Origin of the sequence: Mordavella massiliensis, from assembly GCF_016901695.1 — a bacterium.
GTDB lineage: Bacteria > Bacillota > Clostridia > Lachnospirales > Lachnospiraceae > Claveliimonas > Claveliimonas massiliensis_A.
The window spans coordinates 1-115,343 of record NZ_JACJKS010000003.1; the positions used below are offsets into that span (position 1 = coordinate 1).

Here is a 115,343-nt window from a genome sequence, read left to right on the forward strand (position 1 = left end):
CTAAAAATCAGGAGAATGTCCACAAACAAAAGGATTTTCTCCTGATTTTTCCATAAACGGAGCGAGGGCGCCGCTCAATCATCTAACTTGATGATTTTGCGACACCCTCCTTTTCCTGTGTGATCATCGGCCAACAAGGACAATGACAGACCGCGCTCCGATGAGCAAACTGTCCTCTGCCAGCATGGGGAGGGGAGCCTCAAAGAGGATATGCTCCTCGTCTCCGGTGTTGACCGCGATGTGCCAGTGGAGGCCGCCGGGGAGGTGGGGCAGGGTCAGGCTGTGGGCCTCCCAGTGTACGTTGATGCCCAGGTAGATGATATCGTCCCGGGCCTGTACTGCATCGTAACCGGCGAAGAGGATGCCTGCCACACCCTCCCCATCGTCCCGCGGCGCCTGCCAGGGCTCGCCGGAGTGAAAGCTGATGTCCGGAAGCGAGTACCGGCAGCTCTGGGAAGAGCCCCGCAGGACAGGGTGTTCCCTGCGGAAGTGGATCATGTACTGGAAGAACCGGAAGATGTCCTGATGCTCTTCCAGAAGGGTCCAGTCCAGCCAGGAGATCTCGTTGTCCTGGCAGTAGGGGTTGTTGTTCCCGAACTGGGTGTTGCAGAACTCGTCTCCTGCAAAGAACATGGGAGTACCCCGGCTGCACAGGAGGACGGCGCAGGCGTTGCGTATCATCCTCATGCGAAGGGAGAGGACATCCGGGTCATCGGTCTCGCCCTCCACACCGCAGTTCCAGCTGCGGTTGTCACATGCCCCGTCTGTATTTTCCCAGCCGTTGGCCTCGTTGTGCTTCTCGTTGTAGGAGTACAGGTCATAGAGGGTGAAGCCGTCATGACAGGTGAGGAAATTGACGGAGGCGTGGGTGCCCCGGATCTTCGGGTCGTAGATGTCCGGTGAGCCGCTGATCCGCTGCAGGGCGGCGCTGGTGTGGGAGATGCCGCCCTTCAGGAAATCCCGCATGTCGTCCCGGTAACGCCCGTTCCACTCGCTCCAGCGGCTGAAGGACGGAAAGTTTCCCACCTGGTAGAGTCCTCCGGCGTCCCAGGCCTCAGCGATCAGCTTTGTGTTCCCGAGGAGGGGATCGAATGCCAGGCTTTTGAGCAGGGGCGGATGCTCCATGGGGGAGCCGTCCTCGTTGCGCCCCAGGATGGAGGCCAGGTCGAAGCGGAAGCCATCGATGCGGTAGGAGGTCACCCAGTAGCGCAGACAGGTGAGTATCATCTGCTGTACAACCGGGTGGTTGCAGTTCATCGTATTGCCGCAGCCGCTGAAGTTGTAGTAGCAGCCTTCCGGAGTGAGCAGATAGTACACATTGTTGTCAAAGCCCTTGAATGAGAAAATGGGTCCGTTTTCGTTGCCCTCCGCCGTATGGTTGAAGACCACGTCCAGGATGATCTCAATGCCGTTGTCGTGGAGCTCCTTTACCAGCTCTTTCAGCTCCAGCCCCTCCCGGTTGTACTCCACGTCAGCGGCGTAGCTGGTGTTGGGGGCAAAAAAGCTGACCGTACTGTAGCCCCAGTAGTTGAGGAGCTCCCTCCCGTTGTGAGTGCGCTTGTCCATGAGCTCGTCGAACTCAAAGACAGGCATCAGCTCCACCGCATTGACGCCCAGGGCCTTCAGATAGGGGATCTTTTCTTTTAGGCCCAGGAAGGTGCCGGGGGCGGACACATCCTTTGCCATCTTGGTGAAGCCTCTGACATGGAGCTCATAGATGACCAGGTCCTCGATGGGAGTACAGAGCTGGGGAGCCACGCCCCAGTAGAAATTATTTTTGACGACCCTTGCGCGGTACCCCTTTTCCAGGACCTTTTTGCCCCAGGTGCTCTGCCCGGTGATGGCTTTGGCGTAAGGATCAATGAGAATGTTCTTTTTGCTGAAGAGAAGGCCTTTCTCCGGGTCCCAGGGGCCGTCCAGGCGGAAAGCGTACTCGAATTCTTCCACATCCAGGCCAAACACGATCATAGAGAAAACGTTTCCTATCTTATAGCTGTCGGGAATGGGGAGGACCGCATAGGGCTCCTCCGACTCCCGGTGATAGAGAAGGATCTCACAGGACGTGGCATTCTGGGAATGGACAGTAAAGCTGACTCCTCCTGGGATGGCCCAGGCGCCAAAATACTCGTAAAGGCCGGGACGGACGGGAAAGCCGTTGATAGTGGCAAGAGGTTTCATGTGAGATGGCAATGTTTCTTGGATCATAGCTGCCTCCTTTGTCTGATGGGGAGAATAGACGGGTTACTGCAGATGCTGGTAAAAAAAGACGGCCAGCTGCGTTCGGTCTCTGAGAGAGAGCTTTTCCAGCAGAACACTCAGGTAATTGCGCACGGTCCCCTCCCCCAGGAACATGCGGGAGGCAATCTCACGGTTGCTGAGCCCTTCCGCCACCAGACTGATGAGCTGATACTCCCTGTCTGTGAGACCGTACTCCTCACGCGGAAAAGCTTTCTCTTTCTGGAGAAGCCCCGGGATGCGGGACATGATCTCCGTGCCGAACACGGTCTGGCCTGTCTGCACGGCCCGCAGGGCGGGCAGGATACTGCTGTAGTCGGCTTTCAGGAGATATCCTTTGACCCCGCAGCGGAGGGCCTGGATGATGTACTCGTCGTCTGAAAATGTGGTGAGAAGGAGGATGCGGGCTCCCGGATCCTCCGCGAGGACAGCCTTTGAGGCCTCCAGGCCGCTCATTCCCTCCATTCGGATATCCATGAGGAGCACGTCCGGCCGCAGGGACCTGTAGAGGGGAAGGGCCTCCCGGCCGTCGCTCCCTGTCCCTGTGACCGTGACATGCGGGTCTGCCTCCAGTATGGTCTTCAGCGCTGTTGTCACGAGCGCATCGTCGTCGATGATCACTATATTCATATAGATTTCCTTTCTGTTATGTCTTTTGCCGTTGCCTTTGGGACAGAGGCGTGGATGGAAAATCCCTGCTCTGTGTTAAACTGGATGACGCCGCCCAGGCAGCGGATCCGCTCCTTCATATTTGAGAGCCCCATGCCGTCCGTGAGAGACAGAGGGGCGGAGGTGCCGTTGTCCTGGATGCACAGTCGGTAGAAGCCGGGGTGCTCCCGGAAGGAGACGGTGACCCTGGAGGCGTCGCTGTGACGTATCACATTGCTCAGGGCCTCCTTGCAGATCATGATCACGCTGTACTTCACCTCCCTCGGGATGGGCAGCCCTGCCTCGTAGGAGAGGGAGGCGCTGCAGAACTGAAAATCCCGGATCAGGTCCTCCATCGCCTCCTTCAGGCTGACAGAGTCATCCCGCAGGTCGTGGACGCTGCGCCGGATGCTTGTCATGGCGGTGTGGAGGGTGTCCTCCAGCTCCTCCAGCGGTCTGTCCAGAGCCCTGTCCTGGCTTACCGTGCGGATAGCCCCTGTCATGAGGATGGAGCGGGAGAGCATATGTCCCACATTGTCGTGGATTTCCCTGGAGATCCGGTTCCGCTCTTTCAGTGTCGCGGTGAACATCTGGTAGTCCTGGTTTTCCAACAGGGCTCTGTTTTTTTCTTCCAGGAGAAGATTTCTCTCCATGCCTGTGTCTCTGGCCGCATGGACCTCTTTTTCCAGGCGCAGCCCCTCCTGCGTCCGCCTGGCAAGGAGCAGGGCGGCCAGGCAGAAGCACAAAAGAAAAGCGGCGGGCCTGGGGCTGGCAGCGGGGACGTGGAAGGCTGCGGGCAGGAGGCACAGGGCAAAGAGAAGGGGGCTTTTGCAGGTGCAGACGGTGTACAGCACAGGGGGCAGGAAGATAAGCTGCCAGGGCGTAAGGAGAGCGGAAATAGTCCAGCAGAGAAAGGCGGGGATATATACGGATTTCCGCGGAAAGAGGAGGACGGCGGAAAGGCAGATCAGGGTTACCAGGAAGCCGGTGACGGCCTGGGGCAGGTCCTGACAGAAGAGGGTCAGGGACAGGGAACAGACAAACAGGAGAAGGCAGTCGCTCAGTCGTTTCATCAGAGGCCTCCTTTCTTTTTGATGGATAAAAAATGACAATTGTCATTCGGTCTGCTGACAGGTGACACTATCATTATAGGACGGAAACTTTTATACTACAAGTGAAATCAAAAATGAGAGAGGGAGGTCAGTATGGAGGAGAAAACCATTGTCAGTATACACAATCTGGTGAAGAGATACGGGGATGTGCTGGCTCTTGACCATCTGGATCTGGAAATAAAGAGAGGGGAGATATACGGCCTTTTGGGGCCAAACGGGTCGGGGAAGACCACGGCCATCAACTGCCTGCTGGCTCTCCTTGGATATGACAAGGGGAGCATCCGGGTCTTCGGAGAAAAGATGGAGCCGGACAGCTATGAGAGCAAGAGGAGGATCGGCGTGGTCATGCAGAATGTGGCCGTCTTCGAGGAGCTGACCGTGCGGGAGAACATCGACTATTTCTGCAGCCTGTATGTGAAGGACAAAAAGCGGCGCAGGCAGCTTGTGGAGGAGGCGGTCCGCTTTACCGGGCTGGAGGACCATCTGAAAAAATATCCCAAAAAGCTCTCCGGGGGACTTCTGCGCAGGCTGAACATCGCCTGCGGCATCGCGCACCGGCCGGAGCTGATCCTCATGGATGAGCCCACGGTGGCGGTAGACCCCCAGAGCCGCAATCACATCCTGGAGGGGATAAGAAAGCTCAATGAGCAGGGCTCCACCATCATCTACACCTCCCATTACATGGAGGAGGTGGAGAAGATCTGCACCAGGATATCCATCATGGACCGGGGCCGCATTCTGGCCACAGGCACAAAGGAGGAGCTGAAGGCCATGATCGGCACCGGGGAGACCATCACGGTGGAGACAGGCGGAATGACAGGGGAGCAGGTGGAGGAGGTCAGGCTGCTCCCGGGCGTGGTGTCGGCAGACTGCCAGGAGGGAGTCCTGCGGGTGCAGTGCACCCAGGGGGCGGGCAACCTGACAGGGCTTCTGCACAGGCTGGAGGAGGCGGACATTCCCTTCGGAAGGGTCTGGTCCCAGCCACCCACGCTGAACGATGTGTTCCTGGAGATCACGGGAAAGAGGCTCAGGGACAGAAAGGAAGAGGAGGAGGGATAAAATGGGAACCTATCTGAAATACAGATTTCTCACCCTTGTGCGGGAGAAGTCCTTTATGTTCTGGGCCCTTGCCTTTCCGCTGATCCTGGCAGTCCTCTTCTACGTGTCCTTCGGCAACCCGGCAGGGGATGGCATGGGAGAGAAGATGCAGTCCGTGCCGGCCGGCGTGGTGGTCACGGAGGAAAACCCTCCTTTCTCTGCCTTCCTTGAAGCCCTGGACGGGGACGTGATAGAAATAAAAGAGTATGAAGACAGCCAGGAGGCTTTCGCTGCGCTGCGGGAAGGAGATGTGACAGGCGTCTTCACCGTAAAGGAAGAGCCGGAGCTGACAGTGGACGGCTCCGGGCTTGCACAGAGCATCCTTGGGGAACTCATGGAGGGGTACGAGCAGCAGGCGTATCTCCTTGCCCGGGCAGCCAAAGACCACCCGGAGGGAGTGGAACGAGCCGCTGCGGCCGCACTGGAAGCGTCCGAGGAGAGCGGGGTGCGGGAGGTGAGCCTTGGAGGAAGGACCACCAATACAGGGGTGCAGTATTTCTTTGCCCTCATCGCCTTCTCCTGCCTGTCCGGCGCCTATCTTGGCATCAAGACGTGCTGCGACGGGCAGGCCAACCTGTCTGCCCTGGGAGCCCGCCGGAGCGTCTCTCCCATGCACAAGCTGAAGGGGATCCTGGCGGATTTTGCCGTGCTGATCCTTCTCCACTATGCAAATGTGCTGGTGCTGACCGGATTTATATGGCTTGTGCTGGGAGTGGACCTTGGCAGCAGCCCGGGATGGGTCCTTCTTGTGGACCTTGCGGGGACCCTGATCGGGGTGGGCATTGGCATCCTGACAGGGAGCATCAGCCGTTTTTCCTTCTCCATCAAGATGGGGCTTTGTGTCTGTGCGACCCTGTTTCCCTCCTTCCTGGCAGGGCTTATGTTCGGGAACATGAAATATGTCATAGAGACCCGCTGCCCGGTCCTTGACCGGATCAACCCTGCGGCAGTGCTGAGCGACGCCTTCTACTGCCTGGCGGTGTACGAGGACTATGACAGACTGCTGGAGGATATGGCGATCCTGGGAGGCATGAGCATCCTCTGCATCCTCCTGGCCTTCGCCGCAGTGAGGAGGGAACAGTATGACAGTATTTAGAGGATTTATCAAGCTGGCGCTCCGTCAGCTCCACATGCTGCTCCTGTATGTGGCTGTCTTTGTGACTATAGCTGTTATTGTCCAGCTCTCCCTGAGAGAGGAGGGAACGGATACCTTTGAGATGACCTCTCTGCCTGTGGCCGTGGAGGACCGGGACGGGGGAGCGGCGGCAGAGGGGCTGAAGGAATACCTGGGACAGATCCACCGTGTGACGGAGTGGGAGGGGGACCTGACGGGTCTGCAGGAAAAAATGTTTTACAGGGACATCTACTATTTGGTGAGGATACCGGAGAACTTTGAGGCTGCCTGCCTTGCGGGGCAGGAGAAGCTGGAGGTGACCAAAATCCCGGGGACGACCAGCGCTTACTATGTGGACAGCCAGATCAGCGCCTGGCTTCGGGAGATGAAGGCCATGCTGGCAGCGGGATACGGGACCCAGGAGGCCTGCGCCCTTGTGCTGCAGGCCCAGAGCGGGGCCGGCTCTGTCCGGATGCTGGACGAGAGCGGGTACGGGGGAGAGCCGGCGCCCCACGCCTTTCTCTTTCAGTATCTGCCCTACATGGTCCTCTCTATCCTGTGCTACGGGGCGGCCTTTATCATGATCGCCTTCAGGAAGGAGGAGGTGAGGCGAAGGCTCCTTGTATCCCCTGTGCCCAGGCTGCGTCAGAACCTGGGGCTGATGGCCGGATATCTGGTCCTGGGGGAGGCTGTGTGGGTGATCTCCCTGATCCTGCCGGTCACCCTCTACAGAGGTGACTTCCTGTCAGACGGAAATCTTCCCTATTATATGGCAAATGTGACCGCCCTGGTCCTGGTCAGCCTCTCCATCGCCTATGTGATCGGCATGCTGGTGAAAAACGCGGACATAGTGAACGGTGTGGTCAATGTGGTGACCCTGGGCATGTGCTTCCTCTGCGGTGTCTTCGTGTCTATGGATGTCCTGGCCGAGGGGGTGAGGCGGGCGGCAGCGTTCCTGCCTGTGTACTGGTACGAGACTGTGAACGGGATCCTGTCGGACCACGCCTCCCTCACGGCCGGCCAGAGGGCGGAGGTGCTGCAGGGACTGGGGCTCCAGCTTCTCTTTGCGGCGGCCATCTTCGGCGTGGGGATGGCAGTGAGCAGATACCGGGAGACCGATTGAATTTGAGACCTCCTTATGTTACAATCTTTAGAGTACGATTGCAGCGTAAGGAGGTCTTTTTTATGAAAAATTTTGTGCAGTACGCACCCACGGAGATCGTATTTGGAAAGGATGCGGAGAAGGAAGCCGGGCGGCTTGCCAGGAAGTGGGGCGGGGATAAGGTCCTCATCGTCTACGGCGGCGGAAGCGTGGTAAGGAGCGGCCTTCTGGACAAGGTGAAGGAGGAGCTGACAGCCGAGGGCGTGGCCTATGAGGAGCTGGGCGGCGTCAGGCCCAATCCCCGCCTCGGTCTGGTGAGAGAGGGCGTGAAGAAGGCGGCGGACTTTGGCGCGGACCTGATCCTGGCTCTGGGAGGCGGAAGCGTCATCGACACAGCCAAGGCTGTGGCCATCGGTGCCGCGGATCCTTCTGTGGACGTGTGGAGTTACTGGGCTGGGGAGAGACAGGTGCAGGCGGCCCTGCCGGTGGGAGCAGTCCTCACCATCTCGGCGGCAGGCAGCGAGACAAGTGACTCCGCTGTCATCACCAACGAGGAGACCGGCAAGAAGGCGGGAGTCAACACGGATTTTAACAGACCGAAGTTTGCCATCATGAACCCGGAGCTTACATACACCCTGCCGAAATACCAGCTCACCTGCGGTATCGTGGATATCATGATGCACACGCTGGAGCGGTATTTCACGCCTGTGAACGGCAATATGCTCACCGATGAGATCGCAGAGGGACTCTTAAGGACCATGATCACCTGTGGGAAAAAGGCATATGAAGACCAGACAGACTACGATGCCATGAGCGAGATCATGTGGTGCGGCAGCATTTCCCACAACAATCTGACCGGACTTGGGCGTCCCAAGGATTTCCTCTGCCACAAGCTGGGACATGAGATAGGGGGCATGTTCGATGTGGCTCACGGGGCTACCCTGTCCGCTATCTGGGGAAGCTGGGCCAGGTATGTGTACAGGATCGATCCGGCCAGATTTGCCCGGTATGGAGAGAAAGTATGGGGCATTGTTGAGGATGATGAGGAGAAGGCGGCCCTGGCGGCTATTGAGGCGACAGAAGATTTCTTTCGGTCTCTCCATATGCCCGTCTGCATCGGGGAGCTGGAGATAGGCGTGCAGTCGGACGAGGTGCTGCGGAAGCTGGCGGACAGCGCCACAAATGGGGATACCATCCTGCTGGGCTCATTCAAGAAGATAAATGCGGAGGACGCCTACCAGATTTACAGGGCGGCAAACCATGACTGAGAAAGATACGAGAGGTGAAACGGTATGATTTTTTTAGGAAAAGAAGAAGTTGAGAAGCTGGTGGACCCAAATGAGATCATGGACCAGATTGAGGAGGCTTACCGGATCTTCGGGGCGGATGCCTACTATATGCCGCCCCGCCCGGTGATCGAGCACGAGAACAAGACGCTCATCTACATGCCATGCTTCACGGAAGACATCATCGGCACCAAGATGCTGACCATCTTCCCGGAGAACGCAAAGCTGGGGCTTCCCTCCCTGGACGGGCTTGTGATCCTGAACGACAGGACAACAGGCGCGCCGTTGGCCATCATGGATGGCCAGGCTGTGACGGCATGGAGGACAGGGGCTGTAGGCGGCGTGGGGATCCGCCATCTGTCCAGAAAGGATGCCCGCACAGTAGGTATTGTAGGCGCTGGAGCACAGGGCTTCCACCAGGCTGTGTACGCCTGCGCGGCCAGGAACATTGAGACCGTCTACATCTGGAACCACAGCAACCGTGATCTGACGGATTTCATGGCAAGACTGAAGAAGACTATTGCGGATCCGGCGGTGGAAGTAGTACAATGTAAGACAGTGGAAGAACTGGTGAAGGCCAGCGATATCATCTGCACCGCCACCCCGTCGGAGGAGCCGGTACTTCCCAATGACAGGGAGCTGCTGGAAGGAAAATGCATCATCGCCATTGGGTCCTATACTCCGCAGATGCGGGAGATACCGGATGTGATCTGGGATCTGGTGGACAACGTGTACATCGAGCTTCCCTATGCCTGTGAGGAGAGCGGCGATCTGAGCCAGCCGCTTGCCGAGGGAAGACTCACCATGGACAGAGTGGTTCTTATGGATAAGTTCCTGGCATCCGGGGCTGACGAAGATGAGATCGCAAAGAAAACCACATATTTTAAATCTGTGGGCATGGGTCTTTTTGACGTGTGTGTGGCACAGAAATTACTGGAGAAAGCAAAGGAGAGATAAGAAATGAAATTAGTAGCGACAGAGAAAGCACCAAAAGCACTTGGACCGTATTCACAGGGATACATTTACAACGGCGTGTTCTACGCGGCAGGACAGATCGCCATCAACCCGGAAACAGACGCAGTTGAGGCAGATACCATCGAGGGACAGACAGAGCAGGTGTGCAAGAACATCGGCGAGCTCCTGGCGGCAGCAGGCACAACCTACGACAAAGTCATCAAGACAACCTGCTTCCTGGCAGACATGGGAGACTTTGGTGCGTTTAACGAGGTGTATGCAAAATATTTCACATCCAAACCAGCCAGAAGCTGTGTGGCTGTAAAGACACTTCCAAAGAATGTGCTGTGTGAGATCGAAGTCATCGCGGCAGTGGAAGAGTAAGAACAAAAGCCCTGGAAGGCAGAAGAGTAAGAAAAGAGGTAGAGTGAAAAATGGCAGAGCAGCAAAACGGGTGCTCCCCCTCCGACTGTGCGGGGTGCGCCCATGCAGACTCCTGCGGCAGCAAGCCCCAGGATATGAGGGAACCGGCGAACCCGTTTTCTCATGTGAATAAAGTGATCGCCGTGGTCAGCGGAAAAGGCGGCGTGGGCAAGTCCATGGTGACGGCCTCCCTGGCAAGGATCATGCGGGAGCAGGGATTTTCTGTGGGGATCCTGGATGCGGATATTACAGGGCCGTCCATCCCGAAGATGTATGGTATACACGAGACGGCAAAGGGGAGCGACGAGGGAATCTTCCCCAGCGTGGCAAAGGACGGCACGAAGGTCATGTCCGTCAACCTGCTCCTGGAGCATGAGTCTGACCCGGTGATCTGGAGAGGTCCCATCATCGCGGGAGTGGTGAAGCAGTTCTGGACCGATGTTATGTGGGGGGAGCTGGATTACCTTTTCGTGGACATGCCCCCCGGAACCGGGGACGTGCCTCTCACGGTGTTCCAGTCCCTGCCGGTGGACGGTATCGTCATTGTCACATCTCCCCAGGATCTGGTACAGATGATCGTGGACAAGGCCTGCAACATGGCCAGGCAGATGAACATCCCGGTGCTGGGCATTGTGGAAAATTACAGTTATCTCGTATGCCCGGACTGCGGGAAGAAGATCTCCGTGTTCGGCGAGAGCCACATCGAGGAGACAGCCCGGGAGCTGGGCGTGCCGGTCCTCGGGAAAATGCCTATTGATCCGAAGCTGGCGGAGTCCGTGGAAGAAGAACGGTTCTACGAGGCGGACAACCAGTACCTGGCGGACGTGGTGAATAAGTTATAGCATAAATGTGTAAATGGGGACGTAACCCTTTTTAAAAGGGTTACGTCCCCATTTACGTTTGTTGGTGTGTAATTTTGTATCATCCCCTGCGGAAAAATGAACAAACTGGTGTGAAATTGTGTATCACATAAAATAAATAATGGCAGTAAGAGAGGACCGAAAGAAAAGGACAGTCATATTTATCGCCTCTTGACATATAGAACATATGTTTGTATACTGAAATAAGAACATATGTTCTACGTTATTAAGAGGAGATGTATGATCATGGAACTCCAGCAGTCTATGTCCATAGCTGATAAACTGAAAATACTGACTGACGCGGCCAAATATGACGTGGCCTGCACGTCCAGCGGGACCCAGCGCACCAATGACGGCACTGGCATAGGGAGCTGCGCCCAGGCGGGGATATGCCACAGCTTCTCCGCGGACGGGAGATGTATCTCCCTGCTGAAGATCCTGTTTACAAATGAGTGCATCTATGACTGCAAATACTGCATTAACCGAAGGAGCAACGATGTGCCCAGGGCCTCCTTTACCCCGGATGAGATCTGTACGCTGACGATGGAGTTTTACCGGCGCAATTACATAGAAGGCCTGTTTCTGAGCTCTGGTGTGCTGAAAAGTCCGGATCATACAATGGAGCTTATCTACGCGGCACTCTATAAGCTGCGGACAACGTACCGCTTTCAGGGCTACATCCATGTGAAGGCTATTCCCGGCACCAGTCAGGAGCTGCTGGAGAGGCTGGGATTTCTGGCGGACAGGATGAGCGTCAATCTGGAACTGCCTACAGCAGAGGGACTGCGTCTCCTTGCGCCCCACAAGACAAGAGAGAGGATCCTTGCGCCCATGCGGCTTGTGCAGAACAGAATGGAGGAAAACAGGCAGGAGATCCAGCTGTACCGGAATGCCCAGAGATTTGTGCCCGCCGGGCAGAGCACCCAGATGATCATAGGCGCCACGCCGGAGACGGATTTTCAGATCATCCATGTGGCAGAGGCTCTCTATAAGAAGTTCGGGTTAAAGCGGGTGTTCTATTCTGCTTTTGTACCCGTAAATGAGGACACCTCCCTGCCGGCCAGAACAGGGGAGGGGCCGCCCCTCCTTCGGGAACACCGGCTGTACCAGGCGGATTTCCTGCTCCGGTACTACCAGTTTCAGGCTGGGGAGCTCCTGACGGAGAAAGACCCCAATTTTAGTGTGTTCCTGGACCCGAAATGTAACTGGGCCCTGCGTCATCTGGAGGTTTTTCCAGTGGAGGTAAACACTGCGGGATATGAGCTCCTTCTCCGGGTGCCGGGCATCGGATACAGGTCGGCTGCCAGGATCGTGAAGGCCAGGCGTTACGGGAAGCTGGACTTTGGGGACCTGAAGAAAATGGGTGTGGTCCTCAAGCGGGCGCTGTACTTCCTGACCTGCGGCGGGAAGATGATGTATCCGGTAAAGCTCGAGGAGGATTATATTGCGCGCAACCTTCTGAACGTAAAGGAGAGACTGCCCGAGGGGGCGGATGGCATGACCTACAGACAACTCTCTCTTTTTGACGATGCGAGATTTGGCAGCATGTCGGAAAAAGGAGGCACCATATGAAAACCATTTACATCTGTACAGACAGCGTCACAGGGATTTTTTCTGCCGTGTACGAGGCGTGGAAGGAGCGCCGCCGGGAGGGTGCCAGTGGGATCGCCATCCGGGGCAGTGTGGAGCCGCAGCTGTTCTGTGAGTACAGGGAGATACCGGAAAATGAGAGCAGGGCGGAGGCAGTGGTGAGGATGATCCTCACCAACCTGGGGAGGGACGTCTACCATCATATTTACTATGCGGCCCTCTCCCGGGATGATGAAAAAGGGGAGGCAATCCTTGGGACACTGCTGGCGGCCCGCAAGCTTGGGCAGCCCCGGAATATTATGGAGCATCTGGGGAACCCTGCCGTGGAAAAGGTGTTTGAGCTGAGCCGCAGCGTGGGAAATGAGGCCCATCTTCTGACAGGCTTTGTGCGCTTCCGGGAGCTGGAGAATGGGATACTCTTTGCGGACATCACACCGAAAAACCAGGTGCTTCCCTGTCTGGGGGCTCATTTTCAGGAGCGTTTTCCTCTGGAGAACTGGATGATCCGGGACAAAAACCGCAGTATGTTTGTGGTCCATGAGGCAGGAAAACGGTGGGTCCTTGTACAGGAGGAGGACCCGGAGGGGAGGATGGACGAGCAGCTGCTGCATCTCTCCGGCCAGGAGGAGAAAATGCAGGCGCTGTGGAGGGAGTTCTGTGACACTATTGCCATCAAGGAGAGGTTAAATCCCAAGTGCCAGAGGACTCACCTTCCGCTCCGTTACCGGCCTGATATGACAGAATTTGCAGGATAGTGTGAGGCAGACAATTTTGCAAAATAGTCAGATAATATTTCCGCGCCATACACAATACCCCGCCAGTTGGTTTTATTTCGGACGTAACATTATTGAAAAGTATTACGTCCCCACTTATAATAGACCTATGGAAAAGCAACTGATCAAAATTTCGGTCCGGGCCCTGGTGGAGTTCATCCTCCAGAGCGGGGATCTTGACAATCGAACTGCCTCGGCGGACAAGGAGGCCATGCAGATGGGGGCCCGGCTCCACCGGAAGATCCAGCGGCAGATGGGGAGCATGTACACGCCGGAGGTGTCCATGAAATGCCAGGTGCCCTACGAGAAGTTCATCCTCCAGGTGGAGGGGCGGGCGGACGGCGTCATGGACACGGAGGAGGGGCTGGTCATCGACGAGATCAAGGGGATATTCCGGGATGTGAACGCCTTGGAGGAGCCTGTGCCGGTGCACCTGGCCCAGGCCAAATGCTACGCCTTTATCTACGGGGACCAGCATGAGCAGGAGAAGATGGGCGTGCAGATGACCTACTGTCATCTGGAGACAGAGGAGATACGCCGGTTCCGGCAGGAGTACACCACAGAGGAGCTGAGAGAGTGGTTTTACGGCATCACGGACGCCTACGAAAAGTGGGCTCTCTTCCAGGTGGAGTGGAAGGAGAAGCGGAACGCTTCCATAAAAAAGGTGGAGTTTCCCTACCAGTACCGGGACGGGCAGAAGAAGCTGGCGGCCGCTGTCTACAGGACCATTGAGAGACAGAAAAAGCTGTTCATCCAGGCTCCCACAGGGGTGGGAAAAACTATGGCCACTGTCTTTCCGGCTGTGAAGGCAGTGGGGGAGGGACTGGTGGACAAGCTCTTCTACCTGACCGCCAAGACCATCACCAGGACTGTGGCCCAGCAGGCCTTTGACATACTGAAGCAGCCCGGCCCGGATGGGCCCGCCGCAGTGGGGCCCGCTGCAGTGGAGGAGGGGGATACGGCTCTCCAGTACAAGGTCATCACCCTGACGGCAAAGGAGAAGATATGCTTCTGCGAGAAGCCGGAGTGCAATCCGGACTACTGTCCTTACGCCAAGGGACATTTTGACCGTATCAACGATGCGGTCTATGACATGATCACCACCTCTGACGACATGAGCCGTCAGGCGGTGGAGGAGCAGGCGAAGAAATGGCAGGTGTGCCCCTTCGAGCTGGGTCTGGACCTGTCCCTGTGGGCGGACGCAGTCATCTGCGACTACAACTATGTCTTTGACCCCAACGCGAAGCTGAAGCGGTTTTTCGGCGAGGGGGTGAAGGGGGACTACATCTTCCTCATTGACGAGGCCCACAACCTGGTGGAGCGGGGGCGGGAGATGTTCAGCGCCAGACTCTGCAAGGAGGACGTGATGAAGGTCCGCCGCCTTGTGAAGACGAGGGACGTCCGGCTTGCCCGGCAGCTGGAGGAGTGCAACCGCCAGATGCTGGCCCTGAAGCGGGAGTGCGACGGCTGCCAGGTGCTGGAGAGCGCCGGGGGCATCTACCTGAAGCTTCTGTCTGTCATGGCTGAGATGGAGCGGTATCTGGAGGAGTGCAAGGAGGAGGACGTCCGGGAGGAGGTGTTGAGCCTCTACTTTGAAGTGCGGATGTTTGAGACCATCTATGAAAAGCTGGACGAGAACTACATGATCTATTCCGAAATTGACGGGGAGGGAAAATTCTTTGTCCGCCTGTTCTGTGTCAACCCGGCGGTCAATCTGAACGAAGCTCTGGAAAAAGGGGTGAGCACCATCTTTTTCTCCGCCACCCTCCTTCCCATCCGCTATTACAGACAGCTCCTCAGCACAAAGACGGACGACTACGCGGTCTACGCCCAGTCCACCTTTGCCAGGGAGAACCGGCTCCTTCTCCTTGGAAATGACGTGAGCACCCGGTACACCGCGAGAGGGGAGGCCACCTACCGGAAATACGCCTCCTATCTGCTGGAGATGGTGCAGGGGAAAAAAGGAAACTACATGGCCTTTTTTCCCTCCTACAAGTTCATGGAGGAGGTCTACGACCAGTTCCTCCTCCTGGCCGAAAAGGAGGGGAGCAGCGCCCGGTGCGTGATCCAGGCCCCCTACATGTCGGAGGAGGCAAGAGAGATCTTTCTGGAGGAATTCGAGGAGGAGAGGGAGGAGAGCCTCCTTGGCTTCTGCGTCATGGGGGGCATCTTCTCCGAGGGCATCGACCTGTCCAGAGACCGTCTCATCGGCGCCGCCGTGGTGGGCACCGGCCTGCCCCAGGTGTGCCGGGAGAGAGAGCTCCTTAGGGAGTACTTTGACAAAAAGGGACTCCGGGGCTTTGACTACGCCTACGTCTACCCGGGCATGAACAAGGTCCTCCAGTCCGCGGGCCGGGTCATCCGCACGGAGGAGGACAGAGGCGTGATCCTCCTTCTGGACGACCGCTTCCGGGAGGGCAGATACAAAGAGACCTTCCCGCGGGAGTGGGAAGGTCTGGAAATCTGCAATGTGAAAAACGCCGGCGAAAAGATGCGGGCTTTCTGGGATCAGACCTCCTCGAAGTAGTCGAGGAAGGCGGCCGCAGCCCTGGAGAGGGGGATGCGGGTGCTCCGGACAGCCAGCAGCTCCCTCGGAGGCAGCTCTTCCTCTGTCTGTACGATGAAGAGATTGTCGTCCTCCCGGGGAATGCAGTAGTCCGGAAGAAAGGCGATGCCAAGGCCGATCCTGGCCAGGTCGATGAGCAGGTCGTTGCTGCTAAGCTCCACCTCCGGCACCAGGTCCAGGTGGTGCTGCTGGAACTGGCTGTGGAGAAACTCGCTTGTGGTGCTCTTCTTGTCCAGCATCAGGATGGGGTACTCCAAAAGCTCCGCAAAGGAGAGCCGGCGCCCCTTCAGGTCAGCGAAATCCCGGTTGGCCAGAAAGACGTCCTGGAACAGCTTGATCCGCTTTACAGTGGCGGCGCTCCCCAGGTAGGCGTTGGGGGAGTTGACCACGATAAAGTCCACCTGCCCTGATTTCAGGAGCTCCACGCTCTGGATGGAGGTGGCGTTGGTCACCTTGATGTGGGCCCCGGGAAATGCCTCGTGGAACCGCTTGATGTAGGGCACGAGAAAATACCGGCAGATGGTGTCGCTGGCGCCGATGCGTATCTGTCCCCCGGTGGAGGCGGACTCCATGAGCTGGGCCTCCCCCCGCTGTATCAGGTTCATGGCCGGCTCCACGTGGCGCAGCAGGATCTCTCCCTCCGGCGTCAGCTGGACCCTCTTTGTGCTCCGGATGAAGAGAACCTGGTCCAGCTTTCTCTCCAGCGTCTTGATGGACTGGCTCACCGCTGACTGGGAGATGAAGAGCTGCTTGGAGGCCTCGGAAAAGCTCAGGGTCGAGGCCACATAGTAAAACACCTTATATAATTCATAGTTAATATCCATGATAAGTCCTCCTAATAAAAATCATTTGTATTATAAGGGAAGATCAGGGAAATTACAATCACAAAAATGAGACAACAGAAAGAAGGATTGCTTTATGAAAAAACTGCATCATGTACTGGCCGTGGCAGCTATGCTCCTGCTTGTCCTGGCTCTTCTGCTCACCAGCTTCCAGCTGGCCATATACGGTGACCCGGACTACAGGTTTTACGAGAGGGAATATGCGAAGTACAATGTCACGGAAAGTCTCGATATGGAGATGGAGGACGTCATGGATGTGACGGAGAAAATGATGGATTACCTCATCGGGAGGAGGCCGGAGCTCTCTGTCATCACGGATGTGGACGGACAGACCCAGGATTTCTTTAACGAGCAGGACCGCCTCCACATGGCGGACGTAAAGAACCTGTTCCTGGGCGGGCTGACTCTGCGCTGGGTACTCCTTGCCGCCGCGGCTGTGCTCATCGCCCTGCTCGTACTCCTGAAGGGGGACTGGAGGCGCATCATCCCCAGGGCCTACTTTATCGCCCTTGGCATCTTCCTGGCGGTGACGGTCCTGCTTGGAGCTCTCTTTGCCTCGGATTTTACAAAATATTTTACCATCTTTCACGAAATCTTTTTCACCAACGACCTGTGGCTCTTTGACCCGGCTACAGACTATATGATCCGGATGCTGCCGGAGGGATTTTTCTACGACATGGTGATGCGCATCGGAGGATGTTTCCTCGGCTCCCTTGCGGTCCTTCTGGTCATCTTCTTTGTGTGGCGCCATTTTCTCGGCAAAGGACGCAGGCAGACAAAAAATGAAAAATACAAATAAGAAATACTTATAAAAATATTTAATTTTATTAACTTTACTAATAAGAAACCCCATGTTATGATAAAACCAGCGTATCATAAAATCACATATAAAATGGAGGAAATTTTATGGGCAATGTAAAACGAGTGTATGTGGAGAAAAAACCGGAGTATGCGGTCCAGGCAAAGGACCTCTTCCACGAGATCAGGAGCTATCTGGGCATAAGCGCCCTCACCGGTGTGCGGGTGCTCATCCGCTACGACGTGGAGAACATCTCGGAGGAGACCTTTGAGAAGGCCTGCAGGGGCGTCTTCGCGGAGCCTCCGGTTGATGTTTTGTATAAAGAGGCATTTCCGGCGGCGGAGGGGGCCAGGGTCTTCTCCGTGGAGTTCCTTCCCGGTCAGTTTGACCAGAGGGCGGACTCTGCCGTGCAGTGCGTGCAGTTTATAAAGGAGGACGAGAAGCCGGTCATCCGCACCGCCACCACCTATGTGATAGAGGGAGAGCTGACGGACGAGCAGTTTGAGGCTGTGAAGCACCACTGCATCAACCCTGTGGACTCAAGGGAGACAGGCATGGAGAAGCCGGAGACGCTGGTGACAAAGTTTGACGAGCCGGCCAACATCGTCATCTTCGACGGCTTTAAGGACCTGGAGGAGGAGAAGCTGCGGGAGCTCTACGACTCTCTCGGGCTTGCCATGACCTTCAAGGATTTCCAGCATATCCAGAACTATTTCAGGGGAGAGGAGGACAGGGACCCGTCCATGACGGAGATCCGGGTGCTGGACACCTACTGGTCCGACCACTGCCGCCACACCACCTTCTCCACAGAGCTGAAAGACATTACCTTTGGAGAGGGAGATTACAGAAAGCCCATCGAGGACACCTACTGCCAGTATGCGGCGGACCACAGGGAGATATTCAAGGGCAGGGACGACAAGTTCATCTGTCTGATGGACCTGGCTCTCATGGCCATGCGCAAGCTGAAGAAGGAAGGGAAGCTTGCGGACCAGGAGGAGTCCGACGAGATCAACGCCTGCAGCATCGTCGTGCCGGTGACCGTGGATGGCGTGGAGGAGGAGTGGCTCGTGAACTTCAAGAATGAGACTCACAACCACCCTACAGAGATCGAGCCCTTCGGAGGAGCTGCCACCTGTCTTGGCGGCGCTATCAGAGATCCCCTCTCAGGCCGTACCTACGTGTACCAGGCTATGCGCGTCACGGGAGCGGCGGACCCCACTGTCTCCGTGAAGGACACCATGAAAGGAAAGCTTCCCCAGAAGAAGCTTGTCCGTGAGGCGGCCCACGGCTACAGCTCCTACGGCAACCAGATCGGCCTTGCCACCGGTGCGGTAAAGGAAATCTACCACCCCGGCTACGTGGCCAAGCGAATGGAGATCGGGGCTGTCATGGGAGCGGCTCCCAGACGTGCGGTGATCCGTGAGACCTCCGACCCGGGAGACATCATCATCCTCCTTGGCGGGCGCACCGGCCGTGACGGCTGCGGCGGCGCCACAGGCTCCTCCAAGGTGCACACAGAGGAGTCCATCGAGACCTGCGGCGCGGAGGTGCAGAAGGGAAATCCCCCCACAGAGAGGAAGATCCAGCGCCTCTTCCGCAGGGAGGAGGTGAGCCGTCTCATCAAGAAGTGCAACGACTTTGGCGCAGGCGGCGTGTCCGTGGCCATCGGAGAGCTGGCAGACGGACTCAGGGTGGACCTTGACAAGGTGCCCAAGAAATACGCGGGACTGGACGGGACAGAGATCGCCATCTCCGAGTCCCAGGAGCGCATGGCTGTGGTCCTTGACCCGGCCGATGTGGAGACCTTTATGGGCTACGCCAAAGAGGAGAACCTGGAGGCCGTGCAGGTGGCTGTGGTGACAGAGGAGCCGAGGCTTGTCCTTGTGTGGAGAGGTAAGGAGATCGTGAACATCTCCAGAGCCTTCCTTGACACAAACGGCGCCCACCAGGAGACAAGCGTGGCCGTGGACATCCCGGACCGCGCAGGCAAGGTGCTGACGGATAAAGTGGAAGTGACGGATGTGAAAGCAAAATGGCTGGAGACGCTGGCGGACCTCAATGTCTGCTCCCAGAAGGGCCTGGTGGAGATGTTCGACGGGTCCATCGGTGCCGGCTCCGTGTTCATGCCCCACGGCGGCAAATACCAGATGACAGAGACCCAGGCCATGGTAGCCAAGCTGCCTGTCCTCACAGGGGACTGCGACACCGTGACCATGATGAGCTACGGGTTTGATCCCTATCTGTCAAGCTGGAGCCCCTACCACGGCGCGGTCTACGCTGTGACAGAGTCCGTCGCCAAGATCGTGGCTGCGGGCGGCGACTACCGGAAGATCCGCTTCACCTTCCAGGAGTACTTCCGCCGCATGACGGAGGATCCGCACCGCTGGAGCCAGCCCTTCGCGGCGCTTCTGGGCGCCTACGCGGCCCAGCTCGGCTTCGGCCTTCCCTCCATCGGCGGAAAGGACAGCATGTCCGGCACCTTTGAGGACATCGACGTGCCGCCCACCCTCGTCTCCTTCGCGGTGGACGTGGCAAAGGAGAAGGACATCATCACGCCGGAGCTGAAAAAGGCGGGCAGCAGGCTTGTATGGCTGCGCATCCCGAAAGATGCCTACGATCTGCCGGTCTATGAAAAAGTGATGGAGCAGTACGGAAAATTTGCGGAGGACATCAAAGCCGGCCGGATCCTCTCCGCCTATGTGCCGGACCGCCACGGCGTCATCGCCGCGGTCAGCAGGATGGCATTCGGAAACGGCATGGGCGTGAAGATCGAGCACAGCATGGATCCGCGGGAGCTCTTTGCCCCCGCCTTCGGCGACCTCGTGGCGGAAGTGCCGGACGGCAAAGTGGGCGAGCTGCAGATCAGCTACACGGTGATCGGCGAAGTGACGGATGACCACGCCTTCTCCTACGGCGATACCCGGATCGGCCTTGACGAGGCTGCAAAGGCGTGGACGGGCACGCTGGAGAAAGTGTTCGCCACCCGCTCCGGCGCCCAGGACGGCCCTGCAAGCTGGTTCATCCGGCCTGAGAAGAAAGAGGGCGGAGAGCTTAAGGAAGACGGCTGCTTCCACGCATCCGGCGTGCACATCTGCAGCCATAAGATCGCCCAGCCCACCGTGTTCATCCCGGTCTTCCCCGGCACCAACTGCGAGTACGACAGCGCGAAAGCCTTTGAGAGAGCCGGCGCGAAGGTGATCACCAAGGTGTTCCGGAATCTGGACGCAGCGGATATCGTTGACTCGGTGGACGCCTTTGAGAAGGCCATCAGCCAGGCTCAGATCATCATGTTCCCGGGCGGATTCAGCGCGGGCGACGAGCCGGACGGCTCCGCCAAGTTCTTTGCCACGGCCTTCCAGAACGCCAAGCTGAAAGAGGCGGTGGAGAAGCTTTTGCAGGAGCGGGACGGCCTGGCCCTGGGCATCTGCAACGGCTTCCAGGCCCTCATCAAGCTGGGGCTTGTGCCAAGCGGCAGGATCACGGGACAGACGGAGGATTCGCCGACGCTGACATACAACACCATCGGCCGGCATATTTCCAAGATGGTCTACACAAAGGTTGTGACTGACAAGTCGCCCTGGCTTGCCAAGGCGCAGCTTGGCGGCGTGTATGTGACGCCCGCCTCCCACGGCGAGGGACGGTTCGTCGCTCCCGCGGAGACGATCGCGCAGCTTTTTGCCAACGGGCAGGTGGCCACGAGATACTGCGATCCGGAAGGAAACATCACGAATGACGAGGAGTGGAATGTGAACGGTTCCTACTTTGCCGTCGAGGGCATCACAAGCCCGGACGGCAGGGTGCTCGGAAAGATGGCTCACGTGGAGCGCCGCGGCCGCAGCGTGGCAGTCAACATCTACGGGGAGCAGGATCTGAAGATCTTCGAGTCCGGCGTGGCGTACTTTAGGTAGGCCGGACGTCGTGAAAATGCATTCCTGCCGGACAGATGTTGCAGACTGTATGTAAAAAACTACTAAAAACTGTATAAAATGCAGGAATGAAAGTGTAAAGTTGCAAAAAAATGCAAAAATACAAAAAAAATACTTGTGTTTTGCCCCGGGATATTTTATTCTGTTAAAGAGGCAAAGCGGTCAGAGGGACAGGTGTTTTGCCTGCCCCTCTTCTTGTTACGCATCCGCCGGACTCAGACAGAACGAAGCAAGGAGGAAGAAAAGGATGTCATATGTTGATGAAGTGATTGAAAAAGTTGTTGCGAAGAACCCGGCCGAGCCGGAGTTTCACCAGGCTGTGAAGGAAGTGCTCGAGTCCCTCCGCCCCGTGATCGAGGCAAATGAGGAGAAGTACAGAAAAGAAGCGCTTCTCGAGAGACTTGTAGAGCCTGAGAGACAGTTCAAGTTCCGTGTTCCGTGGGTGGACGACAAGGGACAGGTACAGGTCAACACAGGATACCGCGTGCAGTTCAACAGCGCGATCGGACCCTACAAGGGCGGACTTCGTCTTCATCCGTCTGTAAACCTTGGTATCATCAAATTCCTCGGATTTGAGCAGATCTTCAAGAACTCCCTGACAGGCCTGCCGATCGGCGGCGGCAAGGGCGGTTCTGATTTTGATCCCAAGGGCAAGTCAGACAGGGAAGTGATGGCATTCTGCCAGAGCTTCATGACAGAGCTTTGCAAATATATCGGCGCCGACACAGACGTTCCGGCCGGCGACATCGGAACAGGCGCAAGAGAGATCGGCTACATGTTCGGCCAGTACAAGAGGATCCGCGGCCTGTACGAGGGCGTCCTCACAGGAAAGGGACTCTCCTACGGCGGATCTCTTGCCAGGACAGAGGCGACAGGATACGGCCTTCTGTACCTGACAGAGGAGATGCTGAAGATGAACGGCAAGGATATCGAGGGCAAGACGATCGCTGTATCCGGCTCCGGCAATGTGGCCATCTACGCGACCCAGAAGGCGCAGCAGATGGGCGCGAAGGTCGTGACCATGAGCGACTCCACAGGCTGGGTATACGATGCGGAGGGCATTGACCTGGCGGCTGTAAAAGAGATCAAGGAAGTCAACAGGGGAAGACTCTCCGAGTATAAGAAGTACCGCCCGAACGCCGAGTACCATGAGGGCAGAGGCGTGTGGAGCGTGAAGGTGGATATCGCCCTTCCCTGCGCGACACAGAACGAGCTGCATCTGGAGGATGCGAAGGCGCTCGTGGCAAACGGATGCTTCGCAGTAGCAGAGGGAGCTAACATGCCCACAACACTGGAGGCGACAGAGTACCTGCAGGAGAACGGCGTCCTCTTCGCACCCGGCAAGGCGGCCAACGCAGGCGGCGTAGCCACATCCGCCCTTGAGATGTCCCAGAACAGCGAGCGCCTGAGCTGGACGTTCGAGGAAGTGGACAGCAAGCTGAAGGGCATCATGGTCAACATCTGCCACAACATGGCTGACGCGGCAAAGAGATACGGACACGAGGGCAACTACGTGATCGGAGCCAACATCGCAGGCTTTGAGAAGGTTGTGAACGCCATGGAGGCGCAGGGCATCGTCTAGGAAGATGCGAGATAGAAACAGTAAAAAACGGCGCGGCTGCGCCGTTTTTCTGTTATAATGGAAGCGGCACGAGGGCGGGACCGCAGGAGCAGCCCGGAGCTTCTCTGAAAAAAGGCTCTGAAAAAAATGTAAAAAAAGTGTTGACATTTGTTCTCCCACAATTGTATAATAGCAAAGCGGGTTGCAAAAAAGCAGCCTGCAACACACAAGATATGGGGTCTTAGCTCAGCTGGGAGAGCATCTGCCTTACAAGCAGAGGGTCATAGGTTCGAGCCCTATAGGCCCCATACAAAATAACCATATGGCGGGATAGCTCAGTTGGCTAGAGCATACGGTTCATACCCGTAGTGTCGCTGGTTCGAATCCAGTTCCCGCTACTTGAAAGCACACGGCATCGGATTTTCCGGTGCCGCTTTTCATTCCGTTGACAACAGACGGGCGGAAATTATATACTGGTACATAGATTTTACATATGGAAAGACGGAGGAGATACGATATGAACGGAAAGACAAGAGACGGGCTCTGGATCGTTGTGGGCGCATACCTGGCTTACACGGGGGGACAGCTCATCATGGACGTCCTGAGAGAGAAGCCGGAGGGCTATATCGGATTTGTCGTGGCAGGCGTTCTCTTTGTGGCCTTTGGCATCGGCCTTGTCATCTATGCCATCCGGGACCTGACAAAGCCGGTGGAAGAGACGGAGGCAGATCAGGAGGAAGATGAGGAGGAAGCTGACGCAGAGGAAGGGGCGAAGGAGCAGGACAGCCCTGCTGCGGAAGACAGAGAAGGCCAGGAGGAGAAAGGAGAAGGCGATGCGGATCGGGACAGGGTATGACGTACACAGACTGACAGAGGGGAGGAAGCTGATACTGGGCGGCGTGGAGATCCCCTATGAGAAGGGGCTCCTTGGCCATTCGGACGCGGACGTGCTGCTCCACGCCATCATGGACGCCCTTCTGGGAGCCGCGGCCCTGGGGGACATCGGCCGGCATTTTCCGGATACGGACGAGGCGTACCGGGGCGCGTCCAGCTTAAAGCTCCTTGAGAAGGTCGGGGAGCTGATCGAGAAGGAACTGTATGTGATCAGCAACATCGACGCCACCATCATCGCCCAGCGCCCGAAGCTGGCGCCCTACATCGACGCCATGCGGGACCATGTGGCGGACACCCTCCATCTTGAGAGGAACCAGGTCAACATCAAGGCGACTACGGAGGAGGGGCTTGGCTTCACCGGAAGCGGCGAGGGCATTGCAGCCCAGGCGGCCGCCTGCCTGGAGACCATCGCCAACGTAAGCTACGACCCGATGGCAGGGGGCGGCTGCGGCGGATGCGCCGGCTGCGGCGGAGACAGATAAGGGCGCGGGAAGAAGGAGAGCTATGCAGATCAGGAAACTGGAAGACGGGGAAAAGAAGGAGACAAGGCAGCTGTACGAGGAGGTCTTCCCGGAGGACAGCGCCTCTTTCGTGGACTACTACTATACAGAGAAGACAAAGGACAACACCATCTATGCGGCAGAGGAGGACGGCGCCATCCAGGCCATGCTCCACCTCAATCCCTACACGCTGCTTGTGAACGGGAAGGAGGAGCCGGCCCACTACATCGTGGCCGTGGCCACCCGGGAGGCGTACCGGAAGCGGGGGTATATGGCCGCGCTTCTTAAGCGGGCTCTCGCGGATATGCACCGGGCAGGTGAGCCCTTCACTTTCCTGATGCCGGCTGCAGAGGCCATTTACCTGCCCCACGGTTTCGCCACGGTGTACGAGCAGGAGCAGCGGTTTTACGACGGAGCAGCCCTCCCGGAAGGGTGGAGCGCGCGCAGGGCTTTGCCGGAGGATGCGGCGGCCATTGCCGGCGCCGCGCAGGAGGCGCTCAGGGCGCGGTTCTGCGTGTTTGCCAGGCGGGATCAGGCCTACTATGAGCGCCTGATAAAGGAGTATGAAAGCGACGGGGGCTGCCTCATGGTCTGCCGGGACGGCGGACGGATCGCGGACTGCCTGCCTGCCGTGGACGAGATCCCGAAGGAGAGACCGAAGATCATGGTCCGCCCGGTGGATGTAAAACACCTCCTTTTGCTCCTGAAGCTCAGTTATCTCACGGCGGTCTGCTTCCGGGTGACAGACCCCCTGATCCCGGAGAACAACCAGGTGTTCCTGCTGACAGGGACCGAGTACTCCGGCGTCATGCTCATGGAGGGGCGCCCGGAGAACAGCGAGGGCACGCTGACCGTGCAGGCTCTTGCAAGGCTTGTGTTCGGTGCGGCATCCCCGGAGGAGATCGCCGGCGAGGAGGGCGTCTCCATGACGGAGAGGATGATGGGGGAGCTGAAGAAGATCGTGCCCCTGTCGCCCGTCTGTCTCAATGAGATCGTGTAAATGAAGGTTGACAAATCTTTCTTTTTCACATAGTATATAGTCTATAGTCAAAGACAGTGAACGGAGAGAGTAACACAGGAAGGAGCCACCAGAGAGGGACCGTCACCGGCTGCAAGCGGTCCCGGGCGAAACCCGTGCGAAGTGCATCCGGGAGTTGATCCGGCGAAAGGAGGGCGGCGCGTCTTCCCAGGTAGCCGGGTACGCGGATCGGCAGGCGTTATATGCCGGAAAGCGGGAAGCTGCCGCGCGTTTTTTGGACGCCGCGGGCGGTTTTCAACAGGAGTGGAACCACGGATCAGATTCGTCTCTTACAGAAGTAAGGGGCGTTTTTTATTGTAAGGAAAGGAAAGACAGGTATGGGAATCGTCAGCTATATCCGCGAGGAGATCCAGGTGATCCGGGAGCGTGACCCGGCCATCAAATCCAATCTGGAGGTGTTCCTCTACCCGAGCTTCCGGGTGATCTTAAGCTACCGGGTGGCCCACAGGCTGTACCGGAAGAAGCACTACTTCCTGGCCAGGTGGGTGTCCCAGCGGGCCGCCAGGAAGACCGGCATAGAGATCCATCCCGGCGCCCGGATCGGCAGGGGGCTTTTCATCGATCACGGAACCGGGGTCATCATCGGCGAGACGACCGTGATCGGCAACAACGTGACCCTCTACCAGGGCGTGACGCTGGGAGGAACGGGCAAGGAAAAAGGAAAGCGGCACCCCACGCTGAAAGATAATGTCATGGTGAGCGCAGGAGCCAAGATCCTCGGCTCCTTTACCATCGGGGAGAACGCCAAGATCGGGGCCGGCGCCGTCGTGCTCAGGCCCGTGCCGCCCAACTGTACCGTGGTGGGCGTGCCGGGGCGCATCGTGAAGATGGGCGACCAGCGGATCCCGAGGGAGGAGCTGGACCAGGTGCACCTGCCGGATCCGGTGAGCAACGACATCCGTCAGCTGCAAAACGACAATCTCCGTCTCCGCCGGGAGATCAAAGAGCTGGAGAGGCACATGAAGTGCATGGAGAAGGAAGATACGATAGAGATCGAAGAGAATAAGGAGGAGCAACATGAAACTGTTTAACACAATGTCAAAGAGAAAAGAAGAATTCGTACCCCTGGAGCCTGGCAAGGTAAAGATGTATGTCTGCGGCCCCACGGTCTACAACCTGATCCACATCGGCAACGCGAGGCCCATGATCGTGTTCGACACGGTGCGCAGATATTTTGAGTACAAAGGCTACGATGTGAACTATGTGTCCAACTTCACGGACGTGGACGACAAGATCATCCGCAAGGCCATCGAGGAGGGCGTCTCCGCCGACGAGATCTCCAGGCGCTACATCGCCGAGTGCAAGAAGGATATGGAGGGCATGAATGTAAAGCCGGCCACAAAGCACCCGCTCGCCACGGAGGAGATCTGCGGCATGGTGGAGATGATCCAGACGCTCATCGACAAGGGCTATGCCTATGAGAAGAACGGCACTGTCTACTTCCGCACAAGACAGTTTAAGGACTACGGCAAACTGTCCCACAAAAATCTGGACGACCTGCGCTCCGGCAACCGGGCGCTCCTTGTAAGCGGCGAGGACGAGAAGGAGGATCCGCTGGATTTCGTGCTCTGGAAGCCCAGGAAAGAAGGGGAGCCCTCCTGGAAATCACCCTGGAGCGACGGCCGGCCGGGCTGGCACATCGAGTGCTCCGTCATGTCCAGGAAGTACCTGGGCGAGCAGATCGACATCCACGCCGGCGGCGAGGACCTTGTGTTCCCCCACCACGAGAATGAGATCGCCCAGAGCGAGGCGGCCAACGGCAAAGAGTTTGCAAAGTACTGGATGCACAATGCATTCCTTAACATTGACAACCACAAGATGAGCAAATCCCTCGGGAACTTCCGCACCGTGCGGGAGATCAGCGAGCAGTACGACCTGCAGGTGCTGCGCTTCTTCATGCTCAGCGCCCACTACAGAAGCCCGCTGAACTTCAGCGCAGACCTGATGGAGGCTTCCAGGAACGGGCTGGAGCGGATCGTAAACGCGGCCCAGAACCTGAAATTCCTGCAGGAAAATGCAAAGACAGAAGAGATGTCCGCGCAGGAGACGGAGGATCTGGCTAAAACGGAGGAGTATGTGAAAGCCTTCGAGGCGGCCATGGACGACGACTTCAACACAGCGGACGCCATCGCGGCAGTCTTTGAGCTTGTGAAATACTGCAACACCACCGCCGGAGCAAAGAGCTCCGCCCGGTATGCGGGCGGCCTTCTGGCAGTGCTCGAGAAGCTCTGCGACGTGCTTGGGCTTATCGTTGTGAAGGAAGAGGAGATGCTGGATGCGGATATCGAGGCCCTGATCGAAGAGCGGCAGGCAGCCAGAAAGGCGAAGAATTTTGCCCGCGCGGACGAGATCCGGGACGAACTCGCAGCCAGGGGCATCATCCTTGAGGATACAAGGGAAGGAGTAAAATGGAAAAGAGCATAGAGGAAAAAGACTCCGGGGCCCGGTTTGAGGAGTGCATGGAGCGCGTGCTCGGGCTGCGGCAGGCGGATGCGAGGGAGTATTCCCCCCTCACGCTCGCCTATATCGGAGACAGTATCTATGACCTGGTCATCAAGACGCTGGTCATCAATCAGGGGAACCGTCCGGTGAACGCGCTGCACCGGATGACCAGCTCCCTCGTGCAGGCATCCGCCCAGTCCCGGATGATGCGCACGCTGCAGGAGATGCTGACCGAGGAGGAACACGCGGTCTACAAAAGGGGCAGAAATGCCAAGAGCGTGTCGCCGGCCAGGAACCAGTCCGTGACAGACTACCGCCGGGCCACCGGATTCGAGGCCCTGATGGGGTATCTCTACCTGGAGAGACAGTGGGAGCGGATGCTGTTCCTTATAAAGACGGGGCTTGCCAGCCTGGAAGAAGGCGCCCCGGAGAAGGAAGAGGAAGAAGAATGAGTGCAGATATAGAAAGAAACGAGACAGTGATCGAGGGCCGGAACGCAGTGCTGGAGGCCCTGCGCGCCGGGCGCCCGGTGGACAGGCTCTATGTGCAGGACGGCTGCAAGGACGGACCGGTGCAGACCATCATAAGGGAGGCCGGGAAGCATGACACGCTCATCCAGTTCGTTGCCAGGGAGCGCCTGAACCAGATGAGCCAGACAGGCCATCACCAGGGCGTCATCGCGCAGGCGGCGGCCTGGGAGTACGCCCAGGTGGAGGATATGCTGGAGCTGGCCAGGCAGAAGGGGGAGGACCCGTTCCTGCTCCTTTTGGACAATGTGGAGGATCCCCACAACCTGGGGGCCATCATCCGCACAGCCAACCTGGCGGGCGCGCACGGCGTCATCATCCCCAAGCGGCGGGCGGTGGGGCTGACAGCCACCGTGGCCCGCACCTCGGCGGGCGCCCTCAGCTACACGCCGGTAGCCCGGGTGACGAACCTGGTGAAGACCATGCAGGACCTGAAAGAAAAGGGACTCTGGTTCGTGTGCGCGGACATGGGCGGGAAAGTGATGTATGACCTGAACCTGACAGGCCCCATCGGGCTTGTGATCGGAAACGAGGGAGAGGGCGTGGGAAGGCTTGTGAAGGAGAACTGCGACTTTACGGCATCCATCCCCATGCGCGGGGATATCGACTCCCTGAACGCCTCTGTGGCGGCCGGCGTCCTCTCTTACGAGATCGTGCGCCAGAGGCTGGGGAAACAGAAGTAGGAACCGGAGCGGGAGGAGAAGGATTGTGGCAGACTATGCGCAGATGACAGATGAACAACTGATCCGCCAGCTCCGCGCGGGCGAGGAGGATATCACGGACTACCTGATGGAGAAGTACAAGGGGATGGTCCGGAAGGAAGCCAAAGCCATGTACCTTCTCGGCGGGGAGAACGACGACCTGATCCAGGAGGGGATGATCGGCCTCTTTAAGGCGGTCCGGGACTACGATGCCGCCCAGGAGGCTTCCTTCGGCACGTTTGCCAGGCTCTGCGTCACAAGGCAGCTCTACAGCGCCATTGAGGCGTCCCGGAGGAAAAAGCACAGCCCCTTAAACTCCTATGTCTCCTTTTATGAGAAGGAGGACCGGGAGGGGGGAGGCAGCCTGCTGGATACGATGGAAGCGGGGTGCGAGAGCGACCCGGAGCAGGCATTCCTCAGCAAGGACAATGCAAGGCGGATGGAGGAAGAGCTGGAGGAGAGCCTGAGCAGCCTGGAGAAGCGGGTGCTCTACCTTCACCTGAGGGGGACGGACTACCGGACGATCGCCAGCCTCCTTGACCGGAGCCCGAAGACGGTGGACAACGCCATCCAGAGGATCCGGGCCAAGGCGGAGAAGATCCTGCAGGATGAGAACAACAGAGATTGACAGATCATCGAAAGTGTGATATTTTATTTAGCAATCAGTTGTCTTTAAGGAACATAACTGAGGCAGTTAAAAGAGAAAGGTGTGATCATATACATGGACGATGACAGTGACACTGAAACCTGTACATACGACAGGATATCCGTATGTGCGGCAGAGGGTGCACAGCTTGAAGTGACTCCATGTAATATCATGAATAGATAAGGGTATAGGCTGCGGGCGTGCGCGTAGAAGCGCATGGCCTGCGGTCTATACCCTTTTGTCGATATTACGGAATAAGAATTAGCAGGAGGATAAAACAGAAATGGTAGGACCATTGATCTTACAGGTAGTACTGATCTTTTTGAACGCAGTATTTGCAAGCGCGGAGATCGCCGTGATCTCCATGAACGAGACGAAACTCAGGAAAATGGCGGAGGACGGGGACCGGAGGGCCCGCCACCTCTATACGCTGACAGAGCAGCCGGCGAAATTTCTCTCCACCATCCAGGTGGCCATCACCCTGGCCGGGCAGTTGGGGAGCGCCTTTGCGGCGGACAGCTTTTCCGGCCCGCTGGCCGGCTGGATCGTCAGCATGGGCGTGCCTGTGCCGGAGCGGGTTGTCAAGACCGCAGCCCTTGTGCTCATCACGATGATCCTGGCGTACTTCAGCCTGGTGTTCGGCGAGCTCGTTCCGAAGCGGATCGCCATGAAGAAGTCGGAGGAACTCTCCCTGCTTCTGTCAGGCCTTCTGTACGGCGTATCCAAGGTGTTTGCGCCTCTCGTGTTCCTGCTCACCAAGTCCACCAACGGGGTGCTGCGCCTCATGGGCATCAACCCGGAGGAAGAGGACGAGCAGGTGACGGAGGAGGAGATCCGCATGCTCCTCATGGAGGGGAATGCCCAGGGCAACATCGATGCGGAGGAGAGCGAGATGATCCGCAACGTCTTTGAGTTCGACGACATCTCGGTAGAGCAGATCTGCACCCACAGGGTGGATATGGACTGCCTGTACCTGGAAGACGGTATGAAGGACTGGGAGGAGACGATCCACAAGACAAGGCACACCCACTACCCGATCTGCAATGAGAACCAGGAGGACATTGTGGGGATCCTGGACACGAAGGACTACTTCCGCCTGGAGGACAGAAGCCGGGACAACATCCTGGCACACGCCGTGGAGAAGGCATACTTTGTGCCTGAGAGCATGAAGGCGAACACCCTGTTCCAGAGCATGAAGGAGAAGAGGATCTACTTCGCGGTGCTCGTGGACGAGTACGGCGGCGTCAGCGGCCTGATCACTCTTCACGACCTGATCGAGTCGCTGGTGGGCGATCTCTACGACGCGGACGAAGAGGAGGAGCCGGAGGACATCGTGCGTCTGGAAGACGGACAGTGGCTGATCCAGGGAGGCGCGGGCGTGGAGGACGTGGCCGAGGAACTGAAAGTGGAACTCCCGGCGCAGGACTACGATACGTTTGGCGGTTATATCTGCAGTGTGATCGACCGCATCCCGGAGGATGGCGAGAGCTTCATCTGCGACACGGAAGATCTGGAGATCCGCGTGACAGGCGTGGAGAACCACAGGATCCTGGAGGCTTTTGTCCGGAAGAAGGAGACGCCGGAGGAAGAGAAGGAATAACAACAGAACAGTTACAGAATGTAAGCCGCCCTATCTGCCAGGATGCAGGGCGGCTTACTTATCGTCTTTTCTTAAATGTAGAATTGCTACGATTAAATTGGTCAAAAAAATGGAGCATACGGGACTTGAACCCGTGACCTCCACACTGCCAGTGTGGCGCGCTCCCAACTGCGCTAATGCCCCATGAAAAAGCTGCCTAGCGGACTTGAACCGCCGACCTCCGCCTTACCAAGGCGACGCTCTACCGACTGAGCCAAGGCAGCATATGAAAAATGTGCTTTTTGTATGCAACGTGATTAATATACAATATAATGATGTGTTTGTCAATGTTTTTTTCGGAAAAAGGCAGATGCCCGGAATACGAAAAAGTATGTTAAGAATTTGTTTATAATTCTTAAGAGTCTTTTACACTCCTTGTCTCCACTGTCGAAATAGGGTATACTTTGTCGGAAGAGAAAAGCAAGGGGAGAAAGACCATGAAACGGGGAGAAAAAGCGCACAGGAGACGGGGGAGAAAGAAGAGCGGAAAAAGAAGGGCCGGGCTGTGGATCGGCCTTGCGTTTGCCGTGCTGGCGGTCTGCGCCGGGGCGGCGGCATCCTTCCTCTATCTGACCGGCTTCGGGCAGAAGGCGAGGATCGAGATCGCCACGGGAAACCACGAGATCTACGAGGGAGATGCGCTCCCGCCGCTTCTTGTGGATGTCAGTTCCGGGACGGAGGACCGCAACGGGAGGATCCGGCTGGATGGCGGGGATAAGACGACGGCTGCGGATCTGGTGCGGCGCCTGCGAAGCGGGGAGGGGATCACCCTGCACTGCGAGGCGGACAGCCGCATGGAGGGCACATACCCTGTCGAGATCCGGCTTACCGGGGAGCTGGCGGACAAGCTGCAGGGGAAATGGGCCGGGAAGGTGGATCTTGTGATCCGGGACGGCCAGGTCACAGTGAAGAACCGCACGGGAGACTGGGACGGGGACCGGTTCCGCAGATACGACGGAAGCTATGTGACGGATGACTTTGTCACATACAGGCAGAAAAAGTACTATTTTGACGCGGAGGGGAACAAGGCCGTGGGCTGGCGCGACCTGGCGGACGGGAAGTACTGCTTTGACGAGAGCGGGGCCATGGAGACCGGCCTGTGGAAGGACGGGACCGACGGCCGCTATTACCTTGGCGCAGACGGACGCGCGGTCACAGGCTGGCAGGATATGGACGGGAACAGGTACTACTTTGACGGGAGCGGGCGTATGGCCACCGGGGATGTGTACATGGGCCTTTCCCTGTACTCCTTTGACGGGGAGGGACGGCTTGTGTCCGTGAAGGAGAGCCAGGTAGATCCGTCCCGTCCCATGGTGGCCCTCACCTTTGACGACGGGCCCGGAAGCCGGACAGGGGAGCTTCTGGACCAGCTGGAGAAGCATCAGGCCCACGCCACCTTTTTCATGCTGGGGCAGAAGGTGCCCTCCTATCCGGACACGGTGCGCCGGATGAAGGAGATCGGCTGTGAGCTGGGGAACCACTCCTTCGATCACCCGGAGCTGACCCGGCTGGACGGGGCCGGCATCTCCTCCCAGATCCAGAAGACCAACGACGCCATCCGGGCGGCGGCGGGGAACGGCGCCACGGTCATGCGGCCGCCCTACGGCGCCATCAACAGCGCCGTGTCGGAAAACGTCGGCCTGCCCATGATCCTGTGGAATATCGACACGCTGGACTGGAAGACGAGGAACGCCCAGAAGACCATCGACACGGTCATGAATTCCGTGAGCGACGGAGATATCATCCTCATGCACGACATACATACGGAGTCCGTGGACGCGGCGATTGCCCTCATCCCGAAACTGCAGGAGGCAGGGTATCAGCTTGTGACTGTGTCGGAGCTGGCGGCGGCGAAGAATGTGACCCTGGCGAACGGGAAGAGCTACACGGATTTCTGATTGCCGGCCGCCGGGAAGTGTGGTAAGATATTTTTTATGACCAGAGAATATCAGGAGGTTGTTATGGGAGAAGAGACGGTTTCTAAAAATTTTATCGAACAGGAGATAGATAAGGACCTGCGCGAGGGCGTGTACGACCGGGTGTGCACCCGGTTCCCGCCGGAGCCGAACGGCTATCTGCACATCGGCCACGCCAAGTCCATCCTTTTAAATTACGGGCTTGCACAGAAGTACGGCGGCACCTTCCACCTGCGTTTTGACGATACGAACCCCACCAAGGAGGACACGGAGTTCGTGGAGTCCATCAAGGCGGATGTGGAGTGGCTTGGCGCAGAGTACGGCGAGCATCTCTACTTTGCGTCCGATTATTTTGACATCATGTACGAGTGCGCCCTGAAGCTCATCCGCAAGGGCAAGGCCTACGTCTGCGACTTAAGCCCGGACCAGATCCGGGAGTACCGGGGCACCCTTACGGAGCCGGGCAGGAACAGCCCTTACAGGGACCGGTCCGTGGAGGAGAACCTGGCGCTCTTTGAGGGCATGAAGAACGGGCTGTACAAGGACGGGGAGAAGGTCCTGCGCGCCAGGATCGACATGGCGTCCCCCAACATCAACATGCGGGATCCCATCCTCTACCGGGTGGCCCACATGACCCATCACAATACAGGCGACAAATGGTGCATCTACCCGATGTACGATTTTGCCCATCCCATCGAAGATGCGGTGGAGAAGATCACCCACTCCATCTGCACGCTGGAATTTGAGGATCACAGACCCCTCTACGACTGGGTTGTGCGGGAGTGTGAATTTGACCCCGCGCCCCGGCAGATCGAGTTTGCCAAACTGTACCTGACCAACGTGGTGACAGGGAAGCGCTACATCAAGAAGCTTGTCCAGGAGGGGATCGTGGACGGGTGGGACGACCCCCGTCTTGTGTCCATCGCAGCCTTAAGAAGGAGAGGGTTTACGCCGGAATCCATCAAGATGTTCGTTGACATGTGCGGCGTGTCCAAGAGCCAGAGCTCTGTGGACTACGCCATGCTGGAGTACTGCATCCGGGAGGATCTGAAGATGAAGCGGCCCCGCATGATGGCGGTCCTGGATCCCATCAAGCTGGTGATCGACAACTACCCGGAGGGGGAGAGCGAGGAGCTTGACGTGGCCAACAACCTGGAGAACGAGGAGCTTGGCAGCAGGACGCTTCCCTTTGAGCGGGAGCTGTACATCGAGAGAGACGACTTCATGATCGAGCCGCCGAAGAAATACTTCCGCCTCTTCCCGGGCAATGAGGTGCGCCTGATGCATGCGTACTTTGTCAAGTGCACAGGGTATGAGACCGACGGGGACGGCAGGGTGACGGTGGTGCACTGCACGTACGATCCGGAGACAAAAGCGGGGTCCGGCTTCACCGGCAGAAAGGTGAAGGGGACGATCCACTGGGTGCCCGCCTCCTGCGCGCAGAAAGCGGAGGTCCGCCTCTATGAGAACCTGATCGATGAGGAGAAGGGCGTATATAATAAGGAGGACGGTTCCCTGAACCTGAACCCGAACTCCCTTGAGATCCGCACAGACTGCTATGTGGAGCCGGGCTTCCGGGACGCGAAGCCGTACGACAGCTTCCAGTTCGTGCGGAACGGGTACTTCTGCATTGACGCGAAGGATTCCAGCCCGGAGGCGCTTGTGTTCAACCGGATCGTCTCCCTGAAGAGTTCTTTTAAGCTTCCAAAGTAGAGGATGACAGGCGATGCATGAACTGACGATCCATCTGAAGACGCACAGCGGGACGCCGCTGTACGAGCAGATCTACAGTTACATCAAAGAGAATATACGGGAAGGAAAGATCGTGTGCGGGGAAAAGCTTCCCTCCACACGGTCTCTTTGCAGTTACCTGGAAGTGAGCAGAAGCACGGTGGAGCTGGCCTACGGGCAGCTCCTGTCCGAGGGATACATCGAGTCGGTGCCGTGCCGGGGGTTTTTTGTGGCGCAGGTGGACGACCTTCTGCATCTGGAGGCGGCTCCCGCCAGGAGCAAAGAGAGAAAAGAGGAGAAGAAAGGGAAGCCGGCCTTCCGGTACGACTTCTCGCCAAGCGGCGTGGATCTGCGCAGCTTCCCCTACAACGCGTGGCGCAGGCTCTCCCGGGAGGTGCTATCGGACGACAGGACGGAGCTCTTCCGGCTGGGGGATCCGAAGGGGGAGTACGCGTTCCGCAGCGCCATCTGCCGCTACCTCTACCAGGCCAGAGGCGTAAACTGCAGCCCGGACCAGGTGGTCGTGGGGGCAGGGAGCGATTACCTTCTGATGCTTCTGTGCTCGCTTCTGGGGCGGGGGCGGGTGATCGCGGTGGAAGACCCCACCTACAAGCAGGCGTACCGCCTGTTCCGCAGCCAGTCCTGCGACGTGCGCCCCATCGCCATGGACGGGAAGGGCATGGCGGTGGAACTCCTGCGCGCATCCGGGGCCGATACCGCCTATGTGACCCCGTCCCACCAGTATCCAACCGGCATCGTCATGCCGATCCGCAGGCGGATGGAGCTGCTTGGCTGGGCGCAGGAGAGGGAGGACCGGTACATCGTGGAGGACGACTATGACAGCGAGTTCCGCTACAGGGGGAAACCCATCCCGGCCCTGCAGGGATATGACGCGAAGGGGAAGGTCATCTACCTCGGCACCTTTTCCAAGTCCATCGCGCCGGCTATCCGCCTGAGCTACATGGTCCTGCCGGAACCGCTGTGCGAGGCCTTCGACAGGAAGCTGGGCTTCATCAGTTCCACCGTGTCCAAGGTGGACCAGCTCATCATGTGCCGCTTCATCGAGGAGGGGTACTACGAGCGCCACCTCAACAAGACACGCGCCCTCTACCGGGGCAGGCACGACCAGCTCATCGCGGGACTGAAGGGGCTGGCGGGGGAGTGCCGCATCTCCGGGGAGAATGCGGGCGTGCACCTCCTTCTGCATTTCGCCGACGGCAGGACGGAGCAGGAGCTGATCGGGACAGCAGCCGCCCACGGCATACGTGTGTACGGCCTGTCCGACTATGTTGTGGGGGAGAGGCAGAAGGAGGCGGTCATCCTGCTGGGATACGCCAACATGCCGGAGGAGAAGATCCGGGAGGCATGCGCCATCCTGGAGAAGATATGGAAAAAGAGCTGAGAAGAGAGAGGCTCATGCGGCGTTCTCTCTTCCCGGCTCTTTTTTTATTTTTCCGGAAGATATACATGTACTTTTTCGATGCGGTTCTTTTCCAGCGCATCCACCACGAGGCGGATGCCGTCTTCCGTGACGACCTCGTCGCCGGCCTCGGGCAGGCGGTCCAGCCGCCCGATGATAAACCCGCCCAGGGAATCGTAGTCCTCGGAGGCAAGATCCGTGCCAAGCCGCTCGTTGACGTCGTCCAGGTTCATGGATCCCTCGATGACGTACTCCCGGTCGGAGATGCAAAGCAGCGGCTCGTCCTCCGCCTCGTCGTACTCGTCGTGGATCTCGCCCACGATCTCCTCCAGAATGTCCTCCAGCGTGATGATGCCGGCCAGCTCGCCGTACTCATCCAGCACGATGGCGATGTTGAAGGTGGACTCGCGCATCTCCACAAGCAGCTCCGAGATGCTCTTGTACTCGTATGTAAAGTGCGGGGTGCGCATGATGTCGCGGACGTTGAAGGATGCATCCCGGTCGTAGAGGAGCAGGTCTTTCATGTTCAGGATGCCGACGATGTTGTCCTGGGAGTCCTCATAGACGGGCAGGCGCGTGAACTTGTCTTCCCGGAAAATGCGGATCAGCTCCTCGTAGGAACTGTCCACGGAGGCAAAGGTCACGTGGACCCGGGGCACCATGATATCCTTCGCGTTGGCGTCCCCGAGATCGAACACATTGTTGATCATCTCTTTTTCCCCGGATTCGATGACGCCGCTCTCGTGGCTCACATCCACGATGGTGCGCAGCTCCTCCTCCGTCATCCCCTTGCGGGCGGCGTCCGGATCGACGCGCAGCAGCCGCATGATCCCGCGGGAGAAGAGATTGATGATGAAGATCACGGGCGTCATGATGGTCATGAAGAACCGGATGACGCCGATGTACCGAAGGGAGATCTTCTCCGCGTTGATGGTGGCGTAATTCTTCGGCGTGATCTCCCCGAAGACGAGGATCGCAACAGTGAGGATCGCGGTGGCGATGCTGACCATGTATCCGCCGAAGGCGTAGGCGAGGGTGGCTGACAGGGAGGAAGCGGAGATGTTGACGATGTTGTTCCCGATCAGGATCGCGCTCAGCATCTTGGAAGTGTGGTTCTCTGTCACATCCAGCACCATGGCGGCCCGCTTGTTCCCGTCGTCGGCGAGGGCGCGCAGCCGGATCTTGTTGGCTGTCGTCAGAGCTGTCTCGTTCGATGAAAAGAAGGCTGAGAGCATGAGAAGAACGAGCAGTATGGCGAATTGAAATAGATTGGCAAAGTCCAAAGTAATGGTTCACTCCTTTCCGAAAGAAGGCACCGGAAAGGCTGAAAGGCCATTCCGGCGCCCTGTTCGTGTCTGTTTTGTGCGGCTTTCTAGTCCTGCGCGTCTGCCTCTTCGGCAGCGGGATCCTGCGCGTCTGCCTCCCCGGCAGCGGGATCCTGCGCGTTTGCCTCCTCTTCGGCGGCAGCCTCCTGGGGCGCTTCCTCTGCGGCAGAGTCAGCTAAGTCAGCTTCTTCTTCGTCCTTTGCAGGGGTGTTGAGGGGGACATACTCCCGGTCGCCTACAGGTTTTAAATCGTTGTCGAGGTCGAAATCCTCATCCTCGAATGCATCCATATCGTCATCCACATCATCTGAAGAGGATTTTTTCAGATAATAGAAAAGTCCGGCGGCGGCGCTTCCGACAGCGGCCAGGCCGAGCACACGTTTGATCCATTTTGCCATAACTATGACTCCTTTCTGCGGACTGCATATATGATAAATTATATTGTAATACTTTTTCACAAAAAAGGGAAGAGGGGATATGCAAATACTGACGAAATTCCGCATGCAGGTCCGGTTGTGGCTGCCGGGAAAGTGTGGTACACTGTATACTGTGCCAGACAAGATAAGGAGGACTATATGAAGATAAACAAACCGGGAAAAGCGAAATCAGGACTGTTCAGGATCGTATTCAGCCGTACAGGCTTTATTCTTCTTCTGATCCTGCTGCAGCTTGGACTCTTCGTTGTGACGACGAACATCCTGCAGGGATATGCGTTCTTTATACATGGCGGCCTCACCGTGCTCGGCGTGGTCGTGCTCATCTACATCATCAACTCGGAGGACAACCCTGCCTTCAAGATGACCTGGATGCTCTGCGTCATGGCCTTCCCGGCCGTGGCCACGATGTTCTACATCTATGTGAAGACGCAGGCCGGCACCCGCTGGATGGGCAAGCGTCTCGCCACCCTGCGGATCGAGACGGACCCCTACATGATCCAGGATATCGACGTGCTGGACGCCCTGCGGGCCAGCAGGCCGTCCTACGGGAACCTGGCCAGCTACATGTCCCACCACGTGGGCTTCCCGGTGTACCGGAACACGGAGGTGAAGTACTTCCCCCTGGGGGAGGACAAGTTTGAGGCCATGGTCACAGAGCTTGAGAAAGCGCGCAAATACATTTTTATGGAGTACTTCATCGTGGAGCGCGGATACATGTGGGACACCATCCTGAAGATCCTCATAAAGAAAGTGCGGGAGGGCGTGGAAGTCCGGTTCCTGTATGACGGCACCTGCGCCATCTCCCTGCTCCCCTACGACTACCCGCAGATGCTGGAGCGGAAGGGGATCCGGTGCAAGATGTCCAACCCCATCAAGCCGTTCCTCTCCACGGTGCAGAACAACCGGGATCACCGGAAGATCTGCGTCATCGACGGGAAAGTGGGCTTCACAGGCGGCGTCAACCTGGCGGATGAGTACATCAACCGCAAGGAGCGGTTCGGGCACTGGAAGGATACGGCCGTGATGCTGCGGGGCGACGCGGTGCAGAGCCTGACCATGCTGTTCCTGCAGATGTGGAACGTGGACGAGCAGGAGAGCGAGGACTACCGGCGCTACCTCACGCCCAGGCGCAGGGAGCTTCGGCGGGAGCTGGGGTACGTGCTCCCCTACGGGGACAGCCCCTTTGACAACGAGAACGTGGGCGAGGAGGTGTACTTCCACATCCTGAACCACGCCAAGAAGTACGTCCACATCATGACACCGTACCTCATCCTGGACAATGAGATGATCACCACCCTCACCCGGGCGGCGAAGAGCGATGTGGAGGTCATCATCATCATGCCCCACATCCCGGACAAGTGGTACGCTTTTGCCGTGGCCAAGACGTACTACGGCGAACTCATCCGGGCGGGCGTGCAGATCTACGAGTACACGCCGGGCTTCGTCCACGCCAAGGTGTTCGTGTCCGACGACGACACGGCTACCGTGGGCAGCATCAACCTGGACTACCGGAGCCTCTACCTGCACTTTGAGAACGGCGTGTTCATCTACAACAACTCCGTGGTGGATAGGATCGAGCGGGATTTCCAGCAGACGCTGGCGAAATGCCACAAGGTGACCCTCCTGGAGGTGCGGAGCCAGAGCCTGTTCACCAAGATCTCCGGCCAGGTGCTGCGCCTGGTGGCGCCGCTGATGTAGGCCGGCCCGGGGACGGGAAAAAATCTATTGTACAAAAACTGTGAAATATAGTATAATGCTTATGGCTGTTTTTCAGCCGTCTAATGTATGCAAATGATATGCAGGAGGAATGGAAATGGTAAAAGCAGTAGTGGGCGCCAACTGGGGCGATGAAGGCAAAGGTAAGATTACCGATATGCTGGGAGAGAACGCGGACATCATCGTCCGGTTCCAGGGCGGCGCCAACGCAGGTCACACGATCATCAATGATTACGGGAAGTTCGCACTTCACACCCTGCCGTCCGGCGTGTTCTACAGCCACACGACGAGCATCATCGGGAACGGCGTGGCGCTGGATATCCCCCGCCTCTTCGGCGAGATCCAGTCGATCGTGGAGAAGGGCGTTCCGATGCCGAAGATCCTCGTGTCGGACAGGGCCCAGATCGTTATGTCCTACCACAAGAATTTTGACGCGTACGAGGAGGAGAGACTGGGAGGCAGGTCCTTCGGATCCACCAAGTCCGGGATCGCGCCGTTCTACTCAGACAAGTACGCCAAGATCGGCTTCCAGGTGAGCGAGCTCTTCGACGACGAGCTGCTCAGGGAGAAGACCGTGCGGGTGGCAGAGCAGAAGAACGTGCTGCTGGAGCACCTGTACCACAAACCATTGATCGACCCTGCTGACTTATATAGAGAATTAAAAGAGTACAAAGAGATGATCGAGCCCTATGTGTGCAATGTATCTCTCTTCCTTTACAATGCCCTGAAGGAGGGCAAGGAGATCCTTCTGGAGGGACAGCTCGGCTCCCTGAAGGATCCGGACCACGGGATCTACCCCATGGTCACCTCCTCCTCCACGCTGGCCGGATACGGCGCCATCGGGGCCGGCATCCCGCCCTATGAGATCCGGCAGATCATCACGGTCTGCAAGGCCTACTCCAGCGCGGTGGGCGCGGGCGCCTTTGTGAGCGAGATCTTCGGCGACGAGGCGGACGAGCTCCGCAGACGCGGCGGGGACGGCGGCGAGTTCGGCGCGACGACGGGCCGGCCGAGGCGCATGGGCTGGTTTGACTGCGTGGCCTCCAAGTACGGATGCCGCCTGCAGGGTACCACAGACGTGGCCTTCACGGTGCTGGACGTCCTGGGCTACCTGGACGAGATCCCGGTCTGCGTGGGATACGAGATCGACGGGGAAGTGACGACAGAGTTCCCCACCACGCACCTGCTTGAGAAGGCAAAGCCGGTCCTTAAAAAGCTGCCGGGCTGGAAGTGCGATATCCGCGGCATCCGGAAGTATGAGGACCTGCCGGAGAACTGCCGGAATTACATCGAGTTCATCGAGAGGGAGATCGGCTACCCGATCACCATGATCTCCAACGGACCGGGCAGAAAGGACATCATCTACAGAACGAAATAAGCGGTCACAACGCCATGGGGCAGAGTCTTTGCACTCTGCCTCATTTTTTTGTTGACAGGACATCCCTGCCTGTGGTATCCTTGCAGGGAAATAATTTAATGCTTTAAAGTGTTGCGGTTTAAAGCGTCAGAGAAAAAAGGAGGAAATAGAAATGGTAAGCAAGCTTGTGATCCTGCTGTTATTCTTTATCGTGATGGTGGCAGTGGGGATCTATGCGAGGAGACATGCAAACAGTGTAGACGGATTTGTGCTGGGCGGCCGGTCGGTGGGACCGTGGCTGACAGCCTTCGCCTACGGAACCTCCTATTTCTCTGCGGTCGTGTTTGTCGGGTACGCGGGGCAGTTCGGCTGGAAGTACGGCCTTTCATCCACCTGGATCGGCATCGGGAACGCGGTCATCGGAAGCCTGCTCGCCTGGGTTGTCTTAGGAAGGCGCACGCGGGTCATGAGCCAGCACCTGGGGTCCCGCACCATGCCGGATTTCTTCGGGGAGAGGTACGAAAGCCGGGGGCTGAAGATCGCCGCCTCGGCCATCGTGTTCATCTTCCTTGTGCCCTACACGGCATCCATCTACAACGGCCTGTCCAGGCTGTTCGGGATGGCCTTTCACATCCCCTACGCCTGGTGCGTCATCCTCATGGCAGTCATCACGGCGGTGTACGTCATCCTGGGCGGCTACATGGCCACGGCCATCAATGACTTTATCCAGGGCATCATCATGCTGGCCGGGATCGTGGCGGTCATCGCGGCGGTGCTCTCCGGGCAGGGCGGTTTCATGGAGGCGGTGGGGAAGATGGCGCAGATCCCAAGCGACGTGGATGTGACCCTCGGCCAGCCGGGAGCCTTCACCTCCTTCTTCGGGCCGGATCCTCTCAACCTGCTCGGCGTGGTGATCCTCACGTCCCTGGGCACCTGGGGCCTGCCGCAGATGATCCACAAGTTCTACACCATCCGGGATGAGAAATCCATCCATACGGGAACGGTCATCTCCACGGTGTTCGCCATCGTGGTGTCAGGCGGGTGCTACTTCCTGGGCGGCTTCGGACGGCTCTTTGACGCGCCGGATATCTACGGCGCGGACGGCTCCGTGGTATACGACAGCATCATCCCCTTCATGCTGTCCGGCCTGCCGGACATCCTGGTGGGCATTGTGGTGATCCTCGTGCTGTCGGCGTCCATGTCCACCCTGTCCTCCCTGGTCCTCACGTCCAGCTCCACCCTGACGCTGGATTTCCTGAAGGACACAGTGATGAAGAAGATGAGCGAGCGCAGGCAGATCATCGTGATGCAGCTTCTGATCGTGTTCTTCATCGCCCTCTCCGTGGTGCTGGCGCTGGATCCCCCGGCTTTCATCGCCCAGCTCATGGGCATCTCCTGGGGCGCGCTGGCCGGCGCGTTCCTGGCGCCCTTCCTGTACGGCCTGTACTGGAAGCGGACGACGAAGGCCGCCGTGTGGGCCAGCTTTGCCACAGGCGTGGGCATGACCGTGTCCAACATGTTCCTCGGCTTCTTTGAGTCCTCCATCAACGCGGGAGCCGCCGCCATGGTGGCGGGCATGGTGGTGGTGCCGGTGGTGAGCCTTCTCACGCCGGCGCCCCCGGCCGGGCAGACAGACCGGATCTTCGCCTGCTACGAGGAGACGGTGGTGATCAGCAAGAAGCATTCGCTGGAGGAAAAATAAAGAAAGATTTAAGAAAACCCTTACTTTTATTTTAGCTTCTCTCCATCAGCCGTACACATTTACCGTGTATCCTGTATGGTGTACAGAGAAAACATGTCATAAAAGGAAGCCGCCGGCCATATAATGATAGAGCCGGGAAAACGGACCTGAGGAGTATAAATAGAAGTGGAGGTATGCGGCATGAGACACGGCTTGAGAGAAGAGAGGACCCCGGAATCCATCTCCATGGAGGAGTACCTGACCAGGCGTCAGAAGATGAAGGAGGGCCAGAGGAAGAGGAGCAGCCGGAATAAAGAAAAGAGCCCGGCCTGGATGTGGGCCGGACTCTACGTCTGAGTGTTCCCCGGATCTTCTGTCCCGCCTTCTTCCTCCTCCCGGGGTCTGCCATTCTGCAGGTTCCTGTACACGAGGGTGTAGGCATACAGAAGGACAGGGATGACGACGGTGCACACGAGGGAGGCCTTGAGAAGCCCCGCCGTCTGCGAGTGGTCTGTGAGCGCGAAAAACAAAGTGCTGCCGTACATGGCGAGGAGCAGGAGGGCTCCGCAGGCAGCCAGGATCCGCCGGATCTTTTTCATGAGATCATCCCCTTTCAGGGAAATTATAAACGGCGGACGGGAAAAAATCAAATCCATCCTCTTTGAAAATGGAGGAAAATAGTATATAATAGGGCTTGCACAGAAAAAACACCCGCGGATGCGGGGGACACAAAGGAGTATAGAATATGAGTACATTACTGGAACAGTGGCGCGCCACCGCTTACAATGAGAAGGCAGACAGGGGACAGCTGCAGAAATTCTGGAGTTCCTACTTCCAGATCGAGAAGGAGATCTACGAGCAGCTTCTGTCCAACCCGGACGAGGGAGTGCGCGGGACTGTGAAAGAGCTGGCAGACAGATTCGGCCACAGCGTGATGACCATGGTGGGCTTCCTGGACGGCATCGACGAGAGCCTGAAGGTTGCCAATCCCCTGGAGACGATGGACGAGGACACGCAGGTGAACCTGGTCTATGACAAGGCCCTCCTGTACAAGAACATGGTCGCTGCAAAGGCGGACTGGCTCTACAACCTTCCCCAGTGGGACAGCATCTTTACGGAGGAGGAGCGCAAGGCCCTCTACAAGGAGCAGAAGGAGTCCGGCACGATCCGCAAGCCGAAGAAGATCGGGCGCAACGATCCCTGCCCCTGCGGAAGCGGAAAGAAATACAAGCACTGCTGCGGCAGGTAGGACGGGGATGGTCATGCTGGCAGCGGCGGCGCTTTGCCTGCTCTACTACCTGCTCATCTCTGCGGCGATGAGAAAGTGGAATTCCACCTTTGCCGGGTTCTGGCCCGGGGCCGGGGCTGTGTGCCTTGCGGGGCACATGGCCGTCACATGGGGGCCCCGCCGGCTGGCCCTGACGGTGTGGTGCCTCTTTCTCATTGCCCTTTTTGTATTTGCGGCCGTGGAGCTTCTGATCCTCACCGGCATGCGGGAGGAGGGCGGGGACGACTGCCCGGTCATCCTCGTGCTGGGCGCCCAGATCCGGGGGCGCGCTGTGACAGTGTCCCTGCGGCGCAGGCTGGACCGGGCGGCAGCGTGGCTTGAGCGACATCCCGGCGGCCGGGTGATCGTCTCCGGCGGCCGGGGAAAAGGGGAGGAGATCACGGAAGCAGCCGCCATGGCGGCCTATCTGGAGGAGCGCGGGATCGACCGGGAGAGGATCCTTCTGGAGGACGCATCCACCACCACGTGGGAGAATCTCCTGTTTTCAAAAAGATATATCGAAGACGCGGACGGGCCGGTGGGCATCGTGACAAACAACTTTCACATGTACCGGGCGAAGGCGTACGCAAGGAGAGCCGGGTACCGGGATCCGCGGGGCCTTCCCGCGCCCTGCGGCAGGGTGCTCTTTTTGAACTACATGACAAGAGAGTTCTTCGCGGTGTGGAAAATGTGGATCGCAAGGAAACAAGTCTCCGGCAGATGAGGCCGGAAGAAACGGGGAACAGGAAGGATGAGAGAAATACAGGAATACAGACACAAGGTACAGTACTATGAGACGGACCAGATGGGGATCGTGCATCACTCCAACTATATCCGCTGGTTCGAGGAGGCGCGGACGGACCTGATGGAGCAGCTTGGCATGGGCTACGACCGGATGGAGGCGCTGGGGATCGGAAGTCCGGTCCTGGCCGTGGAGGCGGACTACCTGCGCATGGTCCACTTCGGGGATACGGTGTCCATCCGCACAAAGATGGAGGAGTACAACGGCATCAAGCTGACCCTGAAGTATGAAGTCACAGATGAAAAGACCGGCATGGTGCACTGCCGGGGGCTGACGAAGCACTGCTTCCTCGGCACCAGGGGAAGGCCGGTGTCCCTCAAGAGGGACTTCCCGGATATCCACGCCATGTTTCTTGAGGCGGCCGGGCAGCCTGCAAAAAAACAGACAGATGCATAATTTTTAAGAAAACGGCAGATACTGCTCCTGATGAACAGGAAAAGGAGGTAGTATCTATGCCGGAATTAAAATGCACGGTGCAGACCTGTAAGCACAACCAGAACTACTACTGCACACTGGACAAGATCCAGGTGGGCGGCAATGCGGCCAAGAAGCCGGAGGAGACATGCTGCGACAGTTTTGCGGAGCGGGGAGGCGCGGGCGGCGCGTCCTACAGCAACGCGGCATACGGCGCCTACACGGACAGCGCGGGCAGCGCGTCCGCCTGCAGCTGCGTGGACTGCCAGGCCGTGGAGTGCAGGTACAACGACAACTGCCACTGCCATGCGGGCAAGATCAGCGTGGAGGGCGGCAATGCCTGCCAGAGCAGCGAGACAGAGTGCGCCACATTTACCTGCTGAGACTGAGCGGGACGGGAAGGGGGATGCCCCTTCCTTTTTATTTGCTTTTTCGGGCGGAGATTGCTATAATTTTCATTGAAAATGCAGATAAAAGAGGAGAACAGCTATGCCAATTCGAGTACAGAATGACCTGCCGGCCAAGGAGATCCTGGAGCAGGAAAATATATTTGTGATGGACGAGCACAGGGCCACCCATCAGGACATCCGGCCCATCCGTATCGGGCTTCTGAACCTGATGCCCTTAAAGGAGGACACGGAGCTGCAGATCCTGCGGTCCATGTCCAACACACCGCTGCAGATCGACGTGGTGTTCATCAATGTGTCAAGCCATGTGTCCAAGAACACGTCCACAAGCCATCTCAACAAATTCTATCTCCCCTTCCGGGATGTCCGGGACCAGAAGTTTGACGGCTTCATCATCACCGGCGCGCCGGTGGAGCAGATGCCCTTCGAGGAGGTGGACTACTGGGAGGAGCTCACGGAGATCATGGAGTGGACGAAGACCCATGTGACCTCCACCCTGCACCTGTGCTGGGGCGCGCAGGCGGCCCTCTACTACCACTACGGGATCGACAAGGTGCCCCTGGAGAAGAAGCTGTTCGGCGTCTTTAGGCACCGGGTGCTGAACCGCAAGATCCCCCTTGTGCGTGGCTTTGACGATGTGTTCCTGGCGCCTCACTCCCGCCACACGGACGTGCCGGTGGAGAAGATCCGGGCGGACGGACGGATCACGCTTCTGGCGGAGTCGGAGAAGGCGGGCGCCTTCCTCTCCATGGCGGAGGACGGACGGCAGATCTTTGTCATGGGACATCCCGAGTATGACAGGATCACGCTGGACGGGGAGTACAAGAGGGACCTGGCCAAGGGGCTGCCCATTGAGATGCCGGAGAACTATTACCCGGACGATGACCCGCAGCAAAAACCGCTCCTGACCTGGCGGGCCCACGGGAACAACCTCTATACGAACTGGCTCAACTACTATGTATACCAGGTGACCCCCTACAATATGATCGGAACGCCGTTCTAAGGGGACAGGGGAGTTTTCTCCTAAATATACATATTCGGCATTGCCATACCGATCGCAGGGGTGCTATAATCTACTATAGTATGTCTAAATACAGCAGCAATGCAAGAAGAGGTGGATGGCTTGAAAAATAAGATCAAAAAATTCTCAAAGGGCGACTTTCAGATGACCTGTCCCGATATCATCTTTGACGAGACATGCCTGATCCTCACCATCGGCGAGGGGGAAGTGTACCGGGGAAGTTTTACCATCAGAAGCCAGACAGACGGGGCGATCCGCGGGATCGTGTATCCGTCTTCTTTTCGCATGCGCTGCATTGAGCAGGGATTTGAGGGGAACCCGGTCACGGTCCGCTTTGAGTACGACGGGCGGAACCTGCGCCCGGGGCACGTGGAGCAGGGCAAGTTCTCCATCGTGTGCAGCGGCGGGGAGTACGAGATCAACTTCACGGCGATCATCGAGAAGCCCTATGTCATGACGGCCTACGGCAAGGTGCAGAGCACGGACGACTTCAAGAGGCTCGCCATCAAGGACTACTCGGAGGCCCAGAAGCTGTTCCGCTCCCGGGAGTTCTACGAGGTTCTCAAGTACGAGAACCCGCGGACCTTCCATCTGTACGACAACATGCGCAAGTGGTCCCTGGACGAGCAGGCCATGGAGGAGTTCCTCGTCGGGATCAAGCAGAAGGAGTGCATCTTCCTCACCCTGCAGGGGGAGGGCATGCTCTTTGAGGACTTAAAGGAGGCCACGAAGGGCAGCTTCACCGTGATCAAGAATACATGGGGCTTTATGCCCATCCATATAAAGGCGGAGGGCGGCTTTATCACCGTGGCCCGCCCGGAGATCACCACGGATGATTTCGTGGGCAATGTGTACGAGCTGGAATTTGTCGTCGGCACGGAGCATCTCCATGCGGGGCGCAATTTCGGCAGGATCAGCCTTGTCACGCCCTACGAGACGCTGAGCTACGACGTGGAGGTGTTCCAGGGCGGGGAGCGGGACGAGAACCACGGGGAGATCGAGTTCCTGGCGGCCCAGATCCTGAAGGAGCATATCGCCTGCGAGGCGGGCAGGATCGACCTCAACACGTGGACCGACAGCGCGGTGGAGAAGTCCAAGAGAATGCGCCAGTATGCGCCTCTCGATGACGGGCTGCAGCTCTTCCAGGCCCACATCTACATCCGGGGCGGCCGGATGGAGGAGGCGAAGTGGATCCTGGAGAACTACAATTACAACCGCTTTGCCATCGGAAAGGATCCCACCACGAACGCCTACTACCTGTTCCTGACGGCCCTCATCCGGCCGGAAGGCAGCCACGCGGAGCGGGTGCTGGATGAGATCGGCAGGACGTACCTGCGCCACCAGGACTCCTGGCAGCTCCTCATGATGCTCCTCTACCTGGATCCCCAGTACCGGGACGCCTACCGCAGGATCCGTGTGCTGGAGCAGCAGTTCTACGAGTTCGGGGTAAACCAGGTCCTCTTTTACCAGGCGGCGTACCAGTGCTTCCAGGAGAGGTCAAACCTGTTGAAAAAACTCGGCAGATTCGAGCTGCACGTGCTGAATTTCGCCGTGAAATACAGGCTGCTCACAAAGGATCTGGCCCTCTATGTGGCGAACCTGGCGAGCCAGCAGAAGACCTATGACGACCTTCTGTTCCACATCCTGGAGCAGATCTACGATATGTATCAGGAGCCCATGATCCTGAACACCATCTGCACCCTCCTCATCAAGGGGAACAAGATGCAGCAGCGGTACTTCATCTGGTACCAGCGGGCGGTGGAGGCGGAGCTGAAGATCGCCCAGCTCTACGAGTACTACATGGAGACCATCGAGGAGGACAAGGTGCGGGAGGCCCTGCCCAGGTCCATCTTCCTGTACTTCATGCACGGCAACAACCTGGACTACAAGAAGGCGGCGCTTCTGTACGCCAACCTCATCACCTACGAGCAGTATGCCAGCGACCTGTATATCAGCTACCGGGAGCAGATGGTGGAGTTCGCGTGGGACCAGCTTTTGAAGCGCCACATCAACGAGTCCCTTAAGATCATCTACCGCCGGTTCTGCACGGAGGAGGAGATGACGGGCGAGCGGCTGGAGGCCATGCGGGACATCTGCTACGCCTACGGGGTGACGACGAAGGTGCAGGGGCTTAAATGCGTCCTCGTCATCGAGAAGGACGGGTCCATCAAGCAGAGGGTGCCCTACCGGGAGGATGGCGCCATCGTCTACCTGTACGACAAGGAGGCGCGGATCATCTGGGAGGGGATGGACGGCCGGTACTACACCGACTCCATCGTCTTCGAGACGCGGCGGCTGTTCTACGAGCCCCGCTACCTTGAGATGTGCAAAAAATACATGTCCCACATGACGAACTGGAGCGGCGAGGGGCCGAAGGAGGAAGTGTCCTTTGAAAACCTGCGCCGGAAGGACATCGACGCCTTTGACGAGAAGGAAGTCTTCCAGATGTGCAGCAGGCGGATCCGCGAGGACAACTACGAGGAGGACGAGTTCCTCCTGTACCTTTGCTATGAGCTGTTCAAGCGGCAGCAGTACGACAAGGTGACCCTCACCTACCTGGCGGGCTACTACTGCGGGGCGACGGGGGACATGAAGCGGCTGTGGCGCACGGCCAGGGAGTACGGCGTCCAGACCGGGAAGCTGGGCGAGCGGATCATCACGCAGATGCTCTTCTCCGAGGATATGTTCGGCGGGGAGGAGATCTTCATCGAGTACTATCTGACCGGAAACGCCTATTTCCGGCTGAAACAGGCGTACCTGGCCTACGTCTCCAGGGAGTACCTGGTGTACGGCAGGCAGACAGACAGCCGGATCTTTGAGATCATCGTCAACGAGCACCGCCAGGAGGAAGAACTGGCAGATGTGTGCAGGATCGCGCTCCTCCATTACTATTCTGACCGGGAGTACGGGAAGGAGACGGAGGAAGTGCTGCACAGGGTGCTGGGGCGCATGTGCGAGAGGCAGATCATTTTCCCGTTCTATCTGTCGTATCCGGAGAGCTGGCTCAGGGAGGCGCAGCTCTACGACCGGACCATGGTGTCCTACCGGGCGTCCAGGGGAGGCAAGGTGCGCATCGTCTACAAGATGCGGCAGGACGGCGTGGACGATCTCGGTTACCAGAGCGAGAGCCTGACGCCCATGTACGAGGATATATATGTGAAGGATTTCATCCTGTATAAAGGGGATCTTGTCCGGTACTATTTCCAGGAGACGAGAGGCAAAAAGCAGATCACCCAGGAGGAAAATGTGCTGGGGCAGACAAGAGACGTGCCGCCCGTCGGACGTTACGGGAAACTGAACGCCATGTCCGGGATGGAGCCGGATGAGAGGCGGGAGGCCATGGAGGCTTACCAGCAGGAGATCTGGCTGGCGGACAGGATCTTTGAGGAGTCATAAGGAGGAATACATCCGTGAGAGGCGGAAGCATAGTAGGAATTGAACTGAATGACGAGTATTGCCAGATCAGTTATTACAACGAGGAGACAAGCGAGCCGGAGACCCTGGAGGTCTCGGTGGACAACTTCCAGATCCCGCTGATCCTCGGGTATCATCAGGAGCAGTGGGTCTACGGGAAAGAGGCGAAGCGGCTGGCCACCATCAACGAGGGCTGTACGGCCGCTAACCTCTTTGCGAGGGCCAGACGCCAGGAGAAAGTGCGGATGGGGGCCAGAAACCACGACGCCGTGTGGCTCCTTGCCAAATTCTTCCAGCTTGCCCTCGCGTCCTTTCCGAAGATCGAGTACCTGACCTTCTCCGTGCCCCACACGGACATCGACGTCAGCAAGATGCTCAAAGGCGTGGGACAGTTCGTGGGCGTGCCGAAGGAGTCGGTCTATGTGCAGGACTACAAGGAGAGTTTCTGTCACTACATGTTCTACCAGCCCAAGGAGCTGTGGCAGTACGAGGCGGCCCTGTTCTACTGCGACCGCAATGAGATCCGGGCCTACATGCTGCGCCGCCTGCGGGGGATCCGGGGGCGGGGGGATGAGCTCTTCGTGGCGGTGGACGAGGTGGCGAGCGCCCACATGAAGGAGCTGGCCGCCGTCTACCCGGTGCTGAATGTAGACAAGGCGAAGGATGCGGACGAGCGGTTCAAGTCCTTCATACAGAGTGTGTTTGACAAGAAGGTGGTCTCCTCGGTCTATCTGACGGGGGAGGGCTTTGAGAACAACTGGTATCCGGCTTCCCTGAAAGTGCTCTGCAACGGGCGCAGGGCCTTCCTCGGGAACAACCTGTACAGCCGCGGCGCCTGCTACACCGCATACCGCAAGTGCCGGGACTTTGAGGACAGCCCCATCTACCTGGACAACACAAAGATGACGGACCAGATCTGCCTGCGCATGCGGGTGGGGGGCAAGGAGGGCTGGTATCCCATCGTGCAGTGGGGCTCCCACTGGTATGAGGCGGACGGGCAGTGGGACGTGCTCCTGGAGGACACCTCCGACATCGAGATCCACATCGAGTCGCTGGGAACAGGCGAACTGGAGGCGGAGACCGTGTCCCTGGCCGGCCTGCCGGACAGGCGGGACTATGCGCTGCGCCTCACCATTGAGGTCATGTTCCTGGACGAGTACACATGCAGGATCACCTTCCGGGACGCAGGGTTCGGCGAGTTCTTCCCGGCCACGGATTTCCATGTAGAGAAGACGATACACTTAGGAGGAAGCAATGGGCAGTTTAATTCTCTGTCATAAGAAGAAGGCGAAACATCCATATGAGATATCCAGGATCCATATGCGGATCTACACCATCGAGGAGCTGTGCTATTATTTCTGCAACAACCTGTATCTGGTGGACTATACCATCATCAACCGGCAGCTCTGCGACTGGCTGGATGAGGAGCTGGAACTGTACAGCCTGGCCGACGAGCTGCGGGCCATCCTGGACCAGAACGGGCCGGCGGAGCAGTTCCTCCTGACCGTCCTAAGCCATGCGTCCATCTACTCCGCCTCGGAGATCACCCAGATCCACAACGTGCTGGAGCATCTGAAGAACCAGAACGAGGTGGAGCGGGAGAAGTACAAGGCGGACAACCTTCTGAAGGCGGGGGAGGTGGCTTCCGCCATCCTCGTGTACCAGTCCATCGTGAACAAGGAGTGGGACGACTCCATGGGACGGGACTTCTACGGACAGATCTACGGCTGCCTTGGATCCGCCTACGGGCGGCTCCTTCTCTACGAGGAGGCGGCGGCCATGTACGAGAAGGGATTCCAGGTGTGCCAGGACACGAAGATGCTGAAGGCGTACCTGTACTGCTGCTATCGGTACCTGCCGGAGGCGGAGTACGTGAAGATGCTCTCCAACGAGCCGGTCTACCTGAGCATCGGCTCTGTGCTGAAGGAAGAGATCCGGCAGGCAAAGGAGAGCGTGCACGCGGACACGTCGGCGGAACAGCTCAAGACATGGAAGAGGGACTACCGCAGGGGAAACCTCTGACGAACGGAAACACTTATCTGCGGTTGACAGACTGCGGGTAAGTGTGTTATTATGACAGAGCAATTTAGCGTGGTAGAGTAATCAATTGATAAATTACTACTATGATAAAGCCACAAGGGAGGACAGACAAAGATGAAAAAGAGGATCGCACTTATCATGGCACTTACGATGACAGCGGCCGCTGTGCTTGCGGGCTGCGGCGGGACCGCGGACGAGGCGGAAGAGAATACGGAGAGCACGCAGAGCAGCTCCGATGCGGACGAGGGAACAGCCGAGTTCGCCGAGAAGGCGGAAGGGGATACGTTTACCGTCGGATTTGACCAGGATTTCCCGCCCATGGGATTCGTGGGCGAGGATGGCGGGTTCACCGGCTTTGACCTGGAGCTTGCCCAGGCTGTCTGCGACAAGATGGGATGGGAGTTCGAGCCCGAACCCATCGCATGGGATGCCAAGGACGCCATGCTTGAGTCCGGCACCATCGACTGTATCTGGAACGGATTTACCATGAACGGAAGGGAGGACGACTACACATGGTCTGAGCCCTACCTTGACAATACGCAGGTGTTTGTTGTGAGAGCCGATTCCGGCATCGCGTCAGCGGCGGATCTGGCGGGCAAGACGGTGGACGTGCAGACGGACTCCTCCGCCCAGGCGGCGCTGGAGGACAACCCGGAGCTCTCCGGCACGTTCGGCAACCTGCAGGTGATCCCGGATTACAACACAGGCTTTATGGAGCTTGAGTCCGGCGCCGTGGATGCGGTGGCCATGGACATCGTGGTGGCGGGCTATCAGATCGAATCCAGGGATGCAGACTTCGTGATCCTGGACGACGTCATCGCCACAGAGGAGTACGGCGTTGGCTTTGCGAAGGGCAACGAGGCCCTGCGGGATCAGGTCCAGACTGCGCTGGAGGAGCTGGCTGCAGACGGGACGATGGCGGAGATCTCCACCAAGTGGTTTGGTGAGGACATCACGACCATCGGGAAATAAATAAAAGCAGGATACAAAAAGGGCTGTCCTTTTGGGCGGCCCGTTTTTGGCGGAGAGGAGTTTTTTCATGGAATTTTCGGTAATGATCGGGCTGCTGCTGGAAGGGACGGGGATCACGGCGCTGATCTTCTTTGTGACGCTGGCGCTTTCCCTGCCGGTGGGCATGCTCGTCTGCTTCGGGCGGATGTCAAAGAACATCCTTGTCCGTTCCGTTTTTAAGTTTTACATATCTGTCATGCGGGGTACGCCCCTTGTGCTGCAGCTCATGGTGTTCTACTTCGGGCCGTTTTACCTGTTCGGCATGCAGCTGTCGGACACCTGGAAGCAGATGGCCTGGATCCTGGGCTTTTCCCTGAACTACGCGGCGTACTTTGCGGAGATCTACCGGGGCGGCATCGAGTCCATGCCCCAGGGGCAGTACGAGGCGGCTAAGATCCTGGGCTACAGCAAGTCCCAGACTTTCATGCGGATCATCCTGCCGCAGGTCATCAAGCGGGTCATGCCGTCCGTCACCAACGAGGCCATCACCCTGGTAAAGGATACGTCCCTGGCGTTCACGATCACGATCGCGGAGCTCTTTACCCAGGCCAAGGCGCTGGCGTCCCGGGAGGCGAATATGATCCCCTACGCCCTGGCGGCGCTGATCTACTACGTGTTCTGCCTGCTCGTCGCTTTCATCATGGAGCGGGTGGAGAAGAAGATGAGTTATTACCGGTAGAGACAAGGAGGCAGCTATGAGTCTGTTGGAAATTCACAATCTGAAAAAAAGTTTTGACGGCCTGGAGGTCCTAAGAGACATCTCCCTCCAGGTGAACCAGGGGCAGGTGCTGGGGATCATCGGGCCTTCCGGCTCCGGCAAGTCCACGCTTCTGCGGTGCGCCACCGGCCTGGAGACGCCGGACGCGGGCGAAATCCGGTATGAGGGCACGTTCGGGCTCGTGTTCCAGAACTTCAACCTCTTCCCACATTACAGCGTGATGAAGAACATCACGGACGCGCCCATCAAGGTGCAGAAGCGGCCGAAGGAGGAAGTGTACGCGGAGTCCCGCGCCCTTCTTGCGAAGATGGGGCTCTCCGACAAGGAGAACGCGTACCCGTACCAGCTCTCCGGCGGGCAGCAGCAGCGCATCTCCATCGCCAGGGCGCTGGCCATGAACCCGGACATCCTGTTCTTTGACGAGCCCACCTCGGCCCTCGACCCGGAGCTGACCGGGGAGATCCTGAAGGTCATCCGGGATCTGGCGGCGGAGCATATGACCATGGTCATCGTCACCCACGAGATGAATTTCGCCAGGAATGTGGCGGACCACATCATCTTCATGGACAAGGGCGTGATCGCGGAGCAGGGGACGCCGGAGGAGGTCTTTGGCTCTTCCAACGAAAGAATGAAGGAGTTCCTCGGAAAATTCGGTGAAAACGCATAAAGACAGACAAAAGGGCAGTGGGATTCTTGCTTTTCCCGCTGCCCTGTATTATACTTTTAAAGTATTTTTTTCAAACAGGAACGGCAGGATAAGGAGAAGGTGAGACTGGATGGAGAACTTTGAAAAGATAACGACAGGTCTTGGCGAGGAGTGCGGCGTCTTCGGGGCCTATGACATGGATGGGGGCGATGTGGCCCCCACTGTCTATTACGGCCTCTTTGCCCTGCAGCACAGGGGACAGGAGAGCTGCGGCATCGCGGTGACGGACACAAGGGGCGAGCGGAAGGTCCGGGCGAAGAAGGGACTGGGGCTCGTGAACGAAGTGTTTGACGAGGAGGCGCTTCACGCCCTCCACGGGAACCTGGGCGTGGGGCATGTGCGCTATTCCACGGCGGGCGGCACCCGGGCCGAGAACGCCATGCCGCTTGTCATCAACTATGTGAAAGGGGTCCTTGGCATCGCCCACAACGGCAACCTGACCAACGCGGTGGAGCTGCGCCGGGAGCTGGAGCAGACGGGCGCCATCTTCCAGACGACCATCGACTCCGAGGTGATCGCCTACCACATCGCGCGGGAGCGCTTACAGGCGCCCAGTGTGGAGGGGGCTGTGAAGAACGCCATGGGGAAGATCCGGGGCGCCTACGCCCTGGTGGTGATCTCCCCGCGCAAGATGATCGGGGCCAGGGATCCCTTCGGCCTGAAGCCCCTGTGCATCGGGAAGCGGGACAACACCTACTTCCTCGCCTCCGAGAGCTGCGCCCTGGCGGCGGTGGACGCGGCCTTTGTCCGGGATGTGGAGCCGGGGGAGATCGTGACCATCACAAAGGACGGCATCGCCTCGGACCGGAGCATGGCCATCGATCCGGCCCGGCAGGCCAGATGCATCTTTGAGTACATCTATTTTGCCAGGATGGACAGCACCCTGGACGGCGTCGATGTGTACCACGCCCGCATCACAGCGGGCCGGGCGCTGGCGGCCTCCTACCCGGTGGAGGCGGACCTGGTGGTGGGCGTCCCGGATTCAGGGCTGGTGGCTGCCAGGGGCTACGCGCAGGAGTCCGGCATCCCCTACGGCATGGCCTTCCACAAGAACAGCTACGTGGGGCGGACCTTCATCAAGCCGAAGCAGAGCGAGCGGGAGTCCAGCGTGCGCATCAAGCTGAACGTGATCCCCGAGGTGGTGAAGGGCAAGCGTGTCGTCATGGTGGACGACTCCATTGTCCGCGGCACCACCTGCGCCAACATCATCCGCATGCTCAAGCACGCGGGCGCGACGGAGGTGCATGTGCGGATCAGTTCCCCGCCCTTCCTGTACCCGTGCTACTTCGGGACAGACGTGCCCTCCAACGAGCAGCTCATCGCCCACTCCCACACGACGGAGCAGATCCGGGAGATGATCGGGGCTGACTCCCTGGGCTACATGGAGATCCCGAAGCTGAAGGAGATGGTGGGGGACCTGGCGTACTGCGACGCCTGCTTCACCGGAAATTACCCCATGGAGGTGCCGGGGGAGGATGTCTCTCTGGCATTTGAATAGCGGCTGTGTTACAATACAAAGAGCAGTACTTGTGTAAACGAATACTTTATAGAAGAGAAAGGAAACAGGACCTATGAATCAAGACAGGTATGTAAGCCCGCTCTCTGAGCGGTACGCAAGCAAAGAGATGCAGTACATCTTCTCGCCGGACATGAAGTTCCGCACCTGGCGGAAGCTGTGGATCGCCCTGGCGGAGACGGAGAAGGAGCTGGGCCTTCCCATTACGGACGAGCAGATCGAGGAGCTCAAAAGCCATGCAGAGGATATCAACTACGAGGTGGCGAAGGAGAGGGAGAAGCTGGTGCGCCATGACGTCATGAGCCATGTGTACGCCTACGGCCAGCAGTGCCCGAAGGCGAAGGGCATCATCCACCTGGGAGCCACGTCCTGCTATGTGGGGGACAACACGGACATCATCATCATGTCCGAGGCGCTGAAGCTGGTGCGCCGGAAGCTGATCAACGTGATCAGCGAGCTGGCCGGCTTTGCGGACAGATACAAGGCGCAGCCGACCCTGGCTTTCACCCACTTCCAGCCCGCCCAGCCCACCACGGTGGGCAAGAGGGCGACCCTGTGGCTGCAGGAGTTCCTGATGGACCTGGAGGATCTGGAGTACGTGCAGGGCAGCCTGAAGCTGCTGGGATCCAAGGGCACGACCGGGACCCAGGCCAGCTTCCTGGAGCTCTTTGACGGGGACCAGGAGACCATTGACAGGATCGATCCCATGATCGCGCAGAAGATGGGATTTAAAGCCTGCTATCCGGTGTCCGGGCAGACCTACTCCCGCAAGGTGGATACGAGGGTGCTGAACATCCTGGCAGGCATCGCGGCCAGCGCCCACAAGATGTCCAACGACATCCGCCTTCTGCAGCACTTAAAAGAGGTGGAGGAGCCCTTTGAGAAGAACCAGATCGGTTCCTCGGCCATGGCCTACAAGCGGAATCCCATGCGCAGCGAGCGCATCGCCTCCCTCTCCCGGTATGTCATGGTGGACGCCCTGAACCCGGCCATCACGTCCGCCACCCAGTGGTTCGAGCGGACGCTGGACGACTCGGCCAACAAGCGGCTCAGCGTGCCGGAGGGATTCCTGGCCATCGACGGCATCCTGGACCTGTGCCTGAACGTGGTGGACGGCCTGGTGGTGTATCCGAAGGTGATCGAGAAGCACCTGCTCTCTGAGCTCCCCTTCATGGCCACGGAGAATATCATGATGGACGCCGTGAAGGCCGGCGGGGACCGGCAGGAGCTTCACGAGCGCATCCGGGAGCTCTCCATGGAGGCCGGGAAGAACGTGAAGGAGAAAGGCCTGGAGAACAACCTCCTGGAGCTGATCGCCGCAGATCCCGCCTTCGGCCTCAGCCTGGAGGATTTAAAGAAGACCATGGACCCGGCCAGGTATACCGGCAGGGCCGCCGTGCAGGTGGACCGGTTCCTCGGCGATGTGGTGCAGCCTGTGCTGGAGGAGAACAGGGAGATCCTCGGCGAGAAGGCAGAGATCAACGTATAAAAAATACAGCAGGGAAGCAGGGCGCCCGGGGGGGCGCCCTTTTCATGTCAAAAATAGTGCAAAATAGTTCAGAAAATATGAAATATATATTGCAATTTCGACAATGGGGGAGTACAATCCTATTGATAAATTCATAACAATCAATAGATGTTATCTATGAGTAAGGAGGAGAGATTGTGGATACTTTAAACAACATTGTGCTGACCATCCAGCACTACCTGGCCGACTACATCCTGATCGTGGCGCTCTTCTGCGCGGGCATCTGGTTTTCCATCCAGACGAAGTTCATCCAGGTGCGCGGCTTCAAGCGCGGCATCAAGCAGGTGTTCGGCGGACTTTTCAGCAAGAAGGGAGATGCCGGCAATGACGGCATGAGCTCCTTCCAGGCCCTGGCCACCGCCATCGCGGCGCAGGTCGGAACGGGCAATATCGCCGGCGCGGCGACGGCCATCGCTCTGGGCGGACCGGGCGCCATCTTCTGGATGTGGGTTGCCGCCTTCCTCGGCATGGCGACCATCTACTCCGAGGCGCTGATGGCCCAGAAGTACAAGAGAGTGGGAGCGGACGGCGTGGTGACCGGCGGACCGGTGTACTACATCCGGGCAGCCTTCCAGGGCGCCTTCGGCAAGATCCTGGCCGGCATCTTCGCGGTGCTGCTCATCTTTGCCCTTGGCTTCATGGGCAACGCGGTGCAGTCCAACTCCATCGCGGTATCCTTCCACACAGCCTTCGGCATCCCCCAGTGGATCATGGGCCTTGTGGTGGCAGTGCTGGCCCTGTTTATCTTCTCGGGCGGCATGAAGCGGATCGCCAAGGTGACCGAGACGATGGTGCCTCTGATGGCGGCCCTCTACATCATCGGTTCCCTGATCGTGATCATCTACAACTGGAGAAACATCCCGCTGGCGTTCTATGAGATCTTTGTGGGCGCCTTCGCACCCCAGTCCATCGCAGGCGGCGCGGTGGGAGCGACCATCAAGCTGGCCCTCACAAAGGGCGTGGCGAGAGGCCTTTTCTCCAACGAGGCGGGCATGGGCTCCACACCCCACGCCCACGCGGTTGCCAAGGTAGAGCATCCGGTCATCCAGGGCCACGCGGCCATGATCGGCGTGTTCATCGACACCTTTATCGTGCTGACCATGACGGCCCTCGTCATCGTGACGAGCCGTGCCCTTCCCCTGTCCTATGACGTGGTGGACGGCGGCTACACGGGAGCGGAGCTGAGCCAGTTCGCCTACTCCACCTTGTACGGGAAAGGCGGCGAGATCTTCATCGCTGTGTGCATGTTCTTCTTCGCCTTCTCCACGATCGTGGGCTGGTACTTCTTCGGGCAGGCCAACATCAAGTACCTGTTCGGCTCCAAGGCGGTGCCCATCTACTCCGCCCTGGTGTGCGTGTGCGTGTTCCTCGGCTCCCTGGCCCAGGTGGACCTTGTGTGGAACATGGCGGACTGCTTCAACAGTATGATGGTCATCCCGAACATCATCGGTCTGCTGGCGCTCACCGGCATGGTGAAGAAAGTGCATGATGACTATTTCACAAATTTCCTGCCCGCACAGAAAAAATCTTCAAAAAAATAGACAAAAGACTTGAAAAAACAGGGCGGTTAAGGTACTATAAACGTGAAATAGATATCCCTTATAAATTTTGAAAAGCTATAGATTTTTTCGATAAAACATATAACTGAATAAGGGTTGATTTTTCCCACGAGAGAGCTGCAAATGAGCGGCCGCCGAAGAGGCAAGCGGGAGAGGCTGCGCTGGTCTTCACGTGAAACTTTCAGGCAAAAGGATTGGGAAAAGGACTGAATTCTGAATCTTGCAAAGACGGCAGTGCATGATGTCCTGTCGGAGCGACAGACAAAAGACAGAAGAGAGCGACGGACACAAAAGAACGTGTCTTGTCGCTCTTTTTACATCTTGCTATAGGAAGGACAGACGAGATGGCGTCATACAGTATTTTGACAAACAATCCTCTTGTTGCAGATAAATTAAAAGGAAAGAAGACGGTAGAGTACGTCCCGGTCTCCTACGAGGAGATACTGAAGATGGCCAGGGACCGGGTCTACCAGGGGTACAAGCTTTTATCACACCCGCTGTCCGGGAGTGTTAAACCAAAAGAAACGCCATATAAATCCATTATGGTCAGTACAAGAAAGGAGGAGGTGGAGGCGCAGTCAGTGCGGATCATCGAGGAGGCCGTCATGGCCTGCGGAAAGTTCACGGACCGGCGGGACAGCTACGGGCCGGACGTCAGGAAGGACTTTCAGATGATCGACTGGACACTGCTCGAGAGCGCATTTGCGTCAGCGGATGCCTGGTAAATGTCATTGGGAGGCTTAAGCTGAAAACAAAATATCATGTATCACAAGGAGGGAAACAACAGTGAGATTAGAAATGGGGCACATATACATTAAGGAGATCCAGTTTGCAGACACCTGCAAGATCGAAGACGGAACCCTTTATGTATCAGCAGAAGAGTTGAAGAAAGTTGCGTTGGAAGACGAGAAGATCAAGAGCGTGTCATTTGACATCGCGCGCCCGGGCGAGTCTGTCCGCATCACACCGGTGAAGGACGTGATCGAGCCCAGGGTGAAGGTAGAAGGAAAGGGCGGCGTATTCCCGGGCGTCATCTCCAAGGTTGACACAGTGGGAAGCGGCAAGACCTACGCCCTCAAGGGCATGGCCGTTGTCACGGCAGGCCGCATCGTAGGATTCCAGGAAGGCATCATCGACATGACCGGTCCGGGAGCAGACTACACCCCCTTCTCCAAGACGCTCAACCTTGTTATGGTCTGCGAGCCCATCGACGGGATCGAGCCGCACGACTATGAGAGAGCTGTCCGGTTCGCAGGCTTCCGTGTAGCCACCTACATCGGAGAGCTGGCAAGAGACCTGACTCCGGATGAGACGAAGGTATATGAGACATGTACGATCAAGGAAGGCCTGGAGAAATATCCGGATCTGCCGCGCGTCGCTTACGTGCAGATGCTGCAGAGCCAGGGACTTCTCCATGATACATACGTATACGGCGTGGACGCTAAGCGGATCGTTCCCACGATCCTCTCCCCGACGGAGATCATGGACGGCGCCATCGTATCCGGCAACTGTGTGTCCGCCTGTGACAAGAATCCCACATACGTACACCAGAACAATCCGGTCGTACACGACCTGTTTGAGGAGCACGGCAAGACGATCAACTTCGTATGCCAGATCATCACAAACGAGAACGTGTACCTGGCTGACAAGCAGCGCTCCTCCGACTGGACCGCAAAGCTTTGCAAGATGCTGGATCTGGACGGCGTGATCGTATCCCAGGAAGGCTTCGGCAACCCGGATACAGACCTGATCATGAACTGCAAGAAGATCGAGGCTGAGGGCGTGAAGACGGTCATCATCACAGACGAGTACGCCGGCCGCGACGGCAAGTCCCAGTCCCTGGCGGACGCGGACGCGGCTGCAGACGCAGTGGTAACAGGCGGAAACGCGAACGAGGTCATCATCCTGCCGAAACTCGACAAGGTGATCGGAACACTGGACTATGTGACAAAGATCGCCGGCGCCAGCGAGGAGACCCTCCGCGAGGACGGATCCCTCGAAGTGGAGCTCCAGGTCATCACAGGCGCGACCAACGAGACAGGCTTCGGCAAGCTGAGCGCAAGGTAGAAGGGAGGATATACGAGAAATGAGTAAGATCAAAGTCGTACATTATATCAATCAGTTCTTCGCCAACATCGGCGGGGAGGAGAAGGCGGATTACCCGGCAGAGCTCCGCGTAGGAGAGGTAGTCGGACCGGGTATGGCGCTCAAGATGAACTTTGGGGACGAAGCGGAGATCGTGGCTACGATCGTCTGCGGCGACTCCTACTTCAATGAGAACCTGGACAAGGCCAAGGCGGACATCCTGGCTATGGTCAAAGAGCAGGCTCCGGATGTATTCATCGCCGGACCGGCCTTCAACGCCGGCCGTTACGGCGTGGCCTGCGGTACCATCGCGGCGGCTGTGCAGGAGGAGCTTGGCATCCCGGCTGTGACCGGCATGTATGTGGAGAACCCCGGCGCGGACATGTTCAAGGACAAGGTGTACATGGTGTCCACAAAGAACAGCGCGGCAGGCATGAGAGGGGCTGTCTCCAAGATGGCGCCCCTGGCCCTGAAGCTGGCCAAAGGCGAGAAGATCGGCGCATCCTGCGAGGAGGGGTACATCCCCAACGGCGTGCGTGTGAACTTCTTTGAACAGGAGAGAGGCTCCCAGCGTGCGGTGAAGATGCTCCTCAAGAAGCTGGCCGACAAGCCCTTCGAGACCGAGTATCCGATGCCCAGCTTTGACAAGGTGGCTCCGAACCCGGCAGTCAAGGATCTGGCCCATGCAAAGATCGCCCTCGTGACAAGCGGCGGCATCGTTCCCAAGGGAAATCCGGACCACATCGAGAGCTCCAGTGCTTCCCACTACGGCGAGTACGACATTGCGGGCGTTATGGACCTGACAAGCGAGACATACGAGACGGCTCACGGCGGATATGACCCGGTTTACGCCAACGAAGATGCGGACCGCGTTCTGCCGGTAGACGTTTTAAGAGATATGGAGAAAGAAGGAAAGATCGGTGAGCTCCATCATCTTTTCTACACAACGACAGGAAACGGCACGGCTGTCGCCTCCGCAAAGGCATTCGCAGCCGAGTTCTCCCAGAAGCTTCTGGCAGACGGAGTTGACGCTGTTATCCTGACCTCCACCTGAGGCACCTGTACTCGTTGCGGTGCAACGATGGTGAAAGAGATCGAGAGAGCAGGGATCCCGGTTGTACATATCTGTACAGTAACCCCGATCTCCATGACGGTGGGCGCGAACAGGATCGTTCCCGCGATCGCCATCCCCCATCCTCTCGGAAATCCGGCGCTTGACCACGAGGAGGAAAAGAAACTCCGCCGCCATATCGTGGAGAAAGCTCTGGACGCCCTCACAACAGAGGTGGACGGTCAGACAATTTTCGATTAGAATAAAAGAAAAAGAGAAAAGGAGATGTTACCGATGAGCAAAGTTTATGACGTGATCATCCTGGGCGCCGGCCCCGGCGGGCTGGCTGCAGGGCTCTATGCCGGCAGGAGCCGTCTGTCCACACTGGTCATCGAGAAGGGCCAGGACGGCGGACAGATCGCCATCACGGACGACATCGAGAACTACCCGGGACAGATCGTGGAGGGCGAGTCAGGTCCCTCCCTGATCGCCAGAATGACACAGCAGGTCGAGAAGTTCGGCGCAGAGCGCGTGTCCGACACGATCAACTCCGTTGATTTCAGCGGGGAGATCAAGATCCTGCGCAGCGCGAAGAACGAGTATCAGGCCAAAAATGTCATCATCGCCACGGGCGCTTACGCCCGGCCGATCGGCTGCAAGGGCGAGGCGGAGTTCCGCGGCAAGGGCGTATCCTACTGCGCGACCTGCGACGCCAACTTCTTCGAGGACATGGAAGTCTTCGTGGTGGGCGGGGGCGACTCCGCTGTAGAGGAGGCCATGTACCTGACCAAGTTCGCCAGAAAGGTTACGATCATCCACAGAAGGGACGAGCTGCGCGCAGCCAAGTCCATTCAGGAGAAAGCGTTCAAGAACCCCAAGATCGAGTTCTTCTGGGATAGCGTTGTGGAGGAGCTTGGAGGAGACGACATCCTCCAGTGGATGAAAGTGAAGAACGTAAAGACAGGCGAGATAAAGACTGTCGAGGCGGACGAGGAAGACGGCATGTTCGGCGTGTTCGGATTTATCGGGACCGTTCCGAACTCCAAACTCTTCGAGGGCGTCATTGACATGGACGAGAGAGGCTACATCCGGACGGATGAGAACATGCACACGAATGTTCCCAATGTCTACGCGGTGGGCGACGTCCGCATCAAGAGCCTTCGCCAGGTCGTGACGGCGGCCGCAGACGGCGCCATCGCAGCTGTGCAGGTGGAGAGAAGCCTGTCCGATTATTTCTAGAAAGTAAAGAAAAGGAGAGTTGAAGACCAATGATCGATGTAGATAAGACCACATTTGAAGAAGAAGTACTGAAAGCAGACGGCTACGTGTTCGTAGATTTCTACGGGGACGGCTGCGTACCCTGCCAGGCACTGATGCCGAAGGTGCATGAGTTCGCAGACACATACGGGGACAAGATCAAATTCACATCCCTGAACACGACAAAGGCGCGCCGCCTTGCTATCGCCCAGAAGGTTCTGGGCCTCCCGGTTATGGCTATCTATAAGGATGGAGAGAAAGTGGAGGAGCTCGTAAAAGACGACTGCACACCGGAGAGCATTGAAGCGATGATTAAGAAATATCTTTAATCATAAGCGGGGCATCTGCCCCAAAACAAAAAGCAACAAAACGAAATGAAAGGAGAAACGCATAATTATGGCTATTTTGAAAGACAAAAAAGTGATAATTATCGGAGACCGTGATGGAATACCCGGACCGGCGATCGCTGAGTGCGTGAAGACAGCCGGCGGCGACATCGTATTCGCATCCACGGAGTGCTTCGTCTGAACGAGCGCAGGCGCAATGGATCTGGAAAACCAGAAGAGAGTGAAGGAGTTTGCCGAGGAGTACGGCCCGGAGAACATCGTAGTTGTTCTCGGTGCGGCTGAGGGCGAGGCTGCAGGTCTTGCAGCTGAGACCGTTACGGCAGGCGATCCGACTTTCGCAGGTCCGTTGACAGGAGTCCAGCTTGGACTTCAGGTATATCACGTATGTGAACCCGAGATGAAAGAGGAGTTCGATGAGGCTGTCTATGATGAGCAGATCAGCATGATGGAGATGGTTCTCGATGTAGACGATATCATTTCCGAGATGACAGCGATCAGAGACGAATATTGTAAATTCTAGGTGGGCGGGGCGGTGTTACCCCGCCGCCTCGTTTTTTTACCAAATTTTTTATGAAGGAAAGGGGAAAGACCCATGAACAGTGTGATCAAAGGGGCAAGTTATATTTTAGTACATACGCCGGATATGGTGCTGTACAACGGAACGACACAGACGACGGAGCGCATCGTGAACCCCGAGTCTGAATATCTCAAAGAGGTGCCGGAAAAGCTCCGCTCCTACGAGGATGCGGTTGCCTACTGGCCGAACCAGACCTACATCGGAAACGTCCATCCGGAGGAGCTGGCCAAGGTAGAGTTCCCCTGGTATGACAAGAAGATGGAAGGGGCGCAGCGCTACGGCAAGTTCGGCGAGATCATGCCGGAGGAGGAGTTCCTTCTCCTTGTGCAGGCAAGCGACATGTTTGAGGTCGTACGGCTGGAGAAGGGGTTTGTGGCAGCGCACAGAGATGCGTTTGCGGCGGATCCGGTCATCAGCAGCGACATCGTGGAGAGAGTGCACGAGGGTGTGGAGCTCTCTGAGATCGAGCATTTCGTGAATGACGAGCACGCAGAGGGACTCTACTTTGACGGGCAGCTTGTGGGCTGCGTGAAGGCGGCGCACGACATCGACCAGAACCTCTCCGCCCATGTGATGCACGAGAACCTGATGAGCAAGGCGTCCAGCGTGCTGGCCCTTCTCTATGCGATCCGCAACGCCGGCATCGACAAGGCGGACGTGGAGTATGTCATCGACTGTGCCGAGGAGGCGTGCGGCGACATGAACCAGAGAGGCGGCGGCAACTTTGCCAAGGCGGCGGCCGAGGTGGCAGGACTTGTGAACGCCACCGGATCCGATGCCAGAGGCTTCTGCGCAGCCCCCACCCACGCGGTGATCGAGGCGGCGGCGCTGGTGAAGTCCGGCGCGTACAAGACGGTTGTCGTGACAAGCGGCGGCTGCACGGCCAAGCTTGGCATGAACGGCAAGGACCATGTGAAGAAGGGGCTCCCCATCCTGGAGGACTGCCTGGGAGGCTTCGCTGTCGTCATCTCTGAGAACGACGGCGTGAACCCGGAGATCGACCTCGACCTGCTGGGACGCCACACAGTCGGCACAGGATCCGCGCCGCAGGCCGTGATCGGAAGCCTTGTGGCAGATCCCCTTGACCGGGCGGGCATGAAGATCCCGGATATCGACAAGTACTCACCGGAGATGCAGAATCCGGATATCACAAAGCCGGCGGGCGCAGGCGATGTCCCGCTTGCGAACTACAAGATGATCGGCGCCCTGGCAGTGAAGAGAGGCGAGCTGGACAGAAAAGAGCTGGCTGAGTTCACGACGAAGCACGGCCTGACAGGCTGGGCTCCCACCCAGGGACATATCCCCTCAGGCGTGCCCTACATCGGCGTTGCCAGAGAGGACATCCTGGCCGGCACCATCAAAAACGCGATGATCATCGGCAAGGGCAGCCTGTTCCTTGGCCGTATGACGAACCTGTTCGACGGCGTTTCCTTTGTGATCCACGGCAACACAGCTAAGGAGCAGAAGGCGCAGGCCGGCGTGTCGGAAGAGGAAGTAAAGGGCCTGATCGCGAAGGCAATGAAGGAATTCGCAGCCTCCCTGCTGGCAGAGTAAAGGAGGGGTGGATCATGGCAAACAGTATTGAGAAAATGATCGCCTCCACCTTTATGGACATGGCAGAGGGACTGGAGAGCGGACATTTCGGAAGAAAGCCGAAGATCGCCCTCACGGGCATGGGCAGCGAGCACGGGGAGGAGAACTCCATGGAGGCCGCTGTGGCTGCCGCAAAAGAGGGGATTGATGTGTACTACATCGGCACGCTGGAGGCAGAGGGCGTGACCACCGTCAAAGTGGCGGACGAAGAGGAAGGCCACAGGAAGATGGAGGAGCTTCTGAAGAATAAGGAAGTGGACGCCGCTGTCACCATGCATTTCCCGTTCCCCATCGGCGTGTCCACTGTGGGCCGCGCCGTGACCCCGGCGAAGGGCAGGGAGATGTTTGTCGCGACGACGACAGGCACATCCAGTTCGGACCGCATCGAGGGCATGATCAAGAACGCCGTGTACGGCATCATCGCCGCCAAGGCGTGCGGCAAAGCCAACCCGACCGTGGGCATCCTCAACGTGGACGGCGCCCGCCAGACGGAGAAGGCGTTAAAGCAGCTCAAAGACAACGGGTATGACATCACGTTCGCAGAATCCGCGAGGGCGGACGGCGGCTGCGTCATGAGAGGCAACGATGTGTTGCAGGGATCCCCGGACATCATGGTGTGCGACTCCCTGTCCGGCAACATCCTCATCAAGATGCTCTCCTCCTTCACGACAGGAGGCAGCTTTGAGGCCACAGGCTACGGCTACGGCCCCGGCATCGGCGAAGGGTACGACCAGCTCGTGCTGATCATCTCCCGGGCTTCCGGCGCTCCCCTTATCACAGGGGCGCTGCGCTATGCGAAGCAGCTCCTGGAGGGCAAAGTCTTCGACATCGCGAAGGCGGAGTTTGAGGCGGCCAACAAGGCCGGCTTAAAGGAGCTCCTCGAGGAGCGCAAAGCGGCGGCGAAGCCGGCGCAGGCTGCTGAGGAGGACGTCAAGGCCCCGGCGAAGGAGCCGGTTACATCCCAGATCGCAGGGATCGAGATCATGGATCTGGAGGACGGCGTGAAGGCGCTCTGGAAGCAGGGCATCTACGCGGAGAGCGGCATGGGCTGCACCGGGCCCATCATCCTTGTGTCTGACGCGAACTTTGAGAAGGCGCAGGAGGAGCTGAAGAAAGCAGGCTACATCGGCTAACGGGCGGCCAAAAAAACCGGCAGATCTATGCTGTATATGGAGAGGTGACAGATCAGGTGCTGATTCGTCACCTCTCTTTTCATGCGCGGATATTGTGCGGGGAAACAGGCGACTCTATAATAATCCTCATGGAAGCATATGCAATGATCATGATGATGGAGACGCCCCGCCGGGAGGATGTGAAACTTGCGGCGAGGCGGATGCTTGCGGTGGTGCTGGCCGTATTTGTGACGGCAGCGGCATTGTCTGTACTGCCCTGGGAGGAGGCGGGCAGAGCGGAAACAGCCCCGGCGCTGTATTCTGTCTCACCAGACAGTGCGCTCACAGATGCGACAGAGATCCCGGAAGCAGCGGGAACAGTCCTGATAAGCAGGATGGAAGATGATCCGGCGGTCCCTGCCGGCAGCGCGGCCAGCGATCCCGGGTCTTTAGAACAGGCACTGGAACCGGCGATGGTGCAGAGCGCCTCTCCCGCAGCGGCAGGCCCGGCGGAAGAGTCTGCGCATACGGAGGAAACGGACGCATCCCCGGCGGCGCCTGCGCCGGAGGGACCTGTCCTTACGGGGAGCCTGCGCACGGACTACTGCGTCGGCAGCCTGCCGGATTACAGCGGCGTGTCCGTGTCGGCTGCAGGGGCGGAGACGGCGCTTGCAGACTGCCTGGTGGAAGGCTGGGACACCTCGTCGGCGGGTGAGAAGTTCCTGACCGTGACGGTCGGGGAAGAGAAGATCCGCGTCCCTTACGGGGTGGCGGAGTACAGCGCGCACCTGAACGGGAACGGAGGCGCACTGTCCGCCGGGACGGTCTCCCTCAGGGATTACCGCCTGCCTGAGATGGCGGAGCCGGTGCGTCCCGGCAAGGATTTCGCGGGCTGGTACCGGGATCCCGCCTGCACTGTGCCCTTTGAGAGCGCGGCGCCCGGGGAACTCTGTCTGGAACTTTACGCGGGATGGACGGACTTCCCGGGCTTTGCCTGCGACGCGGAGGGCTGTATCACCGGGTACACGGACCTGCGGCTGAACGACGGGCTGCTGGTCCTCCCGTCCGATGCGGGCTGCACGGGTGTGAGAAGCGGCGCGCTTGCCGGTCTTGCCGGCGTCTGGGAGATCTACATACCGGCCGGCATCACCTGCATTGAGCCGGGCGCCTTCGGGGACCTGGGAGAGGAGGTCTACGTGGAAGTCCATCCGGAAAATCCGGCGTACATGAGTGTGAACGGAATTTTGTACACAAAAACCGGAGAAAAAGCTCTGTAATTTCCGGATGGTTGGTGTTATAATAAGCTGATGTAAATGTACAGGATGACAGGGCGGAGCGCAGCGGCATGAAGATATACCAGATCACAGAGCATAAGAGATACTATCTTGAATTATTGTTGGAAGCAGATCCCCAGGAGGACATGATAGAACGCTATCTGGACGCTGGGGATATGTTTGCGTTATATGACGACGAGGACGAGGCGCAGGCTGTCTGCGTGGTCGTCCGGTCCGGAGACGGCAGGTGCGAGCTGAAGAACCTGGCCGTCCGGGAGGAGTCCCGGGGGAAGGGGTACGGATCCAGGCTTCTTAAGTACGTGTGTGAGAAGTACAGTTACCGGTGCCGCACCATGTATGTGGGGACCGGGAACGTGCCGGGGACCGTGGGCTTTTACGAGCGCTGCGGGTTTGTCCACTCCCACATCGCGGCGGGGTTTTTCACGGAGAATTACCGGGAGCCCCTTTACGACGGGGGCGTGCGCCTGACGGATATGGTGTACCTGAAAAAGGACCTCACGAAGGCGACGGACCCGAAGCGGGCGGCGGACCTGGCGCTGGAGGCGGGCCGGATCCTGCTGCGAAACGGCGGCGAGATCTTCCGCGTGGAGGAGACCATCTGCCACATCTGCCGGCGGTTCCACGTGGAGAATGTGGACACGTTCACCCTCAGCCACGGCATCATCATCAGCGTGAAGCTGCCGGATGGGGACACCTACACGCGGGTGAAGCACATCCCGCTGTCCAGCTCCCACCTGGAGGTCGTGGACGCGGTGAACACACTGTCCCGGGAGATCTCAGCCGGGAAGGTGGGGGTGGACGAGGCCTTTGAGCGGCTGGAGGAGATCGAGAAGATCCCGCCCAAGAAGTGGTATCTCCAGGTGCTGGCCGCCGGCATGGGCAGCGGCTGCTTTGGCTTCCTTCTGCAGGCGGGCGTTCTGGAGAGCGTCATGGCTTTCGTCATCGGCTGCATCCTCTACCTGTGGGTCCTGCTGGCGAAGCGGCACCGCATGTCCAAGATCCTGGTGAACATTGCCGGCGGCGCCTTTATCACGGCCCAGGCCCTGCTGATCCAGCGCCTGTTCCCCATGCCCCTTAAGCTGGACGGCATGATCATCGGGGCCATCATGCCCCTGGTCCCCGGCATGGCGTTCACCAACGCGATCCGGGATATCGCGGACAGCGACTTTCTGTCCGGCACGGTGCGCATGATCGACGCGCTGCTTGTGTTTGTCTATATCGCCATCGGCGTCGGCTTTACCCTTGGCGTGTATTCCAATACGATGGGAGGGATCAGCCTGTGATCGGAGAGATAGCACGGAATTTTGTGATCAATTTTATCTGCCCGTTTCTGGGGACGGTGGCGTTCTCCGTCCTCTTCAACGTGCCGAAGCGGTTCTACGTAAGCTGCGGGTTTGTCGGGGCCATGGGGTGGGTGACGTACTGCCTTGTTTCCGCCCGGTCCTCCGCGGCGGTGGCCTCGTTTGCGGGCTCTCTTGTTGTGGTCCTTCTGTCCAGGATCCTGACGGTGAAGATGAAGTGCCCGATCACCATCTTCATGATCTCGGGGATCTTCCCCCTCGTGCCGGGGGCAGGGGTCTACTACACCGCCTACTACCTTGTGACGAACCAGCTTGGGGAGGCGGCCCAGAGAGGGCTGGGGGCGCTGAAGGTGGCCTTTGCCATCGTGCTGGGCATCGTGTTCATCGTGTCCATCCCCCGCGAGTTCTTCCAGCCCAGGTACTGGAAAAAACGCTGGTTTATGCGCAGAAATGCCAAAGGGGCTTGAGTGTCATAAATTGAATGTGGTACAATAGACTACAACAAAAAAGAGGCAAAGGGGGCGGAGCTTATGTCAAACATTGCACAGACGATCTGCGGGATGCTAAAGGAGAGCAGGTACACGGTGGTCCTCAGCGGCCGGGGCATGCTGGAGGAGAACGGATACCCGGTGGTGCGGGACGGCGGGGAGTCCTACGGGATCGAGGAGAAGTACGGGTACTCCGCGGAGGAGATCTTTTCCAGCGCCTTTTTTTCCACCCGCAAGCAGCAGTTCTATGATTTCTACAGGAATGAACTCCTCTCTGCAGTGGATATCCCGCCGGGGAAGGGCTATCTGGAGATGGCCCGGCTGGAGCAGGAGGGTGTCTTCCATACGATCATCACGAGGCGGCTCTTTCATCTGCCGACCCGGGCCGGGTGCAGGAACGTCATCGAGCTTCACGGCAGCATCTTCCGGAATTACTGCGCCCACTGCGGCCGGGAGTATCCGGTCGAATACATAAGGAACACAGAGAAGATCCCCCTGTGCGAGACGTGCGGGCAGCCGGTGCGGCCGGGCGTTATCCTCTTCGGGGAGATGGTGGACAACCAGGTGATCACGCGGGCGGCCACCGAGATGCAGAAGGCGGATGTGCTCCTCGTGCTCGGGACGAACCTGAAGTCCTTCCTCTGCAGCCAGTTGACGGGCTACTACGAGGGGAACAAGCTGATCGTCATAGACGGAGAAGACCACTTCTCCAACGCTGGCGCGGATATCTTCTGGCAGAGCCGGGTGGACGACGCGCTGGCAGAGATTATTACAGAAATGGAGAAAGACAGAAAATGAGTAAAGTAAGAACAAGATTCGCACCCAGCCCGACAGGCCGGATGCATGTGGGCAACTTAAGGACAGCGCTCTACGCGTACCTGATCGCAAAGCACGAGGGCGGGGATTTCATCCTCCGCATCGAGGACACGGACCAGGAGCGCTACGTGGAGGGCGCGCTGGATATCATCTACAGGACCCTGCAGAAGACGGGCCTCGTCCACGACGAGGGGCCGGACAAGGACGGGGGCGTGGGGCCTTACGTGCAGAGCGAGCGGAACGCGACCGGCGTTTACCTTAAGTACGCGAAGCAGCTCATCGAGCAGGGCGACGCCTACTACTGTTTCTGTGACAAGGAGAGGCTGGAGTCCCTGCGCAGCAGGGTGTCCGAGGACGGCACGCAGATCGTCGTCTACGACAAGCACTGCCTGCATCTGAGCAGGGAGGAGATCGAGGCCAACCTGGCGGCCGGGAAGCCCTACGTGATCCGGATCAATATGCCGGCAGAGGGGACCACGACCTTCCACGACGACATTTACGGGGACATCACCGTGCCCAACGAGGAGCTGGACGACATGATCCTCATCAAGTCTGACGGATACCCGACCTACAATTTCGCCAACGTCATCGACGATCATCTCATGGGGATCACCCATGTGGTGCGTGGCAATGAGTACCTGTCCTCCGCGCCGAAGTACAACCGCATCTATGAGGCCTTCGGCTGGGATGTGCCGGTCTACGTGCACTGCCCGCTGATCACGGACGAGAACCACAAGAAGCTGAGCAAGCGCTGCGGCCACTCCTCCTACGAGGATCTGCTGGACCAGGGCTTTGTATCCGAGGCCATTGTCAACTATGTGGCGCTCCTTGGCTGGTGCCCGGAGGGGAACCAGGAGATCTTTTCCCTGGAGGAACTGGTGAAGGCCTTCGACTACCACCACATGAGCAAATCCCCCGCGGTATTTGACGTACAGAAGCTGAAATGGATGAATGGGGAGTACCTGAAGGCCATGGACTTTGACACGTTCTACGAGATGGCGGAGCCGTACATCCGGGACGTGGTGACGAAGGGGCAGGATCTGAAGAAGATCGCAGCCCTGGTGAAGACGAGGATCGAGATCTTTCCGGACATCCGGGAGCAGATCGATTTCTTTGAGGAACTTCCGGAGTACGACCTCTCCCTGTACTGCCACAAGAAGATGAAAGTGACGGAGGAGAAGGCGCTGGACGTGTTAAAGGAGACGCTGCCGCTTCTAGAGGCGCAGGAAGATTACAGCAACGACGCCCTCTATGAGACGCTGAAGTCCTATGTGGACGAGAAGGGCTTCAAGGTGGGATACGTGATGTGGCCCCTGCGCACCGCCCTGTCCGGCAGGCAGAACACGCCGGGCGGCGCCACGGAGATCATGGAGGTGCTGGGCAAAGAGGAGTCCCTGCGCCGGATCCGCCAGGGGATCGTCAGACTGGAAGAGAGGTAGGGGATGCATCTGAATAAGGCGCAGCAGAGCGCTGCCTGTCACCATACAGGACCCTGCATGGTCCTGGCGGGCCCGGGATCCGGGAAGACGCTCACCATCGCCGCGAGGATCAAATATCTGACAGAGAGGTATGAAGTAAGACCAGAAGAAATTCTGGTCATTACTTTTACCCGGCACGCGGCGGCCCAGATGCAGAAGCGGTTCCGCGCCCTGTCCGACGGCGCTCCGGCGCCGGTCACCTTCGGCACGTTTCACGGGATCTACTACGGGATCCTGAAGTGGGCCTACGGCCTTACCTCTGCCAACATCCTCCCGGAGGAGGAAAAGCGGGACATGATCCGGCAGATCCTGGCCCTGCCGCAGCTTGGCATGGACCTGGAGGTGGAGGATGAGAAGGACTATGTGGACCGGATCCTGTCTGAGATCGGGAAGGTAAAGAGCAGTGGCCTCTCCCTGGCCGGGTATGAGTCCCAGGTATGCCCCGGGCATTTTCATCAGATCTGCCAGTTGTACGAGAAAAAGAAGAAGGAGATGCGCTGGATCGATTTCGACGACATGCTCCTTCTTTGCTGGAAGCTGTTCCGGACAAGGCCGGACATCCTGGAAATGTGGCAGAAGAAGTTCCGCTACATCCTGGTGGATGAGTTTCAGGACGTGAACCGGGTCCAGTACGAGGTGCTCCGGATGCTGGCCCTGCCGGAGAACAATCTCTTTGTGGTGGGGGACGACGACCAGTCCATCTACCAGTTCCGGGGCGCAAGGCCAGGCATCATGCTCGGGTTCCCGAAGGATTATCCGGATGCACGCCGGATCCTCCTGGATGTGAACTACCGGTGCACCTCCTTTATCCTGGGCGGCGCCCTGCGGGTCATCGGACACAACCGGGACCGCTATCCGAAGAAGCTCCGCACGGTCAAGGGGAAGGGGGCGCCTGTCCATGTCCAGGAAGTGCAAGGCCCAACCCAGGAGGCGGACTACATCATCGGGGCCATCCGCAGCCGGATGGAGGAGGGGGTTAAGCCGGAGGATATGGCTGTCCTCTTCCGGACCAATCTGGACGCGGGGATCCTGGCCGGGCGGATGATGGAGCAGCACATGCCCTTTGCCATGCGGGAGCACATCCGCAATGTGTTCGAGCACTTTATAGGCAGGAATATGCGAAGCTACATGGAGCTTGCTTCAGGCAGCCGCAGCCGGAAGCATTTCCTGGATATTGCCAACTGCCCGAAGCGGTACATAAGCCGGGAGAGCATGGAGAACCGGGAAGTATCCTTTGAGGACCTGCGCCGGTTCTACTGCGATAAGGAGTGGATGCAGGACCGCATCGACCAGTTTGAGTGGGACATAAAGATGATGGAGAACAAGACGCCCTACGCCGCCGTCCAGTATATACGCAGGCGGATCGGTTACGACGACTATCTGCGGGAGTGGGCGAAGATCCACCGGACCGGGGAGGAAGACCTTTTCGAGATCCTGGAGCAGATCGAAGAGAGCACAAAGCGGTTTCAGACGATGGAGGAGTGGTTCCGGTACACGGACGAGTACGGGAGACGTCTGCGCGAGCAGCAGAAGACGGCGCAGCAGCACACAGAGGGCGTCAGGCTTATGACCATGCACAGCGCCAAGGGACTCGAGTTCGACACAGTCTTTATCCTGGGCGCCAACGAGGGCGTCACGCCCCACAGGAAGGCATCGCTCAAGGAGGAGATCGAGGAGGAGAGACGGATGTTCTACGTGGCCATGACGCGGGCGAAGGAGCGGCTGGTCATCAGCTATGTGAAAGAAAAAAACGGAAAGGATGCGGATCCTTCCCGTTTTGTGGAGGAGCTTCTCCTCCGAAAGAGGCAGGGCGTCTAGAAGGCGTCCAGGTCCTCCTCAAATTCCTGCTCGTCAAGCCACTCGTCGAAGGCGTCGGCGGCAATCTCGTACTCATCGTCGTCTTCAATGTTCTCGAGATCCGGGTTCTCCGGGTCTGTATCAATGTAGCGGTAGATGTATACATCCCCCTCTTCCTCGCCGTTTTCATCCAGCGGAAGGAGAGCGATATACTGGCGGCCGCCCGCCTCGAAGATGGTGAGAACGGCGCACTCGAGCACTTCGTCATTATCCAGTGTCAGTGTTACGGTGATCTCTTCGTTCTGCTGCTCTTTCATAGTTCTTCTCCTTTTATGATATGTTTCAGAGAGTTCCTCTGCCCTTACTCTACCATAAGAGTGGCGGCAAAAGCAAGCCGGTCTGGTCAAACAGCGGAAAATGTAGTAAAATATGAATTAAGTATGAGTAAAATGCATGGAAGTCACAAGGACGGTCAAGGAGGATTCAACATATGAAAAACCGAAAGTTCGCGGCATTTCTCGCCGTGCTTCTCGTGGTTGCACTGGCGGCGGCCGGATGCAGCAAGAAAAATGTGGGAAGTCCGGAGGACAACCCTGTCGTGGAGGAAGATGAGGAGGAGACTGACGGGGAGGACCAGGAAGAGGACACCGGCTACACCTTCGGCTTCAGCGCCATTGACATGGAAAATCCGTATTTTATCACCCTGGAGAACTCCATCCGGGAGGCGGTGACGGAGAACGGCGACAGCCTGATCACCATGGATCCGGGGACGGACGCCCAGACCCAGCGGTCCCAGATCACCCAGATGATCGGGGACGGCATCGACGCCATTTTCCTAAGTCCGGTCAACTGGGAGTCCATCACCCCCTCCCTGGAGGAGTTAAAGGAGGCCGGGGTGAAGATCATCAACGTGGACACCCAGGTGAAGGAGATGGACTATGTGGACGCCTACGTGGGTTCCGACAACCAGGAGGCGGGGCGCATGTGCGGCGAGGCGCTTGTGGAGCGGTGCCCCCAGGGGGGAAAGGTGCTTCTCCTGGAGTGCCCCACCCAGAATTCCATCAACGACCGCATCACCGGGTTTGAGGAGGCCATCTCCGGCGCGGATCCGGGGTTTGAGATCGTGGCCCGGGAGAATACGGACGGGATGTTTGAAAAGTCGCTGGAGCTGGCCAGAGCAGCCCTGGAGGAGCATCCGGACGTGACGGCCATCATGTGCGGCAACGACCAGATCGCGGTGGGGGCCCAGACCGCGGTCAACCTGCTCGGGCTGGACGACGTGGTCATCTACGGGGTGGACGGATCGCCGGACATCAAGAAGGAGCTTTTAAAGACCGGGACCCAGATTGCCGGCACGGCGGCCCAGTCCCCCATCAACATGGGCAAGGAGGCCGTGGAGATCGCGCTGGCGGTCCTGGACGGCGGGGACTATGAAAAGGAAAACTATGTGGACATCATTGATATGATCACCACGGAAAACGTGGACATGTATGGAGCAGACGGCTGGCAGTAGGAGCAGCAGGAAGGAAGGACTATGACCAGAAGAGAGGGCAGGCCTCTGCCGCTGGGAGCGGATGTGAGGAAGGACGGAGTGAATTTTGCAGTGGAGGCGCCGCGGGGAAAGACGTGCGAGCTTCTTCTTTACAGGAAGGGGGAGAAGGAGCCGGCGGCCTGCTTTGACATGCCGGCCTGCCGGGAGACCGGCGACGTGCGGTTCCTCGCCCTTGCGGACCTGCCGGCGCAGGAGTACGAGTACAATTACCGGATCGGCGGGGAGATCGTCACCGATCCCTACGCGAAGAAGCTGTCCGGGACCAGGCAGTTTGACAGGTGGGAAGATGCAGAGGACGGCGGGGTGCGCGGCGCCCTCTATCTGGACGACTACGACTGGGAGGAGGACGCAAGACCCGCTGTCCCCATGCACCGGACGGTGGCCTACAGCCTCCATGTGCGCGGCTTTACGAAGCATGCGTCCTCCCGTGTCAGACACAGGGGCACATTTGCCGGGCTGACGGAGAAGATCCCCTACCTGACGGAACTGGGGATCAACCAGATCCAGTGCATGCCGGTCTATGAGTTTGAACCTTCTCCCAAGTATCTGAATTACTGGGGGTACGGGCCCGGGTACTACTTTGCGCCCCGGGCGTCCTACGCGGCCGGCGATCCGGTCACGGAGCTGAAGGACATGGTGAAGGCCTGCCACCGGGCGGGGATCGAGGTGGTCCTTGAGATGCCCTTTGAGGGGGATACGCCCCGCATCCTCATGGAGAGCTGCCTGCGCCACTACATGACCGAGTACCATGTGGACGGGTTCATCCTGAATCCGGATGTGACGCCGGCGGACGGCGTCTACCGGGATCCGCTCCTGGCGGGGATGAAGCTTCTGAAGCACCAGACGGGATTCCAGAATGTGATGCGCCGCTTCCTGAAGGGCGACGAGGGCATGGTGGGCGATGTGATCTACTGGCTGCGCCGTCAGGCAGGTGCGGAAGGCTTTTACAACTATATTACAAATCAGAACGGGTTTACCCTGAACGACCTGATCTCCTACGACGCCAAGCACAATGAGGCGAACGGGGAGAACAACCAGGACGGGCCGGACTACAACTATAGCTGGAACTGCGGGGCGGAGGGTCCCAGCAGGAAGAAGGCGGTCACGGCGCTGCGGGAGGGACAGAGGCGCAATGCCTTCTTCCTCGTGCTCCTGGCCCAGGGAACGCCCTGCCTCCTGGCGGGGGATGAGTTCGGGAACACCCAGAAGGGCAACAACAATGCCTACTGCCAGGACAATCCGACGGGCTGGCTGGACTGGAGCCGGCTGGAGAAGGAGAGGAAGCTCTTCAGGTTTGTGCGGGACCTGATCGCGTTCCGGAAGGCGCACCCGGTGCTTGCCCAAGAAAAAGAGCTCCTGGGCATGGACCAGCTAAGCTGCGGGGTGCCGGATGTGTCCTACCACGGGACGTACGCGTGGCAGACGCCGTCCGAGGTGTCCAGCCGGCAGCTGGGCGTCTACTACTGCGGGAAGATGGCCGGGGATGCGGACTGCTTCGTCGCCTACAACATGCACTGGCTGGATCACAGCTTTGCCCTCCCGGCGTTGCCGAAGGGGAAGAAGTGGTACCTGGCAGCGGACACGAAGGAGGGGATCCGCAGCGGGGAAGAACTCCTGGATGACCAGCGGGGAGCGTTCCTCTCCGAGCGGACGATCGCTGTCTTTGTGGGGAAATAGGGGATGGATTCCTTTTGGCTGAAGTGGCTCGCCATCCTCTGCATGTCGGCCGACCATACCGGCCGGGTCCTGTTTCCCGGCGAGGAGGCCTTTATCTGTGTCGGGAGGCTTGCCTTTCCCATCTTTGCGTTCCTTCTGACGGAAGGCTTTTTCCACACGGCGGACCTGTACAGATACCTGGCCAGGCTGGGCGTTTTCGCGCTCCTGTCGGAGATTCCCTATGACCTGGCGCTGTCCGGGACATGGTGGAACCCCCAGCGGCAGAATGTGTTTTTTACCCTCTTTATCAGCCTCCTGCTCCTCCTGGCGCTGGAGAGGAGCAGCGGATGGCCGGAGCGCATGCTGGAGGTCTTCCTCGCCATGTGGTTCGCGGAGGCGCTGGGGGCGGATTACGGCTTCCGGGGCGTGCTGCTCGTCCTGTTCTTCTATATAGGCAGGTCGCGGCCGCCGGCAGGGCTCCTTCTCGGGGCGCTGTGGAATTTTCTCTGGCCGGTGCCCGTCCAGCGGTTCGGCGCCCTTGCCATGTTCCCGCTTGCCCTGTACAGCGGGAAGCGGGGCAGGAGCATGAAATATTTTTTCTATGTATTTTATCCGGCGCATCTCCTTGTGCTGTATGCGGCAGGCAGGCTGCTCCGGTGAGAGAAAAGATCGAGTGAAGGAAGTATGAGAGAGCAGATATGAAGGCGTGGGAACATTTTTGTACGATCACACATCATAAGATCCTTGTCATGAAGGGGTGCTTCAAACTGGGCCTCTACAGGCAGGGCCTCCTCCATGACATGTCGAAGTATTCCCCCACGGAGTTCCTTGTGGGGTGCCGGTACTATCAGGGGACGAGGAGCCCCAACAACGCGGAGCGGGAGGCGAAGGGATACTCGGCCGCCTGGCTCCACCACAAGGGGCGGAACAAGCACCACTATGAGTACTGGATCGACTATGGCATGGAGAAGGACGAGGGCATCATCGGCATGAAGATGCCGGCCCGGTATGTGGCGGAGATGTTTGTGGACCGCGTCTCGGCCTCCAGGACGTACCAGAAGGAGAATTACCGGGACACCCATCCTCTGGAGTACTACGAGCGGGGGGCTGCGAAGCTGGGCAACATGATCCACCCGGAGACGGCGCAGTTGCTCCACGATCTTTTAAAGCGTCTGGCCCGGGACGGGGAGGATGCGACGTATGCCTACATCCGGAATGTGGTGCTGAAAAAAGACTTCCCCTACAACCGGAAATACAGGCCGGGAGAGTAGAAAAGGACAAAGATAAAAAAGAAAGAAGGGCGGCTGCGGCTGCCCTTCTTTTGCGTGCGAGGCCTACTTCGGATAGACCATCTGCTCCTTTGTGATGTTCTCCAGCACGTTCTTTACGTATCTTCTGGCCAGGTACCTTGCCATGGGAAGGTTCATGTCCAGGTAGTTGCCGCAGTCCCTTGCGGAGGCGCCGGGGATTTCCCCCTCGTAGCCGGCGATAAAGGCGAACATGCTGCGCAGCAGGGGCACGATGTCAGCGGAGCTGTAATCCCCGGCAAGCAAAAGATAGAAGCCGGTGCGGCAGCCCATGGGGCCGAAGTAGAGGACCTTGTCCTTAAACGCCGGGTCGTTCCTTAGAAAGGTGGCGCCCAGGTGCTCGATGGCATGGACCTCCGCGGTGTTCATGACAGGCTCGTCGTTGGGGCTCGTCATCCGCAGGTCAAAGGTGGTCACCACGCAGTCCCCCGCCATATCCTTTCTGGAGACATACACGCCGGGGACCAGTTTTATATGGTCGATGGTGAAGCTTGTGATTTTTTCCATACGATATTCCATCCTTTCTGTACTTTCGATCTGTCCAATTATACCATGAATTCCGGGCCGTGCGCAAAGGAAGTTGAATTGCATGCCTAAAAATGCTATAGTATAGAAGTGCAAAACGGAGGTGTGGCATATGAAGATATACATCGTCCGCCACGGACAGACAGACTGGAATAAAGCGCGCAGGATCCAGGGACAGGTGGACATCCCGCTCAACGAGTTCGGAAGGCACCTGGCAAGGGAGACGGCCAGAGGGCTTCGGGACGTGCGGTTTGACGCCTGCTTCACAAGCCCGCTGTCCCGGGCGAAGGAGACGGCGCAGATCATCCTGGCCGGCCGGGATGTGCCGGTCATCGACGAGCCCCGGCTGGAGGAGATGTCCTTTGGCGTGTATGAGGGGAAGTGCTGCGCAGGCGACAACTGGGAGCTGCCGGAGAATTTCCACCGCTTTTTTGACGGGCCGGACCGCTACGAGGCGCCGGAGGGCGGCGAGAGCTTCGGGCAGGTGCGGGACAGGACGGGCGCTTTCCTGGAGGAACTGGCGCGCCGGCCGGAGTATGCGGACGGGCAGATCCTCCTCGCCACACACGGCGCTGCGCTGGCGGGACTTCTCTGCTACATACGCAGGGCGCCCCTTGCGGACTACTGGGGCGTGGGCGTACACAAAAACTGTGCGGTCACGGAGGTAGAGGCAAAAGACGGCAGCTTCCGGATCCTGTCCGAGAATGTGGTGTACTATAAGGACAAAGTGGATCCCTGGGCGAAATAGAATGAGAAGAGACAAAGAGAAGGAGATATGAGATGATACAAGACAAGAAAGTGCTGTTCAGCGGCATGCAGGCAACCGGGAACCTGACCCTTGGTAACTATCTGGGGGCGCTGAAGAACTGGGTGACCTTAAGTGATGAATACGAGTGTTTTTACAGCGTGGTGGACATGCATTCCATCACGGTCCGGCAGGATCCGGCGACTCTGAGAAAGCGGGCCAGGGCCCTTCTCATCCTCTATATCGCGGCCGGCCTTGACCCGGAGAAGAACTGCATCTACTACCAGTCTCACGTGTCCGGGCATGCGGAGCTCGCCTGGATCCTGAACTGCTTCACCTACATGGGCGAACTGAACCGGATGACCCAGTTCAAGGACAAGGCGGCCAGGCATGCGGACAATATCAACGCCGGCCTGTTTACCTACCCGGTCCTGATGGCGGCTGACATCCTTCTGTACCAGGCGGACGTAGTGCCGGTCGGGGTGGACCAGAAGCAGCACCTGGAGATCACAAGGGACATTGCCGAGCGGTTCAACAACCTGTACGGGCCTGTCTTCACGATCCCGGAGCCCTACATCGGGAAGGTGGGCGCAAAGATCATGAGCCTGCAGGATCCGGAGAAGAAGATGTCCAAATCGGACGAGAATCCCAACGCCAGCATCTACCTGATGGACGATCCGGACACGATCATGCGCAAGTGCAAGCGGGCCGTGACGGATTCAGAGAGCGCGGTCCTCTACCGGGACGAGCAGCCCGGCGTGAAGAACCTGATCAATATCTACAGCGCCTGCACGGGACATACGCCCGAGGAGGTGGTGAAGGAGTTCGACGGCAAAGGGTACGGGGATTTCAAGATGGCTGTCGGAGAGTCCGTCATCTCCGTGCTGCGGCCCCTGCAGGAGGAGGCCGCCAGACTGGAGAGGGACAAGGCCTACATTGACGGCGTGATCAGGGCGAATGCGGAGAAGGCCGGATACTATGCGAACAAGACGCTGCGGAAGGTACAGAAGAAGGTAGGCTTCCCGGAGCGGGTGCGGTAAAGGAGACGTTGGATGGCGATTCAGACGGCAGGAGAACAGAAATACTATGATTTCATCGAGGAGAGGGCCCGGAAGCTGCGCACAGGCATGATCGTGTGGATCAGCCTTCTCGCCGCGGCTCTCATCGCGTCTTTCAACAGCCTTCTCATCGGAGGTCTGCTGGCGCTTGCCGGCATTTTCCTCGGTGTGCTCAACATCCGGAATCAGAAGGCGCTGAAAGACAAGCTCGCCGTCGTGGAGGACAGGGCGGATTTCTTCAATCAGCTCATCGCGCCGGAGACGGTGGAGATCCCGTCCTTCCGGCTGCTCGTGACAAGGGACTATGTCCTCGTCTTTCGCGCGGATGTGTATCTCTACCGCTTTGCGGATATGGAGAAGGTGGAAGTGGGGATCGGGACCGCGGGTGAGAAGGCCCTGTTTCTCACGGACCGGCGCGGCGTGCGCTGCGAGATCGCCCGGACCGCCGGCGGGCCGGACGCGGAGTTCGACCGCGCCTATGAGGCGGTGCGGGAGCGGATGGAAGAGAGATAAAGATATACGGATACGGAAAAATCCCGGGGCTGCCGATGTGGCATACCCGGGATTTTTTGCAGGAAGGCCGTGTCAGATGTGCTCTGCGGCCAGTTCTTTTCTGTGCCGCTCCAGCAGGGCGTGGATCCGCTGGGTGGGATCCAGGACAGCCTTGATGGAGATGTCGTGGTTCATGGAGTCGATGATAAGAGCGATGAACTTGCTCATATCCGCCGCCGCGAAGTAGGGGCGGCTCAGCGTCTCCGGCGGCAGGTACGTAAGGTTTGTGGTGATCAGCCGGTCGATATATCCTTTTTCGTAATAGTCGTCGAAGATCTGCATGCCGTTTGTGAAGAGGCCGAAGGTGGCGCACACGAAGACGCGGGCGGCGCCCCGTTCCTTGAGCTGGCGGGCCACATCCAGCATACTCTCGCCGGAGGAGATCATGTCATCCACCACGATGAGGTCCTTGCCCCGCACATCGGAGCCAAGGAATTCATGGGCGACGATGGGGTTCTTGCCGTTCACGATGGTGGAGTAGTCCCTGCGCTTGTAGAACATGCCCATCTCCACGCCGAGGACGTTGGAGAAGTAGACAGCCCGGTGCATGGCGCCCTCGTCCGGGCTCACGATCATCAGGTGCTCCTTGTCGATCCTTAGCGCAGGCTCCGCGCGCAGGAGGGCCTTCATGAACTGGTAGGGCGGGTTGAAGTTGTCAAAGCCGATGAGCGGGATGGCGTTCTGCACCCGCGGGTCGTGGGCGTCAAAGGTCAGGATGTTGGACACGCCCATGTCGACCAGCTCCTCCAGCGCCATGGCGCAGTCCAGGGACTCGCGCCGGGTCCGCTTGTGCTGGCGGCTCTCGTACAGGAAGGGCATCAGTACATTGACCCGGTGCGCCTTGCCGTTGGCGGCGGAGATGATGCGCTTCAGATCCTGGTAGTGGTCGTCCGGTGACATATGGTTCTCATGTCCGTTCACAGAGTAGGTGAGGCTGTAGTTGCACACATCCACCATGACGAACAGGTCCTTGCCGCGGACCGTCTCCTTGAGCATGCCCTTGGCCTCGCCGCTCCCGAACCGCGGGCAGCGGCATTCGATCAGGTAATTGTCAAGCTGATAGTTGGAGTAGAGCGGGGAATCCAGCGTCTCTACAGAGGTGTCCCGGCGAAAACTGACAATGTAATCGTTGACTTTCTGCCCCAGCTCCCGGCAGCCCTCCAGGGCCGCGATCTTCAGGGGCGCGACAGGCAGAGCCTGCTCCAGTACTTTTAAATCTGACATATGTGCCTCCTGGTCATAACTTGTCATCTGTTTTTTCACCTATTATTTATAGCACTTTTGTGGTAAAATGGTCAATATACTTTAGAAGAAACAGCAGAGGGATCCAAATATGGCACACAGGCATTTGATAGAGAGCGTGGAGCCCGGCAGCATCGCGGATGAGCTGGGCATTGAGAGAGGGGACGTCCTCCTTTCCATCGACGGGCAGGAGATCGAAGACGTCTTTGACTACCATTTTTATATAAACGACGAGGAGCTGACACTCCTGATCGAGAAGCCGGACGGCGAGGAGTGGGAGCTGGAGATTGAAAAGGATTACGAGGAGGATTTGGGGATCAGCTTCGGGCAGGGCCTGATGGACGAGTACCGGTCCTGCCGGAACAAATGCATTTTCTGCTTTATCGACCAGATGCCGGGAGGCATGCGGGATACGCTCTATTTTAAGGACGATGACTCCCGCCTCTCCTTCCTGCAGGGGAACTATGTGACGCTGACCAACATGAGCGACCACGACATTGACCGGATCATCCGGTACCACCTGGAGCCCATCAATATTTCCTTTCACACGACGAACCCGGATCTCCGGTGCCGGATGCTCCACAACCGCTTTGCCGGGGATGCGCTGCGGCATGTGCAGAAGCTGTTCGAGGCCGGCATTGAGATGAACGGGCAGATCGTCCTTTGCAAGGGGATCAACGACGGGGAGGAGCTGGAGAGGACGATCCGGGACCTGACGGGGTATCTGCCATATCTGCGCAGTGTCTCCGTGGTGCCGGTGGGACTTACAAAGTACAGGGACGGCCTGTACCCGCTTAAGCCTTTTACGCAGGAGGACGCCAGGCAGGTGCTGGAGACGGTGCGCCGCTGGCAGGACGAACTGTTTGAGACGTGGGGGCTGCATTTCATCCACGCGGGGGATGAGTGGTACCTGCTGGCAGGCGAAGAGATGCCGCCAAAGGAGCAGTACGACGGGTACCTGCAGCTGGAGAACGGCGTGGGCATGATGCGCCTTCTGGAAGACGAGTTTGAGGAGGTGTTCCTGGAGCTTCCGGGGGATGCGCTCCGCAGGGAGGTGTCCCTGGCCACGGGCAGGCTGGCATATCCGCTCATGCGCACCCTGGCGGAGAAGATCCGGAGCCGGTACCCCAATACGGTGATCCATGTCTACGAGATCGAGAACCGGTTTTTCGGGGAGCGGATCACGGTGGCGGGGCTCGTCACCGGGCAGGATCTTAAGGAGCAGCTGGCGGGCAGAGAGCTGGGGGACGCCCTTCTCCTTCCCTGCAACATGCTGCGCAGCCAGGAGGACGTCTTTCTGGATGATATGACGGTGGGACAGCTCAAAGACGCTTTACAATCCGAAATAGATATTGTAAAATCAAGCGGGCAGGATTTTATTGACGCTGTATTAAAGATAAGAGATTGAGATAGAAGGAGAACAGTATGAGCAAACCGGTAGTGGCCGTCGTGGGGCGGCCGAATGTGGGGAAATCCACACTGTTTAATGTGCTCGCCGGGGAGAAGATCTCCATCGTGAAGGATACGCCGGGCGTGACGCGCGACCGCATTTACGCGGAGGTGTCATGGCTGGACCGGGAATTTACGCTGATCGACACAGGGGGGATCGAGCCGGAGAGTAAGGATATTATTTTGTCGCAGATGCGGGAGCAGGCGCAGATCGCCATCGACACGGCGGATGTCATCCTGTTTCTCACGGATGTGCGCCAGGGGCTGCAGGACGCGGACTCGAAAGTGGCGGACATGCTGCGCCGGTCCGGGAAGCCGGTGCTCCTTGTGGTGAACAAAGTGGACAATTTTGACAAGTACATGCCGGATGTGTATGAGTTTTACAATCTCGGCATCGGGGATCCCATCCCCATTTCCGCCTCCTCAAGGCTCGGGCTGGGAGATATGCTGGACGCCCTGGTCGCGCATTTCCCGGAGCATGCGGGGGAGGAAGGCGAAGACGAGAGGCCGAGGATCGCCATTGTAGGGAAGCCGAATGTGGGCAAGTCCTCCATTGTGAACCGGCTGCTGGGCGAGCAGAGGGTCATCGTCTCTGACATCGCAGGCACGACCCGGGACGCCATCGACACAGAGATCGTCCACAACGGGAAAGAGTATGTGTTTATTGACACGGCGGGCCTTCGCAGGAAGAACAAGATCAAGGAGGAGCTGGAGCGCTACAGCATCATCCGGACCGTGACCGCGGTGGAGCGGGCGGATGTGGTCCTCGTTGTCATCGACGCCACGGAGGGCGTCACGGAGCAGGACGCCAAGATCGCCGGCATTGCCCACGAGCGGGGCAAGGGCGTCATCATTGTGGTGAACAAATGGGATGCGATCGAGAAGAATGACAAGACCATGCGGGAGTACGAGAGCAAGGTGCGCCAGGTCCTCTCCTTCATGCCCTACGCGGAGATCATGTACGTGTCCGCGGTGAGCGGGCAGCGCCTGCCGAAGCTGTTTGACAAGATCGACATGGTGATCCAGAACCAGAATCTGCGGGTGGCCACCGGCGTGCTCAACGAGATCATGATGGAGGCGGTCGCCATGCAGCAGCCGCCGTCTGACAAGGGAAAGAGGCTGAAGCTTTTCTATATCACGCAGGTGGCGGTGAAGCCGCCGACGTTCGTCATTTTTGTCAACGACAGGGAACTGATGCATTTTTCATACACCAGGTATCTGGAGAACAAGATCCGCGAGGCCTTCGGGTTTAAGGGGACGTCCCTTAGATTCTTCATCCGGCAGCGGAAGGAAAAGGAGCAGTAGGGGGACATGGAACGAGTCATCTGTTTGCTGATCGGGTACGCCTTTGGTCTGATCCAGACAGGCTACCTGTACGGCAGGACAAAACATATTGATATAAGGACAAAAGGGAGCGGCAACGCGGGCACGACAAACGCGCTGCGCACCATGGGGGTGAAGGCCGGCGTTGTCACGCTTCTGGGCGACTGCCTGAAGTGTGTGTTTGCGGTCCTGGCGGTGCGGCTCATTTTCGGCGGGGCGCACGGGGACATCCTCCCGGTCCTGTCCCAGTACGCGGGCCTGGGGGCGATCCTGGGGCACAATTATCCGTTTTACATGAAGTTTAAAGGCGGCAAGGGGATCGCTGTCACAGCGGGCATCATCATCACCACATGGAATATCTGGATCATGCTCATCTGTCTGGCGGTGTTCCTGATCGCGGTGGCGGCCACGAAGTATGTGTCGGTGGGATCGCTGACTGTGGTCCTTACATATTTTATCTGCGTGGTGGTGTACGGCCAGATGGGCGGCTTCCATGTGGACGGCAGCCACCTGTATGAGATGTATATACTCGCGGCGCTTGTAGTCGTGTCGGCGTTTTACAAGCATGCGGCCAATATAAAGAGGCTTATGAACGGCACGGAGAACAAGCTGAGCGTGGGAAAGAGCAAATAGAAAAGGAGGAGGAAGATTATGGCAAAAGTTGGAATCATGGGAGCCGGAAGCTGGGGGACGGCCCTGTCGCTCCTGCTTTACAGCAACGGCCACGAGGTGACCGTGTGGTCCATCAGCGGGGAGGAAGTGGAGATGCTCTCCCGGGAGAGGGAGCACAAGAGCAAGCTTCCCGGCGTGAAGATCCCGGAGGATATGCGGTTTACCACGGACATGGAGGAGACCGTAAGGGGGAAGGATTTTGTCATCCTGGCTGTTCCTTCCACATTCACGAGGAGCACGGCAAAGAAGATGAGCCCCTTTGTGGAGAAGGGACAGATCCTTGTCAATGTGGCGAAGGGGATTGAGGAGACAACGCTGATGACCCTCTCCGAGCAGATCGAGGAGGAGATCCCCCAGGCTGACGTGGCGGTCCTGTCCGGCCCGAGTCACGCCGAGGAGGTGGGAAGAAAGCTGCCCACAAGCGTGGTCGTGGGAGCCCGGACAAAGGAGACGGCCGAGTATCTGCAGAAGATGTTCATGAACGAGGTGTTCCGCGTGTACACAAGCCCGGATATTCTCGGCATGGAGCTGGGCGGCTCCCTCAAGAACGTCATCGCCCTGGCAGCAGGCATGGCGGACGGCCTCGGATACGGCGACAACACGAAGGCGGCGCTCATCACGCGGGGCATCCATGAGATCGCGAAGCTGGGCGTGAAGATGGGCGGCGCGAAGGAGAGCTTCATGGGCCTGACCGGCATCGGCGACCTGATCGTGACATGCGCGAGCGTGCACAGCCGCAACCGCAAAGCCGGCTATCTCATGGGTCAGGGCAAGACCATGCAGGAGGCCATGGACGAGGTGAAGATGGTCGTTGAGGGCGTTTACTCCACGAAGGCCGCTGTGGCTCTCGGAAAGAAGTACGGCGTGGATCTGCCGATCATCGAGCAGGTGAACGCGATCCTTTTTGAGGGGAAGAACGCGAAGGAGGCCGTTTACGACCTGATGATGCGCGAGGGCAAGGCAGAGCACAACGCCAAGCCGTGGAACTAGCTGCCATTACGTATCATTACGGACGTAATACTTTTCAAAATGGTTACGTCCGGAATTACACGAACTGGTGTGTAATTGTGTCTCGGCGCCAGTTCATTGATCGGATGACTTTTATAGAAAAGCGAGGATTTTCCCGGGTTCAGGAGAAAAGTCCTCGCTGTTTTTGTAGATGAATCATGAAATAATAGAAGAAATTGATTGAAAATAGTGGGACAGGAATACACAATAGCACACCAGTTAATTTAATTTGGCACGTAATACTTTTGAAAAGTATTACGTGCCAAATTAATTACAAATCAAACCATGGAATGTTGCTTGACGAACTCTTTGAAGTCGTTGATGGCCGGAGCCTGGTACACATCCTTCAGTGTACACATGTAGAATTTGCGCTCCCACGTCGGGTTGGCGATCCGGATGATCTGGACGGGCATATACTGCAACAGGGCCATGTGGGGGACGACGGCGATCCCGAATCCCGCCGCCACAAGACCGGCAACGGCCTGATCCTCCTCCACTTCGTAGGCGATCTCAGGCTGTCCACCGCAGCCATGGAACAGTCTGTCGATGATGGGGCGCAGCCCGCTGCGCCTGGAGAAGGCGATCTGCGGGTAGGGCAGTGTCTCTGACAGGTCGATCTCCTCCCTGGCACAGAGCGGATGGCCGTTGGGGACGATCAGGACAAGCTCTTCTTTTGCCACTGGGATAAACTCCACGGTCGGCTCATTTTCCATCTTTGAGCAGAACGCGATGTCATATTTCCTGCTTTTGAGCCCCTCGATCATATCCGGTGTAAGACCGGTGGAATTGTGGAAGCGGAACTCGATGTTCTGCCGGGGATGCTCCTTCAGATAGTCACGCACAAGGCCGGGCACGAACTGCGTGCTCAGGGTGCGCAGCACGGCAATGTCGATCTGCCCCTCGCCGCTCCCGGTCATCTGCAGCTTGCTGACGCTGGAATCCAGGATGCTGAGGGCCTGCTGTACATCCTCCAGAAAGACCTGCCCGCACTTGGTGAGGACCACATTGCGCCCTTCCTTTTCAAAAAGTTTTACGCCCAGCTCCTTCTCAAGAGAGGAGATGGCATGGCTCAGGCTTGGCTGCGTGATGGACAGAAGCTCTGCCGCTTTCGTGTAGTGCTCCAGATGGGCAAGTGTCACAAAATATCTCAGATGATACAGATTCATAGCGATTCCCCTTCATGAAATTAATTGTTATAATGCATATATTTTAGCATAAACCATAAATGATTTCTATGAATTCGTACAATATTACGAATTTGTTTTTAATTTAACAATACAATATAATTGAGACATAGAAAATATCACAGGATTGAACCGCCAGACAAATGGAAAGATGTTCAATTTTCACAATGGAAGGAGAAAGAACTATGTCAAAGAAAAATCCAATCACCATCAGCTCCTGGACTCTGGGAGACCAGTGCAAATTTGAGGACCGTGTGATCGCCGCCAAAGAGGCGGGATACGAGGGGATCGGCCTTCGCGCGGAGACGTACGTGGACGCCTTAAACGAGGGGCTGTACGACGAGGATATCCTGGCGATCCTTGACAAGCACGGCATGAAAGTGACGGAAGTCGAGTACATCGTGCAGTGGGCTGAGGACAACCGCTCCTATGAGCAGAAGTACAAAGAGCAGATGTGCTTCCACATGTGCGACCTGTTCGGCGTCGGCCACATCAACTGCGGCCTGATGGAAAACTACTCCGTAGAGCACACGGCACAGAAGCTGAAAGAGCTCTGCCACAGAGCCGGCAAGCGGATCATCGGCGTGGAGCCCATGCCCTACAGCGGAATCCCGGATCTCAAGAAAGCCTGGGACGTTGTGAAGGCCTCCGGCGCAGAGAACGCCTACATGATCCTGGATACATGGCACTGGGTAAGAGCGGACCAGCCGTACGACATCCTGACAAAAGAGATGGCTGAGAAGGTGATCTCCATCCAGATCAACGACGCCTATGACAGACCGTACGCGAAATCCATCTTAAGAGACGAGTCCATGCATGACCGCCTTGCCCCCGGAACAGGCGCGAAGGATACAGCAGGCTTTGTAAAGATGATCAGGGACGCCGGCGTGGATCCGAAGGTGATCGGCGTGGAGGTCATCTCCGATGAGATCCTCGGAAGAGGTCTGAAAGAGGCGGCTGCTTATACATACGAGAACACAGAAAAAGTGTTAAAAGAAGCATGGCCTGAGATGGTAGAAGCCTAAAAACCGCGACAAAAAGCTGAGAGTGAGGAAAAAAACATGAGATTTAAGACAATGTTCTCCCCGGTCCAGATCGGGCCCATGACTGTGAAGAACCGTTTCGTGGTTCCTCCGATGGGAAATAACTTTGCAAACACAGACGGCACATGGAGCGATCAGTCTGTTGCCTACTACGCAGAGCGCGCGAAGGGACAGTTCGGACTCATCACCATCGAGGCGACCGTCGTACACAACGATGCAAAAGGCGGCCCGAGAAAGCCCTGCCTTTACAGCGACGCCAGCATCGAGAGCCTGAAGAAGATCACAGACGCCTGCCACGCGCAGGGCGCAAAAGTATCCATCCAGTTGCAGAACGCAGGCCCGGAGGGAAATGCGGTGAATGCCGGCGCCCCCATCGTGGCTGCCAGTGCCATCCCGGCCGTGTTCGGGAGAGACATCCCGGTGGAAGTCCCCACGGAGCGGGTCTATGAGCTTGTAAAAGGTTACGGCGACGCGGCGGAGCGCGCCATGAAAGGCGGCGCGGACGCGGTGGAGATCCACATGGCTCACGGCTACCTGGTGAATTCCTTCATTTCACCCCGGACAAACAAGCGGACCGATGAGTTTGGCGGAAACTTTGAGAACCGGATGCGCTTCCCCCGCCTGATCGTGGAGGAAGTAAAGAGAAGAGTGGGCGGCAAAGTTGCCATCCTGGCCCGCATCAACAGCTCCGACGAGGTGGAAGGCGGCGATGACGTGCACGACAGCGCAGCCATCGCAGCATACCTGGAGGACTGCGGCGTGGAGGGACTGCACGTATCCCGCGCCGTGCACATCAAGGACGAGTACATGTGGGCGCCCACAGCCGTGCACGCAGGATTTTCCGCTGAGCTCGTGACAGAGATCAAGCGTGCGGTATCCATCCCCGTGATCACAGTCGGACGCTACACAGAACCCTACTACGCAGAGCTTCTCGTGAGAGAGGGCCGGGCGGATCTGGTTGCCTTCGGACGCCAGTCCCTGGCGGATCCCCATATGCCGGAGAAGGCCATGAACGATCACCTGGAGGACATGCTCCCCTGCATCGCCTGTCTCCAGGGCTGCGTGGCTAACATGTACAAGGGCGAGCCCATCTGCTGTCTTGTGAACCCCTTCCTGGGCCATGAGGCGGAGGGCCTTAAGAAGGCGGAGACTCCCAAAAAAGTTATGGTCATCGGCGGCGGCGTGGCCGGCATGTGCGCGGCGTTCATCGCGGCGGAGAGAGGCCATGACGTATCCCTCTATGAGGGCACGGACCGCCTGGGCGGCAACATGCGGCTGGCCGCTTACCCGCCTGGAAAAGGCGACATCACGAACATGATCCGCAGCTACATCGTAAGATGTGAGAAAGCGGGCGTGAAGATCCACATGAATACAACGGTTGATCTTGACTTTGTAAAGGCGGAGAAACCGGACGCCGTGATCGTGGCAACCGGCTCCCGCACCCTGATACTCCCCATCGAGGGCATTGACAACCCGGCCATCATCCACGGCTCCGACCTGCTGGACGGCAGGAGAGCTGCAGGAAAGAAAGTGCTTGTCGTGGGCGGCGGTATGGTCGGCTGCGAGACAGCCGCATTCCTGGGCGAGCAGGAGCACGATGTGACAGTCATCGAGTTCCGCGACACCGTGGGAGCAGACGTGATCCACGAGCACAGGGTCTTCCTGATGGAGGATTTCAAGAACTACGACATCAAGCAGATCACAAGCGCAAAAGTGTGCAGGTTCTACGAGGACGGCGTGGCCTACGAGTCCCCGGACGGCTCCATGCATGAGGTGAGAGGCTTTGACTCTGTCGTTCTGTCCATGGGCTTTAAGAACTACAACCCGTTTGCAGAGCAGCTTGAGGAGCTCGGACAGGAAGTGTATGTGATCGGCGACGCTACAAGAGCAAGAAGAGCGCTTGACGCCACAAGAGAGGCGTACGCGGCAGCCGTACAGATCTAGTAAAAAGGGAGGTTTCAGATCATGGAAAAAAGAATTTCCGGCCACACAGGCCTGATGGCCTTATTTGGAAGCCCGGTGGGACATTCCGGTTCCCCGGCTATGTACAACTTCAGTTTCCAGCACGACGGGCTGGACTATGCCTACCTGGCGTTTGACGTGACGGTAGAGCAGATGCCGAAAGTATTTGAGGCGATCCGCCTCTTTAAAATGCGGGGCGGCAACTTTACCATGCCCTGCAAGAACATCGCTGCGGAGCTGGTGGACAAGCTGTCCCCGGCGGCGGAGATCATCGGCGCCTGCAACACGTTTGTCAATGACGACGGCGTGATCACCGGCCACATCACAGACGGCATCGGCTTTGTGAACAACCTGGCGCTCCACGGCTTTGATGTGAAGGGCAAAAAGGCAGTCGTCCTCGGGGCAGGCGGAGCCGCCACGGCGATCCAGGTACAGTTCGCCCTGGACGGCGCGAAAGAAGTACATATCTTCAACATCAAGGACGAGTTCTACGAAAGGGCAGAGGGCACAAAGGCAAAACTTGCTGAGAAATGTCCGGACTGCGTTGTGACAGTGGATGATCTGGACGACAGGGAAAAGCTTGCCGCTGCAGTAAACGACTGCGACATCGTGATCAATGCCACCATCATGGGCATGAAACCCTACGACGACGTGACGCTCATCGACAAGTCCCTTTTCCGCAAGGATCTTGTTGTGGCCGACACGGTCTACAACCCGGAGAAGACAAAGATGATCCTGGAGGCCGAGGAGGCCGGCTGCAAGGCCATCGGCGGCGTTGGCATGCTCCAGCAGCAGGGCGTTGTGAACTACGAGCTGTTCGTAGGAAAGAAGATGCCCCTGGACGAGTACAACAAATTCCAGGCTGCACAGGCGAAATAACAGCAAGAGAAAAGGAGTAAGAGAGAAGTGAAAGCGAAAAAGTACATTTTATCCCTCGCAATGGTGTACATGGCGTACTTTACCCATGGCATCCAGGCGATCATCCTCTCCCAGAATCAGGTGAACTTCTACACCCAGTGGGGGTACGCCGACGCTGTGGAAGGGGCGGCAGCCGTATCCCTCGCCATCACGGCGACCGGCTTTGGCAAGATGCTCACCGTGTGGATCGGCGGCGAGTTCTCCGACCGCATCGGACGTAAAAAAATGGCTATGGCAGGGGGCATCCTGTATATCCTCTGCTTTGCAGGCCTTCTGTTCTCCACAAGCTTCCCGGTAGCGTGCGTGTGCGCGTTCCTGGCAGGCGTGGCCACATCCGGCTTCTGGGATGCGTCCCTGTACCCGGCGGCCCAGGAGTCCGTACAGCCCAGATACGCAGGGAGCGCCCTCATCGGCATCAAGTTCTTCGTATCCCTGTCCGGTATCATCTACCCGCTGCTGGCCGTGCAGTTCTCTGCAGCAGGCAACTGGCACATCAATGTGTGGATCCCGCTTGTGATGTCCGTCGTGGCGGTTGTCCTTGCCGTGATCGCACCGTTTGCCTATGACGATCAGATGAAGGAGAATGTGAAGACTGCAGACGGCAAGACCGAGAATGCCGCACAGGCTGAGATCGAGGCCGCAAGAGCCAGGATGCTCGTAAAACCAAGCGGACTTGTGAACTTCTTCACCATGTTCTACGGCTTCGTCTGCATGTTCATCATGTACGGCGCGCAGCAGTACACAAAGGCATTCGGCATGAGCAACTGCGGCCTGACTGAGGCCCAGGCGGCCGGCATGACTTCCATCTACACAGCCGGTTCCGTGATCGCGGTCGTGTTCTGGGCGGTCATGATGGGCAAGCTGCAGTGGAACCCGCTGAAGGTCGTGCTCATCGACTCTGTCTTCACGGCCGTGGCGCTTGCCATCGTGCTCCTTGTGAGCAACGTGGCCGTCATCTACGTGGCCATCGCCCTGCTCGGCTTCTTCGCAGCCGGCGGCGCGCTCCAGACAGGACTTGGCATCCGCCAGGAGATGTGCCCGGGACCGAAGGGGAGAAACACCGGTATCTACTACACATGGATGGGACTTGCCAGCTGCTTCCTCCCCTACATCGTGTCTGCCATGACCACCTCCATCGGCGAGGCGGCGGCTGTGTACACGATGATGGGACTGCTTCTGGCAGCAGCAGTCATCGCGATCCTGATGATGCTCTTCCTTGTAGCGCAGTATAAAAAGATCTTTGGAAAGAGCCCGCTCAAATAAGCGCGGCAAACGCTCCGGAACTGACAGGGGATCCGTCTTCTTGACGGATCCCCTTTTGTCGTGTAAGGTTAACTGTATAAAAAAGATTGCGGCACAGGCGGAGGGAAGAGAATATGCGGATCCTTGTTGCGGAAGATGAAAAAAATATGAACCGGCTCATCGCCTCGGCGCTGGCGGCCGAGCACTACAGCGTGGACGCCTGCTTTGACGGGCAGGAGGCGCTGGACTATCTGGCGGGCGCCGAGTACGACGCGGTGATCCTGGACATCATGATGCCGGTGCTGGACGGCCTGGCCGTTCTGCGCCGGATCCGTTCGGGCGCAGCCGGGAACCAGGCGCTCCCCGTGCTCCTTCTCACCGCCCGGGACAGCATCGAAGACCGGGTGGCCGGGCTGGACGCGGGGGCCAACGACTATCTGGTGAAGCCCTTTGCCGTGGAGGAGCTGCTGGCCCGGGTCCGTGTCCTGCTGCGAAGGCCGGAGGCGGCCGGGGAGGGAACCTGCCTCCAGGCGGGGGATCTGCGCCTTTGCACCGACACCCACGAGGTGACCCGCTCGGGCAGGCAGATCCGCCTCTCTGGGAAAGAGTATGCGCTGCTCCGCTACATGATGCAGAATCAGGGCATCGTGCTTACAAGGGACAAGCTGGAGCAGCACATCTGGAACTACGATTTCTCCGGCGGTTCCAACGTGATCGACGTGTACATCCGGTATCTGCGGCGGAAGATCGACGACGGATATGAGAAGAAACTGATCCACACGGTGCGGGGCGCCGGGTATGTGCTGAGGGCTGAATAGATGGGAAGAAAGTGGTCGATCAAAGCAAAATTAACCTGTCTCTACGGGGGATTCATGGTGCTGCTCACCTGCGCGGCGCTGGCGATCCTCTTTTCCCTGAGCAGCCAGGAGATCCTCTCCTCGGTGCAGGCGGACCTGCGGGAGCAGGTGCAGGAGAGCGTGGACGAGCTGGAGGCGGAGGAGGGACGGCTGCGGGTGGATGCAGATTTCTACTCCATGGAGAACGGGGTCTACCTGTCTGTGTACAGTACGGACGGCGAGTTCCTGTACGGCCGGGTCCCGGCCGGTTTCCCCGGGCAGCCTGCCTTTGAAAACGACAGCCTGCGCACAGTGCAGGATCGCTCCCAGAGGTTCTACGTCTTTGACCTGGAACAGAAGGTGGAGGGATACGGCGACGTGTGGATCCGAGGGACAGCCTCTGTCACCCGGGCGGAGAACAGCTTCACCGTCACGCTGCGGTTTGCCCTTGCCCTTCTTCCCATGCTGGCTGCGGTCATGATCTTTTTATCCTACCGGTTCGTGCGGCGCGCCCTTCTCCCGGTGCGGCGGATCACGGACACGGTGCAGGAGATCCAGAAAGAGGAGGATCTGTCCAAGCGGGTGGGGCTCCCGGCAGGGCAGGATGAGATCCACCGTCTGGCCGGGACATTCGACCAGCTCCTGGCGGATCTGGAGCAGGCTTTTGCCAGGGAGCAGCAGTTTACATCCGATGTCTCCCACGAGCTTCGCACGCCGGCGGCCGTGATCCTGCTCCAGTGCGAAGAGATCCTGCGGGATCCGGATCTTTCGGCAGATGTGCGCGCCCAGGTGGAGGTGATCCAGAGGAAGGCAAAGGAGATGTCCGCCCTGATCTCCCAGCTCCTTCTCCTGTCAAGGGCTGACCAGGGACGGCAGGTGCTCCAGAAGGAGCGGCTTGATATCAGTGAGCTGACGGAGATGGTCGTGGAGGAGCAGCAGATGCTGGCGCAGGAGAAGCGCATCACTGTCACGGCGCGGATCGAGCCGGATATCTGCATGCAGGCGGACGAGAGCTTTTTTATCCGGCTTCTGATCAACCTCATCTCCAATTCCCTTGCGTACGGCAGGGAGGGCGGCCACACGGAAGTGTCCCTCTACCGGGAAAACGACCTGGCTGTCCTGGAGGTCGCGGACGACGGCATCGGCATCAGCGGCGAGGACCTGCCCCGGATCTGGGACAGGTTCTACCGGGCGGACGCGGCCCGCAGCGACGGCAATCATGCGGGACTTGGCCTCTCCATGGTGAAGTGGATCGTGAAAGAGCACGGTGGGACCATTGGCGTGGAGAGTGAAAAAGGAAAAGGAACGGTCTTTGCCTGCCGGTTCCCGGCGGAAGAAGGATAAAAGCGTCCGGGCTGTGAAAGGAAACAGGGATCTCATCCGTATTATAAGTGAAACAGTAAAAAAAGAGAAAAAAACGGAGGGATCATCATGAGAAAAATCATAGCAGGACTGGCAATCGGAGCCGCAGCGGCAGCGCTTGGCGGGACAGGCGCCCTCGCGGCGGGAAACGGAGCTGGCGCCGCGGCGCTGTGCAGGCAGGACACACAGGCAGTCTGCGACTGGTGTCAGGAGAGAGGAGCCGGTTTCGTGGACGAGGACGGGGACGGCATCTGCGATAACTATGGAACCGGAACAGCAGGAATGGCAGGCAGCGCCGGACAGGGAGGCGCGCATCATGGCGGCGGCAGCGGGCACCACGGGCGCTGCCTGCGGTAGAAGGACATAGGAAAACGGGGGATCGCAAGACATGCGCAGTGAGGCGGAAGCAGCCAGAGCCATTGACCTCTATGCGGACACGGTAAAGAGGATCTGCATGGTACATGTAAAGAACGAGGCGGACACAGAGGACATATTTCAGACCGTATTTCTGAAATATGTCCTTCACACGGATGCCTTTGCAAGCCCGGCACACGAGAAGGCATGGATCATCACGGTGACGGTCAACGCCTGCCGGGATCTTCTGCGCAGTGTATTCCGCAAAAAGACGGTCCCGCTGGAGAAGGTGAAAGAGAAGCCAGGGGAGGAGGAAGCCGACCACAGCGAGGTGCTGGAGGCGGTCCTATCCCTCCCGGAAAAATATAAGGACGCCGTGTACCTCTACTATTATGAAGGGTACAGCGCGGAGGAGATCGGCGGCATCCTGGGGAAAAAGACAAACACAGTCTACACGCTTCTTGCGCGGGCAAGACAGATGCTGCGGGTGAAGCTGGAAGGGGTGACGGATGATGAATGAGAAGTTGAAAGAAGCCTTTGACCAGATCCATGCAGAGGAATCCCTGAAGCAACATACGCGGGACTACCTTGCCAGGGAAGTGTACAGCGGGAAGCGCGCGCACAGGAGCCGGCCCGCCCGGCGTCTTCTCCCGGCGGCAGCGGCGGCCTGCGTGCTTCTTGCGGCCGGCGTCTGCGGGGGCTGGATGTTCTTCACACCGACCGCCTGCATCAGCATTGATGTAAACCCCTCTCTTGAACTTGGGATCAACCGGTTTGACCGGATCATCTCCGTGAAGGGATACAACGAGGAGGGCGAGGCGATCGCAGAGGCGCTGGATATCCGGTATATGCCGTACGAGGAGGCGGTGGACGCGGTCCTGGAGAGCGGGGAGTTTGCCGCCTATTTAACGGACGATGCGGCGGTGACCTTTACCGTGGCCGGCAGGGACACCGAGCAGAGCAGCCGGATCCTTGGCCATGTGGAGCGCTGCACAGAGGGGCATGCGAACACCTACTGTCACGCCGGCACGGCCGGGGAGATGGAGGATGCCCATCACGCCGGCATGTCCGTCGGGAAATACAGGGCCTGGCTCGCCCTTCGTGAGGCCGGCCTGGATCTGACGCAGGAGGAAGTGCAGGACATGACTATGCGCCAGATCCGGGATCTTCTGGAAGAGGCCGGAGCCGATCCGGACGCGGCCGCGTCCTCCCCGCCGGCAGACAATGAGGCCGGGACACATCACAGGTCAGAAGGGCAGCACGGACATGGCCGGCATGGAAACTCATAAAAGATAAAAAATCTGTGGCTTTTAATTTCTTTTTAATCTTTCTCATGTATATTGGTCACAACAGGAAAACAAAATAAAAAAGAAAGGCACCGGCTCCGGCCGGGAAAGGAACAGAAAAATGAGAAAGAGAAGCAGAAAGATAACGGCAGTGATCCTGGCAGCGGCGGCAACAGCGGGCGTACTTACAGGATGCGGGGCAGCAGGCAAAGATATCGGGCAGGACGAGGCGAAGCGGATCGCTTTCGAGGATGCAGGCGTGAGCGAGTCGGACACATCCCGCCTGAAAGTGGAGAAGGACAGGGACGACGGCATGCTCCAGTATGAAGTGCAGTTCAGTGTGGCGGAGAAGGAGTACAGCTACGATATCAACGGCAGCAACGGGGATATCCTGAGCACCGATGTGGAGACGACAGGCAACGCCCTGCAGGGCGGTCAGAACGCCGGAGGGGCGCAGGATGACGGGACTGCGGCAGGAACAGGCGATGCGGCAGGAACTACCGGCAATACAGGAAACACGCAGCCCCAGACAAACGGCGGCGCAGGGACAGGCACAGCGGCCAATGTGGCGGTGAGCGAGGCGGATGCCAGGAAAGCGGCCCTGGACCGGGTGCCCGGCGCGACCGATGCAGATATCCGCATGGAGCTGGAATTTGACGACGGTTACTACATCTACGAGGGAGACATCATCTACGAGCAGAGGGAGTACGAGTTTGAGATCGACGCACAGAGCGGCAGTTTCCTGAAGTGGAGCGAGGAGAGAAGATAAAGAGGAAAGACAGGAGGAAGAGAACCATGACAGATACACTGGAAGTGATCCGGACAAGAAGGAGCATCCGCAGTTTTAAGCCGGATATGGTGCCCCGGGATGTGATCGGACAGATCGTGGAGGCAGGAACATACGCTGCGACCGGAAAGAACGGGCAGTCCCCCGTCATCCTGGCGGTGACGAACCGCAGGCTGCGGGACCGACTCTCGGAGATGAACGCGCAGATCATGGGCGTGGACATGGATCCCTTTTACGGCGCTCCGGTCGTGCTTGTTGTCCTGGCAGACAAGAGCCGTCCCACCTGCGTGTACGACGGAAGCCTGGTGATGGGCAATCTCATGCTGGCTGCCCATGCGCTCGGGATTGGCAGCTGCTGGATCCACCGGGCAAAGGAGGAGTTTGAGACGGAAGAGGGGAAAGAGCTTCTTCGCTCCCTTGGTATAGAGGGGGACTATGAAGGGATCGGCCACTGCGTGCTCGGCTATGTGGACGGGGAGTATCCGGATGCGGCGAAGAGAAAAGAGAACTGGGTTTACTATATAGAGTAACAGATAGAGTAACAGAATAAGTCGGCATCAAAATAGTAACAGTATTGACATACGTGTAAACACGTGTTAAAATTCAAGAGTAATATGTAGGAGGATATTACAGATGCCGATGACGCCAAGAGAGATGATCCGATATCTCAAGAAACATGGGTTTAGAGAAGTCAGCCAGAATGGGTCTCATGTCAAAATGAAAAATATACAGACCGGAAGACAGACTATAGTACCCTGCCATAAAGGGGAAATGAAAAAAGGATTGGAACAGGCCATATTAAGACAGGCTGGACTGAGATGAAGCAATATATTTGGAGGAATCTAGTATGAATAAATTATTTTATCCAGCCATCTTCCACAGGGAAGATGAAGGGTTTTGGGTTTCCTTTCCGGATTTTCCGGAATGCCTCACAGAGGGAGATGACATGGATCACGCCTATGAGATGGCGGTAGAAGCGCTTGGGCTTGCCATTACATGCAGGAAAGAAGAGGGAGATGACATTCCTGCCGCATCACTGCCGGAGGAACTGGATATACAGGACGGTATTCCGGTGATCGTGGAATTTGATATGCAGGAATATCTGAGAAAGCATCATTCCAGGGCAGTAAAAAAGACGCTTACGATCCCGGAATGGCTGAATGAGGAGGCGATGGCCAGAGGCATTAATTTCTCGCAGGTTCTTCAGGAAGCACTCATTGGCAAACTGGATATAAACAGATAGCAAACGGACTAAAAAAAGACACAGAAACAGCAAGTGAGGCTGCATTTTCTGTGTCTTTTCATATTGCGCATATATGTGACTCCTATACCCCCAGCGCGCCGTGCACGGAGGCGAGCACCCGGCTCAGTTCCTGGGCACCGATCTGTCCCGGGGCGGACGCCATGGAGCCGGAGCCGAAGGTCAGGCAGGAGCCGAAGACCTCGCAGGAGAGGCGGCTGATGCTGCCGAGCCCTGCCATGGACATGGTGATGATGGGCCGGTCCGCGTAGTCGGTGGCCATCTCCTCTGTGGCGGCAAGAAGGGTCAGCACATCCTTTTTGCTCTGGGGCATGACTGCCACCTTGGGGATGTCGGCGCCCATATCCTGCATCTTGCGCAGGCGGTAGACAATATCCGACTGGGCGGGCGTCCTGTCAAAATCGTGGTTGGAGGCGACGACTTTTGTGCCGCTCTCATGAATTGCCGCGATCAGGTCGGAGACGACCGCATCGCCGGTGAAGATCTCCACATCGATGAGATCAGCCATTTTGGTGGCAGCCACCGCTTTGTTGAGAGCCACATAGGCGGCTGTGTCCATCTCGTGGACGCCGCCTTCTTTTTTTGTCCGGAAGGTGAAAAGCAGAGGCGTGTCGCCCAGCTTCTCCCGGACGCCGGCGAGGACATCCAGCACGGCCTGTGTGTCCTCCACGCCCTCAAACCAGTCCACGCGCCATTCCATCAGATCCATGGGCATGGACTTGTACTGCTCTGTGAGGGAGAGGATCTCCTCCTTCGTCTTTCCCATATTGGGGATGCAGATGGCAGGAATGCCGCTTCCAAGCTCCAGGTTTCTTACTTTCACTGTATTCATGATCCTGCCTCCCGCCTAGTTCTCGTCGTCATCTGTGTACACGTAGGAGATGCCGAGCTTCTCCTTCATATATTCGCTGTCCACCCGCTGTCCCAGCATCAGCTCGATGGCCGCGATCGCCTGGAAGAGCATCATGCCCTGGCCGTTCATGGTCTTGCAGCCGGCTTTTCTGGCCATCTTCAGCATGGCTGTCTCGTGGGGGGAGTACACCACATCGGTCACAATGAGGTCCGGGCGGAAGAAGGAGGCGTCCGGAATATAGGTGATCCCCTCCAGCGGCTTCATGCCCACGCCGGTGGCGTTGGTGAACAGGTAGCTGTCCGCCATCTCTGCTTTCAGGCGGTCCAGGTCCTCCAGAGGGTAGAAGGTGGCCTTGCAGTTTGTGTTCTCATTGATCTTTTTCACGGTCTCGATAGCGTTGTCTTTGAACTTGTCATCTCTTGCGAAGATGGACATCTCGGCCACGCCGTCCAGGGCGGACTGGATCTGTACGGCAGTGGCCGCCCCGCCGGATCCGACGATGGTCACCTTTTTGCCGGTGGGATCGATGCCGTTGTCCTTCAGGGACTGTACGTATCCGATGCCGTCCGTGTTGTGCCCGATCAGGTAGCCGTCCTTATTTACGATGGTGTTGACAGCGCCGCAGAGCTGAGCGGCGGGGGACACCTCGTCCAGGTACTTGTGTACGATAGTCTTGTTCGGCATGGAAATATTGGAACCGCGCAGCTTCAGGGCGCGGAGGCCTTTGATGGCGTCCTCGAGATCGTCCGCATCCACCTCGAACGCGAGATTGACGATGTCCACGCCCAACTTCTCGTAGGCTGCGTTGTGGGTGGCGGGGGACTGGGAATGGCGGATCGGGTATGCCATTAGTCCGATCAGTTCTGTATGCCCGGTGATCTGGTGTCTTTCCATAATGCATCTCTCCTTTTTCTATAGAAAACTTTTATCTGTCTATATTTTAACAAAACGGATTTCCGCAATCAAATACATATTGTTCTTTAAAACGATAGACAAAATCTATCGAATGTTCCGTAGTCTAAACGGACCGGCATCCGCATATATTCTAACAGCACATGCGGAAGGGGAAGAGAAGATGGAGCAGTATGAATTATACAGGGATATACAGGCCAGGACGAACGGGGAGATCTACATAGGCGTGGTGGGGCCGGTGCGCACCGGCAAATCCACCTTTATCAAGCGGTTTATGGATGTGCTCGTCCTCCCGCACATGGAGGATGAACACGCGAAGGCGCAGACAGTGGATGAACTGCCCCAGTCGGCCTCGGGGCGGACGATCATGACGACGGAACCCAAATTCGTGCCCAAGGAGGCGGCCGTGGTGGAGCTGGCGGAGGGGACGTCCGTGAAGATCCGCCTGATCGACTGTGTGGGCTACATGGTGGAGGGCGCCTCCGGACACCAGGAGGACGGGGAGGAGCGGAAGGTGAAGACGCCTTGGTACGACTATGAGATCCCCTTCACGAAGGCGGCGGCCATCGGGACGGAAAAGGTGATCCATGAGCACTCCACCATCGGCGTTGTGGTGACTACGGACGGCAGCATCGGGGAGATCCCACGAGAGAGCTACGAGGCGGCGGAAGGCCGGACGATCCGGGAACTCCAGGAGATCGGGAAGCCCTTTGTCGTGCTGGTGAACAGCCGGCATCCACAGTCCGGCGAGGCAGAGCGCACGGCGGGGCAGATCCGGGACACATACGGGGTGCAGGCGGTCCCGGTGAACTGCGCGCAGATGCAGGAAGCCGATATCCACCGGATCATGGAGGCGGTGCTCTTTGAGTTCCCTGTCTCAGAGATCCGGTTCTATATTCCCCGCTGGGCGGAGATGCTGCCGGCAGATCACCGGATCCGGCAGGATCTTCTCTTCCATGTGCGCAGAGTGCTGGACGGGATCTGTGAGATCCGGGACGCCGTCGGGGGCGTGGAGACGCCGGAGAGTCCCTATATAGACGAGATGCGCCTGGAGAAGATCAGCATGGACACCGGCTGCGTGCAGATCCGGATCGGGATCGGGGAGGCATTCTACTATGAGGTGCTCAGCGAGATGACCGGCGCGGATATAGACGGCGAGTATGAACTGATCCGGGAGCTGAAGAGCCTCTCCGCCATGAAGCGGGAGTACGAGGGCGTGAAAGGGGCGTTCGACAGCGTGCGGATGAAGGGGTACGGCGTGGTGAAGCCGGGCCGGGAGGAGATCACCCTGGATGAGCCGGAGATCATAAAGCAGGGGAACAAGTACGGGGTGAAGATCCGCTCCCATGCTCCGTCCATCCACCTGATCCGGGCCAGCATCGAGACAGAGATCGCGCCCATTGTCGGGAACGAGCAGCAGGCGGAGGACCTGATCCGCTACATCGGGGAGACGAAAGAAAGAGAGGGCGGCATCTGGGAGACGAACATCTTCGGCAAGACGGTGGAGGAGCTGGTCATGGACGGCATGAACGCCAAGATATCCATGATCGGGGACGAGAGCCAGGTGAAGCTGCAGGATACCATGCAGAAAGTTGTCAACGACAGCAACGGCGGCATGGTCTGCATTATCATCTAGCAGGCGGCCGGCGCGCGCCGCACATGTTCACGGGGAGTGGGGATGTGCGGCACTTTTTATGATCATTGAAAACATTTCGTGATTTCGTGTAAAATGCGGGTAAAACATTTTGCGATTTCGTGATATGATGAAGATATGTATTTCCACGAATACCGGTATGATCTAACAGAAGGAGAAGAGGATATGTCAGTTAAGATTGGAATCATCGAAGATGACGCGGCCCTGCGGGAAGGCCTTGTCATGGCGTTTGAACTGGAGGGGTATGAAACCGCGTCTGCCGGGTCCTTCCGGGAGGGGCAAACGCTCCTTGAGACAGGAGGGCTGGACGCTGTCATACTGGACTGCAACCTGCCGGGCGGCAGCGGGTTTGATCTGGTAAGGATGCTGCGCGGGACATCGGACCTGCCGGTGCTTATGCTGACGGCCCGCAGCTCCGAACTGGACGAGGTAAAAGGACTGGAACTGGGTGTGGATGATTTTATGAGCAAACCGTTCTCCCTGGCGGTGCTCCAGGCGCGGGTGCGGAAAATGCTGAAAAAGAGGGAGGAACCGCTCGTTTTGTCGTCCGGTGATATCACGGTGGATCTGCGGAAGGGGGAGGCAAGACGGGGAAAGGAGAAGCTGCTCTTAAGCGGTACGGAGCAAAAACTCCTTTCCTGCTTCCTTGCGCATCCGGGACAGATCCTCACAAAGGAGCAGCTTCTCGGGCACATCTGGGATACAGACGGGAACTATGTGGATGAGAATACGCTGGCAGTGGCGATCCGCCGCCTCCGGGTGAAGGTGGAGGAAGATCCCGGGAATCCGGAGAGGATCCGGACCGTTCACGGCCGGGGATACCGCTGGCAGGAGAAAGGACGGGGCGTATGACAGCGATGATGAGCGTAGGCATCGTACTTCTGGCGGCAGCACTTTTTGGCCTTTTCTATTTCCGCAGACGGTACATGCGGCTGTATGAGGCAGTGCAGCAGTTCCAGAAGCAGATCCTGGAAGGACAGGCCGTCTGGCCGGGGCCGGACACAGAGGCGGCGGAGGATGTGATCCGGGATGCCTTCCTGCGGATCCAGAAGAAGTACGACCGGGAGGCAGAAAGCCTGCAAAGGGACCGGGAGGCGGTGCAGGGGCTGATCAGCGATCTGTCCCACCAGTTAAAGACGCCCCTTGCCAATATCCGGCTTTATCAGGATCTTCTTAAGAACCGGGAAATCTCACTTAAGCAGCGGGAGAAGCTGGAGCAGCGGCTGGAGGAGCAGACGGACAAGTTGGAATGGCTTCTGGAGGCCCTGTTCCGGATGGTGGATCTGGAGCGGGGGCAGGGAAATCTGGAGGCAGAGCCGGCAGATGCGGCTGAAACTGTAAAGCGAGCTCTCGCCCAGGTCAGGCCGAGAGCGGACGCAAAGCACATCCGGATCGGGCAGGAACCGTCTGACGGGCTGCTTCTTTTGCACGATCCGAAGTGGACGGAGGAGGTCTTCTTCAATCTTCTGGATAATGCGGTCAAGTACAGCCCGGAAGGGTCGGTGATCCGCATTTCCTATGACAAATTTGAGACATACGGGGCCGTGCATATCCGGGACGCGGCGCCGTGTGTCCCGCCGGAGGAATATCCCTGCATTTTTCAGAAGTTCTACCGGGGCAAAAACGCCGGGGAGCAGGAGGGATGGGGCGTGGGCCTTTACCTTGCCAGGCTTATCCTGGAACAGGAGCAGGGCTATGTGAAGGTGGATGCCGTTCCCGGGGGCGGGAATATATTCTCTGTGTTTCTGCCCGTCTCCTTTTAGCAGAACCGTATCAGGTGAAACCGACACGAAGAGGGCCGGCTGTGAGAAAAGCAGCCGGCCCTCTTCGTGTCCGTAAGTCTGCCGCAAAAGGGAAAGGCCGGATATATGACAGAATTGTAAGGATTTACCGCCCGGATTGTCATGAGCCTGTCAGAAGAGTATGGTACAATCACAGTATCAGGAACAACAAAGGAGGATTGCATATGGAGGCTGTCCGTGTACAGGAACTGCGGAAAAGTTACAGAGCCGGATCCGGGAGCGCCCCGGTCCTGCTCGATGTGACGTTCTCCCTGGAAGAGGGAAGTTTTACGGCTCTTGCCGGCATCTCCGGTTCCGGAAAGACGACCCTTCTTCATCTGCTGGCCGGCCTGCAGGAACCGGACAGCGGCAGGATGCTCCTCCTGGGCCGGGACATGGGCGGTATGAATGAAAAGGAGCGCATCCTGTTCCGCCGGAGACATGTCAGTCTGGTGCTCCAGGAAGCAGCGCTTCTTCCGAGTCTGACAGTGGAGGAGAATCTGGTGCTTCCCGTGATCATGGATACGGGAAAACTGGTGGACAGGGAAAAACTGGAAGCGATACGCAGGGACCTTGCTCTTGGAGGGGTATGGAACCGGTATCCGGCGCAGCTTTCCGGCGGAGAGCGCCAGCGGGCTGTATTTGGCAGGGCTCTCTTTTCAGATGCGGAGATCATCCTGGCGGACGAGCCCTGTGCCCGGCTGGACCGGCGGCAGTCCCTGGAGACGATGGGGTTATTGAAGCGGTGCGCCGGCCTTTGGGGGCGCACGGTGCTGATGGCAACACATGATCTGGATCTGGCACAGATCTGCGACCGGATCCTCACACTCCGGGAAGGCAAGATCAGGTAAAGGAGGGAAATGGCATGGCAGTTTTTTGGAAGCTGATCCAAAAAGAGATCCGGCAGAAACCGGCCCGGTTCGCAGTGCTGGTGCTGGGGATGACGGCGGCGGTCTTTCTCATCACGGTGATGACCATCTTCTCCACCTCCTGCCTGCAGGCCATGATCCGGCAGGAGATCGAGGAAAACGGGCCTTATGAGGCGGTGTTCCACAACCTGACAGGGGAGCAGGCGCAAAGGCTGGAGGAAAACGGGCGGATCCGTAAGATGTGGAGGCTTGCAGAATGTCCCCGGGATTTTGGAAACGCAGGCGATGGGAAAGAAGGAGAGGACCTGCAGGGGCGGGTGTGCTGCGGGGTGACTTACCGCCACCGGACCCACGGAATTTTTAAAGAAGTAAATGAACTGGGGGCGGAGATCGACATGGATCCGCTTCCGGAGGAAGAGCGGGAGATCGTGTTCTCCCGGAGAAACCTTACGGTCATTTCCAGTTATGATATTACCTTCAACAATAAGCTGCTGGCCTATTACGGGCTCAATGCCTCTGAGGTGAAGGCGGGATCCGCCTGGGCGATTGGGATGATCGATTTTGTGATCACCATTTTCGCGGCGGTGATCCTCTATTACGTGGTGATCTCCGGCATGGAGGAGAAGCTTAAGACAGTGGGGCTTCTGGACGGGATCGGGATCTCGGACGGGCAGAAGCGCCTCTATATCTACGGGGAGAATCTGCTGGCCGGGGCGCTGGCGGTTCCCCTGGGGATGGGCCTTGGACTGCTGGCGCTTTTTCTCTCCTGCCGGGAGTTAAATGAGCGGTTCCTGCCTTCTTATGACCTGGAGCTTGCCGTCAGCCCGCTGTGGCTGGGGGCGGTTCTGGCAGGAAGCGGGGCGGTGATCCTCTGCTCCGCCTCCGGCCTCTACGCCAGGGCGAGGAAGGAGCGGATCCTGGATCTTGTCAGCGGTTATGACCGGGAGGAGGAAGTGAACCGGACCACGGTGCTTTTGCGGGCGAAACGGCATTTCTTCAAGGCGGAGACTCTGCTGGCGGCCAAGAATGTGATCCTGAACCACAGAAATTACGGGGTGTCCTGTGCTTTGCTGGTGATTTCCCTGTGCGTGTTCCTGAACGGGATGATGTACGTCCGGGGGCTGGCGGCACCCTATGAGGAGGGGCAGGATTATCCCAGGGTCTCCCTGTGGGCGAAGGCGGAGACGGGCGGCGCCGGTACAGACGGCGGGGCTGCAAAGGGAGAGACTCTGGAAGAACTGGCTGGGAGGATTGAAGACCTGGAGGGAGTGGCCCAGGTGTCCGTGGTGAAAGAGGCGGAGGACTACAATGCAACAGAGGGATTGTCTTTTGCAGAGATCAAAGCCTATCTGGAGGAACTTCATGTCTGGCGGAATGTGGATCTCTATGAGTCGGATCGGTTTGACGCCCGGGAGAAGGAACTGAACGCGCAGATGGCCCTTCACTATCTGGTGCGGATCGTGGGGGTGGATGAAGCCACCTTCCGGCGGTATCTCAGGTATGGGGAGGAACAGGGGAAGCTGGCCCGGTCCGGGGCGAGGGCAGAAGACCTGGGGATCCTGGTGGGAGCGGAGAGAGCTCCCTATGAGGAGAACACATTTCCGCTGATGATCCAGGGGGAATTAAAGCAACTTCCGCTGGCCCTCATTCTCCTGCCCGGCGAGCATGAGGAAATGCTGCGCTCAGAGTATCTTAAGACGGCGGCGCAGGCAGGAGACACCTTGGATTTTTACTATACGGAGGGGGACAGTATCCTCTATGTGCCCATGGACACCTTTGACCGGCTGTTTGGGGCGGAGCAGAAGCAAACGGTCTGCCTGGAGATCGCCCTTGACCGGGATGTGACGAAAACCGGGGAGGTCCGGCGGGCGGATCTAAATGAAGTGGTATATCCCGGGAATGCCCCCAGGCGGGCAGGAGAGGAAGGGAAGATCCGGGAGGAGATCGAGGCGCTGGCGCAGGAGATGGGACTTGGCGGACTGGAAGTTGTAAGCTTTGCGGAGGAATACCAGCAGTCCTTCTTCGTAGGCGGCAAAGGCCTTCATCTTATGCTGGTGGCGGCCCTGGTGAGCGCCTGCTCTCTGGCGGCGTTTCTGGTGGTGCTGCAAAAAGACGCAGCTTCTCTCCGGAGACGGCGCAGGGAATTTGCCCTTCTGCAGACCATTGGCATGACCAGGAGAAGAGTTTTGAAAATGCTGATCCTGGAGCATTTCTTATATGCCCTGGCAGGGCTTGGGTTTGGGATCCCGGTCAGCCTGTTCATCCTGACCGGCTTATACAGCGATGGGGGCGCGCCCCAGATGACGTCATCTATGGATGTGCCCTGGGACCTGGTGGCAGGCCAGGCGGTGATGACGGCGTGCGTAGTGATCCTGCCTCTTCTCTTCCTGCTGCGGGAGATGAAGAACCTGGATCTGGTGGAGACCATACGGAGGGAGGAATAGATGATGACAGAACCAGTGAGAAAGAAAATGGCAAAGTCGGGAAAGAGCGGTCTGGAACAGGAAGGGCTGCGGGCGCAGAAGATCTGTAAGACATACGGGACCCGGGAGAATCCGGTCTACGCTTTGAAGGAGACCAGCTTCCAGATCCCAAAAGGCCAGTTCGCGGCCATCCTTGGACCCTCCGGGTGCGGGAAATCCACCCTGCTCCACGTGCTGGGCGGCATAGAGGAGCCGGACGGAGGAAGCGTGTGGATCAAAGGGAAGGATCTGTACCAGATGGAGCGGAGCAAACGGGCGGTCTTTCGCAGGCGCAGCATCGGGATGGTGTACCAGTCCATTTTCCTCCTTCCCGCGCTGAACATTGAGGAAAATGTCATCCTGCCCCTGCTTCTGGACGGGCGCAGAGCAAAGGAGAAACAGTTGCTGGGGCTATTGCGGGAGACCGGACTGGAAGCAAAACGGGAAGCCCTTCCCAGCCAGCTCTCCGGCGGGCAGCAGCAGCGGGCCGCTATTGCCAGGGCGCTCGTCATGTCCCCTTCGGTCCTGCTGGCCGACGAGCCCACCGGGAACCTGGATAAGGCCAACCGGAACGGGGTGATGGAACTCTTCCGGCGGCTGAATGATATTTACCAGGTGACCATCCTGATGGTGACCCACGATGAAGAGCTGGCAAGGCAGTGCGACCGTATCTTATATATGGAGGACGGGCGGATCATACGGGATACGATCCTGCCCGCGTCTCTTACGCCGTAGCCGTACCTGCTATTTCAGCCTCCACCCGGCGCTCTGTCTCTGCAGCTCCACCATATGGCGGAAGAGGCCGTTTTGTTTCATCAGTTCCGAAGGAGTCCCCTGCTCTGTCACCCTGCCCTCAGAGAGGACAACGATCTTGTCCGCCGCTTCCACGGTGCGCATCCGGTGGGCGATGACCAGAACCGTCTTGCCTGCGAGGAGGCGGGAGAGGGCTTCCTGAACAGCGCTCTCATTTTCCACGTCCAGGCTGGCTGTTGCCTCATCCAGAAGGATGACCGGCGCATCTTTCAGAAGCGCGCGGGCGATGGAGATCCGCTGGCGCTCGCCGCCGGAGAGGGTGGAGCCGTTCTCGCCGATCATGGTCTGATAGCCCCGGGGCAGTTCCCGGATAAATTCATCACACCGGGCGGCTCTGGCGGCTGCGATCACTTCCTCGTCCGAAGCGTTCCGGCGTCCAAGGCGGATATTTTCCATCACCGTATCCCGGAACAGCACCACATCCTGGAATACCATGGAATAGGAGCGAAGAAGCGTTTCCGGATCCACCGTGGATACATCTGTTCCGCCTAAGAGAACCTTCCCGCCGGTAACGTCCCAGAACCGGGCGGCCAATTTGCAGGCAGTGGATTTCCCACCGCCGGAGGGGCCGATCAGGGCGGTCACTTCGCCCTGCTTTGCAGTGAAGCTCACATCCTCAAGTACGCCGTCCCCCTCCCGGTAGGCGAAGGAGACATGGTCAAAGGTGATGTCATAGTTCTTCGGTGTAAATTCAACTGTCCCCTCCTGCACCGGCTGTTCCAGAATGGAGCGCATCCGCTCGATCTGCAGTTTGGCGTTGAAGGTGGCGGCGATATTCTGGAGCACAAGCCCCAGCGGGTCGTACAGCCTGGCGGCGGCAAAGAGGAACCCGAGGAAATAGAGGAAAGAAAGTTTTCCGGCCGCCAGAAGAGCTCCGCCGGTCAGGATGGTGGTTGCCAGACCCAGCCGGAGAAACGCCTGGGCGGAGCAGACGAACACGCCGGTTGCCAGCTCCGAGTGGATGGAGCCTTTCTCCATGGCTGCAAGTTTCTTCTCCAGTTTTTCCATGTACGCGTCCTGCCGGCTGCATGCCTTGATATCCCGGATGGTTTCCAGTCCTTCCTGGATACAGTCGGCGACCGCCCGTTTATTTAAAATATTCTTTGTGCCGAAGGAGTCCTGGATCTTCCTGCTCCCTGCCGTCAGAAGGACCGCAGCAGGCACGACCCATAAGATGGCCAGCGCCATCCGCCAGTCGCAAACGAACATGGCGACGCCGATCACCAGCGTGGAGAAGACGGACGCAAACAGCTGCGGCACATAGTGGGAGAACATCTGGTCCAGACTGGAGCAGTCTGCGATCATGGTGGAGGTCAGGTCGCTTAAGTCCCGGTTTCCGAAAAAGCTTAAGGGAAGCCGCCGCAGGGTTTCCGCCAGGCTCACCCGCCGGCTGGCGCTCTCTTTATAAGTGGCCAGATACAGGGAAGCATACTGGAACCAGTGGAGGACAAACAAAAGGACCAGGACCGCCAGGGCAAAGCCTGTGTAGATCCAGAAGCCCTCCATGGGACTGCCGCCAGTTTCCATGGCATCCAAAAGGTGCTGTGCCGTAAACAGGACGGCTCCCACCGGAAGCATCAGACTTAAGTTGCACACAAAACACCAGATAACGGCTTTTACAAGATCTTTTGCTCCTTTCTCACTGAGCGCGAATACGTGCTGTAATTTCTTTGTCATACGGTCTTTTCCCCCTTTCCGCTTTTCGGATCTGTTCGCCCGACTTTCCACCGGGCGCTTTGCTGATAGTCTTCCCACATAGCGGCGTACACGCCGTGCTGTTCGAGCAGGCTCTCGTGGCTGCCCTGTTCTGCGATCTTCCCGCCGCTTAAGACAATGATGTGATCTGCATCCTGCACGGTGGACAGCCGGTGGGCGATCATCAATACGGTTTTATTCCGGATCAGCGCTTCAAACGCCTTCTGGATCTGGTGCTTATTTTCCGGGTCGGCAAAAGCGGTGGCCTCGTCCAGCACCACGATGGGCGCGTCTTTTAAAATGGCGCGGGCAAGAGCGATCCGCTGCTGTTCGCCGCCGGAGAGGTACACGCCCCTGGCGCCCGCCACAGTATCCAGACCCTGGGGAAGTTTATCCAGAATGTCATCGCACTGGGCAGCGTGTGCGGCGGACAGGACCTCCTCTCTGGAAGCGTCCGGCCGGGCTGCCCGGATATTTTCCAGAAGGCTCTCCTTAAACAGCCGGGTATCCTGAAACACAAAGGCTGTCTGTTTCATCAGGTCTTCCGTATCCATTTCTTTGACATTGACGCCCCCGATGGAGACGGCGCCGCTGTCTGCATCCCAGAAGCGGGGGATCAGGCTTGCTGCTGTCGTCTTGCCGCCCCCGGAGGGCCCTACCAGCGCCGTCACCTGACCGGGCCGGACAGCAAACGATACGTCGGAAAGAGCCGGGCGGTCCGCGCCGGGGTAGGTAAAGGTCACATGGTCAAAGGATACAGCGGCGTCTGCCGGCTGTTTCTCTATGTCTGTGTTTTCCATCGGTTTCTGGCTCAGGATCTCATCCAGGCGTCCCACGGCTTCATCCGCCTCCATGACAGCCTCGCTCATGTACATGATGCGGTTGATCATCTGGCCGCAGGCAGGAGCGAACAGGGCATAGAAGATAAAGTTGACAAGCACCGCGCGCACGTCCCCGCCGGAGGCCAGCAGCAGAGCCGCCGGGATCAGCAGGGCGAAAGCTCCGTTGATAAACGTCAGGAAACAGGTCTGGCCCACACGGCAGCTCATGGCGTACTGGCTGGCCAGGTCGCTGTAGTCCCTGATGGCTGCATAGAAAGCTTTGAAAGAGTACACAGTCTGCTGGAACATTTTTACCACGGGGATGCCCCGGACATATTCCACCGCCTCGCCGCTCATGCGCTCGATCTCCTTCTGATAGCGGTGGAAAAAGCCGGCGTTCTTTCCGCCCATCATCAGGCACATGGACAGCAGTGCCAGCACCATGGTGAGCAGGCACAGAAGCCCCATTTTCCAGTCAAAGAGGAACAGCATCAGGACGGCGGCAACAGGAGTGACGATCGTTCCCGCCAGGTCAGGCAGCTTGTGTGCCAGCAGATCCTCCGTGAGACCGGCGTTGTCGTCGATCAGTTTCCTGAGCCGTCCGGACTGACTGCCTGTGAAGAATCCAAGCGGCAGCTTCAGCACGTGCGCCATGGCAGAGCGCCGGATATTCCGGGCCGTGCGGAAGGCCGCGATATGAGTGGACATGAGCGCCGCAAAATACAGAGCGATACTTATGACAGCGGTCCATACCGCCGTCCAGCCCCAGCGTGCAGAGCCGGATACTCCGGTGAGCGCTGGCCAGGTTTCCAGTACGTCCCTTGCCGCAAGCCATACGCACACATAGGGGATCAGCCCCAGTACTGCGGACAGGGCGGAGAGGACACAGCCCAGCAGGGTGAGATTTCTGTGCCCGCCCGCATAACCCAGGATGCGGGCAAGGCTGCTTTGCTTTTTCTGCTTCAAATGATTACCTCCCTTTTGTTTAAAATATGTATCATGAAGTTAGAAATGACTAACCATCATGCAAAAAAGATGGGGGCTACGGCCCCATCAGTTTCAGCCATCCGGCTGTATAAAAGTCCCTGAGCTGATCTACATAGCGCAGTGCCCTGCCTTCCGGCATATCGTGGATCACGATCTCAAAGATCCCGTTAAACATGCCGCTGGCAATGATATGGCACATCTGTTCATCCAGTTCGGGGATCTCCCGCCCGAGGCGGCGGAGGACGTTCATGTATTTCAGTGTATATTCCACTTCCACCTCAACCATGTTATGGACAAAATGTTCATAGCTGGTGCCTTCTGACCGGCAAAGCAGCAGCTTTACCGGTTCCCGGTTCCGACAGATATAATCCACCATCCAGTGGACGCAGTCCGAGGATTCTACGCCCATGTGATCCGGCTGCTGTTCTTCGGGCAGTTCCGCGAAGGAAGTCTGGGCCTCCATAAACTTTCCCATAAGGGCAGCAGCATGAGGCTCCACGATGGAGGCGAACAGGGCTTCCTTGCTGGAAAAGTAGCCGTAGAAGGCGCCGGTGGTCACACCTGCGTTTTTCACGATCTGGCGCAGGGAAGCGCCCAGGAATCCCTTCTCTGCAAATTCGTCCAATGCGGCCTGCTGGATCCGTTCTAATGTAGATACTGTTTTTTCATCCATAACGACCTCCATATAACAGTGATATATAACAATGTTATATTATGAAAGTAATTCGCTGCTGTCAAGTGGGTTTCAGGGATTATGTAGGATAGTGAGAAGTTTTATCGACAAGGCCGATTAGCTTTGACTACCCTGGGAGAGTGTTGCTATGCTGATATAGTATTCTTATTGTAATCTAGTAAAACAGAAGGAAGTGATGGCGCATGAAACAGCACAGATTCTGGGCATGGGCTGCCGTGTTCTGTTTCATAATGGTATTTTATACCGGATACAGACACAAGTGATCAGCCGGCGGCAGAGCAGTAAAAAGTATTATCAGGAGGTAGAAGTATATGTTCAGTGAGTCATTAATGAAAAAGATCGGATTATTTGCAGGAGGAGTCCTCTTCGGGACAGCCGGGGTAAAGATCTTATCCAGCAAAGATGCGAAGAAGGTTTATACAGAGTGTACGGCAGCGGCGCTGCGGGCAAAGGACTGCGTGATGAAAACCGTCACGACTGTGCAGGAGAACGCGGAGGATATCCTCGCTGAGGCGCAGCAGATCAATGAAGAAAGGGCGGCTCAGGAAGCGGCGGCTGTGCCGGAGACAGAGGAAGACGAGCGGTTATGAAATTTATCATAAAACATGAGATCAGGGGCCGTCTCCGCATCCATGTCGTTCAGGAGAAAATGACATGTGCGGAGGCGGATACTCTTTTCTGGTACCTGGACAGACAGAGTAATATAACGGATGTGAAAGTGTATGAGCGCACCGCAGACGCTGTCATCTGTTATACCGGGGAGCGCGCCGCGCTGCTTTGTCTGCTGAAGAACTTCCGGTATGAAGATGCAGCGGTTCCGGAGACCGTTGTCCGCAATTCCGGTAGAGAGCTGAACGCATCTTATAAGGAAAAACTGATCGCGAAAGTGCTGCTGCACTACGGCGGAAGGCTTCTGGTGCCTGCGACCCTGCGCGCAGGGATCGTGACGATCAGGTCGCTTCGATATCTTGCGGCGGGGCTGCGCTGCATCCGGGAGAGGAAGATCGAAGTCCCGCTTCTGGATGCGACTGCCATCGGGGTCTCCGTCCTGCGGCGGGACTTTAATACCGCCGGTTCAGTCATGTTCCTGCTGGGAGTGGGAGAACTCCTGGAAGAGTGGACCCATAAAAAGTCCGTGGGAGATCTGGCGCGGAGCATGTCCCTTAATATTAAAAAGGTCTGGCTGAAACGGGACGGGCAGGAGATCCTGGTAAAGGCGGATCAGATCCGGAAAGGCGACGTGGTGACCGTACATATGGGAAATGTGATCCCCTTTGACGGAGAGGTTGCCGGCGGGGAAGGCATGGTAAACCAGGTCTCCCTTACAGGGGAGTCCATGCCCGTGCGCAGGGTGCCAGGGCAGTCCGTCTATGCGGGAACCGTGGTGGAGGAAGGAGAACTGGACGTCCGGGTGAAGGCGGTTTCCGGTTCCACCAGATTTGAAAAGATCGTGGCCATGATCGAAGATTCGGAGAAGCTGAAGTCTTCCATGGAGAGCAGGGCAGAGCATCTGGCCGACCGGCTGGTGCCGTACACTCTGCTTGGCACGGCAGCAGCAGGACTCCTGACCAGAAATGTGACAAAGGCGTTGTCTGTACTTATGGTGGACTTCTCCTGCGCCCTGAAGCTTGCCATGCCCCTGACTGTGCTCTCGGCGATCCGGGAGGCCGGCGGGTACGGGATCACCGTGAAAGGCGGGAAATTCCTGGAAGCGGTCGCGGAAGCGGACACTGTAGTCTTTGATAAGACCGGGACGCTTACCAAGGCGAAGCCCACGGTGAAAGAAGTGATCCCGTTCGGAGACGAACCGGAGGAAGAATGCCTGCGGATCGCAGCGTGCCTGGAGGAACATTTCCCACATTCCATGGCAAAGGCCGTGGTGGATGCTGCGAAGAAGCGGCGGCTCGCCCATGAGGAAATGCATTCAAAAGTAGAGTATGTGGTGGCGCATGGGATCTCCTCGTATATTGACGGGAAAAAAGTGGTGATCGGAAGCAGTCACTTTGTCTTTGAAGACG

Annotated in this window: 105 protein-coding genes, 4 tRNA genes and 1 riboswitch (1 of these 110 running past the window's edge); of the genes, 91 read left to right on the plus strand and 18 right to left on the minus strand. The window is 58.0% G+C overall.

The features are described 5' to 3' along the window. Positions 1-123: 123 nt before the first annotated feature. The 3 genes from H6A20_RS02490 to H6A20_RS02500 are packed head-to-tail and all read right to left on the minus strand — an operon-like array spanning position 124 to position 3,956. Positions 124-2,205 (minus strand): glycogen debranching protein, encoded by a 2,082-nt coding sequence (locus H6A20_RS02490; protein WP_204905591.1) that lies wholly within the window; start codon positions 2,203-2,205, stop codon positions 124-126. 36 nt (positions 2,206-2,241) lie between these two features. Continuing rightward, on the minus strand, positions 2,242-2,865 hold the full coding sequence (locus H6A20_RS02495; protein WP_204905592.1) for a response regulator: 624 nt from the start codon (positions 2,863-2,865) through the stop codon (positions 2,242-2,244). Next, the gene (locus H6A20_RS02500) at positions 2,862-3,956 is read right to left on the minus strand and encodes a sensor histidine kinase (RefSeq protein ID WP_204905593.1); all 1,095 of its coding nucleotides are present in this window, start codon (positions 3,954-3,956) and stop codon (positions 2,862-2,864) included. The genes H6A20_RS02495 and H6A20_RS02500 overlap by 4 nt, the downstream gene beginning before the upstream one ends. Before the next feature lie 132 nt (positions 3,957-4,088). Here H6A20_RS02500 and H6A20_RS02505 point away from each other — a divergent pair, with 132 nt between their 5' ends. The 10 genes from H6A20_RS02505 (at position 4,089) to H6A20_RS02550 (ending at position 15,722) form a co-directional block, all read left to right on the plus strand. Further along, positions 4,089-5,054 (plus strand): ABC transporter ATP-binding protein, encoded by a 966-nt coding sequence (locus H6A20_RS02505; RefSeq protein WP_207750357.1) that lies wholly within the window; start codon positions 4,089-4,091, stop codon positions 5,052-5,054. Between the two features lies 1 nt (position 5,055). Then, positions 5,056-6,189, plus strand: coding sequence for an ABC transporter permease (locus H6A20_RS02510; RefSeq protein WP_204905594.1), 1,134 nt, complete (start codon positions 5,056-5,058; stop codon positions 6,187-6,189). Beyond that, positions 6,176-7,330, plus strand: a complete 1,155-nt coding sequence (locus H6A20_RS02515) for an ABC transporter permease (protein WP_204905595.1) — start codon at positions 6,176-6,178, stop codon at positions 7,328-7,330. Before H6A20_RS02510 ends, H6A20_RS02515 begins: the two co-directional genes overlap by 14 nt. Positions 7,331-7,392: 62 nt before the next feature. Beyond that, a complete protein-coding gene (locus tag H6A20_RS02520) occupies positions 7,393-8,577 on the plus strand; it encodes an iron-containing alcohol dehydrogenase (protein ID WP_204905596.1) in 1,185 nt (394 codons plus the stop codon). Positions 8,578-8,601: 24 nt separating this feature from the next. Further along, positions 8,602-9,552, plus strand: a complete 951-nt coding sequence (locus H6A20_RS02525) for an ornithine cyclodeaminase family protein (protein ID WP_204905597.1) — start codon at positions 8,602-8,604, stop codon at positions 9,550-9,552. Positions 9,553-9,555: 3 nt separating this feature from the next. Then, positions 9,556-9,933 carry a Rid family detoxifying hydrolase gene (locus H6A20_RS02530; protein WP_204905598.1) on the plus strand — a complete coding sequence of 126 codons (378 nt, stop codon included), beginning with the start codon at positions 9,556-9,558 and terminating at the stop codon, positions 9,931-9,933. Between the two features lie 50 nt (positions 9,934-9,983). Then, a complete protein-coding gene (locus H6A20_RS02535) occupies positions 9,984-10,814 on the plus strand; it encodes an Mrp/NBP35 family ATP-binding protein (protein ID WP_076777177.1) in 831 nt (276 codons plus the stop codon). A 264-nt stretch (positions 10,815-11,078) separates the two neighbouring features. Continuing rightward, the gene (locus H6A20_RS02540; RefSeq protein ID WP_338106558.1) at positions 11,079-12,404 is read left to right on the plus strand and encodes a putative DNA modification/repair radical SAM protein; all 1,326 of its coding nucleotides are present in this window, start codon (positions 11,079-11,081) and stop codon (positions 12,402-12,404) included. Then, positions 12,401-13,177: a TIGR03915 family putative DNA repair protein gene (locus tag H6A20_RS02545; protein ID WP_204905600.1), complete on the plus strand. Its 777-nt coding sequence runs from the start codon at positions 12,401-12,403 to the stop codon at positions 13,175-13,177. Before H6A20_RS02540 ends, H6A20_RS02545 begins: the two co-directional genes overlap by 4 nt. Before the next feature lie 127 nt (positions 13,178-13,304). After that, positions 13,305-15,722 carry an ATP-dependent DNA helicase gene (locus H6A20_RS02550; RefSeq protein ID WP_204905601.1) on the plus strand — a complete coding sequence of 806 codons (2,418 nt, stop codon included), beginning with the start codon at positions 13,305-13,307 and terminating at the stop codon, positions 15,720-15,722. Here H6A20_RS02550 and H6A20_RS02555 read toward each other — a convergent pair. After that, positions 15,704-16,585 carry a LysR family transcriptional regulator gene (locus tag H6A20_RS02555; protein WP_204905602.1) on the minus strand — a complete coding sequence of 294 codons (882 nt, stop codon included), beginning with the start codon at positions 16,583-16,585 and terminating at the stop codon, positions 15,704-15,706. The genes H6A20_RS02550 and H6A20_RS02555 overlap by 19 nt on opposite strands. Before the next feature lie 94 nt (positions 16,586-16,679). Between H6A20_RS02555 and H6A20_RS02560 the strand changes: the two genes are divergently transcribed. From H6A20_RS02560 to H6A20_RS02625, 14 genes are all read left to right on the plus strand, one after another. Next, the gene (locus H6A20_RS02560) at positions 16,680-17,402 is read left to right on the plus strand and encodes a TIGR01906 family membrane protein (RefSeq protein WP_204905603.1); all 723 of its coding nucleotides are present in this window, start codon (positions 16,680-16,682) and stop codon (positions 17,400-17,402) included. Positions 17,403-17,509: 107 nt separating this feature from the next. Beyond that, positions 17,510-21,310 carry a phosphoribosylformylglycinamidine synthase gene (locus H6A20_RS02565; RefSeq protein WP_204905604.1) on the plus strand — a complete coding sequence of 1,267 codons (3,801 nt, stop codon included), beginning with the start codon at positions 17,510-17,512 and terminating at the stop codon, positions 21,308-21,310. A gap of 265 nt (positions 21,311-21,575) precedes the next feature. Further along, positions 21,576-22,910, plus strand: a complete 1,335-nt coding sequence (gene gdhA / locus H6A20_RS02570; RefSeq protein ID WP_204905605.1) for an NADP-specific glutamate dehydrogenase — start codon at positions 21,576-21,578, stop codon at positions 22,908-22,910. A gap of 214 nt (positions 22,911-23,124) precedes the next feature. Continuing rightward, a tRNA-Val gene (locus H6A20_RS02575) sits at positions 23,125-23,197 on the plus strand. A gap of 16 nt (positions 23,198-23,213) precedes the next feature. Beyond that, positions 23,214-23,287 (plus strand) — tRNA-Met (locus H6A20_RS02580). A 119-nt stretch (positions 23,288-23,406) separates the two neighbouring features. Then, complete coding sequence (locus H6A20_RS02585) at positions 23,407-23,745, plus strand: hypothetical protein (protein ID WP_204905606.1); 339 nt, start codon at positions 23,407-23,409, stop codon at positions 23,743-23,745. Then, the gene (gene ispF / locus H6A20_RS02590; protein ID WP_204905607.1) at positions 23,723-24,265 is read left to right on the plus strand and encodes a 2-C-methyl-D-erythritol 2,4-cyclodiphosphate synthase; all 543 of its coding nucleotides are present in this window, start codon (positions 23,723-23,725) and stop codon (positions 24,263-24,265) included. Before H6A20_RS02585 ends, ispF begins: the two co-directional genes overlap by 23 nt. Positions 24,266-24,287: 22 nt before the next feature. Beyond that, entirely contained in the window at positions 24,288-25,283 is a 996-nt protein-coding gene (locus H6A20_RS02595; RefSeq protein WP_204905608.1) for a GNAT family N-acetyltransferase, read from the plus strand. Positions 25,284-25,639: 356 nt separating this feature from the next. Continuing rightward, positions 25,640-26,353, plus strand: coding sequence for a serine O-acetyltransferase (gene cysE, locus H6A20_RS02600; RefSeq protein WP_204905609.1), 714 nt, complete (start codon positions 25,640-25,642; stop codon positions 26,351-26,353). After that, positions 26,340-27,746: a cysteine--tRNA ligase gene (cysS, locus tag H6A20_RS02605; protein WP_204905610.1), complete on the plus strand. Its 1,407-nt coding sequence runs from the start codon at positions 26,340-26,342 to the stop codon at positions 27,744-27,746. Before cysE ends, cysS begins: the two co-directional genes overlap by 14 nt. Beyond that, the gene (locus H6A20_RS02610) at positions 27,731-28,216 is read left to right on the plus strand and encodes a Mini-ribonuclease 3 (protein WP_204905611.1); all 486 of its coding nucleotides are present in this window, start codon (positions 27,731-27,733) and stop codon (positions 28,214-28,216) included. Before cysS ends, H6A20_RS02610 begins: the two co-directional genes overlap by 16 nt. Continuing rightward, positions 28,213-28,974: a 23S rRNA (guanosine(2251)-2'-O)-methyltransferase RlmB gene (gene rlmB / locus H6A20_RS02615; protein ID WP_204905612.1), complete on the plus strand. Its 762-nt coding sequence runs from the start codon at positions 28,213-28,215 to the stop codon at positions 28,972-28,974. The genes H6A20_RS02610 and rlmB overlap by 4 nt, the downstream gene beginning before the upstream one ends. 25 nt (positions 28,975-28,999) lie before the next feature. Then, a complete protein-coding gene (locus H6A20_RS02620) occupies positions 29,000-29,620 on the plus strand; it encodes a sigma-70 family RNA polymerase sigma factor (protein WP_204905613.1) in 621 nt (206 codons plus the stop codon). Between the two features lie 301 nt (positions 29,621-29,921). Then, complete coding sequence (locus H6A20_RS02625; protein WP_204905614.1) at positions 29,922-31,238, plus strand: hemolysin family protein; 1,317 nt, start codon at positions 29,922-29,924, stop codon at positions 31,236-31,238. A 110-nt stretch (positions 31,239-31,348) separates the two neighbouring features. Here the strand turns inward: H6A20_RS02625 and H6A20_RS02630 are convergent. Together H6A20_RS02630 and H6A20_RS02635 are read right to left on the minus strand one after the other, a co-directional pair. Continuing rightward, positions 31,349-31,421, minus strand: a tRNA-Ala gene (locus H6A20_RS02630). A gap of 7 nt (positions 31,422-31,428) precedes the next feature. Beyond that, a tRNA-Thr gene (locus H6A20_RS02635) sits at positions 31,429-31,501 on the minus strand. Between the two features lie 213 nt (positions 31,502-31,714). On the opposite strand from H6A20_RS02635, the gene H6A20_RS02640 reads away from it, so the two are divergent. The 3 genes from H6A20_RS02640 (at position 31,715) to pdxR (ending at position 36,326) form a co-directional block, all read left to right on the plus strand. Continuing rightward, entirely contained in the window at positions 31,715-33,175 is a 1,461-nt protein-coding gene (locus H6A20_RS02640) for a polysaccharide deacetylase family protein (protein ID WP_204905615.1), read from the plus strand. A gap of 63 nt (positions 33,176-33,238) precedes the next feature. After that, the gene (locus H6A20_RS02645; RefSeq protein ID WP_204905616.1) at positions 33,239-34,906 is read left to right on the plus strand and encodes a glutamine--tRNA ligase/YqeY domain fusion protein; all 1,668 of its coding nucleotides are present in this window, start codon (positions 33,239-33,241) and stop codon (positions 34,904-34,906) included. A 13-nt stretch (positions 34,907-34,919) separates the two neighbouring features. Then, positions 34,920-36,326: a MocR-like pyridoxine biosynthesis transcription factor PdxR gene (gene pdxR, locus H6A20_RS02650; RefSeq protein WP_204905617.1), complete on the plus strand. Its 1,407-nt coding sequence runs from the start codon at positions 34,920-34,922 to the stop codon at positions 36,324-36,326. 44 nt (positions 36,327-36,370) lie between these two features. Here pdxR and H6A20_RS02655 read toward each other — a convergent pair whose 3' ends face one another. Continuing rightward, entirely contained in the window at positions 36,371-37,627 is a 1,257-nt protein-coding gene (locus tag H6A20_RS02655) for an HlyC/CorC family transporter (RefSeq protein WP_204905618.1), read from the minus strand. A gap of 89 nt (positions 37,628-37,716) precedes the next feature. Then, a complete protein-coding gene (locus tag H6A20_RS02660) occupies positions 37,717-38,067 on the minus strand; it encodes a hypothetical protein (protein ID WP_204905619.1) in 351 nt (116 codons plus the stop codon). Between the two features lie 177 nt (positions 38,068-38,244). Between H6A20_RS02660 and cls the strand changes: the two genes are divergently transcribed. From cls to H6A20_RS02680, 4 genes are all read left to right on the plus strand, one after another. Next, positions 38,245-39,804, plus strand: a complete 1,560-nt coding sequence (gene cls, locus H6A20_RS02665) for a cardiolipin synthase (protein ID WP_204905620.1) — start codon at positions 38,245-38,247, stop codon at positions 39,802-39,804. A 115-nt stretch (positions 39,805-39,919) separates the two neighbouring features. Then, positions 39,920-41,200 carry an adenylosuccinate synthase gene (locus tag H6A20_RS02670; protein WP_204905621.1) on the plus strand — a complete coding sequence of 427 codons (1,281 nt, stop codon included), beginning with the start codon at positions 39,920-39,922 and terminating at the stop codon, positions 41,198-41,200. A 151-nt stretch (positions 41,201-41,351) separates the two neighbouring features. Then, positions 41,352-42,881 carry a sodium:solute symporter family transporter gene (locus H6A20_RS02675; RefSeq protein ID WP_204905622.1) on the plus strand — a complete coding sequence of 510 codons (1,530 nt, stop codon included), beginning with the start codon at positions 41,352-41,354 and terminating at the stop codon, positions 42,879-42,881. Between the two features lie 180 nt (positions 42,882-43,061). Further along, positions 43,062-43,217: a hypothetical protein gene (locus tag H6A20_RS02680; RefSeq protein ID WP_204905784.1), complete on the plus strand. Its 156-nt coding sequence runs from the start codon at positions 43,062-43,064 to the stop codon at positions 43,215-43,217. Here H6A20_RS02680 and H6A20_RS02685 read toward each other — a convergent pair. Beyond that, complete coding sequence (locus tag H6A20_RS02685) at positions 43,208-43,459, minus strand: hypothetical protein (RefSeq protein ID WP_204905623.1); 252 nt, start codon at positions 43,457-43,459, stop codon at positions 43,208-43,210. The genes H6A20_RS02680 and H6A20_RS02685 overlap by 10 nt on opposite strands. Before the next feature lie 146 nt (positions 43,460-43,605). On the opposite strand from H6A20_RS02685, the gene H6A20_RS02690 reads away from it, so the two are divergent. From H6A20_RS02690 to H6A20_RS02825, 28 genes are all read left to right on the plus strand, one after another. Further along, positions 43,606-44,109 (plus strand): SEC-C metal-binding domain-containing protein, encoded by a 504-nt coding sequence (locus tag H6A20_RS02690; protein ID WP_204905624.1) that lies wholly within the window; start codon positions 43,606-43,608, stop codon positions 44,107-44,109. A 7-nt stretch (positions 44,110-44,116) separates the two neighbouring features. Next, entirely contained in the window at positions 44,117-44,851 is a 735-nt protein-coding gene (locus tag H6A20_RS02695; RefSeq protein WP_204905625.1) for a YdcF family protein, read from the plus strand. A gap of 27 nt (positions 44,852-44,878) precedes the next feature. Then, a complete protein-coding gene (locus tag H6A20_RS02700) occupies positions 44,879-45,325 on the plus strand; it encodes an acyl-CoA thioesterase (RefSeq protein ID WP_204905626.1) in 447 nt (148 codons plus the stop codon). A gap of 56 nt (positions 45,326-45,381) precedes the next feature. Continuing rightward, positions 45,382-45,726, plus strand: coding sequence for a DUF1540 domain-containing protein (locus H6A20_RS02705; RefSeq protein WP_204905627.1), 345 nt, complete (start codon positions 45,382-45,384; stop codon positions 45,724-45,726). Positions 45,727-45,832: 106 nt separating this feature from the next. After that, complete coding sequence (metA, locus tag H6A20_RS02710; protein ID WP_204905628.1) at positions 45,833-46,753, plus strand: homoserine O-acetyltransferase MetA; 921 nt, start codon at positions 45,833-45,835, stop codon at positions 46,751-46,753. Positions 46,754-46,873: 120 nt separating this feature from the next. After that, complete coding sequence (locus H6A20_RS02715) at positions 46,874-50,167, plus strand: DUF5717 family protein (RefSeq protein WP_204905629.1); 3,294 nt, start codon at positions 46,874-46,876, stop codon at positions 50,165-50,167. Between the two features lie 14 nt (positions 50,168-50,181). Then, positions 50,182-51,465, plus strand: a complete 1,284-nt coding sequence (locus H6A20_RS02720) for a DUF5716 family protein (RefSeq protein ID WP_204905630.1) — start codon at positions 50,182-50,184, stop codon at positions 51,463-51,465. After that, complete coding sequence (locus tag H6A20_RS02725; protein ID WP_204905631.1) at positions 51,440-52,207, plus strand: hypothetical protein; 768 nt, start codon at positions 51,440-51,442, stop codon at positions 52,205-52,207. The genes H6A20_RS02720 and H6A20_RS02725 overlap by 26 nt, the downstream gene beginning before the upstream one ends. A gap of 132 nt (positions 52,208-52,339) precedes the next feature. Beyond that, positions 52,340-53,197 carry an amino acid ABC transporter substrate-binding protein gene (locus H6A20_RS02730; protein WP_204905632.1) on the plus strand — a complete coding sequence of 286 codons (858 nt, stop codon included), beginning with the start codon at positions 52,340-52,342 and terminating at the stop codon, positions 53,195-53,197. A 67-nt stretch (positions 53,198-53,264) separates the two neighbouring features. Then, positions 53,265-53,915 carry an amino acid ABC transporter permease gene (locus tag H6A20_RS02735; protein ID WP_204905633.1) on the plus strand — a complete coding sequence of 217 codons (651 nt, stop codon included), beginning with the start codon at positions 53,265-53,267 and terminating at the stop codon, positions 53,913-53,915. 16 nt (positions 53,916-53,931) lie between these two features. Further along, entirely contained in the window at positions 53,932-54,621 is a 690-nt protein-coding gene (locus H6A20_RS02740; protein ID WP_275952113.1) for an amino acid ABC transporter ATP-binding protein, read from the plus strand. A gap of 109 nt (positions 54,622-54,730) precedes the next feature. Next, positions 54,731-56,158 (plus strand): amidophosphoribosyltransferase, encoded by a 1,428-nt coding sequence (gene purF / locus H6A20_RS02745; protein WP_204905634.1) that lies wholly within the window; start codon positions 54,731-54,733, stop codon positions 56,156-56,158. A 73-nt stretch (positions 56,159-56,231) separates the two neighbouring features. Beyond that, positions 56,232-57,665 carry an adenylosuccinate lyase gene (gene purB / locus H6A20_RS02750; protein ID WP_204905635.1) on the plus strand — a complete coding sequence of 478 codons (1,434 nt, stop codon included), beginning with the start codon at positions 56,232-56,234 and terminating at the stop codon, positions 57,663-57,665. 176 nt (positions 57,666-57,841) lie between these two features. Then, positions 57,842-59,245: an amino acid carrier protein gene (locus H6A20_RS02755; protein WP_204905636.1), complete on the plus strand. Its 1,404-nt coding sequence runs from the start codon at positions 57,842-57,844 to the stop codon at positions 59,243-59,245. A 115-nt stretch (positions 59,246-59,360) separates the two neighbouring features. Next, positions 59,361-59,470, plus strand: a riboswitch (glycine riboswitch). 155 nt (positions 59,471-59,625) lie between these two features. Then, positions 59,626-59,988: a GrdX family protein gene (locus tag H6A20_RS02760; protein WP_243426102.1), complete on the plus strand. Its 363-nt coding sequence runs from the start codon at positions 59,626-59,628 to the stop codon at positions 59,986-59,988. A 61-nt stretch (positions 59,989-60,049) separates the two neighbouring features. Continuing rightward, the gene (locus H6A20_RS02765) at positions 60,050-61,330 is read left to right on the plus strand and encodes a glycine/sarcosine/betaine reductase component B subunit (protein WP_204905638.1); all 1,281 of its coding nucleotides are present in this window, start codon (positions 60,050-60,052) and stop codon (positions 61,328-61,330) included. Positions 61,331-61,349: 19 nt separating this feature from the next. Further along, positions 61,350-62,660 carry a glycine reductase complex selenoprotein B gene (gene grdB / locus H6A20_RS02770; RefSeq protein ID WP_204905639.1) on the plus strand — a complete coding sequence of 437 codons (1,311 nt, stop codon included), beginning with the start codon at positions 61,350-61,352 and terminating at the stop codon, positions 62,658-62,660. A gap of 33 nt (positions 62,661-62,693) precedes the next feature. Beyond that, positions 62,694-63,638 carry a thioredoxin-disulfide reductase gene (trxB, locus tag H6A20_RS02775; protein ID WP_204905640.1) on the plus strand — a complete coding sequence of 315 codons (945 nt, stop codon included), beginning with the start codon at positions 62,694-62,696 and terminating at the stop codon, positions 63,636-63,638. A 29-nt stretch (positions 63,639-63,667) separates the two neighbouring features. Beyond that, on the plus strand, positions 63,668-63,985 hold the full coding sequence (trxA, locus tag H6A20_RS02780; RefSeq protein WP_204905641.1) for a thioredoxin TrxA: 318 nt from the start codon (positions 63,668-63,670) through the stop codon (positions 63,983-63,985). Between the two features lie 67 nt (positions 63,986-64,052). After that, the gene (gene grdA, locus H6A20_RS02785) at positions 64,053-64,523 is read left to right on the plus strand and encodes a glycine/sarcosine/betaine reductase complex selenoprotein A (protein WP_204905642.1); all 471 of its coding nucleotides are present in this window, start codon (positions 64,053-64,055) and stop codon (positions 64,521-64,523) included. Positions 64,524-64,595: 72 nt separating this feature from the next. Then, positions 64,596-66,134 carry a glycine/sarcosine/betaine reductase complex component C subunit beta gene (gene grdC / locus H6A20_RS02790; RefSeq protein WP_204905643.1) on the plus strand — a complete coding sequence of 513 codons (1,539 nt, stop codon included), beginning with the start codon at positions 64,596-64,598 and terminating at the stop codon, positions 66,132-66,134. Positions 66,135-66,148: 14 nt separating this feature from the next. Next, positions 66,149-67,306, plus strand: coding sequence for a glycine/sarcosine/betaine reductase complex component C subunit alpha (gene grdD / locus H6A20_RS02795; protein WP_204905644.1), 1,158 nt, complete (start codon positions 66,149-66,151; stop codon positions 67,304-67,306). A gap of 128 nt (positions 67,307-67,434) precedes the next feature. Next, the gene (locus tag H6A20_RS02800; RefSeq protein ID WP_204905645.1) at positions 67,435-68,562 is read left to right on the plus strand and encodes an InlB B-repeat-containing protein; all 1,128 of its coding nucleotides are present in this window, start codon (positions 67,435-67,437) and stop codon (positions 68,560-68,562) included. Between the two features lie 68 nt (positions 68,563-68,630). Then, positions 68,631-69,863 carry a GNAT family N-acetyltransferase gene (locus H6A20_RS02805; protein ID WP_204905646.1) on the plus strand — a complete coding sequence of 411 codons (1,233 nt, stop codon included), beginning with the start codon at positions 68,631-68,633 and terminating at the stop codon, positions 69,861-69,863. Beyond that, positions 69,860-70,348 carry a threonine/serine exporter family protein gene (locus H6A20_RS02810; protein ID WP_338106560.1) on the plus strand — a complete coding sequence of 163 codons (489 nt, stop codon included), beginning with the start codon at positions 69,860-69,862 and terminating at the stop codon, positions 70,346-70,348. The genes H6A20_RS02805 and H6A20_RS02810 overlap by 4 nt, the downstream gene beginning before the upstream one ends. 63 nt (positions 70,349-70,411) lie before the next feature. Further along, positions 70,412-71,167 carry an SIR2 family NAD-dependent protein deacylase gene (locus H6A20_RS02815; RefSeq protein WP_243426103.1) on the plus strand — a complete coding sequence of 252 codons (756 nt, stop codon included), beginning with the start codon at positions 70,412-70,414 and terminating at the stop codon, positions 71,165-71,167. Further along, entirely contained in the window at positions 71,164-72,624 is a 1,461-nt protein-coding gene (gltX, locus tag H6A20_RS02820) for a glutamate--tRNA ligase (protein ID WP_204905647.1), read from the plus strand. The genes H6A20_RS02815 and gltX overlap by 4 nt, the downstream gene beginning before the upstream one ends. Positions 72,625-72,627: 3 nt before the next feature. Beyond that, entirely contained in the window at positions 72,628-74,481 is a 1,854-nt protein-coding gene (locus H6A20_RS02825; RefSeq protein WP_204905648.1) for an ATP-dependent helicase, read from the plus strand. Here the strand turns inward: H6A20_RS02825 and H6A20_RS02830 are convergent. Further along, complete coding sequence (locus tag H6A20_RS02830) at positions 74,478-74,777, minus strand: DUF1292 domain-containing protein (protein ID WP_204905649.1); 300 nt, start codon at positions 74,775-74,777, stop codon at positions 74,478-74,480. The two genes, H6A20_RS02825 and H6A20_RS02830, sit on opposite strands and share 4 nt — an antisense overlap. A 173-nt stretch (positions 74,778-74,950) precedes the next feature. On the opposite strand from H6A20_RS02830, the gene H6A20_RS02835 reads away from it, so the two are divergent. Genes H6A20_RS02835 through H6A20_RS02850 form a run of 4 tightly spaced genes read left to right on the plus strand, consistent with a single transcriptional unit; the run spans position 74,951 to position 78,939 of the window. Then, entirely contained in the window at positions 74,951-75,973 is a 1,023-nt protein-coding gene (locus tag H6A20_RS02835) for a sugar ABC transporter substrate-binding protein (RefSeq protein ID WP_204905650.1), read from the plus strand. A 21-nt stretch (positions 75,974-75,994) separates the two neighbouring features. Then, the gene (locus H6A20_RS02840; RefSeq protein ID WP_204905651.1) at positions 75,995-77,689 is read left to right on the plus strand and encodes an alpha-amylase family glycosyl hydrolase; all 1,695 of its coding nucleotides are present in this window, start codon (positions 75,995-75,997) and stop codon (positions 77,687-77,689) included. 3 nt (positions 77,690-77,692) lie between these two features. Continuing rightward, entirely contained in the window at positions 77,693-78,328 is a 636-nt protein-coding gene (locus tag H6A20_RS02845) for a TraX family protein (RefSeq protein WP_204905652.1), read from the plus strand. A gap of 38 nt (positions 78,329-78,366) precedes the next feature. Further along, on the plus strand, positions 78,367-78,939 hold the full coding sequence (locus H6A20_RS02850) for a DUF5662 family protein (RefSeq protein ID WP_204905653.1): 573 nt from the start codon (positions 78,367-78,369) through the stop codon (positions 78,937-78,939). 63 nt (positions 78,940-79,002) lie between these two features. Here the strand turns inward: H6A20_RS02850 and H6A20_RS02855 are convergent, their stop codons facing one another. Then, entirely contained in the window at positions 79,003-79,482 is a 480-nt protein-coding gene (locus tag H6A20_RS02855) for an S-ribosylhomocysteine lyase (protein ID WP_204905654.1), read from the minus strand. A 130-nt stretch (positions 79,483-79,612) separates the two neighbouring features. Here H6A20_RS02855 and H6A20_RS02860 point away from each other — a divergent pair, with 130 nt between their 5' ends. The 3 genes from H6A20_RS02860 to H6A20_RS02870 are packed head-to-tail and all read left to right on the plus strand — an operon-like array spanning position 79,613 to position 81,816. After that, complete coding sequence (locus H6A20_RS02860) at positions 79,613-80,248, plus strand: histidine phosphatase family protein (RefSeq protein WP_204905655.1); 636 nt, start codon at positions 79,613-79,615, stop codon at positions 80,246-80,248. 32 nt (positions 80,249-80,280) lie between these two features. After that, a complete protein-coding gene (trpS, locus tag H6A20_RS02865; RefSeq protein WP_204905656.1) occupies positions 80,281-81,285 on the plus strand; it encodes a tryptophan--tRNA ligase in 1,005 nt (334 codons plus the stop codon). A 12-nt stretch (positions 81,286-81,297) separates the two neighbouring features. Continuing rightward, positions 81,298-81,816, plus strand: coding sequence for a hypothetical protein (locus tag H6A20_RS02870; protein ID WP_204905657.1), 519 nt, complete (start codon positions 81,298-81,300; stop codon positions 81,814-81,816). Positions 81,817-81,888: 72 nt separating this feature from the next. On the opposite strand, the gene H6A20_RS02875 is transcribed toward H6A20_RS02870, so the two are convergent. Continuing rightward, positions 81,889-83,079, minus strand: a complete 1,191-nt coding sequence (locus H6A20_RS02875; protein ID WP_204905658.1) for a ribose-phosphate pyrophosphokinase — start codon at positions 83,077-83,079, stop codon at positions 81,889-81,891. A gap of 124 nt (positions 83,080-83,203) precedes the next feature. Between H6A20_RS02875 and H6A20_RS02880 the strand changes: the two genes are divergently transcribed. From H6A20_RS02880 to H6A20_RS02895, 4 genes are read left to right on the plus strand one after another with little or no spacing between them, the layout of a single operon-like run. Then, positions 83,204-84,505, plus strand: coding sequence for a DUF512 domain-containing protein (locus H6A20_RS02880; RefSeq protein WP_420846574.1), 1,302 nt, complete (start codon positions 83,204-83,206; stop codon positions 84,503-84,505). Between the two features lie 17 nt (positions 84,506-84,522). Then, on the plus strand, positions 84,523-85,851 hold the full coding sequence (der, locus tag H6A20_RS02885) for a ribosome biogenesis GTPase Der (RefSeq protein WP_204905660.1): 1,329 nt from the start codon (positions 84,523-84,525) through the stop codon (positions 85,849-85,851). A gap of 6 nt (positions 85,852-85,857) precedes the next feature. Then, positions 85,858-86,502, plus strand: coding sequence for a glycerol-3-phosphate 1-O-acyltransferase PlsY (gene plsY / locus H6A20_RS02890; protein ID WP_204905661.1), 645 nt, complete (start codon positions 85,858-85,860; stop codon positions 86,500-86,502). Between the two features lie 18 nt (positions 86,503-86,520). After that, entirely contained in the window at positions 86,521-87,531 is a 1,011-nt protein-coding gene (locus tag H6A20_RS02895) for an NAD(P)H-dependent glycerol-3-phosphate dehydrogenase (protein ID WP_204905662.1), read from the plus strand. A gap of 296 nt (positions 87,532-87,827) precedes the next feature. On the opposite strand, the gene H6A20_RS02900 is transcribed toward H6A20_RS02895, so the two are convergent. Beyond that, the gene (locus H6A20_RS02900; RefSeq protein ID WP_204905663.1) at positions 87,828-88,715 is read right to left on the minus strand and encodes a LysR family transcriptional regulator; all 888 of its coding nucleotides are present in this window, start codon (positions 88,713-88,715) and stop codon (positions 87,828-87,830) included. A gap of 203 nt (positions 88,716-88,918) precedes the next feature. On the opposite strand from H6A20_RS02900, the gene H6A20_RS02905 reads away from it, so the two are divergent. The 13 genes from H6A20_RS02905 (at position 88,919) to H6A20_RS02965 (ending at position 99,766) form a co-directional block, all read left to right on the plus strand. Then, on the plus strand, positions 88,919-89,758 hold the full coding sequence (locus H6A20_RS02905; protein ID WP_204905664.1) for a sugar phosphate isomerase/epimerase family protein: 840 nt from the start codon (positions 88,919-88,921) through the stop codon (positions 89,756-89,758). Between the two features lie 36 nt (positions 89,759-89,794). Next, positions 89,795-91,720 (plus strand): oxidoreductase, encoded by a 1,926-nt coding sequence (locus H6A20_RS02910; protein WP_204905665.1) that lies wholly within the window; start codon positions 89,795-89,797, stop codon positions 91,718-91,720. Between the two features lie 21 nt (positions 91,721-91,741). Then, a complete protein-coding gene (locus H6A20_RS02915) occupies positions 91,742-92,617 on the plus strand; it encodes a shikimate dehydrogenase (protein WP_204905666.1) in 876 nt (291 codons plus the stop codon). A gap of 27 nt (positions 92,618-92,644) precedes the next feature. Further along, positions 92,645-93,919: an MFS transporter gene (locus H6A20_RS02920; protein WP_204905667.1), complete on the plus strand. Its 1,275-nt coding sequence runs from the start codon at positions 92,645-92,647 to the stop codon at positions 93,917-93,919. 113 nt (positions 93,920-94,032) lie between these two features. Continuing rightward, the gene (locus H6A20_RS02925; protein ID WP_204905668.1) at positions 94,033-94,716 is read left to right on the plus strand and encodes a response regulator transcription factor; all 684 of its coding nucleotides are present in this window, start codon (positions 94,033-94,035) and stop codon (positions 94,714-94,716) included. Beyond that, positions 94,717-96,078, plus strand: a complete 1,362-nt coding sequence (locus H6A20_RS02930) for a sensor histidine kinase (RefSeq protein ID WP_204905669.1) — start codon at positions 94,717-94,719, stop codon at positions 96,076-96,078. Positions 96,079-96,165: 87 nt separating this feature from the next. Next, positions 96,166-96,453 (plus strand): hypothetical protein, encoded by a 288-nt coding sequence (locus H6A20_RS02935; protein WP_204905670.1) that lies wholly within the window; start codon positions 96,166-96,168, stop codon positions 96,451-96,453. A 31-nt stretch (positions 96,454-96,484) separates the two neighbouring features. Further along, positions 96,485-96,970: an RNA polymerase sigma factor gene (locus tag H6A20_RS02940; protein ID WP_204905671.1), complete on the plus strand. Its 486-nt coding sequence runs from the start codon at positions 96,485-96,487 to the stop codon at positions 96,968-96,970. Next, complete coding sequence (locus H6A20_RS02945; RefSeq protein ID WP_204905672.1) at positions 96,963-97,739, plus strand: anti-sigma-I factor RsgI family protein; 777 nt, start codon at positions 96,963-96,965, stop codon at positions 97,737-97,739. Before H6A20_RS02940 ends, H6A20_RS02945 begins: the two co-directional genes overlap by 8 nt. A gap of 118 nt (positions 97,740-97,857) precedes the next feature. After that, the gene (locus tag H6A20_RS02950; protein WP_204905673.1) at positions 97,858-98,505 is read left to right on the plus strand and encodes a PepSY domain-containing protein; all 648 of its coding nucleotides are present in this window, start codon (positions 97,858-97,860) and stop codon (positions 98,503-98,505) included. Between the two features lie 26 nt (positions 98,506-98,531). Then, the gene (locus H6A20_RS02955) at positions 98,532-99,053 is read left to right on the plus strand and encodes a nitroreductase (RefSeq protein ID WP_204905674.1); all 522 of its coding nucleotides are present in this window, start codon (positions 98,532-98,534) and stop codon (positions 99,051-99,053) included. Between the two features lie 103 nt (positions 99,054-99,156). Beyond that, positions 99,157-99,345, plus strand: a complete 189-nt coding sequence (locus H6A20_RS02960) for a type II toxin-antitoxin system HicA family toxin (RefSeq protein ID WP_204905675.1) — start codon at positions 99,157-99,159, stop codon at positions 99,343-99,345. A 25-nt stretch (positions 99,346-99,370) separates the two neighbouring features. Continuing rightward, entirely contained in the window at positions 99,371-99,766 is a 396-nt protein-coding gene (locus tag H6A20_RS02965) for a type II toxin-antitoxin system HicB family antitoxin (RefSeq protein ID WP_204905676.1), read from the plus strand. Between the two features lie 82 nt (positions 99,767-99,848). On the opposite strand, the gene aroD is transcribed toward H6A20_RS02965, so the two are convergent. Together aroD and H6A20_RS02975 are read right to left on the minus strand one after the other, a co-directional pair. Beyond that, positions 99,849-100,616: a type I 3-dehydroquinate dehydratase gene (gene aroD / locus H6A20_RS02970; protein WP_204905677.1), complete on the minus strand. Its 768-nt coding sequence runs from the start codon at positions 100,614-100,616 to the stop codon at positions 99,849-99,851. A 15-nt stretch (positions 100,617-100,631) separates the two neighbouring features. Continuing rightward, complete coding sequence (locus H6A20_RS02975; RefSeq protein WP_204905678.1) at positions 100,632-101,531, minus strand: shikimate dehydrogenase; 900 nt, start codon at positions 101,529-101,531, stop codon at positions 100,632-100,634. Between the two features lie 181 nt (positions 101,532-101,712). On the opposite strand from H6A20_RS02975, the gene spoIVA reads away from it, so the two are divergent. The 6 genes from spoIVA to H6A20_RS03005 all read left to right on the plus strand — a co-directional run bounded on the left by spoIVA (position 101,713) and on the right by H6A20_RS03005 (position 109,050). Continuing rightward, positions 101,713-103,185, plus strand: coding sequence for a stage IV sporulation protein A (gene spoIVA / locus H6A20_RS02980; RefSeq protein ID WP_204905679.1), 1,473 nt, complete (start codon positions 101,713-101,715; stop codon positions 103,183-103,185). A gap of 183 nt (positions 103,186-103,368) precedes the next feature. After that, positions 103,369-104,055, plus strand: coding sequence for a response regulator transcription factor (locus tag H6A20_RS02985; RefSeq protein WP_204905680.1), 687 nt, complete (start codon positions 103,369-103,371; stop codon positions 104,053-104,055). Further along, entirely contained in the window at positions 104,052-104,966 is a 915-nt protein-coding gene (locus H6A20_RS02990) for a sensor histidine kinase (protein WP_204905681.1), read from the plus strand. Before H6A20_RS02985 ends, H6A20_RS02990 begins: the two co-directional genes overlap by 4 nt. Before the next feature lie 203 nt (positions 104,967-105,169). Further along, entirely contained in the window at positions 105,170-105,835 is a 666-nt protein-coding gene (locus tag H6A20_RS02995; RefSeq protein ID WP_204905682.1) for an ABC transporter ATP-binding protein, read from the plus strand. A 14-nt stretch (positions 105,836-105,849) separates the two neighbouring features. Continuing rightward, a complete protein-coding gene (locus H6A20_RS03000) occupies positions 105,850-108,297 on the plus strand; it encodes an ABC transporter permease (protein ID WP_204905683.1) in 2,448 nt (815 codons plus the stop codon). Beyond that, on the plus strand, positions 108,298-109,050 hold the full coding sequence (locus H6A20_RS03005; RefSeq protein ID WP_243426104.1) for an ABC transporter ATP-binding protein: 753 nt from the start codon (positions 108,298-108,300) through the stop codon (positions 109,048-109,050). A gap of 9 nt (positions 109,051-109,059) precedes the next feature. On the opposite strand, the gene H6A20_RS03010 is transcribed toward H6A20_RS03005, so the two are convergent. From H6A20_RS03010 to H6A20_RS03020, 3 genes are all read right to left on the minus strand, one after another. Next, entirely contained in the window at positions 109,060-110,805 is a 1,746-nt protein-coding gene (locus H6A20_RS03010; RefSeq protein ID WP_204905684.1) for an ABC transporter ATP-binding protein, read from the minus strand. Beyond that, positions 110,802-112,610, minus strand: coding sequence for an ABC transporter ATP-binding protein (locus H6A20_RS03015; protein ID WP_204905685.1), 1,809 nt, complete (start codon positions 112,608-112,610; stop codon positions 110,802-110,804). Before H6A20_RS03015 ends, H6A20_RS03010 begins: the two co-directional genes overlap by 4 nt. Before the next feature lie 76 nt (positions 112,611-112,686). Further along, positions 112,687-113,304 carry a TetR/AcrR family transcriptional regulator gene (locus tag H6A20_RS03020; protein WP_204905686.1) on the minus strand — a complete coding sequence of 206 codons (618 nt, stop codon included), beginning with the start codon at positions 113,302-113,304 and terminating at the stop codon, positions 112,687-112,689. 332 nt (positions 113,305-113,636) lie between these two features. Here H6A20_RS03020 and H6A20_RS03025 point away from each other — a divergent pair, with 332 nt between their 5' ends. Together H6A20_RS03025 and H6A20_RS03030 are read left to right on the plus strand one after the other, a co-directional pair. After that, entirely contained in the window at positions 113,637-113,915 is a 279-nt protein-coding gene (locus H6A20_RS03025; protein ID WP_204905687.1) for a DUF6110 family protein, read from the plus strand. Continuing rightward, positions 113,912-115,343 carry the 5' portion of a heavy metal translocating P-type ATPase gene (locus H6A20_RS03030; protein WP_204905688.1) on the plus strand. The gene runs 650 nt beyond the window's last position, so only the first 1,432 of its 2,082 coding nucleotides appear in the window; its start codon is at positions 113,912-113,914; its stop codon lies off the right edge, out of view. Before H6A20_RS03025 ends, H6A20_RS03030 begins: the two co-directional genes overlap by 4 nt.

Bases quoted from the DNA above. Each gene is read 5' to 3' on its own strand.
- H6A20_RS02490 (WP_204905591.1), bottom strand. From the start codon at position 2,205: ATGATCCAAGAAACATTGCCATCTCACATGAAACCTCTTGCCACTATC.
- H6A20_RS02495 (WP_204905592.1), bottom strand. From the start codon at position 2,865: ATGAATATAGTGATCATCGACGACGATGCGCTCGTGACAACAGCGCTG.
- H6A20_RS02500 (WP_204905593.1), bottom strand. From the start codon at position 3,956: ATGAAACGACTGAGCGACTGCCTTCTCCTGTTTGTCTGTTCCCTGTCC.
- H6A20_RS02505 (WP_207750357.1), top strand. From the start codon at position 4,089: ATGGAGGAGAAAACCATTGTCAGTATACACAATCTGGTGAAGAGATAC.
- H6A20_RS02510 (WP_204905594.1), top strand. From the start codon at position 5,056: ATGGGAACCTATCTGAAATACAGATTTCTCACCCTTGTGCGGGAGAAG.
- H6A20_RS02515 (WP_204905595.1), top strand. From the start codon at position 6,176: ATGACAGTATTTAGAGGATTTATCAAGCTGGCGCTCCGTCAGCTCCAC.
- H6A20_RS02520 (WP_204905596.1), top strand. From the start codon at position 7,393: ATGAAAAATTTTGTGCAGTACGCACCCACGGAGATCGTATTTGGAAAG.
- H6A20_RS02525 (WP_204905597.1), top strand. From the start codon at position 8,602: ATGATTTTTTTAGGAAAAGAAGAAGTTGAGAAGCTGGTGGACCCAAAT.
- H6A20_RS02530 (WP_204905598.1), top strand. From the start codon at position 9,556: ATGAAATTAGTAGCGACAGAGAAAGCACCAAAAGCACTTGGACCGTAT.
- H6A20_RS02535 (WP_076777177.1), top strand. From the start codon at position 9,984: ATGGCAGAGCAGCAAAACGGGTGCTCCCCCTCCGACTGTGCGGGGTGC.
- H6A20_RS02540 (WP_338106558.1), top strand. From the start codon at position 11,079: ATGGAACTCCAGCAGTCTATGTCCATAGCTGATAAACTGAAAATACTG.
- H6A20_RS02545 (WP_204905600.1), top strand. From the start codon at position 12,401: ATGAAAACCATTTACATCTGTACAGACAGCGTCACAGGGATTTTTTCT.
- H6A20_RS02550 (WP_204905601.1), top strand. From the start codon at position 13,305: ATGGAAAAGCAACTGATCAAAATTTCGGTCCGGGCCCTGGTGGAGTTC.
- H6A20_RS02555 (WP_204905602.1), bottom strand. From the start codon at position 16,585: ATGGATATTAACTATGAATTATATAAGGTGTTTTACTATGTGGCCTCG.
- H6A20_RS02560 (WP_204905603.1), top strand. From the start codon at position 16,680: ATGAAAAAACTGCATCATGTACTGGCCGTGGCAGCTATGCTCCTGCTT.
- H6A20_RS02565 (WP_204905604.1), top strand. From the start codon at position 17,510: ATGGGCAATGTAAAACGAGTGTATGTGGAGAAAAAACCGGAGTATGCG.
- gdhA (WP_204905605.1), top strand. From the start codon at position 21,576: ATGTCATATGTTGATGAAGTGATTGAAAAAGTTGTTGCGAAGAACCCG.
- H6A20_RS02585 (WP_204905606.1), top strand. From the start codon at position 23,407: ATGAACGGAAAGACAAGAGACGGGCTCTGGATCGTTGTGGGCGCATAC.
- ispF (WP_204905607.1), top strand. From the start codon at position 23,723: ATGCGGATCGGGACAGGGTATGACGTACACAGACTGACAGAGGGGAGG.
- H6A20_RS02595 (WP_204905608.1), top strand. From the start codon at position 24,288: ATGCAGATCAGGAAACTGGAAGACGGGGAAAAGAAGGAGACAAGGCAG.
- cysE (WP_204905609.1), top strand. From the start codon at position 25,640: ATGGGAATCGTCAGCTATATCCGCGAGGAGATCCAGGTGATCCGGGAG.
- cysS (WP_204905610.1), top strand. From the start codon at position 26,340: ATGAAACTGTTTAACACAATGTCAAAGAGAAAAGAAGAATTCGTACCC.
- H6A20_RS02610 (WP_204905611.1), top strand. From the start codon at position 27,731: ATGGAAAAGAGCATAGAGGAAAAAGACTCCGGGGCCCGGTTTGAGGAG.
- rlmB (WP_204905612.1), top strand. From the start codon at position 28,213: ATGAGTGCAGATATAGAAAGAAACGAGACAGTGATCGAGGGCCGGAAC.
- H6A20_RS02625 (WP_204905614.1), top strand. From the start codon at position 29,922: ATGGTAGGACCATTGATCTTACAGGTAGTACTGATCTTTTTGAACGCA.
- H6A20_RS02640 (WP_204905615.1), top strand. From the start codon at position 31,715: ATGAAACGGGGAGAAAAAGCGCACAGGAGACGGGGGAGAAAGAAGAGC.
- H6A20_RS02645 (WP_204905616.1), top strand. From the start codon at position 33,239: ATGGGAGAAGAGACGGTTTCTAAAAATTTTATCGAACAGGAGATAGAT.
- pdxR (WP_204905617.1), top strand. From the start codon at position 34,920: ATGCATGAACTGACGATCCATCTGAAGACGCACAGCGGGACGCCGCTG.
- H6A20_RS02660 (WP_204905619.1), bottom strand. From the start codon at position 38,067: ATGGCAAAATGGATCAAACGTGTGCTCGGCCTGGCCGCTGTCGGAAGC.
- cls (WP_204905620.1), top strand. From the start codon at position 38,245: ATGAAGATAAACAAACCGGGAAAAGCGAAATCAGGACTGTTCAGGATC.
- H6A20_RS02670 (WP_204905621.1), top strand. From the start codon at position 39,920: ATGGTAAAAGCAGTAGTGGGCGCCAACTGGGGCGATGAAGGCAAAGGT.
- H6A20_RS02675 (WP_204905622.1), top strand. From the start codon at position 41,352: ATGGTAAGCAAGCTTGTGATCCTGCTGTTATTCTTTATCGTGATGGTG.
- H6A20_RS02680 (WP_204905784.1), top strand. From the start codon at position 43,062: ATGAGACACGGCTTGAGAGAAGAGAGGACCCCGGAATCCATCTCCATG.
- H6A20_RS02685 (WP_204905623.1), bottom strand. From the start codon at position 43,459: ATGAAAAAGATCCGGCGGATCCTGGCTGCCTGCGGAGCCCTCCTGCTC.
- H6A20_RS02690 (WP_204905624.1), top strand. From the start codon at position 43,606: ATGAGTACATTACTGGAACAGTGGCGCGCCACCGCTTACAATGAGAAG.
- H6A20_RS02695 (WP_204905625.1), top strand. From the start codon at position 44,117: ATGGTCATGCTGGCAGCGGCGGCGCTTTGCCTGCTCTACTACCTGCTC.
- H6A20_RS02700 (WP_204905626.1), top strand. From the start codon at position 44,879: ATGAGAGAAATACAGGAATACAGACACAAGGTACAGTACTATGAGACG.
- H6A20_RS02705 (WP_204905627.1), top strand. From the start codon at position 45,382: ATGCCGGAATTAAAATGCACGGTGCAGACCTGTAAGCACAACCAGAAC.
- metA (WP_204905628.1), top strand. From the start codon at position 45,833: ATGCCAATTCGAGTACAGAATGACCTGCCGGCCAAGGAGATCCTGGAG.
- H6A20_RS02725 (WP_204905631.1), top strand. From the start codon at position 51,440: ATGGGCAGTTTAATTCTCTGTCATAAGAAGAAGGCGAAACATCCATAT.
- H6A20_RS02730 (WP_204905632.1), top strand. From the start codon at position 52,340: ATGAAAAAGAGGATCGCACTTATCATGGCACTTACGATGACAGCGGCC.
- H6A20_RS02735 (WP_204905633.1), top strand. From the start codon at position 53,265: ATGGAATTTTCGGTAATGATCGGGCTGCTGCTGGAAGGGACGGGGATC.
- H6A20_RS02740 (WP_275952113.1), top strand. From the start codon at position 53,932: ATGAGTCTGTTGGAAATTCACAATCTGAAAAAAAGTTTTGACGGCCTG.
- purF (WP_204905634.1), top strand. From the start codon at position 54,731: ATGGAGAACTTTGAAAAGATAACGACAGGTCTTGGCGAGGAGTGCGGC.
- purB (WP_204905635.1), top strand. From the start codon at position 56,232: ATGAATCAAGACAGGTATGTAAGCCCGCTCTCTGAGCGGTACGCAAGC.
- trxB (WP_204905640.1), top strand. From the start codon at position 62,694: ATGAGCAAAGTTTATGACGTGATCATCCTGGGCGCCGGCCCCGGCGGG.
- trxA (WP_204905641.1), top strand. From the start codon at position 63,668: ATGATCGATGTAGATAAGACCACATTTGAAGAAGAAGTACTGAAAGCA.
- grdC (WP_204905643.1), top strand. From the start codon at position 64,596: ATGAACAGTGTGATCAAAGGGGCAAGTTATATTTTAGTACATACGCCG.
- grdD (WP_204905644.1), top strand. From the start codon at position 66,149: ATGGCAAACAGTATTGAGAAAATGATCGCCTCCACCTTTATGGACATG.
- H6A20_RS02800 (WP_204905645.1), top strand. From the start codon at position 67,435: ATGGAAGCATATGCAATGATCATGATGATGGAGACGCCCCGCCGGGAG.
- H6A20_RS02805 (WP_204905646.1), top strand. From the start codon at position 68,631: ATGAAGATATACCAGATCACAGAGCATAAGAGATACTATCTTGAATTA.
- H6A20_RS02815 (WP_243426103.1), top strand. From the start codon at position 70,412: ATGTCAAACATTGCACAGACGATCTGCGGGATGCTAAAGGAGAGCAGG.
- gltX (WP_204905647.1), top strand. From the start codon at position 71,164: ATGAGTAAAGTAAGAACAAGATTCGCACCCAGCCCGACAGGCCGGATG.
- H6A20_RS02825 (WP_204905648.1), top strand. From the start codon at position 72,628: ATGCATCTGAATAAGGCGCAGCAGAGCGCTGCCTGTCACCATACAGGA.
- H6A20_RS02830 (WP_204905649.1), bottom strand. From the start codon at position 74,777: ATGAAAGAGCAGCAGAACGAAGAGATCACCGTAACACTGACACTGGAT.
- H6A20_RS02835 (WP_204905650.1), top strand. From the start codon at position 74,951: ATGAAAAACCGAAAGTTCGCGGCATTTCTCGCCGTGCTTCTCGTGGTT.
- H6A20_RS02840 (WP_204905651.1), top strand. From the start codon at position 75,995: ATGACCAGAAGAGAGGGCAGGCCTCTGCCGCTGGGAGCGGATGTGAGG.
- H6A20_RS02845 (WP_204905652.1), top strand. From the start codon at position 77,693: ATGGATTCCTTTTGGCTGAAGTGGCTCGCCATCCTCTGCATGTCGGCC.
- H6A20_RS02850 (WP_204905653.1), top strand. From the start codon at position 78,367: ATGAAGGCGTGGGAACATTTTTGTACGATCACACATCATAAGATCCTT.
- H6A20_RS02855 (WP_204905654.1), bottom strand. From the start codon at position 79,482: ATGGAAAAAATCACAAGCTTCACCATCGACCATATAAAACTGGTCCCC.
- H6A20_RS02860 (WP_204905655.1), top strand. From the start codon at position 79,613: ATGAAGATATACATCGTCCGCCACGGACAGACAGACTGGAATAAAGCG.
- trpS (WP_204905656.1), top strand. From the start codon at position 80,281: ATGATACAAGACAAGAAAGTGCTGTTCAGCGGCATGCAGGCAACCGGG.
- H6A20_RS02870 (WP_204905657.1), top strand. From the start codon at position 81,298: ATGGCGATTCAGACGGCAGGAGAACAGAAATACTATGATTTCATCGAG.
- H6A20_RS02875 (WP_204905658.1), bottom strand. From the start codon at position 83,079: ATGTCAGATTTAAAAGTACTGGAGCAGGCTCTGCCTGTCGCGCCCCTG.
- der (WP_204905660.1), top strand. From the start codon at position 84,523: ATGAGCAAACCGGTAGTGGCCGTCGTGGGGCGGCCGAATGTGGGGAAA.
- plsY (WP_204905661.1), top strand. From the start codon at position 85,858: ATGGAACGAGTCATCTGTTTGCTGATCGGGTACGCCTTTGGTCTGATC.
- H6A20_RS02895 (WP_204905662.1), top strand. From the start codon at position 86,521: ATGGCAAAAGTTGGAATCATGGGAGCCGGAAGCTGGGGGACGGCCCTG.
- H6A20_RS02900 (WP_204905663.1), bottom strand. From the start codon at position 88,715: ATGAATCTGTATCATCTGAGATATTTTGTGACACTTGCCCATCTGGAG.
- H6A20_RS02905 (WP_204905664.1), top strand. From the start codon at position 88,919: ATGTCAAAGAAAAATCCAATCACCATCAGCTCCTGGACTCTGGGAGAC.
- H6A20_RS02910 (WP_204905665.1), top strand. From the start codon at position 89,795: ATGAGATTTAAGACAATGTTCTCCCCGGTCCAGATCGGGCCCATGACT.
- H6A20_RS02915 (WP_204905666.1), top strand. From the start codon at position 91,742: ATGGAAAAAAGAATTTCCGGCCACACAGGCCTGATGGCCTTATTTGGA.
- H6A20_RS02925 (WP_204905668.1), top strand. From the start codon at position 94,033: ATGCGGATCCTTGTTGCGGAAGATGAAAAAAATATGAACCGGCTCATC.
- H6A20_RS02930 (WP_204905669.1), top strand. From the start codon at position 94,717: ATGGGAAGAAAGTGGTCGATCAAAGCAAAATTAACCTGTCTCTACGGG.
- H6A20_RS02935 (WP_204905670.1), top strand. From the start codon at position 96,166: ATGAGAAAAATCATAGCAGGACTGGCAATCGGAGCCGCAGCGGCAGCG.
- H6A20_RS02940 (WP_204905671.1), top strand. From the start codon at position 96,485: ATGCGCAGTGAGGCGGAAGCAGCCAGAGCCATTGACCTCTATGCGGAC.
- H6A20_RS02945 (WP_204905672.1), top strand. From the start codon at position 96,963: ATGAATGAGAAGTTGAAAGAAGCCTTTGACCAGATCCATGCAGAGGAA.
- H6A20_RS02950 (WP_204905673.1), top strand. From the start codon at position 97,858: ATGAGAAAGAGAAGCAGAAAGATAACGGCAGTGATCCTGGCAGCGGCG.
- H6A20_RS02955 (WP_204905674.1), top strand. From the start codon at position 98,532: ATGACAGATACACTGGAAGTGATCCGGACAAGAAGGAGCATCCGCAGT.
- H6A20_RS02960 (WP_204905675.1), top strand. From the start codon at position 99,157: ATGCCGATGACGCCAAGAGAGATGATCCGATATCTCAAGAAACATGGG.
- H6A20_RS02965 (WP_204905676.1), top strand. From the start codon at position 99,371: ATGAATAAATTATTTTATCCAGCCATCTTCCACAGGGAAGATGAAGGG.
- aroD (WP_204905677.1), bottom strand. From the start codon at position 100,616: ATGAATACAGTGAAAGTAAGAAACCTGGAGCTTGGAAGCGGCATTCCT.
- H6A20_RS02975 (WP_204905678.1), bottom strand. From the start codon at position 101,531: ATGGAAAGACACCAGATCACCGGGCATACAGAACTGATCGGACTAATG.
- spoIVA (WP_204905679.1), top strand. From the start codon at position 101,713: ATGGAGCAGTATGAATTATACAGGGATATACAGGCCAGGACGAACGGG.
- H6A20_RS02985 (WP_204905680.1), top strand. From the start codon at position 103,369: ATGTCAGTTAAGATTGGAATCATCGAAGATGACGCGGCCCTGCGGGAA.
- H6A20_RS02990 (WP_204905681.1), top strand. From the start codon at position 104,052: ATGACAGCGATGATGAGCGTAGGCATCGTACTTCTGGCGGCAGCACTT.
- H6A20_RS02995 (WP_204905682.1), top strand. From the start codon at position 105,170: ATGGAGGCTGTCCGTGTACAGGAACTGCGGAAAAGTTACAGAGCCGGA.
- H6A20_RS03000 (WP_204905683.1), top strand. From the start codon at position 105,850: ATGGCAGTTTTTTGGAAGCTGATCCAAAAAGAGATCCGGCAGAAACCG.
- H6A20_RS03005 (WP_243426104.1), top strand. From the start codon at position 108,298: ATGATGACAGAACCAGTGAGAAAGAAAATGGCAAAGTCGGGAAAGAGC.
- H6A20_RS03010 (WP_204905684.1), bottom strand. From the start codon at position 110,805: ATGACAAAGAAATTACAGCACGTATTCGCGCTCAGTGAGAAAGGAGCA.
- H6A20_RS03020 (WP_204905686.1), bottom strand. From the start codon at position 113,304: ATGGATGAAAAAACAGTATCTACATTAGAACGGATCCAGCAGGCCGCA.
- H6A20_RS03025 (WP_204905687.1), top strand. From the start codon at position 113,637: ATGTTCAGTGAGTCATTAATGAAAAAGATCGGATTATTTGCAGGAGGA.